The sequence below is a fragment of the Ochrobactrum sp. WV_118_8 genome, from assembly GCF_039631535.1.
GTDB classification, from domain to species: Bacteria; Pseudomonadota; Alphaproteobacteria; order Rhizobiales; family Rhizobiaceae; genus Brucella; species Brucella anthropi.
In genome coordinates, this window is record NZ_JBDIUZ010000002.1 from 762,407 (window position 1) to 877,749 (window position 115,343).

The window sequence follows — 115,343 nt, forward strand, 5'->3', positions numbered from 1 at the left end:
AAAGCCCTGTAGAGGCCGCAACGGCCGGACTGACCGGTGTGGCTTTTCAGGATGCAGCGCTCATGCCATGGCGGAGTGTCGAAGACAATATTGCTCTGCCACTGGATGTGCTTGGCCTGTCTCGTTCAGCGAAGACCGACCGGATTGCCGAATTGATCGCCCTTGTTGGCCTCAAAGGCTTCGAAAAAGCACTTCCGGGTGAGCTTTCCGGCGGCATGCGCCAGCGTGTGGCAATTGCCCGCTCTCTGGTCACCGATCCGCGCGTTCTGTTTCTTGACGAGCCTTTCGGCGCACTCGACCAGATATTGCGCCGCCAGATGAACATTGAGCTTCAACGCATATGGCTTGAAAGCAAGGCCACCACCCTGCTTGTCACCCATGGCATAGACGAAGCGGTTTTCCTCGCCGACCGGATCGTGGTGATGCACAGTCGCCCCGGACGCATCGCGAAGATCATCAATATTCCGCTGGAACGCCCACGCAGCCCCGAAATATTCAGCACATCGCAATTCCATGCGCTGGAGGACGCTGTCGCGGAGGCTTTGCATGGCTGATATGAAGCCATCAACCCATCTCTCCACCTTGCGCAACTGGGTTATTCTTCTTGCAGTCTGGGAGATTTGTGGCCGCTTTTCCCTGATTGCAGGCGGCGCCTTGCCAGCACCTTCGGCGGTCCTGGCCCGTCTGTGGATCGACCGTGCCGATTATCCAGCTCATATACTAGCGACACTTCAGGGCGCTGGTGCTGGCTTTGTCATCGGAAACCTTGTTGCCGTAGCTGCAGGCATTCTGTTCGCCCTCTTTCCAGCTGCCGCGAAACTGGGTCGGGGCGTCAACATCGCGATTTTTGCACTGCCTCCAATTGCCATCTCGCCTATTCTGGTTCTGACTTTTTCAGGAATGACGCCGCGTATCACGCTGGCGGCACTTGGTTGTTATTTCATCACCATGGCCGCCACCGTGACTGGCATCAGCCAGACGGACCGCCGTATGGTGGATATTGTTCGTGCCTATGGTGGCAACCGATGGAAAGTGCTGCGTCTGGCCCAATTGCGATCCGCTCTGCCGTCAATCCTTGCCGGTCTGCGTATTGCCGCTCCCAATGCGGTTCTAGGCTCCATTCTGGCTGAGTTTGGTGGCGGTGGGCGTTTCGGTCTCGGCGCCTATCTGATCGGTTCTCTCGGGCGAGCAGAACCGACCCGGCTCTGGGGTATAGGTCTGTGCGCTACCTTGCTCGCAGGATTGGCCTATGCGCTCTTTTCCATTCTTGCAAAAATGCTGACTGGCAGCACCAAGGCCATCACCGTCCCAGCCAACGCTCCAAACACTGCCCCGCGCGGCTCTCGCGGCCTAAACTTTATTCTCGTCATTTGTTCGATCGCGCTTCCGTTCGTCTTGTGGTGGCTGCTGCTCGTTTTCATGGGAACACCGGCCATGATTGCCAAGACACCAGCCGGACTGTTCGACTATCTTTTCCTCGCTCCGTCCGCAGCTCCCGCACAGGCAAAATTGCTGACAGCGCTTTCGCAAACTTTACCGCTTACCTTTCTTGGCATGGCAGCAGGCATCCTTTTCGCCTTTGCACTCGCCATCGCCTCAGTCGCCAAGCCTGCCATCGTGCGCGGCTTCATGCCTGTCGCCCTTGTCACGCAGACAATGCCACTCGTTGCCCTGACACCCCTACTCGTTTTGTTATTGGGACGCGGCCCGTCCGTCATCCTCTGGATTACGGTCTCAGTCACATTCTTCCCTGCCTTCGTGACTATGGCTCAGGGTATGGCACTGGTTCCGCGTGCCGCACTGGATGTGCCCCGCGCCTATGGCGCCAGCATCTGGACACAAATCCGTCTGGTATCTGTGCCTGCCTCCCTGCCCTATCTCTTCGCTGCCATTCGCCTTGCCGTACCGCGCGCTTTGCTCGGCGTCATGATTGCAGAATGGCTGGCAACGGGTACGGGGCTCGGAAACCTTCTCAACCAGTCACGCGGCTATCTCGACTACGGCATGATCTGGGCCGTTGCCGTGGTGTCCGTGATGCTGTCCGTCATTTTCTATCAAATCGTAGCCCTCTGCGAGCGCCAGGTGCTCGCACGCCGAGGCATGAGCCCGGCAGACTAGAATGCAAGGAGTCCCCATGGAAATCACCGATCACAAAGCTTCCGTTCGCGAACGTGTGTGGAGCGAGTTGCGCAAGGTGGCCGTCCCGGATAGCCGTTTCCATTTCGACTTCGGCGAGTTCATCGCAGATTTTGAAGGTGGAGAGGATGCGGTAGCCCGGCTGACAAGCCATCATTATTATCAGAATGCAGATTTCATCTTCATTACGCCCGATAATTGTCTCGATCGCCTGCGTCTTCAGGCTTTGAAAGACGGCAAGACCGTTCTGATAACCACATATTCCATCAAGCGCGGCTTCTGGGTTCTCGACCCGAAGCTGATTTCGCCGGATTATTATCTTTACGCCTCGACGCTCGACGGCATGGAGCGTGTGGGGCAGCCAGTCACGCTGAAAGATATCTCGGCTATGCCGGTCGTCGATTACATGGTCACCGGCACCGGCGCGATCAATCTCGAGGGCGTACGCTTCGGCAAAGGGCATGGCTTCTTCGATGCCGAATGGGGTATGCTTTACCGTCTGGGCCGTATCACCGCAGCGACGCCTGCTGCCGCTGTCGTACACGACTGTCAGGTTCTGAGCGAAAAGCTCACGCCGGATGTCTATGACACCGTCGCGGACGTGATTTTCACGCCCACCCGTACAATAGAGGTGAAGGATCCGCACAAGCCAACCTGTGGCATCATCTGGGACCGTCTCGATCCTGTTATGTACGAAACGATCCCTCCGCTTCAGGAATTGAAGGCTATGGGCCTCTAGGTGTGTTCTTCCAAAAACTAAAAAGCCGGATGCAGTAAACGCATCCGGCTTTTTAGTTTGGTTAGCCTGAGATCGTTACACGCCGGTCACGAGTTTCAGCGCGATAGACCACATCGTAACGGCAATGACGCCTTCAAGAATGCGCCATGACGACGGGCGGGCAAAGATCGGGCGCAGCCAGCGGGCACCGAAGCCAAGCGAAAAGAAAAACACGAAGGATGCGGTGATAGCCCCCGCCGCGAACGACGTTTCCAAACCGGGAAACTGCGTAGAAATCGTTCCGAGCAGCACGACAGTATCCAGATAGACATGCGGATTGAGCCAAGTCAGTGCCAGACAAGTAGCAAGCGTCTTGGTGAGGCTCACGGACGCCCCGTTCGCAGTGGCCAGAACCGCTGACGAGGTGAAAGCGGAGTAAAGGCTTCGCGCACCATACCAGATCAGAAAAGCTGCACCGCCATATCGCATGATGGGATCGAGCGCAGGCATGATGGCAGCGATCTTCTGGAAGCTTGTCACACCTATCAGGATCAGGATGGCATCCGATACGGCACAAGCGAGGCTGACGGCGAACACATGCTCATCGCGTAAACCCTGCCGCAGAACGAAAGCGTTTTGTGCACCAATCGCGACAATGAGGGTGAGGCCCATGGTAAAGCCGGTTACGTAGATTGAAGGGTTCATAAATGGTCGCCATCTGGGAGTAAGTTGGCACTTGGATACCGGATGTTAGAGGATTAGAATAGTTAAACTTCATAACTTCAGTTTAGGAGTTCTAATGATCGACTATTCCGCCTTGAGAGCAGTGGCGATGGTGGTTCAGACGGGCAGTTTTGAGAAAGCCGCACGAGCGTTGAACGTCACTCCGTCAGCAATCTCGCAACGTGTCAAACATCTCGAAGAGCGGCTTGGCGCAGTACTCATTGAGCGAGGTTCTCCCTGCACGGCGACCGAAAAAGGAGACTGGTTGTGCCGGCATATCGAGCAGGTAGGCATGCTCGAACGTGAACTTCTGGCAGAGTTGCCTGGACTGTCCGGAAGCGAAAATACTGCACAGCGCGTAACGCTTCATATAGCGACCAACGCCGATAGTCTGGGCACATGGTTTCTGAAAGCAATCTCGCATTTCAGCATGACAGCGGAATATCTTTTCAACATTGCGGTCGACGATCAGGATCACACTGCCGAATGGCTGCAGCGCGGGCGTGTCGTAGCCGCCGTGACTTCTTTATCAAAGCCAGTTCAAGGCTGTCGTCTAACCCCGCTTGGTATCCTTCAATATCGCGCCACGGCATCACCGGAATTCATCGCTCGCCACTTTCCAGACGGAATAACCCACGATGCTATTGCCAAAGCTCCGGCACTGACGTTCAACCAAAAGGACAGATTGCAGGATCAGTGGGTGCGCACTGCCCTCCGAACCGACATAGCATGCCCGACACATTGGCTTCCCTCGACACAGGCTTTTGTCGAGGCAAGCCTGTCAGGCATGGGATGGGGGATGAATCCGGTGCAGTTGGTCGGTGACCATTTGCAGTCGGGCAAACTGGTCGAACTCATCCCGGATACGCCGCTGGATATCCCCCTGTTCTGGCAAGTCAACCGCCTTGCGGCCGACAGGCTCGCAAGCCTGACACAGACGGTTTTGACGACGGCACGACAGGAGCTTGCGCCTATCTCAAACACATGAGGAAAGCCGCCAATTCGAAAAACACATGGAAACAATGGGATGAAGCAATATTTTCTGTACCATTGCCGTCAATCACCATCTGTTTTCTTGAACGTGAACAGCGATTGAGCGATGCATGATGCATGAAGCTCCTGTTCCTCATCGTGGCGCTGATCGCCCTTGCCTTTCTCGGCTGCTATTTGCAGATGTTTTTTGCCGTGCCGTAAACGCGCAGCAATCTTGATCTGCCGAGAACACACGCTATGAGTGTTCAGGAAAGCTCAATCCTACAAGGAAAAGGCAGGATCAATGATCCTGCCCCGTTTGTGCAACGCCCGCTGCCTCTTCACAGACTCTGACATGTTCAGCCAGTGCCTCAAGCTGCAGGAAAGCGCTTATGGTACAGATATCCCGCTTCTGAAACTTTGGAAGCTCCTGAAGCTCCTTCAATCTGGTGAGAAGTGCACCGCGGTTCATGGTTTTCCCTCCATCTTTCTGGCTATCCGCAAGACTGGTGTTAGAATGCATTTCGATCCGATTAAATCAGATCGGCGCTCTAACCTTTTCTATTGTAAGCATAATCTTATCGACCTTCGTTTAACTCCGGTCGGATTGTGCTTTAATCAGGCTGCCCGCACCTTCGCTTTTGTTTTCAACGGAAGCTCGATATCGACTTCGAGCGTCGACATCTGGTCACCCCGATCCATTTTCACGCTGACCTTGTCGCGATCAATCTGGATATGCTTGGCGATAACGGCGAGAATTTCCTCCCGCAATACCGCAACAAGATCGGAATGTTCGTGTGACGCCCTTTCATGGGCGAGCAGAACCTGCAACCGTTCGCGCGCTTGCGGCGCGGAAGCAGGCTTGCTGAAGAAACGAAACAGGCTCATGCCGCTCTCCTTCCGAAAAGTTTACCCAGAAGGCCGCGCTTTTCGGATGGAACAGTCATCGGCACTTCTTCGCCGGCGAGGCGGCGGGCTGCGTCGAGATAAGCCAATGCAGGCGCACTGCGCTGATCGGCGAGCGTTACTGGGGAACCAATATTGGATGCCCGCAGAACGTCCTGGCTTTCCGGAATGATACCCAGAAGCGGAATGGACAGAATTTCGAGAACGTCATCAACCTTCAGCATGTCGCCGCGCTCGGCACGTACCGGGTCATAACGGGTCAGCAAGAGATGCTTTTCCACACGTTCGCCACGTTCGGCCTTGAGTGTCTTGGCATCCAGCAGACCGATGATACGGTCGGAATCGCGCACAGATGACACTTCAGGATTCGTGACAACCACAGCCATATCCGCATGACGCATGGCGAGTGTGGCACCGCGTTCGATCCCGGCGGGGCTATCGCAAATGATCCAGTCGAACTCTTTCTTGAGATCTTCCATGACGCGGTCGACGCCATCAGTGGTCAGGTTATCCTTATCGCGCGTCTGGGAGGCAGGCAGCAGATACAGTGTCTCAAGGCGCTTGTCGCGGATCAAAGCCTGCGGAAGCTTTGCGTCACCCTGAATGACATTAACCAGATCGAACACGACGCGACGTTCAGCCCCCATGACGAGGTCAAGGTTACGCAGACCAACATCGAAGTCGATAACGACTGTCTTCTCGCCGCGTTGCGCCAGCGCAGCGCCGATTGCAGCGGTTGATGTCGTTTTGCCAACGCCACCCTTACCGGAAGTTACAACAATCACTTTTGCCATATTTGTCTCCTGTATCTCCCGCGCGCCTCCAGAGCATTCGTTACCCGGGATATGAAATGCTCTGCTTTTCTTTTTCAGCACTCAAAAGTGCCCTGACAATTTGTCTGGACCAGCATTTTTCCAAGGCTGTTCGGCCGTTTGGGAAACATGCTAGTTTAGCGTTTCGGCCATCATGTAATCGCCGTCGAGCCAGAGCTGGACTGCCTGTCCGCGCAATCGGCTCTCCATGTCTTCGGCCGTCTTGTAAAGACCGTCGATGGCAACGAGTTCTGCCTCCATCTTGCGACAGAAAATGCGCGCATCGGCATTTCCGGCTGTTCCAGCCATCGCACGACCGCGCAGCGCGCCATAAACGTGGATCGAGCCACCAGCCACCACTTCCGCACCGGACGCTACAGAACCAACAATCGTTACATCGCCGTCCGGAAAGTAGACCGACTGACCAGACCGTACCGGCTCGGTAACCACCATGGACGGAACGGCCTTGACGAGTTGTACCGATGCGGGTGCCACCGGAGTGCGCTCCTGCGACTTCGGTTCTGTGATCTCCGGGTCGAAATCTGCGGCAGGTTGTCCGCCACGCATCGCTGGCGGCATGCCTGGCCCCAGCAGAGAGGGCCGCGCATTTTCAAAGCCCGTGATCCAGACACCACGTTTAACCAAATCCTCAAGCAATTGAACCAATTGCGGACGCTCGATCGAAACGTTCTCCAGATCGAGAACGATCGGGCGATTCAGAAAGAAACCCACGGAACGGGCTGCAAGATCGTCCAGCTTGTCGAGCCAGCCATCGAGCGGCAGTTCAGGCGAGAGTACCAGCGCAAGAAAGGATCTCCCTTTCAAACGGATTGGACGAGACTGTGTTAGCACTTGATTCATCTTGGTTAAAAAACGGTTTATCCGGTCTATATGCGCAATGGTTAACAGATGGTTAATTTCTGAAGCCAGAACGCCCCCATTGCTGGAGCGGCCGGTCCCTTTTGACGATCAAAGCATAACTATCGACGAGGCATTAGCCTCCAGACACAGAACGCAACATTGTGCCCACCTGAACAGCCGAAAGCGCCTCCAGCCTGGAAACGACTCAGCTTATTCTTGATTGTAAACGGATATCAGGATCGATAATCATCGTTTCTTCACCCATCCACAGAAGACAGCGCAGAAAATATATAATTAATTTCCAATCAAATATGACGCTACGTAATGTATTATAATTTTATAATATATTTTTATTTGGCCAAAAATCAGAATAACTTGTAGCAAGTAGAAATCTTCCGAACCTTATCCGATTCTTTTTAAAGTATATTTCTTCTAATTGTTCCGGAATTGCAGATCAACTAAATCAGTTTCTGGTATTGTCGACACTGCGTCAAGAATTCCATGAACAATCTGCGCCATGAGGAATCTTCACACGCCCTATCAGCCAACCTAGCCGACGCAGCAAATGAGTATAACCCAACGAAGCAACAGCGATCTTTCTGATCGCTTTCATTCCTCTTCGAACGCAGCTTTATTCAGTGGGAAGAATCCCTGACGGAAACACTGAAATATAAATCTTCTGGAAGGTTCCGCTCAAAGGAACCGCCTCGCGTTTGGGCGGGGGGCTTAGGGGCGCGAGGCGGGCGAGCTCTCAGGAGTGCACGCACAGGGAAAATGGAACGTTAGCTCCGATTCTGGAACTAACAATACGTTCCAGCCTGAAAAATTACGTGAGTAGAATATAGAAAAGCCCACAACGCTCGGGAGGAGGAGAACGTTGTGGGCTTAATCTGTAAGCGCGATTGGGAGGAGGAGTATCGCGCTTTGGGTCCGGTTCTTGGGAGGAGGAGTGAACCGGACGTTTTTTTAATAACCCGTTCGGCCGGCCTACTCAATCAACAAGCTTGCATTGCTGATATGCACTTTCAACAGATCCAAATGAAAACCGCCTCGCAGCGAATGAACGCGCTGAGGCGGCATATCTCCCCCGAAAGCCCCCAATCGAAGAAGATAGAAGAACTTACTCACAGCTTTGACGAAAATAAATAGACAATCTGCACGCACACTTGAAAATCTGGTGAACAATATCAGCCAATGGTTGAGAAACCTATCTCAACGAACTTTTCCGCGTCTGCAACCGTTCGACTAAACACTATTAAAGATCGGGTATAGTTCAGTCCTGCAGTGCAATTAAAATGCTCTTGTACCGGATGGAACCTGAATGACTATCACCCAATAACCCTACACAAATTTCAGTATTTTCTGAAAGTTATAGAGTTTTATTAAGGGGTTGCTTTCTCCATGAGCACGGTTATTGTTCCTCTCACTTGGAGGAGGGAGTACCGCCCCAGCGCGCTAGACCGCTGCGGGGCGGTTTCTTTTTTAGCTACCCAAAAATGCATATCTGCATTGCAGCGTTGCCCCTTGTAAGCAGCAGCCCTTATTCCTATCTTGGGCTTGTTCGGTTTTACTCCTCCTCCCAAAAACCGAACCCAAAGCGCGATACTCCTCCTCCCAATCGCGCTTTATAGATCCGCCCACTGCACATTCCTCCTCCCAGTGCAGTGGGCGCTCTCTTTTCTGGAAAACTCTTCACACATATCGGAAATTTGTGCCCAATCAGGTGACCCTGTGGCTATTTCAGTAGTTTTAAGGGTTTGCAGGTAATTTCTGCGCGTGATGCACGAGGGAGCGGGGTTCCATGTTCTTCAGCACGACCTTCAAATCGGCCAGACCGACGCTGCTATGCGCGCCTATGCTCTGGCTAGGTTTTGTTCTCGTTCTGCTGATCGCGCTTCTGTCATTCAGGCTCAATGCCCCCATTGGGCCAATGTACTGGGACAGCTACATCTACTTCGACGCAGCCCAGCGCATAAGAATGGACCAGATTCCCGGTGTAGACTTTTCCACGCCTGTCGGACCGCTTGGCTACTATCTTTTTGCATGGGGACACTCCCTGTTCCCACAGGCACAACCGCTTTTGCTCGTTCAATGGTCAATATTGGTCGTTGCAGCCCCTCTGATGGCATGGGTACTGACAGAGCTTCCCCCCCATAATCGAATAACCGGATTTCTGATCCTTGTTCCATTTCTGGTTTTCGCAATCTTTCCGGCCAATACACAAAGCTTTTATCCCTACCCCGGACTGGATGGGTTTGGCATTTATAACCGCCATACATCGCTTTTGCTCTACGTGCTGATGTGCGGATTGCTGTTTATGCGAAACGGCGCAAAGCTCGCGCTGTTTTGTGCGGCAGTGATGCTCGCCTTGTTTTTGATGAAGGTCACGGGCTTTCTTGCAGGTGGACTGTTCGGGCTTGCGGCACTTCTCGCTGGACGAATCTCTATACGCAACGTTCTGCTGGCCGCCGCCATTACCGTTGCATTTCTGTTCGTCCTTGAATTGTACAATGGGATTATCGGCGGATATATTCGCGATATCGCCTCATTGATCGCCCTGAACGAAGAAGCCCTGCTGCCGCGTTTCCTGACCGTCATATCGTTGAAGCTGGACGTCATTCTGCCAGCGACGATCCTTGTTCTCATTCTTTTCTGGAATGAACAGTTCCATTCCGGCAAACACAATCGCTTTTTCGACCGGAGTTCGGTCTGGCTCGCCGTTGGGCTTCTGGGTGGCATCATCCTTGAGACACAGAACACCGGAAGTCAGGAATTCATATTCCTTTGGCCCATCCTGCTTATGATTTTTCAGCGGATAAAAGCCGGCACCGAGAAGCTCAAAATCGCCTTCGTCGTGCTCGCTGCCTTCTGTGCCCTCCCGACATTCACCAAGGTTGCGCACCGTACCCTGCGCGCCGTTGCCGTAGCCCCGACTTATGTGCAACCGTCCTTCCCGGAACTGAAGAACCTCGGGCAGGTGTTGACCCGGCCCGATTTCCTGCAGCGGGCAGAGCTTTTCGAAACCCACTACCCGGAAAACAATGCAGCCTATGACGCGCTGGCAGCGCAAGGCCAACTACCTAGCTGGCAGCTTTATTCAGAAATCGATTTCCAGGTCTACTGGCTCGTTTCTGCAAACCGGATGGTGAAGGATCTGAAATCCTTCGAGACCCGGAACAACGTTCGCCTGCAAAGCATCATGTCGCTCGACTTCGTCAATCCGTTTGCATGGATATTGGATCGCGATGCGACACGGCATATCCAGATCGGCGCCGACCCCTTCCGCACTGTCCCGGCGTTATCCAAGGAAACGAAGGCTGCCGTAGAAGCAACAGACGGCATATTGCGCCCGAAATGTCCGACGACGACCAATCGTCTTGCCTTGCAGAAAATATATGCCGAAGCACTGCAGGATCGCGCCGTCGTCGCTTTGAACCGCTGTTGGGATTTGCTGCTTCGCCCCAGCTTTATTCCGTAATCAGAAACGGCTCATTTGATCTGAGCCTTGACGAAATCCCGCACAATCCGGACGATGCCGCGTGAAAGGACCTCATCCAGCGCCTTGATGAATGCGTCCACATGCTCCCGCCCGCAGATCAGCGGCGGCTCAAGACGGATGACGTTTCGATTATATTCAGTAAAGGCGACCAGAACCCCATGATCGCGCAGCAGATGGCTGCCGATAAAACCGGGAAGTGAACCTTTCAGTTTTTCATCAAGCATTGCCAGGACTGGTCGCAGCACGACCGGCATCGTCTGAGAAAAGTCATGGAACTCCAGCCCCACCATCATCCCCTTCCCGCGCACATCTTTCAAAAGCGCAGGATAGCGGCTCTGCAGTTCGTGCAGCCGATCCAGAAGATATTCCCCGACATCGGCTGCGTTATCAATCAGATGCTCGTCGTAAAGAACGTTCAGAGCTTCAATCGACGTAACGCAGGCTTCGCCAATCCCGCCAAAAGTCGCCATCGCATGGATCATCGCCGTCTTGGGCGTGCCGTAAGCCTTCATGTAGACGTCGCGCCGCGCGATCATGGCGGCCATTGCGGTCTTTCCACCGCCAAGCGACTTCGCCAGTGCGGTGACATCCGGTATGACGCCATAATGCTCGAAAGCATAGAATTTCCCGGTTCGTCCCAACCCACATTGCACTTCATCGGCAACCCAGATCACACCATACTGGTCGCAAAGGCTTCGCAACTTTTGCCAGAACTGTGCATCAGTTTGAATGATACCGCCACCACCTTGCACCGTTTCAAGCACAATCACCCCGATCTCGGGGTCAGAGCGAAACGCATTTTCAATGGCTGCAATGTCACCGAAGGGAACCCGAACGGTGTTATCGACCAGCTTGAATTCGCCACGATATAGCCCACCATCAGTGATGGACAGAACACCCTTCGTTTTGCCATGGAACGAATTTTCCGCATAGACGATCTTGGGCTTTTTAGGACCTGCGGCGCGCTCTGCGACCTTGATCGCGGCTTCCATCGCCTCAGAACCGGAAGACCCCAGAAACACCATGTCGAGATCTCCCGGCGAGCAAGCCGCAATGTCATAAGCAAGAGCGGCCGCATATTGCGACATGAAGGCGATTGCAATCTCGTGGCGCATTTCTTCCTGAAACTGACGCCGTGCTTCGAGAATACGCGGGTGATTATGGCCAAAAGCCAGCGATCCGAACCCGCCGAAAAAATCGAGAATGGCGCGCCCATTCTGATCATAATAATACATGCCTTCAGCGCGTTCGATCTTCACCTTGTGAAAGCCGAGCAGCTTCATGAAGTGAAGCTGGCCTGGATTGAGGTGAGTGGTAAACAGCTCCGTCATCCGTGGCAGATCGAGCGCTTTCGCCTCGGCAACCGTCAACAGCTTCGGCTTCGGCGTTGTATTGGTCTTGTTCATTTCTGCCTCTATGCCGTTTCGGAAGCCCGCACATCCGATGATGCCGCGCCGATTTTCTTGCGATATTCGCTGTAAGCCGCGATCAGCATATCCTCATCACGATATTGCGGTATCCAGCCAAGCTCGCGCTCGCCCTTCGAGACATCGAGAACACACATTTCGTCGGCAATCAGATATTGCTCCGGGTCCATGATCGGCATGTTCATCCAGTCCAGCAGATCCAGCGTGCGTTTCACCGCCCAGGCGGGTGTTGGCAACAAAATAGATTTCGAACCTGCATGGCTGATCAGATCACCAAGCAGTTTGCGGACTGGAGGCGGATTGAGCGAGCCGAGATTATAGGCCTCGTTTGGAACACCAGCCTTGAAAGCGGCACGTGCCGCCTCCGCACAGTCGAACACCGAAATGAACTGGTAAGGGTTCCTGCCCGAGCCGATCATCGGCACCGGCAAATTGTAATCAATCAGCTTGAACAGCTTTTCCAGAATGCCGAGACGGCCCGGTCCAATGATAAGACGAGGACGAAACAGGGAGATATTCATGCCCCGCACGCGCCATTCAATGGCGAGTTCTTCGGTTTTCAGTTTTGACAGGCCGTACTCACCGAGCGGCTTGCACGGATGGTCTTCTTTCTGCGGCCAGACATAGGTGTGCCCGTACACCATATCGGTGGTGAAATGGACGAGCTTGTTGGCACCAGCCACATCCATCGCCTTGATGATGTTCGCCGTCCCGTAATAATTGACGGGAAAGAAGAAGTCGTGCCGCTCTGCCCGGACCTGAATTGGTGAAAGCATTTTGGCGGACAGGTTATAGACCATGTCGTCTGCGCGGATACCAAGCCTGCGGATTGCTTCCGGATCGGTCACATCAGTCGCGATGAAAGCGGCATCAGTATAGTGTGGCAGATCGCTTTTCACGATATCCGCGACAAGGACCTCGTGACCATCGGCAAGTAGCTTTGGAGCAAGATAGCGCCCGACAAAACCGTCGCCACCGAAGATTACATGTCTCATCGTACTGCCCCCGTTCAACTATGTGTCTGCTGGTTCACATGCGTCTCCGCCTGCGGTTCGGACGGCTTGCCGCTTTGTGCGATCAGCACTGTCCCGATGCAGATGAACGCAATTCCCGCAATCTTGTAGGCGCCAAGTTCCTCCTTGAACAAAAGCCAGGCGAACAGAGCGACCGCGACATAGGCAAGACTGAGGAACGGATAGGCAAACGAAAGATCCACTTTCGACAGCACGTAAAGATGCGACGCCATCGAGATCACGAAGGTGAGCAAACCGGCAAAAATCCAAGGGTTGAAGACAATCTGGAATATGCGCTGGATCAATGTTTCGGCTGAAAAGCTGATCGGCCCGAGCGTCAGCATGCCATATTTCAACATCAACTGCGCGGCAGCATTGGTCATGACTGTGAACAGGATGAAGGGAATATATTTCATCACGTTTCCTAACCTGCAGCACCGAGCATCAATGCGGTCCGGCGCCAGAAATTGGAATTGAAAACCTTGTCGCGAAAGGCCTCGAAATCGCGCCAGCGCGGATAGCTTGCAGCAAAAACCTCTGCGCTCATCCTTTGGTCCTTATATGGATTGACCCGGCCACCGGCCTCAACAGTCATCTGGTCCAGACGGTTCAGCAATTCCAGCGTTGTGTGGCCACGATTGGGGAAATCCATCGTCAGCGTATATCCCGGCATCGGAAATGACATGAGACCGGGAGACTTCATCGAACCGAAACGCTTGAGTACCGTCAGAAAGGAGACCTGTCCTGCATTGCGACTTGCCTCAAGCATCGCTGGAACGATCTTTCGGGCTGCTTCGAACGGAATTACACTTTGATGCTGGTAGAGCCCTGCCGGGCCGTAAAGCCTGTTCCAGTTTCTCACTCCGTCGAGTGGATAAAAGAAGCTTTGATACGGCACTCTACGCGCTGTTTTCAGCCGCCTCTTGCGCTGGAAATAGGCCGCATTGAAAAGCGACAGGCTTGTCTTGTTCAACAGCGAGAATGGCAATTCAACCGGCACGCCAAACCGCCCAGCGATCGAAATAGAGCCATTCGGCGCGGCAACATGATTACCGACCATCAGCAAGCCCCGGCCATCGGAGAGCTGATCGACCCAGGCAACAGCATATTCATTTTCATGATCGGCCACCCCGGCCATATCAAAATAAGCATCAAGGTTGGCGAAGGGCAGAACCTTTTCCTCGACATCGAGACCGCCGACCCGCTTGAGCCGGATCGTTGCGCGAAGAATTAATCCGGTTAGTCCCATTCCACCGATGGTTGCCCGAAACAGATCAATGTGCTTCGTATCGGAACATCTGTAGTAGACGCCGTCCGAGCGAAGCAGTTCCAGCCTTTCAACATGACACCCGAAAGTACCCTGCCGGTGATGGTTTTTACCATGCACGTCATTGGCAATGGCGCCGCCGAGCGTCACAAACTGCGTGCCCGGCGTGACAGGGAGGAAATAGCCATGCGGAGTAACATGGGTGACGATTTCACTCAAAAACACGCCGCTCTCAGCCGTCAGCAATCCCGTATCTGGATCGAAGTGTAGTATCTTTTTCCGCGCCTGCATGGGCACGAGAAAGCCCATATCATTATGGCAGCTATCGCCGTAGGAGCGACCATTTCCGAATGGCAAAAGGCTCGCATCGCCGAGCAAGGCTCGCGTGAAATCAGTCTCCAGTCTCTCCAGTGGAAGGTATTGCCGGCTTCGCCGGTTAATACGTCCGAAACTGTCGAAGGATTGTTCCATCAGCGCATACCAGCCACAAGAAGCAGCACCGCGCCAAGCGCGATGACGACCTGACTGCGCCAATCCCTGGCAATGAAGAGGACCGGGTCGTCATCCATGTCGCCGCGATGCGCCAGTATCCACACACGCACGTTGATATAGAGCACGATCGGACCGAGCGGCCATATCAGCCAGGGATAGGTGTAGAGCGTCTTGACGGCATCGCTATTGATATAGAGTGCCAAAACCAGCGCTGCGGTAAACGCGGCTGCGACCCCACACTGTCCGACAATATCGCGATCTTCCGGACGGTAGCCTCGCCCCAAAATCCGGTCCTTTTCTGTCACGGTAGCGCCCTGCAGTTCGACATAACGCTTCACCAGCGCCAGCGACAGAAAGAAGAACATGGCAAAGGCCATCAGCCAGAACGATGGCGGGATATAGGAAGCCGCCGACCCTCCCAATAGCCGCAGGCTGTAAAGTCCCGCGAGGCAAATCACGTCTCCCAACAACATGCGTTTCAAGGCGAAGGTATAGGCGGTCGTGAAAAACAGATAGGTGACGATTGCAAGCGTAAAGGCGGGCGGAAGGAAAAGGCAGACGAAAGCCGTCAGAAGCAACAACAGGGCCGCAACGCTTAGGCCAAAGGGAATGGATATCTTTCCGTGTGCAAAAGGTCGCTGATTTTTTCGCACATGTCTTCGATCCACCGGAAGATCGACAATATCATTGACGATATAGATCGCAGACGATGCCGCAGAAAAGGCCACGAATGCCAGGCAAGTCGCAATCAACACGTCTGGCTTCATTATGTCATGCGCCAGAATGGCCGGGACAAAGACGAGCAGATTCTTTAGCCACTGATGAACGCGGAGCATACGAGCATAGGTTCGAATAGTTGGTTTTTCGGCACTGAAAAGTTCACAACCAGTTTGCTTCTGGAAATGTGCCGCTGCACGATCAGGTGCGACAACGATCGCCTGTCGGGCTGCATCGAAAACAGGCAGGTCATCACGATCATTACCGGCATAGTCGAATCCCTGTCGTCCATAGTGCTCGACAAGCAGATCAGCCTTGCGCTGTGCCGAAAGATTGGTCGTACCGGATGTTGAATAGACAGCACTGAAAATCCCAAGCTCAGACGCAACAGCCTTGGCCATCGGTTCAGCGGCAGCTGTTGCCAGCACCAAAGTCCGCCCCGACCCATGTTCGCTACGCAGAAATTCCAGAAACTCGGTTCGGTAGGGAAGTCGCGATGCATCGAGCGTTACGCGCTCAGCCACCTGTCGCTTGAGATATGCCTTGCCTGAGAACAGCCACACCGGCAGCATGAAGACGAACAGGATGTTCCTCTTCAAAAGAAGAAAAATACCCTCCCACAGCAGATCGGTCGAAACCAGAGTTCCGTCCAGATCGACTGCCAGCGGCACATTCTCGCTGCTTTGCCCCCGCGTATCCATTTTCAGCCCTTTTCCGCTCAGGCGTGAATGCGGTTCGATCAACCTTTTCCGCCCGAGCCCCCTGTCGTAAAGGGATAGAGGCAGAAACCAAATGAAAAATGAATTTTTCCGTTACAATCGAGAATTGATTTGCTGAGTACAGTTTCTGCTTAAAATTTCCTCAATAGCTAAAATACAGCATATTGTTTGCGGGTTGCATAGTTTCAAGTTCGCCGGAGAGACTTTCCGGCGAACATTCCATAGTTTAGACATCCCTAAACTATCATTATCTTGAGCCTGGAAAAAGCAAATCGACAAACTTGCCTGCAGTCGGTTGCGGTTCGTGGTTGGCAAGGCCGGGACGCTCATTGGCTTCGATGAAAATATAGTCCGGCTTTTCGGGCTGCTTGACCATGAAATCGATCCCGACAACGGGAATGCCGATTGCACGCGCAGCCTTACAGGCAGCATCGACAAGGTTTCTATGAACAGTCGCTGTCACGTCGTGGATCGTACCGCCTGTATGTAGATTGGCCGCCTTGCGCACCGTGATTTCACGATGATCTTCCAGAACGGAATCGAGCGACAGGCCTTGTTCCTCAAGACACCTTTTCGTTTCCGTATCGACCGGTATGCGGCTTTCTCCGCCAGTCGTCGCAGCGCGTCTGCGCGATTGTATCTCGATAAGCTTGCGGATGGTTGCCTTGCCGTCACCGACAACGCGTGGCGGGCGACGAACCGCAGCGGCAACGAGTTGGTAGTCGATAACCACCAGCCGAAGGTCTTCACCTTCAAAACACGCCTCCAGCAGCACGCGGTCGCACACGGTTCGCGCCTGTTTGATCGCCGTTCGCAGGTCTTTCATGATCGATATGCCGACGGAAATTCCTCTTCCCTGTTCGCCCCGGGCTGGTTTCACCACCAGCTTGCTGTGACGTTCTAGAAAAGCTTCCAGCGCATCATCGTCCGCTTCGGCGGCAATCTGCTCCGGCACTATCAGACCAGCCTTCTCGACGACGCGCCGCGTCACAGCCTTGTCGTCGCAGATTGACATTGCGACACCTGATGTCATTTCAGACAAGCTCTCACGGCAATGGACGGAACGCCCGCCATAGGAGAGGCGGAAAAAGCCGCCTTCAGCATCGGTTATTTCAACCTGAATACCACGACGCACCGCTTCATCCACGATTATGCGAGCATAGGGATTGAGCGCATCGAAGGTTTCCAGATGCGAGGCGAAAAATTTCTCGTTGATTGCGTTCTTGCGCTTTATCGCGAAGAGCGGAACGCGACGAAACTTCAGCTTTTCATAGAGCCTTATGGCATTCTCATTATCGTGCAGAACCGAGAGATCGATATGGCTCAAGCCGCGAGCCTGAAAATGCTCGGCAAGTTTTCGCACCAGTTTTTCACCAATACCCGGCTGCCGCGCTTGAGGATGAACTGCAAGACACCAAAGCGAAGCACTGCGATCAGGATCATCGAAAAGGCGCTGATGGTCGATGCCAGTTACAGTGCCAACAATTTCGCCGGTAGCATCGTCCTGAGCCACAAAATAGGTAACAGCACGGTTGTCTCGCTCCGATGAGAAAAAGTCGGGACGCAGTTGAACCATGCCACAGGCCGCATAGACGGCGTTGATGCCTTCCGCGTCCACTTCGGAGACTGCGCGACGTATGGTGATGCCACGTATCCGTCGCCCGCCCGGTCGATAGGTCGCAAGTTCAATCCGGTATGTATGCGACGGATCGAGAAATATCTCATGTGGTGCGAGTGACAGCAGTACATGGGGATCGCTGACGTAAAAGACGATGTCGCGGCTCGCTGGCGCTTCCCCCCGCAATGCTTCCACTATGGCTTCATTGGTCTCGAAGGTCTGCGCGAAGAGTAGTCGGCCCCAGCCGCAATCGACAACCACATCCTGCTTGCGATCTTCGCTTCCCGCCTTGTCATGGCCGTGCGCATGTTCCTGATAAAAGCCTGCGCTTTCAGGTGTACGCAAGCGCGTAAGACGGTGCGAAAAGGCTTTGCGACCTTTCGCTTTCTGCCGGGTCATATCCACCTCACCGGTTTTCCGCATTTCATGCCTCCTGCGTTTGCAGCCACATTTCAAGGAGGCCAGCCTGCCAAAGCTCAGAACCGCGCAACGGCGTTATGTGTTCGGACGGTTTTGCAAACAGGCGTTCAAGATAATCGCGTTGGAAAAGTCCGCGCTCCCTCGCCTTTTGTGAAGAGAGGGCGTCTCGCAACATATCAAGATAAGGGCCATCGATATATTTGAGCTGCGGAACCGGGAAATATCCCTTCTTGCGATCAATCACTTCGCTTGGAACGACCTTCCTCGCCACATCCTTGAGGATACCCTTGCCGCCGTCACGTAGTTTTTCCTCCGGCGGAATGCGGGCGGCAAGCTCGACCAGTTCATGATCCAGAAATGGCACCCGCGCTTCAAGCCCCCAGGCCATCGTCATGTTGTCCACGCGCTTGACCGGATCGTCCACGAGCATCACATTCGTATCGAGCCGCAGCGCACGGTCGACAGGCGTATCCGCTCCATCCTGCAGCAGATTTTCTTCCAGAAGGTCCTGACTGTAATCACGTTCCGGCATCCATTCCGGCGATAACTGCGTGGCGAGAACGTCATGCGAGCGGTCACGGAACCCTTTGGCATAGTCGCTGACGACATCGTTGGAATCGACTAGCGGTGGATACCAGTGATAGCCGCCGAAAACTTCATCTGCCCCCTGTCCCGACTGGACAACCTTGATATGCTTCGAAACCTCCTTGGAAAGGAGGTAGAAGCCGACATTATCATAGGACACCATTGGTTCGGACATTGCCGCGATCGTTCCCGGCAAGGCTTCCATGAGGTCTGCCGAGGGCACAAAGATCTTATGATGTTCGGTGCCAAAATGCTCGGCGATCAGATCGGAATAGACAAATTCGTCGCCTTTCTCCCCGTTGGCTTCTTCAAAGCCGACAGAAAAACTCATCAGGCCCGATTGACCTGCCTCAGCGAGCAGACCGACGATCAGGCTGGAATCCACCCCGCCGGACAAAAGCACGCCGACCGGCACGTCGGAAATCATCCGGCGCTTGACAGCGACACGCAGCATAGCGAGCAATTGCTCCTGCCATTCCTCACGGCTCAACGCGCCGTCGCCGGGCAGACGACGATAAGGCGCCTGCCAATAGATGCGGTCAGCAAAACGTCCATTCGGTTCATACACACGGATTGTCGCCGGGGGGAGCTTTCGAACACCGTTATAGATCGTGCGCGGTGGCGGCACGACGGCATGAAAGCTCATGTAATTGTGCAAGGCTGCGCGGTCTATCGAGGTATCGATGCCGCCTGCCTTAACCAGAGCAGGCAAGGAAGAGGCGAACCGCAAGGCACCCTCCGCCTCGGCAATATAGAGCGGCTTGATGCCGAACCGATCACGCGCGAGGATAACCCTGCCGGTATCACGTTCGTGAATGGCGAAAGCGAACATGCCAAGAAAACGCGTTACACAGCTTTCGCCCCATGCATGCCATGCCTTGAGAATGACTTCTGTGTCACCGTCGGAGAAGAACTTGTAGCCCTTCTGTTCCAGCTCTGTGCGCAATTCGCGGAAATTATAGATGCAGCCATTGAACACAAGCGTCAAACCGAGGTCGGCGTCGATCATCGGTTGCTGCGATTTTTCGGAAAGATCAAGGATTCTCAATCTTCGATGCCCGAAGCCGATATTGCCCCGGATCACAATCCCGGATGCATCGGGCCCGCGAGGACTGAGTACATCCGCCATTTTCGAGACTGCCGAAACTGACGGCGAACCACCGTCAAACCTGACTTCTCCGCAAATACCACACATAAAAAGGGTCGAAACCTCCATTGTCATTCATAAACAAATGAGGCCGTCGCATCTGTTAAGGCGGCGGCCTGCATAATTGCAAATGCGGGAGCGCCGGGATTGTTCCCAACTTTTTCGTTTCCGCTATGTGGCTTTCCCGACTAAATTCGCCTTGGAAAGCATATAGTTTTCAGCGGAAACCATATGCTCAAACGTTATACGGCGCGCATCCTCGCTGCGATTTTCGACAAGCGCTGCAAGCAATCGGTGCTGGAAGATAAGTCCTTCTTCGCGCGAAGCCGGTGTCGGATCAGCATAGATCGCGCGCGCTATTGGCAGGCTTCGCAACAGATTGTGGGTCAATCCGCAGATGAAGCCCAACAGACGGTCCGGACAAAGCTGTGCCAGCAAGGAATGGAAATCCAGTTCCGCAATCCGCTGGCGATATTGATCATCAAGATCGACCGGCGGGCGATCATAGACCCGCATCGCATTTTCCAGCCGAGCAATGTCGTCACCGGTCAATCTGCCGGACAAGAGAGCAGCAACCTCCGGTTCGAGATGCTTACGGATAGCGTAAACTTCGGCAAGACTCGGCTGATCGAAAAAGAAATAGCTTCCGAGCATTTCCATTGCGTGCTGGGCGGAAGGTTCGGCCACAAAAGCCCCGCCGCCGGGACCGCTGCGCGTAAAAATCAGACCCTGCGTCTCCAGCGCCTTCATCGCTTCGCGCACAGTGCCCTTGGCAGCCTTGAACTGGTCAATCAGTTCCTTTTCCTGTGGCAGTCGATCTCCCGGCCTCAATGCATCGGAACGGATAACATCCTTGATACGGTCAGCAATCTCTTCCGGTCGCCGACGGACCTTTGCCGCCCTCGCGCGCGATTGCGGTTCGTGATCGGAATTCCGGCCCATTCTGACCATATCTTGCTACTCTCTCCTGATGCGCGGCGCGCTTTCCACGAGTTGTCGTGTATAGGCATGTTCAGGTCTGGCAAAAAGAGCGCTTGCAGTTGCTTCCTCAACGATTTCCCCGAAATACATAACTGCAACCCTGTCAGAGATGGCTTCCACCACGGCAAGATCATGACTGATGAAGAGATAAGAGAGACCAAACTCTTTCTTCAGTTGATCCAGAAGCAGAAGAACCTGCGCCTGAACAGAGACATCCAGCGCGCTAACCGGTTCGTCGAGTACGACGATTTCCGCTTCAGCGGCCAGCGTGCGCGCAATGGCGATACGTTGCGCCTGCCCGCCGGAGAATTCGTGCGGATATCGTTCCAGCGTATCCTTGGGCATCTGAACGGCATCCAGCAACTGGATCATGCGCTGCTGGCACTGAGCTGAATCCAGCCCGCCCAGAAGCCTGAGTGGTGTTTCCAGTATCTGCCGGATTGTCTTTCTGGGATTGAGCGATGCGACAGGGTCCTGAAATACATATTGTATGACCTTGCCAAATGCCTGTGCACCGGAATTTCGCAGTTCATGCGCGTCGCGTCCAGCAATCGTCATCGTACCGCCCGTCGGCTCTGTCAGCCCGACGAGCATTCTGGCGAGCGTGCTTTTGCCCGATCCGCTTTCACCGACAATCGCCAGTGTCTCACCGCTTCCAAGATCGAACGAAACATTTTTAACCGCCTCGACCTTGTGACGCTCTTTACCCAGAAGTGTTCGTCCGCCACCGAAGGTTTTGGTGAGATCGCGAACGCTGATCGCATTTCCGCTCATCCTGCCACCCTCCCGTTTTCGCGCTTGAAGAGACCAGCCACACGTTCCAGAAAGTCGGCACCCTGCCCAAGTTCGGGAACGCAGGCTATCAAGCGTTTCGTATAGCTGTGCTGCGGATTGGAAAGAACTTCCGATGTCGTGCCCGTCTCGACAATCTCGCCGTCTTTCATCACTGCCACGCGGTCACAAATCTCCGAAACCACTCCAAAGTCATGGGTGATAAACAGCAGAGCCATGCCACGCTCGCGCTGGAGATCGCGCAGCAGTTCGAGAATGCGCGCCTGCACCGTGACATCGAGCGCCGTGGTCGGCTCGTCCGCAATGATGATATCGGGATCATTGGCCAGAGCCATGGCAATGCCGACACGCTGACGCTGGCCACCTGAAAGCTGGTGCGGATAGTGATTGGCCCGTTCCGCTGCATCTGGAATGCCAACCTTGTCAAGAAGCACAATCGCCTGTTCCCGCCGCTCACTGGCTCCGATCCGCCGATGCGCTGCAATTGCTTCCTCGACCTGCCGACCGACCGGATACATAGGATGCAACGTTGTCAGTGGGTCCTGAAACACATAAGCAACTCTTGCGCCCCGTGCCGCCGTCAACTCGGTTTCAGACATTGAAAGAACGTCCCGGTCGCCCAGATAGATCGCGCCGTTGCGGATAAGTCCGGGCGGGGACGCCACGAGGCCCATTACTGACAGGGCGGTCACGCTTTTGCCCGATCCGCTCTCCCCGATCAGGCCGAGACATTCGCCGCGTTCAAGTTCCAGTGAAACGCTGCGGACAGCGGCGGTGAAATGCCCACCATTGACGAAGCCCGTTTCGAGACCGGCAATAGAAAGAGCTTTTTCGCTATCCTTGATCATGGGCGATGACCGGTCCTTGGCAATATCGGTTACAGCACCTGGCCGCCCCAGCGCACCTGACTGCAATCGCGGATCGAGAACATCGCGCACCCCATCTCCCAATACGTTGAGACTGATGACCAGCAGGAAGATCATCAATCCCGGCACGATGGAGACATGCGGGGCATTGAACAGTTGCGCGCGGCCCTCGCCGAGCATGGAGCCGAGATCGGCCTGCGGCGGCTGCGCGCCAAGACCAAGGAAGCTCAGGCCTGCCGTTTCGAGGATCATCCAGCCCGCCGTGGTCGACATGGTAATGACGATAACCGGCAGCACATTGGGCAGCACTTCGCTTAACAGGATCGAAACCGGACTTTTCCCGGAGAGCCGGGCAGCATCAATAAACTCACGATGCGCGAGACCAAGCGTAACCCCGCGAACATTACGCGCGAAGAACGGAATATTGACCACGGCGATCGCGTAAAGCGCATTCATCAGGCCCGGCCCGAGTACCGCCACGATAGCCAGCGCCAGCAGGATATAAGGAAATGCCATCAGCATATCGATGCCGCGCATCATCAAATTGTCGGTTCGTCCGCCCGCATAGCCGGCCACGAGACCGATCGCCGAGCCAACAATCGCTGCGATCAGCGTCGCTGCAAATCCTACCGCGACAGACACCCGCGTGCCCCATATGACACGACTCAATATATCGCGCCCGAGTTGATCCGTTCCAAGAAGATGTCCTTCGCTGAACACGGGTTTCAATCGCATTGCGGGAGAAGTCGCGTCAGGATTGGGAAGCGGGAGAACCGGGGCCAGCAGAATGACGAGGCAGATCAGGACCAGCATAAAAAAACCGAAAGCTGCCAGTCGATTGCTCATCAGGAGCCGCCATGATGACATGCGGACCGCCGTTGGCGCGGCAGAAATTTCTGGAAGCGCGCTCATGAGCGTATCCTTGGATCGAGCATGGTCTGGATGACATCAGCGAGTAGATTGAAGAGGACATAACTCGCGGCAACCACAAGTACGCCACCTTGCACCAGCAAGATATCGCGGGTGGAAATGGCTTTCACCAGCATGGCGCCAATACCGGGCCACTGGAACACGGTTTCAATGTAGACGGCGCCGCCCAGCACAAATCCCGCCTGAATACCGATCACAGGAATGACGCTGACAAGTGCGGCGCGAAACGCATGACCGTATATCACGCGACGTTCGTTGAGACCTTTGGCCCGAGCTGTCCGGATATAGTCCTGACGAAGCACTTCCAGCATCGCGCCGCGGGTCAGACGTGCGATCACGCCTGCCGCTACCACGGCCAGCGTCGTGGCAGGCAGGATCAGATGCCAGAGCAGATCCTTCAGGTCACCGCCGCCATAAACAGCATACATGCCGGACGCTGGCAGAATGCGCCAATGAACCGCGAAGAGATAGATCAGAAGCAACCCCAACCAGAATGAGGGAATGGAAATTCCGGCAAGCACGATGAAAGTGATCGCCCTGTCTGCCCAGCCGAACTGGCGCACTGCCGAAACGATACCCGCGAGCAGGCCGAAGACTGAACACAGTACCAGTGCTACGCCTGCAAGCACGAGTGTCGCCTGAAAGCGCTCCATAACCTCATCCAGCACCGGACGATTGAGCACGAAGGAACGCCCGAAATCCCCATGCAGGAGATTGCCCATCCAGATGAAGTATTGTTGCAGCAACGGCTTGTCGAGACCGAGATCGCGATTGACCCGCTCGACATTTTCCGGTGTTGCGTATGATCCGAGCAACGCAGTCGCCGTATCACCGGGGATCATCGCCATGACGAGAAAAACGATGATCGAGAGCCCGAGCAACACAGGAACAACGGCGACAAGTCGCTTGAGGATATAGGCTGACATGAATGCCCTCCCCGCTTATTGCTTGGTTACGTCTTTCAAATGCAGCAGGAAGGACGGCTGCAACTTGAACCCCTTGACGGCAGCGGTCGTGACTGCATTTTGCTTCCAGTTCGCCACGAACAGCCATGGTGCATCGTCATGGACAATGCTCTGCACTTCGCCATAAAGCTTGCCGCGCTCGGTTTGATCGGTCGATGACCGCGCCTTTTCCAGAAGCTCATCCACTTTGGGGTTGGAATAGTAACCGGAATTGAAACCGCCCTTGTCCGGCAGTGCGTCGCTGCGAAGCGTCAGATAAGGCACCGTGTCCGGATCATTGGTCATCCATGCCATCTCGGCCATATCGGCCTTGCCATCCAGTCCCGGATTTACCCTGCCAAGGAACGTGTTCCACTCATAGGTTTCAATCTTGACCTTGAAGCCCACAGCCTGAAGATCGGCCTGGATTGCGGCACCCATCGTGATTGGATCAAGCATGCCAGAACCGCCTTCGGTCACATAGAACGTGACTTCGGGATTGCTTGCACCAGCTTCGGCAAGGAGCGCCTTGGCCTTTTCAGGATCATAGGGATAGGGTTCGGTTTTGTTCTCGACCCAGTTGAAGGCAGGTGGGATCGGCCCCGCAGCAACAGTTGCGGAACCCTGCAACACATTGTCTACGAGGCCTTGCTTGTTAACCGCATAATTCGCCGCCTGACGCACTTTCTTATCCGCGAATGGACCGCTCTTCGCGTTCAGGATGGTAAACCAGACATGGGGGCCCGCCTGTTCGGCAACCGCGAAATTCGCGTCCTGTTTGAAGGTGGCAAGATTATCCGGCGGCACTTCCACCATGACATCCAGCCCGCCTGCCATCATCTCCGCGACGCGGGTATTGGCATCCGTGATCGGGCGGAACACAACTGCTTCCAATGCTGGCGCTGTGTCCCAATAGTCGGGATTACGCTCCACCACCACACGCTGGCCGGATTGCCATTCCGCGAACTTGAACGGACCGGTTCCGGATGGATGACGGCCAAATTCCTTACCGTATTTCTTGACCGCTTCCGGCGACACGATCAGGCCGGTCGGATAGGCCAGATTGGAAAGAAATGGAGCGAAAGGCTCCTTCAGCTTGAACTCGACAGTGTGTTCATCGAGCACATTGACTGCATCGATGGACGAGAAATTGAACGAAAGCGGAAATGGGCCGGTGTTATAGAAGGGATGGTCTTCCTTTAGCATTCTGTCGAAGTTGAACTTGACCGCTTCGGCATTGAAATCCGAACCGTCATGGAACCTCACGCCTTGACGCAGCTTGAACGTATAGGTCTTGCCGTCGTCCGAAATCGTCCAGCTTTCCGCCAGTGCCGGTTCTACTTCCAGCGTTCCGTCCTTGTAGCGCACAAGGCCGTCATAAATATTGACGAGGATGCGGAAATCATTGGTGGCCGTGACTGTATGCGGATCGAGCGATTGCGGCTCTGCAATCTGCCCGACAATCAGCACATTGGGCGGCGTTTGGGCCAGCGCGACTGTGCCCGCCCCGGCGACCGAAAGCGCCATAGCAGTCAGGACGGCACGGAATAACCTTCTCATGGGGTTCCCCTTCATTTGTCAAATCCGTCAGACTCTAATTTATAGGCATAAATCAACTATCATCAATGAATTATCATAATTAATTTTTGCGAGACAAAAAAAGCGGGCCTGAGCCCGCTCGCGATTTCAGAAAGTTCAGAGCCTATTCCGCAGGCGTATCCTCGGGTCTCAAATCCTGCTCTGCCTTGGTCGATTTCTGATGCGTGAAACCCTTGAGGCCCTTGGCGGTTTCCTCGGCATCGCGTTTGATCTCGACTTCGCTCATTGCATAATGAACTGCAAGTTTTGCAATGGAAGTCAGAGCGCTTAGATGAATGCGCTCATAACCATGCGAGGCATCGACACCGAAGGTCAGCAAAGCCGTACGCACATCATGCCCGGCCTCAACCGCAGACGCGGCATCAGAACGGTAATAACGGAACACATCCTTCTGGACCTGAATGTCATGCTCTCCGCAAAGTTCGTAAAGTTTCTTCGTCAGATGGTAATCGAACGGTCCGGTCTGGTCCGCCATGGCAAGCGTGACGCCGAATTCCGATGAATTCTGGCCCGGCGCAGTCGTGCCATTATCGATGGCGACCAGCGAGGCAATATCCGGCACAACGACCGCAGAGGCACCCACTCCAACTTCCTCGCCGATGGTGAACAGCCAATAGCTATCGACCGGCGTTTCCACATTGGCTCTCTGCATCGCTTCGAGGGCCGCAAGCATGATTGCAACGCCTGCCTTGTCATCAAGGTGACGCGAGACGATAAAGCCATTATCGATGAATTCGGGCGCGGGATCGACAGCAACTATGTCACCGACATCGATACCGAGCTGCAGCAGATCATCACGATTTCGGGCGAGCGCATCGACGCGGAGTTCGACATAAGGCCAGCCGACCGGCTGCGTATCGACTTCGTCATTGAATGTATGGCCGGAAGCTTTCAACGGCAGGATCGAACCGCGATAAATTCCTTTGGACGAAAAGATGGAAACGCGGGCACCTTCAGCGAAACGCGCTGACCAGTTACCGATGGAAACCAGTTCCAGCCGTCCGTTTTCCTTCAGATATTTTACCTGCGCGCCGAGCGTATCGACATGCGATACGATCCCGCGCGCCGGTCTCTCCGTCAGGCCCACCCTGCGCGCGCGAATAGCCCCCCGGCGCGTCAGCATAACCTCAAGTCCCAGATGCTCCAGCTCGCGCGCAACATAACGCACGGCTTCGTCGGTAAACCCGGTCGGACTCGGTATGGCGAGAAGCGCCTTGAGCCGTGTTACGAGATAGTCCTGATCGATTGTGATGGCGGTCTGCATCATTCATGTGTCGCAAAACAAGACCGCAACGTCAACGTCATCTCCAGAACAGAAAACTTCGGCACCGGTGTTACGCGGCGCCGAGATGCCATCAGAAACTCCAGTCTTCATCCTCAGTCGCGACCGCCTTGCCGATGACGTAAGAAGAGCCGGAACCGGAGAAAAAGTCGTGGTTTTCGTCTGCATTCGGCGAAAGAGCGGACAGGATCGCCGGGTTGACCTTGCACGCTTCAGCCGGGAAGAGTGCCTCATAGCCGAGGTTCATGAGAGCCTTGTTGGCGTTGTAATGCAGGAATTTCTTGACGTCTTCAGTTAGGCCAACGCCATCATATAGCGCTTCCGTGTAGCGAACCTCATTGTCGTAAAGTTCCAGAAGAAGTTCGAAGGCAAAATCCTTGATTGCCTGCTTCTGCTCTTCGTTCAAGCGTTCCAGTCCGCGCTGGAATTTGTAACCGATGTAATAGCCATGCACAGCCTCATCACGGATGATGAGCCGGATAAGATCGGCTGTATTGGTCAGCTTTGCCCGGCTCGACCAGTACATGGGCAGATAGAAGCCGGAATAGAACAGAAAGCTCTCCAGGAAAACGCTGGCGATTTTCCTTTTCAGCGGATCATCCGCGCGATACTGGTCCAGGATCAGAACGGACTTGCGCTGCAGGAATTCGTTTTCCTCGGACCAACGATAGGCATCGTCAACATCCGGCGTCAGGCACAAAGTCGAGAATATCGACGAATAGGATCGTGCATGAACCGCTTCCATGAAGGAGATGTTGGACAGCACCGCTTCTTCATGCGGCGTCGCTGCATCATCCATCAGCTTCACGGCACCGACTGCGTTCTGGATCGTATCGAGAAGTGTCAGCCCGGTGAAAACGCGGATCGTCAGTTGCTTTTCCTGCGGTTTCAGCGTTTCCCACGACTGAATATCGTTCGAAAGCGGCACCTTTTCCGGCAGCCAGAAATTGCCGGTCAGACGGTTCCAGACCTCAAGGTCTTTCTCATCTTCGATCCGGTTCCAGTTGATCGCACGCACTGCGGCGGGTTTCGGGTTCTTGGTTTTCACTTGAATATTCATTGGTCATCACCAGTGGTCAGAGGGCGCAGGAAACGCAACCCTGCACTTCCGTGCCGGAGAGCGCCATCTGGCGCAGGCGAATGTAGTAGATGGTCTTGATGCCCTTCTTCCACGCGTAGATCTGTGCGCGGTTGATATCGCGTGTCGTTGCGGTATCGCGGAAGAACAATGTCAGAGACAGGCCCTGATCGACGTGCTGCGTCGCCGCCGCGTAAGTGTCGATGATCTTTTCCGGCCCGATCTCATAGGCGTCCTGATAGTAATCGAGATTGTCATTGGTCATGAACGCTGCCGGATAGTAGACGCGACCGATCTTGCCCTCCTTGCGGATCTCAATCTTCGACACGATCGGATGGATCGATGACGTCGAATGGTTGATGTAGGAGATCGAGCCTGTCGGCGGCACGGCCTGAAGGTTCTGGTTATAAAGCCCGCCCTCCATCACCGCATTTTTCAGATCGCGCCAGTCATCCTGCGTCGGAATCGCAGTGCCAGCCTTTTCGAAAATTTCTCGAACCTTTTCCGTCGCCGGTTCCCAAAGCTGCTCGGTATATTTGTCGAAATATTCACCTGTTGCGTATTTGGATTTCTCGAAACCTTTAAAGGACTTGCCCGTTTCCACTGCAATCAGGTTCGATGCGCGGATCGCGTGATAGGTAACCGTATAGAAATAGATATTCGTGAAATCGACGCCCTCCTCCGAGCCGTAATAAATCCGCTCGCGGGCGAGATAACCATGCAGATTCATCTGACCGAGACCGATGGCATGGCTTTCATCATTACCTCGGGCGACCGACGGCACGGAACCGATTTGGCTCATATCGGAAACTGCTGTCAGAGCGCGGATGGAGGTTTCGATGGTCTTGCCGAAATCGGACGAGTCCATTGCCGATGCAATGTTGAGCGAACCCAGATTGCACGAAATATCCTTGCCGAGATGATCATAGGAAAGGTCTTCGCCGAAGATGCTCGCCTCACTCACCTGGAGGATTTCCGAACAGAGATTGCTCATGGTGATGCGCCCGTCAATCGGATTGGCGCGGTTCACCGTGTCCTCGAACATGATATAGGGATAACCGGACTCGAACTGGATTTCCGCCAGCACCTGAAAGAACTCGCGTGCATTGATCTTCTTCTTGGCAATACGCGCATCGTCGACCATTTCCCGATATTTTTCGGTAACTGAAATCTCGGTCAATGGCACGCCGTAAACCCGCTCCACATCATAGGGCGAGAAGAGGTACATATCCTCGTTATTCTTTGCGAGTTCGAAGGTAATGTCTGGAATGACCACACCAAGCGACAAGGTTTTAATGCGGATTTTCTCGTCGGCGTTTTCGCGCTTCGTATCCAGAAAGCGCATGATATCCGGGTGATGGGCGTGCAAGTAAACAGCACCCGCTCCTTGTCGCGCACCCAGCTGATTGGCGTAGGAAAAGGAATCCTCAAGAAGCTTCATCACCGGAATGATACCGGACGATTGGTTCTGAATCTGCTTGATAGGTGCGCCCGCCTCGCGAATATTGGTAAGACTCAAGGCCACCCCACCGCCCCGCTTCGACAATTGCAACGCCGAATTGATCGAGCGCCCGATGGACTCCATATTGTCTTCGACCCGCAGCAGAAAACAGGAAACGAGCTCGCCGCGCTGCTTCTTGCCTGCATTGAGGAAAGTCGGCGTCGCAGGCTGGTAGCGGCCTGCAATGATCTCCTCCATCAGATTGCGTGCCAGCTGTTCATTGCCGCGCGCCAGCGTCAGCGCTACCATGCAGACACGGTCTTCATAGCGCTCCAGATAGCGCTTTCCATCGAAGGTTTTCAGCGTATAGCTGGTGTAATATTTGAACGCGCCGAGAAAGGTCGGAAACCGGAATTTCTTCGCATAGGCTTCGTCGAAAAGATCGCGCACGAAATTGAAGGAATACTGATCCAGTACCTCTTGCTCGTAATAGCCTTCGGTCACCAGATAATCGATCTTTTCCCGCAAGTTATGGAAAAAGACCGTGTTCTGGTTCACGTGCTGGAGGAAATATTGGCGCGCAGCCTGCCGGTCACGGTCAAGCTGGATTTTTCCCTCGTCATCGTAAAGGTTCAGCATCGCGTTGAGCGCGTGATAATCCAGCCCATCCAAGGATTTTGACGGTTTACTGCTGTTGGAAGTTACAGCTTGAGGCGCATCCTGCGCCACTGGCTGTGCCTTGCGCTCTCGGATCAAGGTCGTGTCTGCCGTGTCCAAAATCGTTCCATCCCGTTTTTGACATTGCCAATGTCCTCATCGGTTCCCAGAAGCTCGAAGCGGTAGAGATAGGGAACCTGACATTTGGCGGAGATAATGTTGCCGGCGATACAGAAAGCCTCGCCGAAATTGCTGTTTCCCGCGGCAATCACGCCGCGGATGAAAGAACGGTTGCTCTCATCGTTGAGAAAGCGGATCACAGGCTTGGGGACAGCGCCCTTGGAGCCGCCGCCACCATATGTGGGCGTCACGATCACGAATGGCTCGCGCACCTGCAATCCGCCTGAACCGTCCATCGGGATACGGTTCGACCGCATTCCAAGCCGTTCGACAAACCGGTGTGTATTTTCCGACCGGCTGGAGAAATAGACGATCAGGCTCATGTGACCATAGCCCTCAGGCGAGAGCGCTGATCATATCGGGCCGGAAGCCCGCCCAATGGGATTCACCTGCCACAACCACCGGCACCTGGCGATAACCCATGTCTTGAACGAGATGGAAAGCATCGGCATCGGCGGAGATATCGATGACTTCATATTCGATACCCTGGCGGTCGAGGGCGCGCGTGGTGGCCGTGCACTGGACGCAGGCGGGTTTGCTGTAAACGGTGACGTTCATTTTTTCCTCACTGGAGCATGTCTCCCAAAAGTGGGAACCGGTTTTGGGGTTAAGACATGCGTAAAAACAAAGAGATAGAGTATTTCCAACGGTCCGGTTTAAACTGGAATACTCTCGACAGGAGACACAAAGAGCCGTTCGCGCATCGCAAAATGCGCGTCGAAAGACATGAGATACGGGATCGGCCAGCCGCACGAACAAGCAGCCTGACCACACAAACTATGCCTCGAAGGGAGGATCGGAACCGAAACTGAATAAACTGGACATGGACTTCACCCCGAAGCTATGAGCGGGAAGTTCGGGGCAGCAACCCGTAAGGCAACGATTTGCCACACAAGATTGCGCGCCAACCGGACACCCCGCCCGTGGACGTACTCGTTCAAGGCAGGTCTCCTGGCTCACGGATCAACATTCTGTCCGCCTTCCCAGCCAAAGCCAGTGACGTGATGGACAGAACTCTCCGCTTACAGTTGCGGGGGCAGCTCCGGCATTGCCGCATCCATCATGGATGAAACGCACCGGATTCCCATCTTAGCTTTCGACCCAACGAATCGAAAGAACCTAGAACACTATATATAGTAGTCTAAGTTAAAAACTCGTCAACAGATAGTTGGCCGTAAAGCTTAGAATGAACGAAGCGTTCTTTACCCAGCTGGCTTAATCGGTTTCGGTCTGAACTCCGGCTTGATGGCCTTGAGGGCCATGCGATCCACCATTGCGGGGGCAATCAGTTTCAACCAGCGCCCAAATCGCATCTGGCGGGTCATCAACACTTCACGCTTGCGAGCCTGCACGCCTTCCAGCATCAGCCGCACAGCTTCCTCGACGGGCATCATGTCATCTTCGCGCACACCACTTGTTCCCAGCGCGCCGCCGCTTGCGCTGTAACCCACCTTGCGAATGTCGGTTTTGACGACGCCCGGATAGACGATGGTAATGGATATGCCGCTTGGTTCCAGTTCCGCGCGAAGTGCCTCGCAGAAACCCGAAAGAGCGAACTTCGTTCCGCTATAGGCAGTGCGCCCCGGCACACCGATCAATCCGGCAACAGAAGACACAGCCACGATCCGTCCCTTGCTGGCGGCAAGATACGGAAGTGCTGCATGAATGGGCCAGACGCTACCCCAGTAATTCAATTCCATCAGATCATGCATCCAGTTGAGGTCATCTGGTTTGATCTCAGCAAAATTGGCGTGGGCCGACATGCCTGCATTCACGATCAAAGTGTCGATACGACCGAAAGCGGAAACGGTTTTACTGATAAGATCGATACAGGCTGTACGATCTTTCACATCGGTTGGCACCACGAGAACCGAACTGCCCAGTTGCCGCAACTCTGTGGCCAGATTTTCCAGCTTTTCAACATTGCGCGCAGCAAGCACCAGAGCAGCATTGGCACGGTCACGCCGGGCAATCTGCCGTGCAGTTTCGGCACCGATCCCATCCGATGCTCCCGTTATGATCGTCACATCCATGCGAGGCCCTCCCTGCCTATCGATCAGACGACAGGCAAAGTACAGGCAGGCCGATCCATGCGTCTAGCACTTTAGACTTTGTGCGATGGAATGGCTGTTATAACGACGATTATGAATTTCGCGGCACCGAGACCGCAGCGAAAAGACCTGATGCAGCACGCCACGTGCTCTATTTGCGGTCAAAGAAGGCTCAATGCAGGCGCTGTGCGATTAGGTGAGGTTGCCGGTCTTGACCATCAACCTTCTGGGACCAGCGCCCTGTTGTCCAAGGACATCATCGGGATTTCGCAACGGGCATTCGGAAAGCGAGAGACAGCCGCAGCCGATGCAGCTCGTTATCTGGTCGCGAAGCTGCATCAGACTGTCGATACGTTCCTGAAGCATATCTTTCCAGGCTTCAGAAAAACGCCGCCAGTCTTCTACCGTTGGCACGTGATCGTGCGGAAGATCCGCCAGGGCCTCACGAATGATCACCAGAGGGATGCCCGCGCGCTGCGCGATCTTGATAATGGCGATGCGGCGCAGCACAGCGCGGTGATAGCGACGCTGATTTCCTTCCGTACGCCAGCCTTCGATCAGGCCCTTGGTTTCATAGAAATGAACCGTGGAGACCGCCACACCAGCGCGCCGGGAAACATCACCAACTGTCAGGCTTTTCTTGAGACCAGACTGTTCCATATCGTCAAACTCAATCATGCAGACTGTGTAGGCTGCGGCCTCATGGCAATGCAAGGTATCTCATAAATCCGTGTCATGTCTCAGTGCGCGATAATTGCGGCGCGCCCATAGCAATGGGCGTGAATGCAACGGCAAATCAGTGTCCGTTACCAGCCCGGCAAAAAGCGTGTGATCCGCCATTGGAACGCTGCCCGCCAATTCGCAATCGATGGCAGCCGAAGCGCCAAAGAGATGCGGCCTGCCAGACGGCCATTCCCCCCATACGCCGATGAGGAAGCGTTGCGCATGCTGTACCTTGCCTGCGAAGGCATCACCGATCATTTCCTGCCCTTCCGCGAGCATGGCAAGCGAGAAACCGCCATCCGCCATGATTGCTGTAGCCAGTGCACTGTCACTTTTCACCGAGACCAGAACCATCGGCGGTTCTGCTGAAAGTGATAAGACTGCGGTTACCGTGCGACCATGGGCTTCTCCCGCATCGCACGCTGTCACCACGGACACGGTGGATGCCATCTGCGACATCGCATCCGCGAACTCTCGTTTCGAAACAGCACCTATTGCGTCGCGATCTAAGTGCAGCACGTTTCCGTTCATCATCTCGCAAACCCTTCGGATTGAATACCTGTGTAGCGCCGGTCGGAAACGCCCCGCAGCGTTTCCGACCGGCTATGGCCTTGCGGCGGGATACCCGCTCGGCCACATCGAACCGAAACGAGCACTACTTGGAATGCTGTTTCAGATAAGCAATCATGTTTTCGAGGTCTTTTTCCTTGGTCAGTCCGGCAAAAACCATCCAGGTGCCTTTGACCCTGGCCTGCGGTTTCCTGAGAAAGCTCTTCAGTTCATCCTCATTCCAGACAAGCCCCTCGGCGGCGGCCTTGCGCATCGCGTCCGAATAGGGATAGCCGGGATAGGATGCGGCTGTTCGGCCCACGACACCGTTCAATGACGGCCCACGCTTGCTCTTGTCAGCCTCGGCTGTGTGGCAGACGGAGCACCGCTTGAAGAGTTTTTCTCCCGCACTAGCGTCATCCTCCGCGCCAAAGGCAGCTGTTGAGACGAAGAGCGCGGCGGGAAATGCCAGGGGAACAAGAAGAAGCGACAAGCGCATGGGCGATACTCCAGATGATCGGCCATGCTTCTCTAGTTCCTCAACCTTGGTTGAGGTCAAGTGTAAATCCTACTTGTTTCGTCACTTTTTAGAAACCTGATTTGAGAAAATGTGCGAGAGTGTTCCGCACGCCCCACCGAAGCGGTTGCGGCATCGTGATGGATCTCCGCACAGGAGGTTCTCCGTCCATCCTGCATCCGGCGGAGACGCGAACGTGCTTTCCCATGGCGCGCTGCAGCCTCAGGCAGTGCCCGGCAAGCTGCATTAAATAAAGCATTCACAAAGTTGTGTGGCTGGCGCCGAAGAACTGGTAAACATTTTCAACCACTTATGTTCGGGCATATTTCGCTTGTCGGCTTTTAGGGCTTAATTTCAGCGTCTTAGCCGAAGGGAGAAATTGACAGTCTGCCTTTCCATCCTGTATCGATCTTTAGGTCTTGAACACCGTTCAATATACTGAACAATCGAAGGTTTCTCCCAAGGCCTTCTTTCAAAGCCACCGGTGCATCGGCTGCATCGGAGAATTACGGATACGCTTCCTTCCCAAGACAGAAGCAGGTCCGGGATAAGCCCAGCGTTGTGTGCCGGTGAGGAAATGAGAGACCTCGGCGCTGGTGAATGTGATAAGGGTGGAATGATGACAACAGAGATCAAGCCATTTTCGTTCGACACCGTCGGTTCGATGCTCGTCGAATGGAGCGCTGCGAAGCGCCTCGGCGAAATCCTCGGCGAACGGTTTTCCGAACGCAATATTCTGATCGTGACGGACAAAGGCCTGCACAAGGCGGGCGTTCTCGACCATGCACTGGCTTCTTTGGAGAAAGCTGGTTTCGGTATCAGCGTTTTCGATGACGTGGTGGCCGATCCGCCGGAATCCGTGCTGTTTGCCTGCGTCGAGCAAGCAAAGACCGCTGGTTGCGACATCGTGCTCGGTTTGGGCGGCGGTTCGTCCATGGATATCGCCAAGCTCGCAGCAGTGCTGCTTGTCTCCGAACAGGAACTTTCCGAACTGTATGGTATCGGCAAGGTGCAGGGCAGCCGTCTTCCGCTGATCCAGATCCCCACCACAGCTGGAACCGGATCTGAAGTCACGAACATCACCATTCTGACGACCGGTGAAACCACGAAGATGGGCGTCGTTGCCCGTCAGCTCTACGCCGATTTCGTTATTCTCGATGCAGAACTGACCTGCGGTCTGCCTGCCCTGCATACAGCCGCAACCGGCATCGACGCCATGGTCCACGCAATCGAGGCCTATACAAGCCGGATCAAGAAGAACCCGCTGTCCGACGCATTTGCACGCGAAGCGCTGAAGCTTCTTTCGGCCAATCTGATCGCCGCTTGCGAAAACGGCAATGATCGTCATGCCCGTGAGGCCATGCTACTCGGCGCGAATTATGCCGGTCAGGCTTTCTCCAACTCGCCCGTCGGCGCTGTTCACGCGTTGGCTTATCCGCTCGGCGGTCACTACCATGTGCCGCATGGCCTTTCCAATGCGCTGATGCTGGGGCCTGTGCTGCGTTACAACATGGCGGGCGCGGCCAAGCTCTATGCAGAGCTTGGCGATCTGCTGCTGGAGAAATCCGAAGGCACGACGGAAGAGCGTTCTGCGGCATTCGTCACCTATATGGAAGAGCTGATGAACAAGTCCGGCGCACCGCGCCGCCTGCGTGATGTCGGCGTGACGGAAGAAAGCCTCGAAATGCTCGCGCGCGACGCGATGCTGCAAACACGGCTTCTGGGTAACAACCCGGTCGATGTGACCGAGGCCGACGCTCTGGCGCTTTATCGCGAAGCTTTCTGATCAAACATAACGACCTGACGGACCGGACACCGGAGAAGTGAGCTGACAGCCGCTTCTCCGCAGTTTGTCTCTGTGTCTTTGGAGAATAAATTGAGCACTGAACGTATCGACGGTCAGGAGCAGCCCTATTGGCCTGCCGGACCATTCAAAATTCGCCTGCCTTTCGTTCACTACAAATTCGAATGGCCCGATTATTTTCAAGGGCTGCTGATGTGCGCAGTGGATCTGTCCGCCATCCCGCTCATGACTGAACTTCTTGGGATGCCTTTCGAGGTCGCCCTTGCTGTGGTCGTGCTGAACGGCTTGTTCTATCTTGCACATCATCTTCTGGGTGACCCCGTTGTTCCGGGCTGGATCACGCCTGCCATCCCGCTTCTGATGGCCTATTGCTCCACATTCCCCGAGGGTCCCGAACGCGTTCACGCTCTTGTCGCATTCCAAATGATGCTCGGCATATTCTCGATCTTTATCGGCGCGACGGGCATGGCGCATCGGGTGGTGCAGCTTATTCCCGCCGCCATCAAGGCAGGTATCATTGTCGGCGCGGGATTTGCCGCCGTGATATCGGTTTTCCAGCTGGGCGGACGTTTCGATACGTTCCCGTTCACGATCACCATTGCTGTTGGTCTCGGCTTCTACGTCATCTTCTCTCGCCATTTTGCGCGTATCAAGAACAGTAATCCGGTGCTTGCCATTGTCGGAAAGCTTGGTGTGTTCCCGATTATTCTGCTCGCTGTCGTTATCGCCCCCCTCTTCGGTGAAGCACAGTGGCCAAAGCTTGAATGGTCGATCACAAGTCCGGATTTCACCACGCTATGGCGCGAATATACGGTTTTCGGCCTCGGCTTGCCGCCGCTTTCGATGTTCCTCAGCGCAATCCCGACAATGCTTGCGGCCTATATCGTCGTGTTCGGCGATGTCCTGCAAAGCCGCGCCATTCTGAAGGAAGCCGATGAAGCGCGTCCTGATGAAAAAGTGGACTACAACCCCGACCGGGCGCATCTCATTTTTGGCGGACGCAATGCTGCAATGAGTGTTCTTGGACCGGATGTATGCATGTGCGGCCCGCTCTGGTCGGCTATGCACGTCGTCATCACCGAGCGTTTTTCGCAAGGAAAGAAGGCCATGCATTCGATCTTTGGTGGCGCAGGCTCATTTCGCTGGGGCACCAATACCGGCTTGTTTCTGATGCCGATCGTCACTCTGGTGCAGCCGATCCTTGGCGTCGCACTCGCCCTCACCTTGCTTATTCAGGGATATGTTTCGGTTCGCGTCGGCATTCTCGAAGCACGTTCCCAACGCGATCTTGGCATTGCCGGCGTGGTCGGTGCGGTTCTTGCCACTCGCGGTGCGGCCTGGGCTTTTGCGACCGGTGTCGTCCTCTGCCTTTTGATATATGGCCGTGACTTTTTCCGTGGTGAAGTAGACAACACTTTTACCAAAGACAACTGACCGATAGCCCTCCCGGTCCTACCGGGAGGGCTTCTGGTTTTTATCCACTCACGACTTCAGGCAACGGTCGATCCACTGTCATCGCATGATCGAGAACCCGTTGCAGATTGGCGGCGTGACGGAAACTCGGTTCCAGTTCCGCACCATCGGCCACAGCACGCGCAAAGCGCTGATAGTTCGTCTCCACCGTTCCCGCATCGATGTCCCGCCAGACTGGCGTTTCAATGTCCTCGCCGATGGAACCGCGCAGGCTTGAGCCTGTAGGTGTGTGGAGAATTTCCAGCGCACCCTTGTCGCCATGGATCCGCAGCCGTAGCTCGTTCAGGTGCCCCGTCGCCCAACGACTGGCGTGAATGACACCCAGCGCGCCATTGGCGTATTCCGCCATCATGACGAAGCTGTCATTCGCATCGAGCACATACTCACCGATATGGTTGTTATCCGCCTTTTCAAATGTCTTGAGACGTGCCGAGGCTCGCTCCACATCGCTGCCGATAGCATAGCTGGCAAAGTCGAGAATATGGATGCCGACATCGCCCAGAACACCGTTCGAACCATGCTTGGTCGAAAGGCGCCAGAGCCATTTGCTTTCGGTTTTCCAGTCGCCCCATGTCTTCGACACCAGCCAGCTTTGCAGATAGGACGCCTCGAAATGGCGCACCTGGCCGATCTCACCCGCCATCACCATTTCGCGCGCCTTTTGCAGGGGCGCGACATTGCGATAGGTCAGGTTGACCATGTTGATGACATTGGCCTGCTCGGCAGCATCCGCCATTTCAGCGGCTTTTTCGTAGCTTTCCGCCAGCGGTTTTTCGCAGAAGACATGCTTTCCCGCGCCCACCAGCGCAAGTGTAGTCGGATGGTGGATGGCATCCGGCGTGACATTGGCAACTGCATCGAAACGGCCCCACTCCAGCGCATCCTCAAGTCGCGTAAAGCGGTTGTGGATGTCGTGATTTTCGGAGAAGCCATCGACACGCTCCGCCGAAACGTCACATGCGGCAACCACCTCAACACCCTCGATGGCCTTGAAGGCTTCGGCATGGTTCTTCGCCATGCCGCCTGTTCCCAGAATAAGAAGACGCATCATGCACCTCAACGATAACCGGCTTCGCCCGGCTTGTGCAGTTTAGGCCCACGCTCGACAATCGGCTCTGGCGCCTTGTCGACGGGAACATTCGGCGCGGTGTGAATGCCCGTCCATGCCGGTTGCGGATTGTAGGCCCATTTGACCGAGTTGCGCAGAACCGTCTGCACATTCGCATCATGATAGGTTGGGTAGGTTTCATGACCGGGGCGGAAGTAGAACACATTGCCCGCACCGCGCCGCCATGTCATGCCCGAGCGGAAGACTTCACCGCCCGCGAACCACGAGATGAAAACGGTTTCGAGCGGTTCCGGCACGGAAAACTGTTCACCGTACATTTCCTCGTTCTCAAGCACAAAGTTCTCGTCCAGCCCCTGTGTGATCGGATGGCCGCGATTGACCACCCAGAGCCGCTCGCGCTCGCCCGCTTCACGCCATTTGAGCGCACAGGGCGTTCCCATCAGACGCTTGAATATTTTGGAGAAATGTCCGGAATGGAGCACGATCAGCCCCATGCCTTCGAAAACGCGCTTCGCGACACGTTCCACAACCTCGTCACTGACGCCACCATGATCCTTGTGGCCCCACCAAACGAGCACGTCGGTCTTGGCGAGACGCTCTTCAGTCAAGCCGTGCTCCGGTTCCTGCAAGGTGGCAGTCGTCGCTTCGATGGCGCTATCCTCGCTCAGCGCCCTGGCGATAGTGTTGTGCATGCCGTCCGGATAAACCGAACGCACTGTTTCATTGATCTGCTCGTGAATGTTTTCACCCCAGACGATGGTACGAATAGGCACGAGTATTCTCCTTGCTGCGGGCATCACAGCCCATTTGTCTCATGTGTCATTATGCTTGGGAGGTCAGCGTCAGACGGCGCGGCCCTTTTCATCGAAACGATGAATGTTTTCACCCATCGGGGAAACCGAAAGCGTCTCACCTGATTTACGCGCTGCCACGCCGCTTTCGCGGACCACCAGCGGTTCCTCCAGGCCGAGATCGATATAGACATAGGTGTCGGACCCGAGAATTTCGGTATGGATTACCTGACCGGTCCAGTGACCATTTTCGTGTACGATAGCGAGATGTTCGGGACGCAAACCCACCGTATGCGCGCCAAAAGGCTCACTATATCTGCCGGTCAGGAAATTCATCTTCGGTGATCCGATGAACCCGGCGACGAAAAGCGAATTTGGCTTTTCGTAAAGCTCGAGCGGCGTTCCGATCTGCTCCACGCGTCCGTCGCGCAGCACACAGATGCGGTCGGCCAGCGTCATCGCCTCCACCTGATCGTGCGTCACATAGATCATGGTGGTGTCTTCCATGCTCTGGTGGAGCCTGGCGATCTCAAGCCTTGTAGCCACACGTAGTGCCGCATCGAGGTTGGACAAGGGTTCATCAAAGAGGAACACTTTCGGATCGCGCACGATGGCACGACCAATCGCGACACGCTGCCGCTGCCCACCGGAAAGCTGGCGTGGCAGGCGCTCGAGATAAGGCGTCAGCTGCAGCATCTCCGCAGCCTTGTGAATGCGGCTCTTGCACTCATCCTTGCTCTTGCCCGCGAGCTGCATGCCGAAGGCCATGTTCTCGTAGACTGTCATATGCGGATAAAGCGCATAGGACTGGAACACCATAGCGATGCCGCGCTTCGAAGGTGCGAAGCTGTTGACCACCGTTCCGTCGATGGACAGATCGCCTGATGAGATTTCCTCCAAGCCTGCAATGAGGCGCAACAGCGTGGACTTTCCGCAACCGGATGGACCGACGAAGACCATGAACTCACCGGGTCGGATATCCATATCCACGCCCTTGATGACCTCGAAGTTACCGAAAGACTTGCGCACATCGCGCAACTGAAGTTCTGCCATGGTTGTACCTAACCCTTTACGCCGCCTGCCGTCAGACCGGACACGATCCGCCGCTGGAAGATGAGCACGAGGATGACGAGGGGAACCGTCACGATGACGGAAGCCGCCATGATGTTGCCCCAGGGGATTTCAAACTGACTGCTGCCGGACAGAAGCGCGATAGCCACAGGCACGGTGCGCTGACTGCCCGAAGAGGTGAAGGTGAGCGCGAACAGGAACTCGTTCCATGCCGAGATGAAAGCGAGCAATCCGGTTGTCACCAGCGCCGGCCACATCAGTGGCATGAAAACACGCGTGATAATCACCCACGGCGATGCGCCATCCACGATGGCCGCTTCCTCAATCTCGATTGGCAGGTCACGCATGAAGGTGGTGAGGACCCAGACCGTAAACGGCAGCGTGAAGATCATATAGGAGAAGATCAGCGCCAGCGGCGTGTTGAAGATACCGAGAAAACGGATCAGCTCGAACAGACCCGCCAGAACGGCGATCTGCGGAAACATGGACACCGAAAGAATGGTGAGAAGCAACAAGCCCCGCCCGCGAAAACTCACACGCGCCAGCGCATAGGCAGCCGTCACCGCCAGCAACAGCGAGATTGCCACTACAACGGTCGCCACCAGCAGTGAATTACCAAGACTGCGCAGGAAGCTGCCCTGCGTGAGAACACCGGCATAATTGTCGAGCGAGAAACTGCTTGGCCAGTAATCGACCTGAAACAGCGCCGTCCCGGATTTGAGACTGGTGATGATCGCATAATAGAACGGGAACACCGCGATCAAAATGATGAGCGCCACCAGCAGATAGAAGCTGAGGGTTTTCACATAGTGCATCATGCTATTCCCCCCTGCTGCCGACATTGACGCGTCCGAAGAACATGTAGAGCACGGTGATCGCCGCAATGATGAGGAACAGCATCGTCGATGCCGCCGCACCATAGGCGAATTTGTCGAAATCGAAGAGATTTTCGCGGGCGAAAACCGACATGGTCTTGGTCTGCGCATTATTCGGCGTCAGCACATAGATCAGGTCGAAGATGCGCAAGGCATCCAGCATACGGAAGATGATCGCCACCATCAGCGCTGGACGGATCAACGGCAGCGTCACACGCCAGAACACCTTGACCGGATGCACGCCATCGATCTTGGCCGCTTCGTAAATGTCGGATGGCACCATTTGCAGACCGGCCAGAATAAGCAGCGCCATGAAGGGCGTCGTCTTCCAGACATCGACAATCAGGATCGCAATCATCGCGGTGTCGGGATTGGCCGTCCAGGCTATCTTCTGGCTGATGAGGCCCAGATTGAGCAGGATATGATTGAGGATGCCGAACTGGTCGTTGAGCATCCAGCCCCACATCTTGGCTGAAACAATTGTCGGGATTGCCCACGGGATCAGGATTGCGGCGCGCACGAGCCCTCGCCCCCGGAAATTCGCGTTCAGCACCAGAGCGACGATCAATCCAAAAATCGTTTCAAGGCTGACCGACAGAATAGTGAACCGGATCGTGTTCCAGACCGCACCCCACCAGGCGGGATCAGCCAGAAGACCGCGATAGACGGTACGCCCGCTCTTGAGCGTCACCCAGGACAGATAATTGTTAAAGCCAACGAATTCCGCCGTACCGAGGCTCGTCAGCGATGCATTGGTGAAACTGAAATAGATGGTCCGCAGCAGCGGCCAGCCCGCCACCAGCGCCAGCACGATCAGTGTTGGTGCGAGAAACACCCATGCCGACCGGATACGCTGCGCGCGCAGATCGGAGTGAACCCGGCTTTTTGTGGCCGAGCTCCCTGACATATCGAGAGAAGTCTCCGTCATGATCCCACTCTTGGTCCTGCTCAGAGAAACTGGAGCGTCCGGGCTGCCCTTTTCGGGGGCTTGGGAGGACAACCCGGACGCGGCTTGATCGGTCCCTACCAGCCGGAGCCTTCCAGCTCAGTCAGCTCGACCTCAAGCATTTCGAGATTCTCCGCAGCCGTACCGTTGCCCGAGAGCGTCTTGTGCACGGCAGTCCAGAATTTCGACGACACTTCGTTGTATTTCACCTTTGTCGCAGCCGACGGGCGCGGCACTGCATTCTGGAAGATCGGCTTCCAGTTGGCCATGAATGGCTGCGCTGCAATGATATCCTTGTCGTCGTAAAGCGCTTCAATGGTTGGCAGGCGCGAAATCTGGACCGCCTGCACCTTCTGCACTTCCGGCGAAGCCAGATATTTCACCAGCGCGATGGCAGCATCCTGTTTGGTGGAATATTTGGAAACGGCAAGATTCCAGCCGCCAAGCGTCGAGGATGGCGCATCACCCTCCGCACCGGCAGGCAATGGCGCAACGTCGAACTTGCCTTTCACGCCGCTATCGGCACTGTTGCCAAGCGCATAGGCATAAGGCCAGTTGCGCATGAAGACGGCATTGCCGGTCTGCCAGACGCCACGCGATTCCTCTTCCTGATAGGCGAGTGCGCCCTGCGGCGATATCGAACCGATCCAGCCCTTGGCGCGATCGATCGCTGCCGCAGCCTTTTCATTGTTGATGGAAATCGTGCCGTCGGCTTCGACGATCTGGCCGCCACCCGACGACTTTACCCATTCGAGCGCATTACAGGTCAGGCCCTCATAGGCATTGCCCTGAAACACGAAGCCCCAGAGATCGGACTTTCCCTCGGCCCGTTCCTTGTCCATGATTTCCTTGGCAGTCGCCGTCATCTCGTCCCAGGTCTTGGGAACCTGCTTGTTGTATTTTTCGAGGAGATCCTTGCGATAGAAAAGTGCCGGAGCGTCAGTATAGAATGGCAACGCAACCAGCTTTCCATTCACGGTCTGCGACGCGATAATGGACGGGAAATGCGCGCCCGTGACATCCTTGGTGGCTTCCGTCAGATCAACAAACTGTTCGGACAGCTGCGGCGCCCAGACTACATCCGTCTGGTAAACGTCGATATCGGCGTTACCGGCTGCAAGCCACAGACGATACTGGCTGAACTGCTCGCTGCTTGACGATGGCATCGAGACGATGTTGACCTTGTTGCCGGTATCCTTCTCGAACTTGACGATCTGCTCCTGCAGAAACTTGATGTTATTGCCCGTTGAATTGGCTGCGATGGAAATCTCCACCGCATGAGCGCTCACCGTCGCCAGACCAAATGCCACGCAGGCCGCGAGCACACCCTGAAAAGCCTTCATTGTTCCCTCCTCCCATCCATTCTGTAAGCGGTTTGATAAAATCGAAAACGGTTTGGATGGCGAAAAGGTTGCAGAGGACCGCATTTCTGTCAAGCCGCAGATTCTGCAGCATGCTTCATTTCATCCAACACCAACCATGAAACAGCGATATTTCAATATGTTACCGTTCCGTTTCATTGTTGATTGTCGGTCTGAAGCCTTAGCTTCCCAAACATCACAAAGCGAAAACCGAAACAAACTTGAAATCGGTTTGGATTTCGTGCACCCTATATGTTGCGGCAGTTCAAAGAACTCAACCGACCAATTGTTAATCGCAAGGAAGCGGCTATAATCCGCTGCCTTGCCTGCCTGAATAATTCGAAAGCCAAATGAAGCTCCGTGAATTCGCCAAACATCTCGGCCTCTCAGCCACGACCGTCAGCCGGGCGTTGAGCGGCTATCCCGAAGTGGCGGAAAGCACGCGCAAGCGGGTCATGGACGAGGCTGTACGTCTCGGTTACCGGCCTAACGTCAACGCGGTCAGACTGGTTACCGGGCGTGCCGGTGCAATCGGCGTCGTGATGGGCCGCAACAGCGAGTTTCACTTCGCCGAGTTCATGCGCGGCATGGCAGAACGGCTCAGTCAGGATGAAGTCGATATTCTCGTCAGCCCGATTGCAAACTACGGCACCGACGACGAAGTGCAGCTTTGCCGACGTCTGGCCACCAGCCATCGCGTCGATGCCATCATCGTGACATCTCCAAAGCCCAATGATGAGCGCATCCGCATGCTGCACGAACTGGGCATGCCATTCCTCGTGCACGGACGGTCTGAAACCGATATTCCGCATGCATGGCTCGACATCGACAATGAAGGCGCGGTTTACCGTTCGACTGCCCATCTGCTCGACCTCGGCCACCGTCGGATTGCAATGATAAACGGTCGCTACGGCTTCACCTTTTCGCTTCATCGCGACGAAGGCTACCGGAAAGCTCTCGAAAGCAGAGGCATCGCCTTCGATCCGGAACTTGTCGAGCACGGCGACTTCACGGACGAGATCGGCTATCGCCTCGCGCGCAAACTTCTGGAACGCGATCCGCGCCCGACCGCGTTTGTTGCCGGCTCTATGATGACTGCGCTTGGCATATACCGGGCCGCGCGCTCTTTCGGCCTGACTATCGGCAAGGATATTTCCGTCATCGCCCATGACGATGTCATCTCGTTCCTGAGCGCCGACAATATGGTGCCGTCCCTGACCGCAACCCGCTCGTCGATGCGCGCTGCGGGAAAACGTTGTGCCGACCTCCTGATGGACATACTCGACGGACGCGCGGCAACTGACATCCATGAATTATGGCCGGTCGAACTGATCCTGCGAGAATCAGCAACTCGCGTGCCGGAATGGGCCTAGTAATATTCAAGATTTGGCGCGATTTGTCAGATTCAGGCCGCTGGTGTAGATTTGTCGTGCAACGCGGAATTGGTTCAGCACGTAGAAATACGCATCCGAAACCAAACCGCGTTGCATGCGGTTTATATCGGAGTAAAAATTGCGTAGTGAACAATCTATTCTTCAAATTTCCATAGCGGTTACTATTCTGGTTGCTGGTTTCGGTGTCGTTTTCGGCCTGTTATCCGGCTCATTTTCTATCGTATTCGATGGTGTTTATATGCTGGCTGATGCTGCGATGAGCGGCTTAGCTCTCCTCGTCTCACGCCTCATCGCCCTTTCTGCCTTACCGGAACAGCCACGCGGAAAATTGCGCGATCGCTTCACAATGGGCTTCTGGCACCTCGAACCGATGGTGCTTGGCCTTAACGGTATGATGCTCACCGGCGTTGCGATCTACGCGCTCATCAACGCAGTCGGCAGCCTGATGGATGGCGGACGCGATCTCGAATTCAGCTACGCGATTTTCTATGCCGTCGTTGCCCTGATTGCCTGCCTCGGTATGGCACTCCTGGAAATGCGTGCAAACCGAACCCTAAAATCAGATTTCGTCGCACTTGATGCCAAAGCCTGGATCATGTCCGGCGGCATAACCGCGGCACTTCTGATCGCTTTTTCGGTCGGCTATGCCATTGAAGGAACAGAACTCGGCTGGCTGACGCCCTATATCGATCCGGCAGTTCTCGCGGTTGTTTGTCTTGTCATCATCCCCATGCCAGTCGGCACGATCAGACAGGCATTGGCTGACATATTTCTTGTTACGCCTGTCGACCTTAAGCAGCATGTCGATGCGGTTGCGGAAGAGTTCGTCAAACGCAACGGCTTTCTGTCATACCGCGCTTATGTCGCCAAGGTCGGTCGCGGCAAGCAGATCGAACTCTATTTCATCGTTCCGCCCGATCTTCCGCCACGAAAGCTCGAGGAGTGGGATGCGTTACGCGACGAAATCGGTGATGCACTCGGCGGTGAGGGACCGGACCGGTGGTTGACCATCGCATTTACGACGGATGTGGAGTGGGCCGTCTGACCTGAATGGTTGTTACTCGTTCGTCAGCGACAACTGTCGGCGCAGCCGCATCGTGCGGCTGTCCCCCGGCTGACGAGGCAGCCGATTGAAAGCATTCAAATAATTGGTCTTGGTGCGCATGATGTGCGCCTCCAGTATTTCCCGCAATTCCTCGGGCTTGTCGGCATCGGCCAGCTCGATGATGGTGGCATGGTCGGCGAAGGATCGCGCAGGCTCGCCTTCGGCACCGATGGCAAGATGTGTCCGCAAGGCTGCGACGCGCCCCAGAATGCTGTCATAGGCACGGGCGAGATAGCGATTACCGCAGACGCGGAAAAAGGCCAGATGGAATTCGGTGTCGCAACGCCCGTAAGCGCGCAGATCGTCCTCATCTATTGCCGCACGCATAAGATCGTACTGCTTTTTCAATTGAGAGACGAGCTTCTTGCGATTGCCGATCAGCGCCAACCGCATGGCCTGATCTTCCAGCCCGACGCGGAAATCGCAAAGCTCGGCTATATCTTCCTGCGTCGGCGTGAAAACATAGGTGCCGGACTTCGGAACGATGTGAACCAGTTCCTGCATCTGCAGAATGTTGAGTGCCTCGCGCACCGGCGTGCGACTGACATCGAAAGCCGCAGCGAGCATGTCTTCGGAGAGGTTCTCTCCGAATTGAAACTCTGCATCGACAATTGCACCGCGAATACGTTCGGCGATGCTGCTTGCCAGCGACTTCTTGCTCTTGCCTCGAATCTCTCTCATGTCCGAATCTTACAGACGCCTTATTGCGACGTATAGAGCGGTTGAAACCGCATTCAAATTACACCCATCAACGATAACGGGCCCGGCCGAAAACCGGACCCGTCAATCTGATTAGTCCCGTTTGGCTTTCAGGCTCATGCAGAGGAAGAAGCCAAGGATCGGAAAGATGGACAAAGCCAGCAGCGACAGCGAGAAGCTGTCAGTCGTGGATTTGACCCAGCCGACCAGATAGGGCCCTGTGAACCCGCCAAGCTGTGCAAAGCCATTGATGGCCGCAAGTCCACCAGCGGCAGCGGCGCCGGACAGGAATTGCGTCGGCAGCGTCCAGAACACGCCGAGATAGGACCACAGGAAGAACGCGCAGACCGACAGGAGCACGAGGCTCAGGATCGGCGACGGAGCCAGCGCGCTGGCGGCAAGAAAGACACCGCCGAACAGGCCGGCAATTGCCGTGTGGATCTTGCGCTCGCCGGTACGATCCGAACTGCGCGAAATCACGACAAGTCCGATCGCGGCAAACACGAACGGAATGGCCGAAATGAGCCCGGTCTGCGCTGCGGTATAATCGCCAAGGCTCTTTACGATCTGCGGCAACCACATGATCACGCCGTAAACAGCGATACCGTTGAACATATAAACCAGCGTCAGAAGCCAGACGCGGTAATCGCTGAACACTTCTTTCAGCGAGTGACGGGTATCGGCCTGCTTGCCTGCATTTTCCTTGGCAAGTTCGGCCATCAGCCATGCGCGTTCGTCGGCGGTCAGCCAACGCTTGTCCTTTTCCGGACTGTCGACCAGATAGAAGAAGGTCACGACACCGAGGATCACGGCGGGAAGCCCTTCAAGAATGAACATCGCCTGCCAGCCATGCAGACCGAAAAGCCCCTCGCCCGCATCCATCAGCCAGCCGGAGAACGGTGCGCCCACGACGATGGAAAGCACGGTTGCAGTCATGAACAGGGCCGTTGCGCGACCACGTTCCTTGGCCGGGAACCAGTAGGTCAGATAAAGCAGAACGCCCGGCGCAAAACCGGCTTCTGCCACACCAAGCAGGAAGCGCAGAACATAGAACGAAACCGGGCCCTGCACGAAAGCCATGGCGCAGGACACGATCCCCCACGTGACCATGATGCGCGCAATCCAGACGCGCGAGCCGAGCTTGTGCAGCATCATGTTGCTCGGCACTTCGAACAGCATATAGCCAATGAAGAAAATACCCGCACCGATGCCGAACATATAGGGTGTCAGGCCGATATCATTGTTCATGTGAAGCGCGGCGTAGCCGATATTCACACGGTCGAGATAGTTGACGATAAAGCAGATAAAGCAGAACAGAACGATCCGCAGATTGAGCTTGCGAATGGTGCTGTCGCGCAGGTCGGGCGTTGCGCCGACCGCACTCAGAGTGGAATTGACCACGATGTCCTCCCAGGTCTCCGCTCACGTTCCAGCATGAGCGGCATGCAATAATCTTTGCGGGAGCTGTCACACGTTAATGCGCGCTCCCGTTCAGAGCTTCATCAGCGGAAATGGAACCGAGGCCAATCCGGCTCACTTCCAACAGATAGGCAATCCCGATCACGGACAGGCCACGAGCACTGATCCGGCCGTTATCGTCTCACTCCCACTGCAATGATTAGCGTGCAAACAACTACTTTACAAGTAGCATACAAAATCTTGTACCTTAGATTGACAGAAGTGTCCGCACATGGCTTTTAAAGCCACTGTCGCCGAATGGTTGAGTCTGCAGATTCTCTTCGGTGACCTATGGGCGCGCAACAGCGTCCATCTTCGAGGAGGAGTATTTCATGACGACAAGTTCAACAGCGTTTCTAGCCGATTTTTTTGCAGACCGGGTGGTGCTTGTCACCGGCGGTGCATCGGGCATTGGCAAGGCCGTTGCTGAAAAGCTCATCGCGCTCAAGGCCAAGGTAGTGCTTTGGGATGTGAACGGCGCGCGCCTGCAGGAAATGGCGGACAAACATGGCGAGCAGGTTCTGACGGCCATTGTGGATGTCTCTGACAAGGCCGCAGTTGATCGCGCAGCGCATGATATCGCCGCCAAATGGGGTGGCATCGATCATCTCGTCAACAATGCAGGCATCATCGGTCAGCGCATGACCGTGAAGGAATTCGATGCGGACGAACTGGATCGGGTGCTGGCCGTCAATCTGAAAAGTGTATTCTACGTTTCCAGTGCTTTCCTCAACAATCCGGGCATCAAGCCGAGTAAATCGATTGTCGGCCTGTCTTCCATCGCCGGCCGTACCGGCGGCATGGTCGGCAATATCGCCTATGCGACGACCAAGGGAGCAATCGCTTCCTACACCTACGCACTCGCCAAGGAGCTTGCGCCGGAAATCCGCGTCAATGCACTGGCGCCCGGCGTGATCGACACGGAAATCCAGAAGGACGTCTTTGCCGATCCCGCCAGTATCGCGAAAATGGCCGACCTCATTCCGTTGAAGCGGCTTGGAACTGCCGACGAAGTTGCAGACGCAGCCATCTGGCTGCTGTCGCCGGGAGCGGCCTATATTACCGGTGTTGTGCTTGACGTTTCGGGCGGGCGATAAGGAGACAATGATGACGCAGGCAAAGACCCTGAAAAGCCTCATCGAAACCGGTCGCATCATTCAGGCGCCGGGCGCACCCGATCCGCTGACCGCTCGTCTCGTGCAGCAGGCAGGGTTTCCGGCCATTTACATGACCGGGTTCGGCGCGACGGCAAGCCGCCTCGGCACGCCCGATCTGGGTCTTCTCACACAAACCGAAATGACAACCCATGCGCGGGATATGACCCGCGTGGTGGATATTCCGGTCATCGCTGATGCCGATACTGGTTACGGCGGCCCGGCCAATATCGTTCGTACGGTGGAGGAATATATCCAGTCCGGTGTTGCCGCCATTCATCTGGAAGACCAGATGGCGCCGAAACGCTGTGGCCAGCTTTCCGGTATCCGGCTGATCCCTGCAGAAGAAAATGTGCGCCGCCTCAAATGCGCGATTGCGGCGCGCGCCGACAAGGACCTGCTCCTGATCGCCCGCACCGATGCCATGCCCGCAGCCGGAGCGGAAGAAGCCATCCGTCGCGCGAAAATGTATCAGGATACGGGTGTCGATCTTGTTTTCGTCGACGGCATCAAGACCATCGCGGAAGTCGAAGCTGTCGCCCGCCACGTCGACGGGCCGAAGGTCGTCAGCATTGTCGACGGCAACGAAACCGTGGCTCTGACGGCCGCCGACCTCGAACAGATGGGCTTCAACATCGTATTCTATGCACTTTCAACGCTTTTCTCGGCTGTGAAGGCAATGAGCGACACGCTGTCAGCCCTCAAGCGCGACGGTACGCCGAAGGCCCGCTCCGGCGATATGATCACCTATCAGCAATATTGCGACATCGTTGACCTGAAGAAATTTCAGGATCTCGATGAGGAATATGGGTGGTCATAATCGGGTCAGCTGAGGCAGGCGGCAACGCCTGCCTTTTCAGGCACTAAGCTTCTTCGCCTGAATGCGCGGCGATGCTCTTTCGACCGTGATTTCATAATGGTCGCCCTGCGTTACCTCAGCGATCCGGCTCGGACGAAATGCTACGGCATTGATACCGCCATCGTGGCGCAAACTGTCGAACAGAATTCCGATCTCGCCACTCTCGCGCATCTCCTCGCCGAACTTCTGTGACGCAGCGTAATCTGCCGGATCATAAACAGCAGGTAGTGTCGCCTGTTCGCCGCATATATCGATGAAATCCTCTTCCAGCTTCGCCGTATAGACCCGAAAGGTGCGAGCCAGACTGTCCTGCTGTATCGCAACGGTTTCGCGACGCATGTGGTGCGCAACCTCGACGACGGACGTGGTCAGCCGCGCCGCCGCATACCAGGCGCCAAGCTCAGGACCATTGAAGCGCATGCCGCCCGGCGCGACATGCAGAAACGTCGCCATGACGATGCTGGAATTGGGCCTGCCGAACACCCACTCCTCATGGGGAAGGCGCTGCAATCGTTCACTGAGAAGACGGTCATTCGTCCAGCCAGCCAGTTCCATCACCGCTTCCAGATCGGCAGCAGTGGCAACCGTGTCAAAAAGACCAATCGGCGGGAAACGCGACGGGATCAGGCGATAGCTTGGCTGTGGCGCGGGATTGCGCTTCACGAGAACACCACGTCTTCATCGCGATAAGGTCGGAACTCGCGATCCAGTTCGTTCGGTTCCATATAAAGGCCGCCGCGCGCCGCATCCAGAAACCGGCGAGCTGTCAGCAAGCCATCCTGCAGACCGCTTGTTATCAGGCTCAACGGCGGATGACCGCCGAAGACACCGGACTGATTGGGCGTGTGCAGCCAGCGGATACCAGCTTTCCCATCTGGATAAAGTACGCCCAGCGCCTGATGAATGCCAAGCACGGCGGACAAGCGCATCAGCACATCCACATCCAGCGTGATATCGCGATGCTCGCGCACCGCCTTCACCCAGTTGTAATAGGTTGATCTGGAAGGCAGACCCAGCACCATCAGCCGTTGCTGCTCGTCCAGCCCCCACAGATCGGCAATGGTCAGAAATGTACGCAGGCCCGGCCCGCTCAATCGCTTGCGCGAATGAGGAGCAAAACGAGCCGCGTCGAGAACATCAGGCCCCTTGCCTATCATTGTCTTCAACACCGTATTGCTTCTGGCCATAATTGCCTCCGATCGTCCAGATCAGAATATAGTCCAAATTTGGACTTTTGCAACTCTACGGTGTTTCAAACGATGAGACAGGCTTTATTCGGCGGCGATAAGGGGCGTTTCGGCAGCCACATCCGGCATTGTATCGAAATGGACCGGACGCAGCGAGACATAGCCGTTGCGGATGTCCAGCACATGCGAATAGACGTTCTGGCCGTTTTCGAGCTGCGGCAGCTTGTCCTCATGCATGATGCTGATGACGATGGCTTGCGGGCAGCGCGTCTTCAGCGCCTCATGGAACCGCATCTTGGAAGCCGGATCGAGGGCACCGGTTGCCTCGTCGAGGAAGATAATCGACGGCTTGTGCAGGAGAATGCGCGCCAGCACGATCTTCTGCTTCTGGCCGCCGGAAAGAACCATATCCCAAGGCGTGCCATCGGCATCGGCGTCATTCATACGCTCGATGAATTCACCCAGCCCCGCCTCATGCAGGACGGCAGCAACAGCGAGATCGCTGAACAGGCTCTCATCGGCGGGCAGGCTGACAAGCTGCTTCAAGGAGACGGAGGGGAACTTGGCCTCCTGGGTCGCATAAAACGAGGTGGCATTCTGCGGATAAATGATATCGCCGGTACCATATGGCCACAGGCCGTTCAGCGCCTTTACGAAGGAAGTTTTGCCCGAACCGGATTCACCGCGCATATAGACCCAGTCGCCTGAACGAATATTGATCACGCCAGAGCGCAGGAACGGTGCTTCGCTATCCGGTCCCTGCATGAGGGTGAGATTGCGTACCGACAGGCCGAAACGCGGATGCTGTTCAGCAAAAGCGAAGCGATTGATACCGGAGCGGCTGTAGAAATCGGTCGGGTCCTGAACATTCTCGATAGCCTGCGCGAGGCCGATCACGCGGCCCGCATTGGCGCGCAGATTGGCAATCGCCGGCATCACCTGAATGAACCACGAGCAATCGTTGATCATTGCTGCGACGAGTTCCGCGCCCGTTACATAGTTCCGGAAACTGACGGAACCGCTCATATAGGGCAGAAGGCCCGGAATATAGGCAACGATACGGTTCGACAGAAAGCCATAGGCTTGCGAGAAGGCGAGATAGGCAGCATCGAAACGATTGAGCCGGTTCCAGGTGCCATCGACATCCTTGTAGAGACGGTCATTGACCGACCGTTGGACGGCCTCGCCGCCGGATGCCGAAATCTGGAAACTGCGACGCAGCAGCGTCGTCCACTCACCACGATAGGAACCTTCGGCCTTCTGGATGCCGAGATTGAGGCGCTCCAGACGCTTACCGATCTTGATCGCGACCAGCGTTCCGAGCGGGACGTAGATCACGATCGCAGCAAAGGCCAGAACGGCGCTGCCATAACTGCCGAGGAAATCCAGCCCCTCCACGTGGGTGGACATTTCGATCAGCTTCTGGCCGATGAAGAAAGCAGACAGGAACACACCGACAATGCCCATGACGAGGCCGATGGCCCCGCCGGTCATGCCCTTGATCGATTCCTGCAGACGCTGATCGATATTGTCGGGCTGATCCTTGCCCCTGCCCTGTTGCAGATGGAAATGTGTATGCTTGCCGTTCAAAAGCGCAGTGGAGAACTGGTCGTTCAGCCATTTGCGCCATTTACGGTGCAGCGTCGTGGACAGGAAATGGCGGGAACCGACCAGCATCACATCCTTTGCCAGCATCAGCAGAACAAGAATGCCCGCATTGGCGGCAATGGTCATGAGAGGATGCTGAACAGGCGCAGTGTTGACGTTAACAATGGAATTCATGAGCAGGCCCGAGGCCTCGGCCACCCATACGGTGGTCTTGCTCACAAAGGCCGTCATCAGGAAGATTGCGATGGTGAGAACCCAGGCTTCCTTCCAGCGGTCGGAAACCCAATAGGCCCGCATCAGCCCCCAGAACGACGTCATGTCAGCCACGGCAGACCTCTCCCTTGCCTGCAAGGATTGCTGTCTGGTCTGCCGGTTTTTGCTCAATCCACACCTCGTTTTGACAACTGAGTGATAACGCTTTGTAACATATTGCAACAAACTGTGGTTAACGGAGTGTTAATAGTCAACACAAAAGCGGAGCACTAACCCGTGATCATAGGGGTTCGCATCAGCAACAAGCTGAAATCGTTGGGCTATCGGAAAGCTAATTATTTTGGATGAAGCGCACGTTTTACACCGGAAATTCGACGTTTCCGGGGATCATTGCCAATGATTCGAGCAAAAAGACTCTACTGAGCCGCGAGATAAGCCTGCAGACGCGGCACTACAAAATCGAGGAAGACACGGACCCGTTGCGGCAGTCGCGCGCCGCCAAGAAATACGGCGTGTACTTCCTCTATGTCATTCTCCACCGCCTCGGCCAGAACCTCCACCAATGCGCCAGACGCGAGGTCGTTCCGCGCGTGATAATCGCCGATACGAGCGAGCCCCAGCCCCGCGACCGCCATGCGCCGGACCGTCTCCCCATTATTGGCCAGCAGCGAACCGTAGACCGCGCGATCCACGATGCGACCGCTTTCCTTCAGCGGCCATACAGGTGCTGCACGGCGGAAATTGAAACCGATGCAATTGTGATCAATGAGATCATCTATGGTCAACGGCATCCCGCAGCGTTCCAGATAGGCGGGAGCCGCCACGATCTTGCGCCGAGCCGTGCCAAGCTTGCGCGCCATCATGCTGGAATTGGGCAAGGTGCCGATACGGAAAGCCACATCGGTGCGATCAAGATAAAGATCAACCAGCTCGTCCGACAGGGACAGGTCGATCACGATATTCGGATAGGCTGACAGAAATTCTGGCAACAAAGGCTCCAGCGCCAGCGTGCCCAATGCAACCGATGCATTGACGCGGACCGTACCGCCCGTGCTTGCAGAACCTTGCGAAAGCTCGCGTTCGACTTCTTCGAAATCACGCAGCAGCCCCTGACTACGCTCATAATAAATTTGCCCCTCTGTCGTCAGCGACAGACGGCGGGACGAGCGTTCCAAAAGCCGCACGCCGAGCCTTGCTTCGATACGGGATATGAGCTTGCTGATGGTCGAAGGGTTCATGCGCAGAAGACGGGCCGCTTCGGAGAAACTGCCTGTTTCCACCACCCGCAGAAAGACCTGCATTTCGCCAACGCGATTATCCATCGCCTGCTCCATCTATGAAACTGTTTCACAGATAATGTGGATTCCGAGCGGATTTTCAAGCCCGCGCGATTATCCTATTTCTGCATCACGAGATCAAACCTGACCGAAAGCTGCTTGGTACAGGATCAACAAAATGACGGCCCGAAGCATGAGCCTCCCAAGCTCGCGCTCCTCACGCGAAACGCCGAAGGCCAGTCAACAGGAGATAATATGAAAATCGTGAACGCACACGGCGCGGCCATACCCGCGCTCGGCTTCGGTGTTTTCCGCATGACGGATGCGGAAGTGGAAAACGTTGTTCCAGCAGCGCTGGAAGCTGGTTTCCGCCATTTCGACACGGCGCAGATCTACCAGAACGAGGCTGCTCTCGGGCGCGCACTGGAAAAGGCCGGCGCACGACGCGAGGACCTGTTCCTCACCACGAAAGTCTGGGTCGATAATTACAGTCCTGACAAATTCAGTACATCCGTCGACGAAAGCCTCGACAAGCTGAAAGTGGATCAGGTCGACCTTCTGCTTCTGCACTGGCCTGCCGACAAGGTGGCTATTGCCGACCAGATTGACATGCTGAACACAGTGCAAACGGCAGGCAAGACGCGCTTCATTGGCGTGAGCAATCAGAATGTCGCGCAAATGAAAGAGTCTATCCTTCGCAGTGCCGCGCCCATCGTCACCAACCAGATCGAGGTCCATCCCTATCTCGACCAGAATGCCGTAGCCGAGGCCGCAAAGGCAGCAGGCGTCGCTATCACCGCCTATTACGGTATGGCTGATGGCGCAGTGCCGCGCGACCCCATCTTGCAGGCCATTGGCGCCCGATACGGCAAGACTGCCGCTCAGGTCGGTCTGCGCTGGCTGATTGAACGCGGCTTCATCGCCCTTTCCAAGACGGCCAAGCCCGAGCGTGTCGCTGAAAATTTCGACATATTCGACTTTGAGCTCAGTGCTGAAGACATGACGGCGATTTCCAAACTCGCCCGCACCGATGGACGACTGGTCAACCCCGACGGTCTGGCTCCAGTCTGGGACAAATAACGGAGACTATGATGAGCACGATGACGTCTCACGACAGCGCGACGAAGACGGCCGGTTTCAACTGGCCGCTTCTGGCGCTTGCAATCGGTGCCTTCGGTATTGGCACCACTGAATTTGCACCTATGGGTCTGCTGCCGGTCATTGCCGACGGCGTTGACGTTTCCATCCCGACAGCCGGTCTTCTGGTCAGCGCCTATGCCATCGGCGTTATGGTCGGCGCACCGATCATGACGCTTGCCTTCGGGCGGTTCGGCAAACGCACGGCCCTGATGCTGCTGATGGGTATTTTCACGCTTGGCAACATCCTGTCGGCTCTCGCACCGGATTACTGGACGCTGCTTGCAGCGCGCTTGGTAACGAGCCTCAATCACGGTGCATTTTTCGGCCTCGGTTCCATTGTTGCAGCCAGCGTCGTGCCTCCTGAAAAGCGGGCAAGCGCCGTTGCCACCATGTTCATGGGTCTGACAATTGCCAATATCGGCGGCGTCCCGGCTGCGACCTGGATCGGTCAGCAGATCGGCTGGCGCATGTCATTTGCCGGTACTGCTGTTCTGGGTCTGCTCGCCATCACCGCGCTCTGGCTTTCACTGCCGCGCGGCGAGGCAGGCAAAATGCCCGACATCCGTCGTGAGCTTGGCGTCCTGATGCGCCCGACCGTGCTGATGTCGCTCGCAACAACCGTCATGGGCGCTGGCGCCATGTTCACGCTCTACACCTATGTAGCGCCTGTACTGACCGACCTTACCGGCGCTTCGGAAGGCTTCGTGACGCTGGCGCTCATTCTTATCGGCGTGGGCTTCACTATCGGCAACGCACTCGGCGGACGCCTCGCCGACTGGTCGCTCAATGGCGCGACACGGATGTTTCTCGCAGCGCTTGCAATCATCAGTCTGGTACTGCCGTTCCTGCTGGGAAGCCATATCGGTGCGGCAATCGGCCTGCTCGCCTGGGGTGCGGCGGCTTTCGCCATCGTTCCTCCGGTTCAGACCCGCGTGATGCAGGCTGCATCGGAAGCACCGGGGCTGGCATCGTCGATCAATATCGGTGCGTTCAACCTCGGCAATGCGGTGGGCGCGGCCCTTGGCGGCGGCGTCATCAGCGCAGGCTATGGCTATGCAGCCATTCCCGTCGCAGGCGGCCTTCTGGCAGCGGCAGGACTGTTGTTCACACTGTCCCGCCGCCCGAAAACAGCACTGGCGCCATCGGCCTGCTAATCCAACGTTCTCCTGAAGCGCAAAAGCGCCAGCGACGCAAACAGGAACACGAAAAATATGAGGGCGTTCACCTCTCCGGCGATGTCGGAAAGGTGGGCGCCCTTAAGCATGACTGCGCGGACGATCCGCAGAAAATGCGTCAGCGGAAAAATTTCGCCCAACGCCTGCGCCCAATCGGGCATACCCCGAAACGGGAACATGAAGCCAGACAGCATCAGCGATGGCAGAAAGAAAAAGAAGGTAAGCTGCATGGCCTGCATCTGTGTGCGCGATGCCGTCGAGATCGTGTAGCCGAGCAGGACCAGCGACAGGACGAAGATCAGCACGCAGGTCAGGAGAAGTGCCAGCGATCCCACAAAGGGCACGCCGAACAGAAGCTTTGCCGCGACCAGCACGACCACAACCTGCACGCCGCCGACGACCAGAAATGGCAGAACCTTGCCCAGCATGATTTCAGCAGGTGTGGCGGGCATAGCAAGCAGGTTTTCCATCGTGCCGCGTTCGGTCTCACGGGTCAGTGCCATGGCCGTCATCATCACCATCGTCATTTGCAGGATGACGCCCAGCAGGCCGGGAACGATATTGTATTGCGACACGCCTTCCGGGTTGTAACGCCGATGCACGACGACCTGTAGCTGGCTTCGCGCGGCATCTGCGGCTTCGGCCTGCTTGCCCTGTTCACGCAGGAGCGCCTGACTTGCGACGGTTCCAAGCGTGGAAATGGCACCGCTTGCCACCGACGGGTCGGTCGCGTCGGCCTCGATCAGAATTTGCGGCTGTTCGCCGGCATCGACACGCCTTGCGAAATCCGACGGGATTGTCACCACGAAGGAAACCGTGCCATCGGCAATCAACGCCTCGGCTTCCGCCGCACTTTGCACGACATGGTCGAAACGGTAATAGCCCGTGGTTTCCAGCGCAGAAATCATGGCGCGCGTATAGTGATCCTGGCTGGTCACGACCAGTGCGCTCGGCAGGCTCTTCGGATCATTGTTGATGGCAAAGCCGAAGAGCAGCAGCTGCATCAACGGCACGACCAGCATCATGGCAAAGGTGATGCGGTCACGCCGCATCTGGATGAATTCCTTCACCAGCATCGCGCCAAGACGCTCAAACGAGAACCAGCCGCTCATTGCTTATCGCTCCCGGAATTTCTGCCCTTCGACATATTGTCCTGCGCATTGGCCATGAACTGGATGAACACATCTTCAAGGCTGGTTTCACCCGCCTCGACGGTAATTCCTTCACGATGCCTGATCTTTTCCAGAGCCGCCTCAAGCTTCACCCTGTCGGACCCCACGACATGGAGCGTCGCACCAAAAGGTGCAACCTGCTCGACACCCGGTTCGCCCTCCAGTTCGCGCGCCACTTCGCCGAGCCTCGGACCGTTGACGATGAAGGTTGTCAGCCCTGCCTTATCGATAACGTCCCGGACGGTTCCCGTCGCCAATAGCTTGCCGTAGGAAATATAGCTGATGCGGTGGCAGCGTTCGGCTTCATCCATGTAATGGGTCGAAACGAGCACAGTCAGCCCGCCATCGGCGAGGCGATGTATCTCGTCCCAGAAGTCGCGCCGCGCCTTCGGATCAACCCCGGCAGTTGGTTCATCCAGCAGCAGAAGCTTTGGCTTGTGCATGATACAGGCTGCCAGTGCCAGCCGCTGTTTCCAGCCGCCGGAAAGCGTGCCCGCCAGCTGGTCTCCACGTGATGTCAGGCCCAGTTCCTCAAGTGTCCGTGCCACATGCTCCTTCACTGGCTTCAACCGGTAGAGACGCGCAACGAATTCAAGGTTCTCGGCAATTGTCAGGTCTTCATAGAATGAAAAGCGCTGCGTCATGTAGCCGACTTCACGCTTGATCTTCAGCCCTTCGGTACGAAGATCGAAACCAAGCACCTTGCCTTCACCCTCGTCGGGCGTCAGCAGCCCGCACATTATGCGGATAGTGGTCGTCTTGCCCGAACCGTTCGGCCCCAGAAAGCCGACAATCTCACCTTCGGCCACCGACATGCTCACATGATCAACGACCGTAGCGTCACCGAACCGCTTGACGAGACCTTTGACATCGATAGCGTTCGCCATTGCCGCCTCCGCCTATCGGGCAGCCAGATCGACATCCACGATCTGGCCGGGCTGCAAAGGCGATGCGGGATCGACAGGATGCGCCTCGACAAGATAGACAAGCTTCTGGCGCGTTTCGAGCGAGTAGATGACGGGCGGCGTGAATTCCGGATCGGGCGAAACATAGCTCACACGGGCTTGCAGGCCGGGCGCGCAACCATCGCAGCGCACAGACAACGTATCGCCCACCCGCACGGCCGAGAACTTGTCTTCCGGTATGTAGACCTTCAGCTTGACCGCACCATCGGGCAGCATGGTCAGCACCGGCGCAGACGGACCGGCAATATCACCTGGATTGCGGATGACATCGGTGATCCGGCCCGGCGCAGGTGCTTCAATCGTTCGCTTGGTCAGATGCCAGCGTGCGGAATCAAGCTGCGCTTCGGCACTTTTGACGGCATTCTCTGCCGCCTTGATTTCTTCGGGGCGCGCGGGCAATCGACCAACCGCCAGATTGGCTGTGGCCTGATTGATCGAGGCCTCAGCCACTTCAACCTTGGTGGCCGCATCGTCAAGCTGCGCCTGTGTCATCACTCCGCGTTTCGTCAGGTCTTGCGTGCGCAAAAGGGTTCGCTGGGCATCGTCTGCCTGTGCTTTGGCCGTCCTGACCGCCGCTTCCAGAACTGCAATTTCATCGGGGCGCTTGCCAACCTGCAAATCCGCCAGTTGCGCGCGTGCCTGCGCCAATGCTGCCTCGGCCTGCGCGACGGCGATCTTTGCGTCCGCATCCTCCGTCATTGCTATGGGCTTGCCCGGCTCGACACGATCCCCACGCCTGACGGCAACGGACTGAACCTGCGCCACTTCCAGCGGCGCAAGCTGCACGAATTCCCCCTCAACGTAACCAACAGCAAGGGGCTGCGCGCTGCATGCGGCGAAAAGATAAGAGGCGAAAGGAACAATACAGAGAATACTCATGCTTTCACCTCGCCGTCTTTGATGGCATCCTTCGCTGCGAGAATGGCCATCAAATTCTGGCGTGCGATTGCCGCGACAGCCGCCGCCTCTTCCGCGCCCATCGTGGACCAGCCCATGCGCCGTTTCACAGCTTCCCGGCCAATGCGGAAATAAACGATCTGCCCAAGCAGGGTGAAGATGAGAAGCCGTGTGGCCTCGCTCTCGGCAGGTTCGCCCGTCGCGACTTCCCAGATGGCGCAAAGCCTTTTATGCGTCGGCTCGAAAACACCTGAATAGATGCGATCGAGCGCTGCGGTCGGATGCGCCAGTTCGCGCAAGAGAAACTGAACGATCTCGCCGGACTGTGGTTGCGCGACGATGAAATGCGTCATCCGCTCCAGCGCCAGACCGAGCTGCTGGCGGGCCGTTTCCTTCGTTTCGGCAGGTGCACTGATCACACCGTGATGTCCAAGCGCCTGCCCGGCTATGCCTTGTATCGTTTCGACAATATAGTCTGCCGCCGCCAGTCGCAGCCCTTCCTTGCCGCCGAAATGATACGCGATGGAACCGATATTCGCCTTGGCCAGACCGGCGATCTCACGCGTCGATGTGGCATCGAAACCCTTCGAGCCAAATAGTTGCAAGGCCGCGTGGATCAGCGCCGCTCGCGTCTGATCGACCGAAGGTGACGGAGGCTCTTGCCTTGTATGTTTCGCTTTGCTCATATCATGATTTAATCAATCGATTGATTAAATGTCAAGCACGACAAAAACCAAAGCGCCGATCTTGGATCAGCACCTTGATTTCACTGAAAATTATAGACGTCGTTCACCCCCGTCTTCCAACATGCCGCCCGACGGCGATCGGTGTCGGCATCTCACGGTGTGCATGAGAAAGCCCCTCCAATGCGGCCAGAATTCCGGCCTTCGCAGCGACCGCCTTGCCCACTGTGCTATCGACATGCAGCAGCATCTGCTCGGCGCTGGCGATTTCCGTATCGCCCCGCCTCAGACTGTGAAAGACATGCGCGCGTTTCTCGTCAAAGGAGAGCAACTGCGTTTCCACATGTAGCGCATCGCCTACCTTGGCCTCGCCGCGATGCATGATATGGGTTTCGACCGTGTAGTAGCTGTGACCGGATTTCAGATAGGCTTCGTCCACACCGATATGTGCCAGAAACCTGTCGGTCGTCTGGCCGAATACATCGAGATAACGATGCTCGGTCATATGCCCGTTATAGTCGATCCACTCCGGGATCACGCGCGCATCCAGAAGACGCAACGGGCCGGAACCTGCCTTGGAAGAGCCCGCCGCATCGAGCCGTGCGGTATAGGCATTGAGAAGCGCGCCTGCGCCCCAACCCTTGCCGTTTTGCTGGTGCGCAAGAACGCGGATGATTGCGACCAGATTTTCGTCGCGAATCCGCTCCAGATCGTGGATTGAAAGCCCTTCATTCTGCTCGTCCGACTGATCCGCGATGCGGCTGATCAGGCTGCCATCGAGATCGGGCACATCTGTCAGCTTCGTCCATGGCCATTGTAGCGCAGGCCCGAACTGGGCGAGGAAGTGTCGCATACCTGCCGGACCGCCGGCAATGCGATAGGTCTGGAACAGCCCCATCTGTGCCCAGCGAAGCCCGAACGAATAGCGGATGATGTCGTCAATCTGCTCGACCGTGGCGATGCCGTCGCGCACGAGCCACAAGGCCTCTCGCCACAGCGCTTCCAGAAGCCTGTCGCCAACAAAAGCGTCGATTTCCTTTTCAAGAACGACCGGCTCCATTCCGGTCAGACGGTAGAGCGCGGACGCTCTTTCAATTGTCGATCCGCTGGTCTTTTCACCCGGCACGAGTTCCACCAGTGGCAACAGGTAAACCGGGTTGTAGGGATGCGCGATCAAGAGTCGCTCCGGATGCCGCAACCCAGCCTGCAACTTGCTTGGAAGAAAGCCGGAGGTGGACGACGCGATCAGCGCATCGTCTGCGCAAGCGGCTTCAATCTCCGCCAGCACGGCAAGTTTCAGGTCAAGGCGTTCGGGAACGCTTTCCTGTATAAGCGCCGCGCCTGCCACCGCCTCTGCCAGCGAAGCGGAAAAGGACAGTTGCCCCTCCTGCGGAAGGCGCGCGGTGGTCAGCGCCGCCAGCGCTTTGCGTGCATTATCGAGAATGTGTTCGGTCGTCGCCTTTGCATCGGGCGACGGATCGTAAACGGCAACGTCGAAACCGTTCAGCAGAAAGCGTGCGGTCCAGCCGCTGCCGATGACACCGCTGCCGATGCAGGCAATCTTGGGAGGATGGCTGTTCATGGATATCACCAGCGCTTTGTAAGCTTGAGTTTTTCGCGGACTTCAGCAGGCGTCAGAACTTTCGTTCCCATATTAACGGCGATGGCTTTGGCCCGTTCGACCAGATCGCCATTCGACGCCAGAACGCCCTTGTCGAGCCAGATATTGTCTTCGAGACCCACACGGATATTGCCACCCGCCAGCACGGCAAGGGCCGCATAAGGCAACTGATTGCGGCCAATGGAAAACGCCGAGAAAATCCAGTTGTCCGGCAGGTTGTGGACGATGGAAACCAACGTCGCCAGATCGTCCGGCGCGCCCCACGGAATACCCATGCACAGCTGCACCAGAACCGGGTCATCAAGCAGGCCCTGCTGTTGCAGCCATTGGGCGAGCGGCAGATGGCCGGTGTCGAAAATCTCGATCTCCGGACGCACGCCAAGCCGTTGTATCTGTCCGGCCATTTCCCTGAGCATGGCAGGCGTGTTGGTCATCACGTAATCGCCCTCGCCGAAATTCATCGTACCGCAATCCAGCGTGCAGATTTCCGGCAAGAGTTCAGCGACATGAGCAAGCCGTTCCGTCGCGCCCGCCATATCGGTCTTGGCGGCATCGGGTGGCAGTGGAGCTTCTGGCGACCCAAAGACCAGATCACCGCCAACGCCTGCAGTCAGGTTCAGCACGATATCGACACCGGACGCCCGGATGTGGTCCACAACCTCGCGGAAAAGCTCCAGCTTGCGCGATGGTTCACCCGTTTCCGGATCGCGCACATGAATATGCGCAACGGCGGCACCTGCTTCCGCACTTTCAATGGCCGCATCCGCAATCTGGCGCGGCGTGATCGGCACCTTGTTTGAGCGGTGCGTGGTGGCTCCGGCCCCGGTGACGGCTGCGGTGATGAATATTTCGCGGGCAGGCTTTAAAGGCATGATCGTTTCCCTCAATTTTCGTCGAGCTTGACAGGTCGCGAAATGCCGGGATTATCATTTTACGAAATCTATTTGGCGAAGAGCGAAGTGCATGATCTTTGAACCCTCCGACGAAGAACTAAGCGTTACCCTGCTGGTCCTGCCGGATTGTTCGCTCATGTCGCTGGCTGCAACGCTGGACCCGATGCGCGGCGCCAACCGCGTGACGGGCCGCTCGCTTTATCGCTGGCGGGTGGTGTCGCCGGACGGCAGCGACCCCGTCACATCCAGCGGTCTGAAGGTTGGGGCAAATGGCCGTTTCGAGGCTGGCGCGCAGGACATCCTCATTATCGTCAGCGCTTTTCATGCGCTGGAGCATGCGACGCCAAAGCTTCTCGCGATGCTGCGCCAAGCGGCCAAGCAATCGAAACTCGTCGTGGGTGTGGAAGCCGGATCATGGGTGCTGGCAAAGGCGGGATTGCTGAACGGGCGCAAGGCAACGACGCACTGGGAGGACATGGAAGCATTTTCGCAGCGCTTCCCGGAAGTCGAAATGCAATCGGATCGCTGGGTGCGGGATGGAGCTTTTCTGACAACCGGAGGCGCTGCCCCGGCGCTCGACATGATGCTGGCACTCATTCGCGCCCGCCACGGCTATTCCATCGCGCTGGATGTGGCGAGCCTCTACATCTACGATGAGGTGAAACAGGCTTCCGACGCACAGCCGCTGGTATCCCTTGGCCGTTTGCTTAACCGCGAACCGCGACTGGCAGATGCCATAAAAATCATGGAAACCCATATCGACCGCCCGATCCCGGTGTCGAGCATCGCCCGAAGACTTGGCCTTTCCACACGAAGCCTTGAATTGCTGTTCGCCAATGTGATCGGGCAGTCACCGGGCAATTACTACCTGTCGCTCCGGCTGAAAGCAGCCCGGCGCCTGATCATCGATACGCATCTTTCCATGGCGGACACAGCGGAACAGACTGGCTTTTCGTCGATCAGTTCACTGTCACGCGCCTTCAAGCGGCATTTCGGTCAGTCGCCGAGCAAGCTGCGGCAGTAAAGGCACCCTTACTTAAAGGCCCAGCCCCGACTTCACCTCAGCAAGTGCTGGTTTGCCGTCGAAAGTGGTCACGCCGTCAAGCCACGCATCAAGCTGCGCCGGGTTCTCCTTGATCCATTTCGTGACGGCATCCTTGGCTTCCATGCCATCGTTCAGGATCATGTTCATCATCGTGCTTTCCATATCCGTGTTGAACTTCAGGTTCGACACAAAGCGCGAGACGTTGGGACAGTCGGTTGCATAACCTTTGCGGGTCAGTGTTTCGACGGTTGCCGCACCATCATCCGGTCCGAACAGGTTTTCACCATTTTCCAGATAGGTGAGCTTATAGCGAATGTTCATCGGATGCGGCGTCCAGGCAAAGAACACAACGGGCTCATCCTTGCGCACCGCATTTTGAACCTGCGAGAGCATGGCCTGCTCGCTCGATTCCGCGAGCTGGAAATCCTTCAGGCCGAACTTGCCCTGCTCGACCATCGACTGAATCGTGGCGTTGGCGCTGCTGCCAGCCTCAATGCCGTAAATCTTGCCGCCAAGCTGGTCCTTGAATTTTGCGATATCGGCATAATTCTTAATGCCAAGATCCTTGCCCGTCGCAGCAAGACCGATCTTTGCGCCTTCGAGATTGACGCCAGCCTGCTCGATCTTCTTGCCTTCAAGATAGGGTTTGCGCGCTTCTTCCTGAAGTGGCATCCAGTTGCCGAGGAAAATATCGATCTGTCCATTTTCCAGCGACTGGAAGGTGACCGGCACGGAAAGGATGGTTGTCTGCGGCTCGTATCCGGCTTTTTCAAGCAGCAGAGAAGCGAGCGCCGTCGTTGCAGTAATGTCGGTCCAGCCGACATCGGAGAATTTGGGTGCCTTGCAGTTTGCGCCTTCAGCGGCATGCGCCTGCACGCTGGCAAGGCTGGCGACGCTTGCTGCAAGCAAAAGAAATAGGCGTTTCATTATCTTCTCCCCTTTGTTTTTATTGAGAACAACATGATAGGGGAAACAGGAAACGCCTGTTCGCAATATGCGCAATCATCTTTGCGTTTTGCGCAACCTTTGACCATTGATCGGTCGGGCCGATTTCTGAAAGCTGCGCAAAACCGGGGCGAAATTTATTTCCCACCGCCATATTGCACGTCGCTGACATGCTCCATCCAGTCAACGACTTTGCCGTCGAGCTGTTCCTGAATGGCTATATGAGTCATGGCATTGCTCGCGGATGCGCCGTGCCAGTGTTTCTCGCCCGGCTCAAACCAGACCACATCGCCGGGCCGGATTTCTTCAATCGGTCCGCCTTCGCGTTGCACGAGGCCAAGCCCCGTAGTCACGATCAGGGTCTGGCCAAGCGGATGCGTGTGCCAGGCAGTGCGTGCGCCAGGCTCAAACGTCACGGCCGCAGCCGCAGCGCGCCGGGTATTATTGGGAGAAAACAGCGGATCGATACGGACATTGCCCGTAAACCAGTCGGCTGGGCCTTTTCCCGAAGGATCGGTTCCGTTTCGCTTGATATCCATGAGGCGTTTCCTTTCCTGTTCACAACGCAACATAGATCAACTTCACGGACTGTTCAGCGCCTTTTGGCCGGGTTCCGCTGCAAAATCACGTTATGCCGTTTCGCAAGTTCTGTGTTGACCGCTTCGATTTCCTGCGCCTTGCGCGCATCGTCCCAGCCAAGCTCCCGCGCCAGAATATCGGCGATTGCAGCAAGATTGCCGGTCGTCAGCGCCCCGTCGATTGCAAGTGTGGTGCGTCGCAAAACGACATCCGCCAGATGCACGACAAGCTCGTTGCGTGCGATCCATGCGATTTCCGTCGCGCTGACCGTGTCGGTTTCAGGCAGCATCGCAACCGTTACCCCGGCTTCCTCGCGGAGGATCGGCAAGGCCGTGCTGCCATAGCGCTTCAACAGGGTCTCAACCCGTGCGGCGGGCAACCTTGTTTCGGTGGCGTATTTCGTCACCCAAGCCTTGCGGGCACGATCGTCGGACGGATAGTCCCTGCCGCCCCCTATGGGGAGGTTGCGCGTTGACACTTGCCGCGTCTTGTCGAACCGGCCCAGAACCTTGTCGGCCACTTCCTCTGCAAAGCCGCGGAATGTGGTCCACTTACCGCCGACCAGCGAAATGACCGCGAATGGCCGTTGGTTATCCGGCTCGATGACAGGCGCGGAATGATCGCGACTGATCAAACCCGGTTCGGAAGCATTGGAAGCGGGAAGCGGGCGGATGCCGCTATAAGTGTAGACGATCTGGCTGCGGTCGAATTTGAGCTTCGGCAGCAGCGAACGCAAGCTGTCGATGAAATAGTCGGTTTCATGATCGTCGCAACGCACATTGTCCGGATCGTCCGATGGAATATCGGTGGAACCCACCAGCGCCAGACCGTGATAGTCGTAGACGAGACAGATGCGCCCGTCATCCGCCTCGAAATAGATCATTCGTCCGTTGAGGCTCTTCACCAGTTCGGGGTGATCGACAAGAATATGCGAACCCTTGGTGCCACCGATCATCTTGGTCGGCTTGCCGAGTGCAGCATTGACCCGGTCGATCCACGGGCCAGCCGCGTTGATGACCAGCTTCGGCCTCACCGCGAATTTCACACCATCCGGCCCTTCAAAGCCGATAAGGCCGTTCTCGGCGGAAACCAGTGTCGTGAAATTGGCGGCAGCGCTTTTCGGATTGGCGCGCAGCCCGTCGCTGACGAGTTCATAGACCAGACGTTCCGGCTGGCTGACCTTCGCATCGTGATAGATGCCGCCCGCCACGATTGCGGGCGTGATATAGGGCATTTCCTTCGTCGCCGTCTCCTTCAACAGAAAACGGTGACGTGGCATGACGCGCTCGCGCGCACCAAAATAATCGTAAAGTGCCAGACCGATCTTGATCAGCACGGCGCCACGGCTGCGCGGCGCGGTCGTCGAGCCGAACAGAGTGCGCAGCGCCGCCGTAATACCCTTTGTCCATGAGAAGACAGGAATGAAAGTCGGCAGCGGCTCGACATTGTGCGGCGCATTCTTCAGAAGCAGGTTGCGCTCGAGGGTGGACTGGGCCACAAGCCCGAACTCGCCGGTTTCCAGATATTTGAGGCCGCCATGGATAAGCCGCGACGGCGCAGCACTTGTCCCTGAACCAAAATCCGCCTTGTCGACAATGAGACAGCTAACGCCTTGCTCGCAAAGATCGCGATAAAGGCCTGCTCCGTTAACCCCCGCGCCAAGGATGAGCACATCCACGCCCTCGGTTTCCAGTTGTCCGATGCGGCTTTTCATTCCGGCATTGCCTGCGAAGTCATTCATCTTACTGTCTCTCTAGAGCATTCCCTGCTTTTCTCATATCATCGGAAATGCTCTATCTCTTTGTTTTTACGCATGTCTTTATCCCGAAACCGGTTCCCACTTTCGGGAGACATGCTCTGAGGCGCGGGACACGCCGTTTATTTCAATCCGTGAGCGCTTCGATCTTCGGCCAGATCGGTCCAAGCGCCGATGCGATTTCCCTGAAAAGCTGATAGCGCTTTTCATAAAGCGCGCTTCGCGCCGCATCCGGCTCATAGGTGCGGCCTATGGCATCGAGATCGCGCGGATCGCTGTAAACATCGGCAAAGACACCAGCGCCCTTGCCAGCGCAAAGGGCAGCACCCCAGGCAGCGGCCTCGTCCGTATCCGTGACGGTAACGGGCATGCCGAGAACATTGGCGAACATCTGCGCGAAAGCCGGACTGCGCGACACGCCACCAGTGAGGCGCGCGACGGAGATTGCAAACCCGTCTTTCAGGTGATCGACATGGATACGATGATTGAAGGCAATGCCTTCCCATATCGCGCGCAGCATGTCGCCCCGATCCTGCCAGCCACGCAGACCGAAAAACGCACCGCTCGCCATCGCTCCATAGGGCGAACCGAAGAGGTAGGGATGGAACATTGCCGTCGAAGGCTTTGCCAGTGCCGCATCGATTTCCGGGCGCAGCATGTCGTGGATGGAACGCCCTGTTTCCTCTGCCTCGCGCCGTTCTGCCGGGCAGAGCTTGTCGAGAAACCAGTCATAATTGGCCGTCGATGCGGGCGAGATCGACATATTGTTCCATTCGCCCGGCGCAATGCCATTGCGGCAGAACCAGCTTTTGTCGACACGCGGTTCGGAAGACAGCGTTTCGTTGATGGAATAGGTCCCGGCAACCACGGCAACGGTCCCGATGCCAAGCCCGCCGACGCCAAGTGCTGAAGCGGTGACATCGTGCAAGCCACCGGCAACCGGTGTTCCGGCAACGAGGCCGGTGCGTTCCGCGCATTCGCCCGAGACGCTACCCACAATTTCATCGGAACGCGACATGGGTGGCAACGCATCCCAAAGTGCGTCCAGCCCGAAAAGGGCGAGCGCTTCTTTCGAATATTCCTGCGTGTTGACATCGGTGAAGGAGGTCGAGGCTTCAGTGCGATCCGTGCCCACATCGCCGGTCAGGCAAAAGCGCAGCCAGTCCTTGCAGGCGATCACATGCGCGATGCGGCCAAAGCGTTCCGGTTCGTTTTCCTTCACCCATGCCAGAATGGCGGATGGAGCCGATGCATGGGGAAGCTGGCCCGTGTTATTGATGGCCTGCTCTGCAACGGGACTATTGCCCCAACGCTCCGCAACATCGACAGCGCGGCTGTCGAGCGACAATATCCCTGCGCCAAGCGGACGGCGGTCCTTGTCGAGCATGTAGATGCCATCACCATGCGCTGTGGTGGCGATGGCCAGAATGTCCGAAGCAGGCCGCCCGCTTTTGGCTATAGCTTCGGCAATCGCATCCGCTGTTGCATTCCAGAATTCATCCATGTCGCGTTCGACATGACGGGCGCGCGGAAAGGATTGCGCCACGCGACGGCGCGCAACGGCAAGGGTGGTTCCGTCAATATCGAACAATACGGCTTTGGTGACGGTCAGTCCGCTGTCGATTCCGAGCAGAGAGGGCATGTATCGTATTCCTGATAAATATGCGCGGGCTATTCTTGCTTGCCGCCTGTCCGGGCATTGGCGCGGGCAACCACCACGTTGATGCCTTGCGCCTCCATGCGCTCGATATGCGCGAAAGGCGTATCTTCATCCACGATGACGACATCGAAGTCGCTGAGTGCCCCGAAATTGTGCAAAGCGCGGCGCTCAAACTTTGTGTGATCGGCAAGAAGAATACGCTTGGCGGCGCAGTCCAGCATGGCACGCTTGGTTTCCACCATTTCCGGCGACTGATGGAACAGAAGGTCGTCGGTGATCGCTGCAATCGAAATGAAAGCTACATCGGCGCGAAGACGACGAATTTCGTGGATCGTCATGCCGCCGACGAATGCGTTGCACCAGTTATAGAGCTGACCGCCAAGGCCAAGCAGCGTCACATCCTTGATGTCACGCACCTCGTTCATCAGGATCAGCGAATTGGTGATGACGGTGAGCGGTCCCTTGCCCGGAAGATGCGGCACCATTTGCAGAACAGTGGTGGAATCGTCGAAGAAAATTGCCTGACCGGGTTCGACAAACTGCATAGCAGCTTCGGCGATCAGTTTCTTTTCTTCCGACTGGCGGGTAACGCGATAAAGATCACTTGCCTCGATCAGGCTTGTGGGCGCAGCCGACACGATGCCGCGCGACTTGCGAAACAGGCCACGGCTTACCAGTTCATCGACGTCGCGATGCGCTGTCATCAGGCTGATGCCGAACCGTTCGGTGAGGTCCTCGATACGCATCGAGCCTTCAGCCATTACAGTTTCCGCAATCTGCTGGCGCCGGACGAGCTGACGCGCATGCCGGCTGTCGTTCGGCACTTGCTCCGCCATCAGCTTGTCAATGCTTGCTTTGTTGCTCACTGCCATGCCTGTCACTTGTCCCCTTGCTTGCGCGTTCCGAAAGCTTCGGAATCGCCTGATAGGCTTTATATTGCGCGGTCTTCAGCCCCAAAATCCAGCGAGTGATTGCATGGGACTTTCTTGAGGAGAGGGACTTCTGGAAATGCGCATCCCGAAAGCTTTCTGCTGCCGGGATGCGCCTTTTCAAACCTTACTGTTCGAGAACGAACGGCGAGGTGTACTTGTCGACATTGTCCTTGGTGATCAGGATGCAGTCGAAGAGCTGCTTTTCATGATCCACACCAGTCTTGCCGGTCTTGATGAAGTTGTCGGCCTGCTTGACGGCAGCTTCCGAGAACACGGCAACCGGCTGCAGAACGGTGTACTGCAGTTCACCCGCCTTGATGGCTGCAACCGCATCCGGCGAACCGTCGAAACCACCGACCTTCACCTGATCCAGCTTGCCAGCCTTCTTCAGAGCAGCAATTGCGCCCAGAGCCATTTCGTCATTACCGGAGATAACGCCGATGATGTCCGGATTGGCCTGAAGCAGAGCCTGCATCTTGTCGTGACCCTGGGTACGGTCCCAGTTGGCGACGTCCTGACCGGCCTTCACCAGATCCGGATACTGCGACAGAACGGTTTCATAGCCGTTCGAGCGCGTTGCGGCGTTGTTGTCCGATGGCGAACCGAACAGCTCGACATACTTGCCCTTGTCGCCAACGCTTTCGACCCACTGCGTCGCACCGAGAGCGGCACCCTGTGCGTTGTTGGAAACGAGCTGTGCCTTGGCCAGACCTTCCTGGTTGATTTCCGCATTGACAAGGAAAACCGGGATGTTGGCGGCGATTGCACGCTTGACCGCACCGACCGAACCGTCCGCATTGGCCGGATCGAGAATGATGGCAACCGACTTGTTGGTGATAGCCGTGTCGATCAGGTTGCTTTCGGTGTTGGTGTCGCCCTTGTGGCCACCGACAACAGCCTTGTAGCCGAGACCTTCAGCGGTCTTCTTGGCGATTTCACCTTCGGTGTACCAGTACGGGTTGGATGGATCGTTGACGATGATCGTCATCAGTCCTTCGGCCCAGGCCGTGCTGGCGATGAGAGGCAACGCTGCCGCAGCGGCGAACAGAACGCGCATTCCCTTCTTGAACATGGTCTCACTCCCTTAACATTTTTCGTTTGTGTTATGCCGGTTCCCCGGCGGTACTCATTTCCATCAGGCCGTTTTCGAGATCTTGTGCCTTTTTGGAAGTCTTTCGATACGCCCGGTTATTTTCGCGGCTCCGTCCGGAACGGTGGACAGAGCCGCTATCGATCATCGCCGGGAGTATTGAATGCTGTTGAGCAGAACCGCGAGCACGATTACCGCGCCGGTAAAGACGGTCTGCCAGTAGGAGGACACGCCGATAATCACGAGGCCGTCGGAAAGGAAACCGATCACGAAAGCGCCGAGAAGTGTGCCCTGGATAGTACCGCGCCCCCCAGTGAGCGCAGCGCCACCGATAACCACGGCAGCGATTGCCGTCAGTTCGTAGGTGGTGCCTGCCGTCGGACCGGCCGACGTCAGCTGCGAAGAAAGAACCAGACCTGCAATGGCAGCGCAGATGCCGGAAATGACATAGACCGACACCTTGACGCGCTTGACCGGAACGCCGGACAGTTCAGCCGCACGTTCGTTGCCACCCGACGCATAGAGCCAGCGACCAAATGCGGTGCGGTTGAGAACGATGGCGCAGATGATGGCGAGAACCGCCAGAACCAGAACGCCGATCGGCACGCCGAACAGCTTGTTGAAACCGAGCCAGTCAAAGCCTGTATTGCCAAGCTCCGGACGTCCGCCGAGATTGTTGTAGGTCAGGCCATTGGTCATCAGAAGCGCCACGCCGCGCGCGCAATAAAGAACGCCGAGCGTCGCAACGAACGCCGGAACGCGCAGATACGCGATGAGCACGCCATTGACCGCACCGACGAACGCACCGAGCGCACAGGTGATGAGAACCACGGCCCAAACCGGGAAATAGAGAATGATGCCGAATTCCTGCAGCGTCACGCCCTGCATCAGGAACCCGGCGACCACACCAGCCAGCCCCAATGTGGAACCGACGGAAAGATCGATACCGCCATTGAGGATGACGAGTAGCATGCCGATGGCAAGCAGGCCGAAAATGGCCACATGCGACGACATGATGAGGAAGTTATCGACCGAGAAATAATAAGGCGAAAGGAACGAGAATACTGCGATGATCGCGATCAGTGCAAAAAATGCACGACCTTCGAGCAGCAGATGCACGATGCCGGGTTTCCGCTTCGCGCCGTTCGGAGCCGCTGTTTCTTTGTTGGTGCTCGTGACTGACATTCTATCAGTGCTCCATAACCAGAGCATTTAACAACCCGACTTTGTCGGGTCTTATGCTCTATCCTTTTGTTTTAACGCATAATCTTGTCCGAAAAGTCTGCAACTTTTCGGGATTATGCTTTAGTGACCGACCATGGCTTCGCCCGAGGCGGCCATGATCTTCTCCTTGGACACGTCCGATCCGAATTCGGCGGAGATGCGTCCACGGTGCATGACGATGATACGATGAGCGATGCTGAGGCATTCGCCGACTTCCGAAGTCGTGTAGACAACGGCCAGACCCTGCTTCGCCTTTTCAGCCAGAAGCTTGAACACTTCCGCCTTCGCCCCGATGTCGATGCCGCGGCTCGGCTCATCAAGCAGGATGACTTCCGGCTCGGTCGCCAGCATCTTGCCGATCACGACCTTCTGCTGGTTGCCACCGGAAAGCGAACCGATTGCCGCTTCGCCGCCATCCGTCTTGATGTGCACATTCTTGATCGACTGATCGACAATCTGCTTTTCGCGCTTGCGCGATGTGAACAGACCCTTGGTCATTTCGGTGATGCTGGCGAGCGACAGATTCTTGCCGACCGTCATCGTCTGGACGAGACCGTCGCGCTGGCGATCTTCCGGCACCAGCACAAGGCCCTTCTCGATACGTTGTGCGATGGTGAGGCCGGAAACGTCCTGCCCTTTGAGGAGAACGCGTCCGCCGCTTGCCTTGAGACGACCGGCAACGGTTTCCAGAAGCTCCGTGCGACCGGCGCCCATAAGACCATAAATGCAGACGATTTCACCTGCGCGCACATTGAGCGACATGCGGTCGACCAGCGAGAAGCCCGCGCCACCCGGGTCGGGAACGGTCAGGTTCTCAACGGAGAGCGCCACATCGCCCCAGTCATATCCGGTTGGAGGCGAGCCGAGATCGAAGTTCTCGCCGACCATGTTGCGCACGATCCATTCCAGATCGATTTCCTCACGCGGCGCATAGGCCGTCATGGTTCCGTCGCGCAGCACCACCGCATGATTGGTGATCTGCAACGCTTCTTCCAGATGATGCGAAATATAGACGATGGCGACACCGCGCGCCGTCAGGTCGCGAATGACCTTGAACAGGACTTCCACTTCCGAGGCGCTGAGCGCCGAAGTCGGCTCATCCATGATGAGAATGCGCGAATTGACCGAAAGAGCGCGGGCGATTTCAACGACCTGCTGCTGGCCGAGACGAAGTTCCTCGACCGGCGTCAGCGGGTCGATGTCTTCTTCCAGTTCCTTCAGAAGCTCGCGCGTCAGGCGTTCTTCCTCGGCAAAATCAACGCCGGTGGCGGTGCGGATTTCGCGCCCCATGAAGATGTTGTCGCGCACGTTCATGTTGGGCGCGAGGCTCAATTCCTGATGGATGATCGAGATGCCGAGGTCGCGCGCTTCGGTGGACGAATTGAACGTCACGGGTTCGCCATCGAGAATGATCGTGCCCGAAGTCGGCTGGATGACGCCCGAAAGCACTTTCATCAACGTCGATTTGCCAGCGCCGTTTTCGCCGAAAAGCGTCGTGACCTGACCACGGCGAATCTCGAAATTCACGCCCTTCAGGGCATGAATGCGACCATAGGATTTGGCAACGTTGTTTGCGGCAAGAACGACATCACCGTTTTTGCCTTCGATTTTCGAAGCGGTGCTCATTTCACTTCGAGCCCCACGGGCGTGACGAGCCAGTTCTTCGGATTGACGACCTTGAACACACCAACCACCGTCACGGTCTTGCCGACGAGATTCTCGACATCGACGCCGGAAAGCACCTGCTTCTTCATCTCGTTGTTCAGGGCAGAACCGGCATTTTGATATTCGATCTGGTTCTTGAACTGGCCGAACTGGATTTCACCGGTCGCATCGCGCAGATCGGTGCCGTTGACGGCAGGGCCGGTCTGAACGCGGATGGCAACGCCTTCCGGCAGGCCGTCGACCTTCACGACATTGTAGTTGGATTTGCGCTCCTCAACGGTGCCTGTAAACTTGACCGGGACAACCGGATTGACGTCGCCGACGCCATACTTCTTTCCGGCTGCGGCCTTGTCGGCGGCGAGAGCCGTTCCAACTTCCACTGCATCCACGGCGCGCTGCTCAACGCTCGCCTTCACCTTGGGGAATTCGGAAGCACCGTAGGCATCGGGGGAGAAAGCCTGCTGGCGCACATCGGAATCAGACCCGATCTTCACGACCTTCGTGTCGAAGGCAATCGCACCGACAACCACGATCGCAGCGATCACGCTCCAGACGACGGCGCGGCTCAGCTTGGCGGGTTTTTGTGAAACTTGACTGGTTTGTGCACTCATTATCAAACGCCTTCAGCAATTCTGCCGTATTGTCGTTATGGAAACGGATGATGCGGCTGAATTAGACCGCCCGGAGATTACCCTCGACCATTGTCATCACGCTTGCCGGATAGGCAAAAGCCTCCGCCAAAGCGGTGCAGGACGCGACAGACGAGATCATGATAGCCTCCACATGAATTCCAGGGCCCCGCTCCTCCGTGCATCCTGGAAACAGATGCGCCGCAATCAAAGCCTATGATAGCGGCGTGTTATTAACTCCAATAATGATGTTATAAAGCTCGAAAGCTGTCAATCGGATGTTTTCGAAACACCGGTGAAATAGCACAATTTCGCGCCGAATCTCGATCACGATCTAGAGAAATCCACTACATAATTCGTTATCAATCGCACTATTCACAGCACCGTCTTTTCTCGCAAAGCCAGCCACAAAGATACTCACAAATTTCTATATTTTCTTTTATTTTCAATGAATTAAACATATTCAAAACCGAAGAAACATTAAGCTATTGATGGAAAACAGTGGGAAAACCGCACTCGAAGGCGCGGAGATTTCCCCTGCATTCACTCTTTGGTGAAAAAAAATGCGCCATCTAGAAAATTTTACAGACAACGTGATAGCGTTATGTTATCTCCAGCATACGCCATCGCCCGATTTCATTATAAACAGGGCTGCGAGCGACGTATTTTCAGTCGCGGGAGGAATCCAAATGTCAATGAAAGCACATAGCCGCCATGCGTGAGAAAGGTGACATCATCATCGGGATCGACGCAGGCACGTCTGTGCTCAAGGCAGTCGCTTTCGACCTTAGCGGACGCCAGATCGAATCTGCTGCCGTTCGCAACAAATACGATACCGGCGAACATGGCGCTGTCACACAATCGCTTTCCCAGACGTGGCAGGACTGCGCGCGAGCATTGCGCGACCTCGGCGCGAAGATGCCCGACCTTGCCGAACGCACTGCGGCAATCGCCGTTACCGGTCAGGGTGACGGAACCTGGCTTGTCGGCCGCGACAACCAGCCGGTCGGCGATGCCTGGCTGTGGCTCGATGCCCGCGCGGCAACGACGGTGACGCGCCTCGCCGCTGGCCCCATGAACCGTGCGCGCTTTGAAGCGACCGGCACCGGGCTGAACACCTGCCAGCAAGGCTCGCAGATGGCGCATATGGACAGCATCGCGCCCGAGCTGCTGGACAATGCCGAAGTCGCGCTCCACTGCAAGGACTGGCTCTATCTCAATCTCACCGGCGTTCGCGCCACCGACCCTTCGGAAGCAAGCTTCACCTTCGGCAATTTCCGCAATCGCCAGTATGACGATGTCGTCATCGACGCACTCGGACTGACGAAACGGCGTGGATTGCTGCCGGAAATCATCGACGGCACCGAAGTGCAGCATCCGCTATCCCCCGAAGCGGCAGCTGCAACGGGTTTGCGGGCAGGGACGCCGGTGAGTCTCGCCTATGTCGATATGGCCATGACAGCACTTGGTGCGGGCGTGCGCGGCGGTACTGCAGGCGCCGGATGCTCGACCATTGGTTCGACAGGCGTCCATATGCGCGCCAAGCCGGTTGCCGATATCCACCTGAACAAGGAAGGCACCGGTTACGTCATCGCGCTGCCCATTCCCGGCATCGTCACCCAGGTGCAGACCAATATGGGGGCGACGATCAACATCGACTGGATATTGCAGGTTGCTGCCGACCTCATGTCGACGCCAGACAAGCCTGTTTCGCTCAGTGACCTCATTCCCCGCCTTGATGACTGGTTTAATGCCAGCCGTCCGGGTGTAATCCTCTATCATCCGTATATTTCGGAAGCGGGCGAACGCGGTCCCTTCGTCAATGCCTATGCCCGGGCCGGGTTCGTAGGCCTTTCCAGTCGCGACCGTTTCCCGGAAATGGTGCGCTCGGTCGTCGAGGGCCTCGGAATGGCAACGCGCGATTGCTACACGGCCATGGGTGAAATGCCCGCAGAATTGCGCATCACCGGCGGTGCAGCGCGTTCAAAAGCATTGCGCAGCACCCTTGCCGCAGCGGTGAATGCGCCCGTGCGCGTTTCCTCGCGTGAAGAGGCGGGAGCCGCAGGTGCTGCCATGATGGCTGCGGTAGCCATCGGCGCTTATCCGAGCATGGATGCATGTATTGCGGAATGGGTCGAGCCGCTGCTTGGCCCTTGCGAAGCCCCGGATGGTCCGCGCGCAAAGCACTATGAAGAACTCTTCGTTGCCTATCAGGAAGCCCGGCTGGCACTGACGCCCGTCTGGGACAAGTTGGCTTCCGATAGAGCATTTCCAGCAAAAGCGTGAAGCGGTTTTGCGTTCGGAAATGCGGTGAACAAAACGAATAAGGCCGGACCTCCCTTCCGGCACATATAGACTAAGGGATGCAATTGCATCCGAAGGAGCATGAAATGGCTGAACCGGAAACCTGCGATCTCTTTGTAATCGGTGGTGGCATTAACGGCGCGGGCGTGGCCCGTGACGCCGCCGGGCGCGGCCTCAAGGTGGTGCTGGCGGAAAAAGACGATCTGGCGCAGGGAACTTCGTCACGCTCCGGCAAGCTGGTACATGGTGGTCTGCGTTATCTCGAATATTATGAGTTCCGCCTTGTGCGCGAAGCGCTGATCGAGCGCGAAGTGCTGTTGAACGCCGCTCCCCATATCATCTGGCCAATGCGTTTCGTTCTGCCGCACAGCCCGCAGGACCGTCCCGCCTGGCTGGTGCGGCTTGGCCTGTTTCTCTATGACCACCTCGGCGGCCGCAAGAAGCTTCCCGGCACACGCACGCTCGACCTGCGGCGCGATCCGGAAGGCACGCCGATCCTCGACCAATATACCAAGGGCTTCGAATATTCCGACTGTTGGGTCGATGATGCCCGTCTCGTTGCATTGAATGCGGTTGGCGCTGCTGAAAAAGGCGCGACCATTCTGACCCGCACGCCTGTCGTCTCCGCTCGTCGCGAAAAAGGCGGCTGGATCGTAGAAACGAAAAACCGCGACACGGGCGAAACCCGCACATTCCGCGCGCGCTGCATCGTCAATTGCGCCGGACCATGGGTCACGGATGTCATCCACAATGTCGCCGGCTCCAACTCGTCGCGCAATGTGCGTCTCGTCAAGGGCAGCCACATCATCGTTCCGAAATTCTGGTCGGGCGCAAATGCCTATCTCGTCCAGAACCACGACAAGCGCGTTATCTTTATCAATCCCTACGAGGGCGACAAGGCGCTGATCGGCACCACCGACATCGCCTATGAAGGCCGTGCGGAAGATGTTGCAGCAGATGAGAAGGAAATCGAATATCTGCTGACTGCAGTGAACCGCTATTTCAAGGAAAAGCTCAGGCGTGAAGACGTGCTGCATTCCTTCTCCGGTGTGCGTCCGCTGTTCGACGACGGCAAGGGCAACCCTTCCGCCGTCACCCGCGACTATGTCTTCGACCTCGATGAAACCAACGACGCGCCGCTGCTCAACGTCTTTGGCGGCAAGATCACCACGTTCCGCGAGCTGGCCGAGCGCGGCATGCATCGCCTCAAGCACATTTTCCCGAAGATGGGCGGCGACTGGACTCATGGCGCACCGCTTCCGGGCGGCGAAATCGCCAATGCCGATTATGAAACCTTCGCCAATAGCTTGCGCGACACCTATCCGTGGATGCCGCGCGCGCTCGTCCAGCACTACGGTCGTCTCTACGGCGCGCGCACGAAAGACCTTGTTGCAGGCGCACAGAATCTCGAGGGGCTCGGCCGTCATTTCGGCGGCAATTTCCATGAGGCGGAAGTGCGCTATTTGGTGGCCAGGGAATGGGCGAAGACGGCGGAAGACATTCTCTATCGCCGCACCAAGCACTATCTGCACCTGACCGAAGCCGAACGCGCCGCTTTCGTGGAATGGTTCGACAACGCTAAAATGGTCTCTTGAGGACACTATGGCCCTTACGCTTTCGCTGAACACCAATCCACTTGTGAACCGCTTTGCTGAGCCGGATGATCTGATCGAAACAGTTGCACGCGATCTGCGCCTGCGTGACCTCCAGCTCACCCACGAGTTCATCAATCCAAGCTGGCAGGCTTCAACCATTCGCCGCCTGACGCGCGATATGGACAAGGCCTTGCAGCGCACCGGTGTTCGCGTCACTTCGGGCATGACCGGCCCCTATGGCCGCCTCAACCATTTCGGCCATCCGGACGCAGAAGTGCGCCGTTACTATGTCGACTGGTTCAAGACCTTCGCCGACATTATCGGCGATCTTGGCGGCAAGTCGGTCGGCACGCAGTTTGCGATCTTCACCTATAAGGATTTCGATGACGCTGCGCGCCGCGAAGATCTGATCAAGATCGCCATCGATTGCTGGGCGGAAGTCGCCGAACATGCAAACCGTGCCGGTCTCGACTATGTGTTCTGGGAACCGATGAGCATCGGGCGTGAATTTGGCGAGACGATTGCCGAAAGCATGAAGCTTCAGGACCGCCTGACCGCCGCCGACATGGCTATTCCAATGTGGATGATGGCCGATATCGACCATGGCGATGTGACTTCCGCCAATCCGGACGATTTCGATCCCTACGCCTGGGCGCGCGCCGTGCCGAAAGTCTCGCCGATCATTCATATCAAGCAGAGCCTGATGGACAAGGGCGGACATCGTCCTTTCACAGCCGCGTTCAATGCCAAAGGACGCATCCAGCCGGAACCGCTTCTGAAAGCCTTTGCCGAAGGCGGCGCTGTGGACAATGAAATCTGCCTCGAACTGTCGTTCAAGGAACGCGAGCCGAACGACCGTGAAGTCATTCCGCAGATTGCGGAAAGTGTGGCTTTTTGGGCTCCGCACATTGACACCGGCGCTAAGGACTTGAAGATATAGACAATTTAAGGAACCGGACCGCTTTCAATGGCAGATGCTGACGATTCACTGGCGCTGCGCGCCGCATGGCTTCACTTCGTGGCGGGCATGACCCAGTCAGCCGTTGCGAAGCGCCTTGGTCTGCCCTCCGTGAAAGCGCATCGCCTTATTGCCAAAGCTGTCGCCGACGGTGCGGTGAAAGTCAGTATCGACGGCGACATTACCGAATGTATCGACCTCGAAAATCGTCTCGCCGATATGTACGGCCTCGACTATTGCGAAGTCGTGCCCGACATCGGCGAGGAAGGCCTGCCGCTCATGGCGCTTGGCCATGCGGGTGCGGATTTTCTGCGCCGCGAGATCGAGCATGGCGACCATGAAGTCATCGGCATCGGCCATGGCCGCACGCTTTCGGCTGCAGTCAACTATATGCCGCGCGTCGTCACCAATGACCTGCGCTTCGTGTCGCTGCTCGGCGGCCTGACGCGCAATTTCGCCGCCAACCCGCATGATGTGATGCACCGCATCGCCGAAAAGACCGGCATGCCCGCTTATGTGATGCCGGTGCCCTTCTTCGCCAACACAGCAGAAGACCGCGAAGTGCTGCTCGCGCAGCGCGGCGTCACCACCGTTTTCGACATGGGTTGTCAGGCTGAACTGAAGATCGTCGGCATCGGCACGGTCGATGCACAGGCGCAGCTTGTCACATCCGGCATGATAGAACTGGCCGAGGTCGAAGAGATCGCCAACCTCGGCGGCGTTGGCGAAATGCTCGGCCATTTCTTTGACGCCAATGGCCAGCGCCTTGAAACCGCGCTGACGGCCCGCACCATCGCAGCATCGGTGGAAAACGCGGATATGAGCCGAATCGTGGGCCTTGCCGGTGGAATTTCCAAGGCGGAAGCCATCCGCGCCGTGCTGAAAAGCGGTCGTCTTTACGGTCTCATCACCGATGAACGCACGGCAAAGACGCTCGTTGAGCAGCCGAACGGAAAATAACATAATAACATTTTTGCAATGGATTATTTTGTGATTTTGTGATCTAACTTCGCGCAGAAAATGTTCCGCCAATAAGATCGGACGAGAGCGTGAAGCGCGACGACAGAAGACAGGCGATTATAAACCTTCTGATCGAAAATCAGGCCGTCGATCTCGACGATCTGGCGGATCGGTTTGCCGTATCAAAAATGACGATCCATCGCGATCTGGATTCGCTGGAACATACCGGCGTGCTGCGCAAGGTACGCGGCGGCGCGACGATCGATACCGGCACACAATTTGAAAGCGATTTCCGCTTCCGCGAACGGCAGGACGGCGAAGCGAAGCAGAAAATGGCCCGCGCCGCGCTTGAGCTTGTTGAACCAGGCATGACGGTGATGATTAATGACGGCTCCATGGCGGCTGTCCTTGGCGGCATGCTTCTGGAAAAGCGCCCGCTGACAGTCATCACCAACAATGCGGTCATCATCGATGAACTGAAGGGCGAGAACGGGATCAATCTGATTACGCTCGGCGGAACCTATTCAGCCAAGTTCAATGCGTTTTTCGGCATCCTGACGGAAGGGGCCCTGTCGCATCTGAGCGCCGACATCGCCTTCATTTCCTCGCCTGCAGTCAATGGCAAGCTCGTCTATCACATGGATGAGAATGTTGTTCGCACCAAGCGCGCGATGACGGCATCCGCCGCCCGCACCTGCCTTCTGGTCAATCACCAGCGGTTCGGACGCCCTGCCCTGCATGTCATGGCTGATCTTTCCGATTTCGACGCGATCATAACCGATGCCTCCCCCGACGCGACCGTACTGGCCGATCTTGAACAGGCGGGCATTGCACTGACCATCGCTGACGACTGCGCATAAACCTAGAGGACGAAAATCGAGCATGACAAAATTCTGGATTGGCACCAGCTGGAAGATGAACAAGACGCTGGCCGAGGCCCGCATTTTCGCCGAAGCCTTGAAAGCTGCCGATGCAAGCCGCTCGACCGACATTCAGCGTTTCGTCATCCCGCCCTTTACCGCCGTGCGCGAAGTGAAGGAAATCCTGTCCGGCACCTCCGTCAAGGTCGGCGCGCAGAACATGCATTGGGCCGATCAGGGAGCATGGACCGGCGAGATTTCGCCGCTGATGCTCAAGGACTGCAATCTCGATATCGTCGAACTCGGTCATTCCGAGCGCCGTGAACATTTCGGTGAAACCAACGAAACGGTCGGCCTCAAGGTCGAAGCTGCGGTGCGCCACGGCCTGATCCCACTCATCTGCATCGGTGAGACGCTGGAAGACCGCGAAAGCGGACGCGCGGCGGAAGTGCTTGAGGAAGAAGTGCGCGGAGCACTTTCCAAGCTTTCCGACGATCAGAAGCAGGCGGAAATCCTGTTTGCCTATGAGCCGGTCTGGGCCATCGGCGAAAATGGTATCCCGGCATCAGCGGGTTATGCCGATGCGCGCCAGGCGGAAATCATTGCGGTTGCAGAAAGCGTGCTCGGTCGTCGCGTGCCTTGCCTCTATGGCGGCTCGGTCAATCCGGGCAATTGCGAAGAGCTGATTGCCTGCCCGCACATTGACGGGCTTTTCATCGGTCGCTCGGCATGGAACGTCGAAGGTTATCTCGACATTCTGGCCAAGTGCGCCGCCAAGATTCGAGCTAATTAAGGAGCAATATGATGAAAGTAGCAGTAGCAGGCGACAGCGCCGGCGAAGGTCTGGCCAAGGTTCTCGCCGATCACCTCAAGGATCGCTTCGAGGTTTCGGAAATCTCGCGCACAGACGCTGGCGCAGAAGCATTCTATGCCAACCTTTCCGACCGCGTGGCTTCCGCCGTCCTCGATGGCACCTATGACCGCGCCATCCTCGTTTGCGGCACCGGCATCGGCGTATGCATTGCAGCCAATAAGGTTCCGGGCATCCGCGCCGCGCTGACGCATGACACCTATTCGGCAGAGCGCGCAGCGCTTTCCAACAATGCCCAGATCATCACCATGGGCGCCCGCGTCATCGGCTCGGAAGTGGCCAAGACCATTGCCGACGCCTTCCTCGCTGAGACCTTTGACGAAAAGGGCCGTTCGGCTGGCAATGTCAACGCGATCAACGAAGTTGACGCGAAGTACAACAAGGGCTGATTATTCAGTTTCTTGAAAACAAAAAAAGCGGCCATCAGGCCGCTTTTCTTTTGGCTTATAGCAGGGCGCTAAGATGCTAACGCATCACGCCCTGAAGATGCTCAATCGCCGCACGGGCTTAACCAAGTCTCAGCGAGACTTGGTTTAACAGCAGAATTTAGCTGAACTTCGGGTCCAGAGAACCATCGCGATAGCGCTTTGCCATTTCGGAAAGCGGGATCGGACGGATCGAGGCAGCATGACCGGCAGTGCCGAACTGCTCGAAGCGCTCCTTGCAGAGCTTGGTCATGGCAGCCATTGCAGGCTTCAGGTATTTGCGCGGATCGAATTCGCTCGGATCTTCCTGCAGGACGCGGCGGATCTGGCCGGTCAGGGCCATGCGGTTGTCCGTGTCGATGTTGATCTTGCGCACGCCATGCTTGATGCCGCGCTGGATTTCCTCAACCGGAACGCCCCAGGTCGGCTTCATCTTGCCGCCGTACTTGTTGATGATTTCCTGCAGCTCTTCCGGCACAGAAGACGAACCATGCATGACCAGATGCGTGTTCGGCAGCTTGCGATGGATTTCCTCGATCACATTCATGGCCAGCACAGAACCGTCCGGCTTGCGGCTGAACTTGTAAGCGCCATGCGACGTGCCCATGGCGATTGCCAGTGCATCGACCTTGGTTTCGCGCACGAATTTCACGGCTTCGTCCGGATCGGTCAGAAGCTGGTCGTGCGACAGCACGCCTTCTGCGCCGTGGCCGTCTTCTGCATCGCCCATGCCGGTTTCGAGCGAACCCAGAACACCGAGTTCCCCTTCCACCGAGATGCCGCCGAGATGCGACATCTCGCTGACCTGACGCGTGACTGAAACATTGTAGTCCCAGTCGGCAGGCGTCTTGCCGTCAGCTTTGAGCGAACCGTCCATCATGACGGAGGTAAAGCCTGCCTGGATGGCGGTCATGCAGGTGGCGGCTTCGTTGCCGTGGTCCAGATGCACGCAAACCGGGATATGCGGATAGATTTCCGTCACCGCATCCATCATATGACGGAGCATGATGTCGTTTGCATAGGAACGCGCGCCGCGCGAAGCCTGCAGGATCACCGGCGCATCGGCGGCATCCGCCGCTTCCATGATGGCAAGCGCCTGTTCCATGTTGTTGATGTTGAATGCCGGGACGCCGTAACCCTTTTCAGCGGCGTGATCGAGCAATTGCCGCAGCGTAATGCGCGCCATTTCTAGCCTCCTAGAGCGCATCCCGAAAAGTGTGAAACGGTTTTCGGAACAAGATGCGCGTAAAAACAAATGGATGGAGCATTTCCAATGCTCCAGACGATGTCAGATCAGGTTATTTCGCGAAATATTCGCCGAGGATATCCACCTCTTCGGCCACGCCGAACACCAGCGCACTGCGCTCGTGATAGGTTTGCGGGACGATATCGAGAATGGATCTCGAACCGTCGGTCGCCTTGCCACCCGCCTCACGGGCGAGGAAAGCAATTGGATTGGCTTCGTAGACGAGCCGCAAGCGGCCCTTTTCGTAGCCGGGGCGGCTGTCATTCACGTAAAAGAACAAACCGCCACGCTGCATGATGCGGTGCATGTCGCCCACCGCAGCACCGAGCCAGCGCATGTTGAAGTTACGCCCGCGCGGACCATCCTTTCCAAGGAATGCGTCGTTGACATAGGCCTGCATACCAGCGGACAAATGCCGCTGGACGGATGCGTTGAACGCCAGATCGGACGTGCGTTCCGGCAGCGTCACATTGTGGCGCGTGATATGGAAAATCCCGCTTGCCGGATCGAAGGTCGCGAAGATCACGCCCTCGCCGACCGAAAAGCCGAGATCGACCGAATTGCCGTAGGAAACATAACCGGCTGCAATCTGGCGGTTGCCGGGCTGCAAAAACGGCTCAGCCGTATCTGCCGGGAAAACCGAGAAAATCGTGCCAAGCGGTGCGCCGAGACCCACATTGCCCGAGCCGTCAAGCGGATCGATGGCAACGGCAATCAGCCCATCGGCCTTGCCTGAAACGGGGAGGTCCGCTTCTTCCGAAAGAATGGAGGCTGCACCCGCCGCAATCAGCAGCTCGACGAACAGATTGTGCGAACCGACATCAATGCACTTCTGCTGGTCCTGATCGCTGTTGACGCCGACAAGCTTGCCCGGATCGCCGGGAAGCGAACCGCGTGCAATGCGACCAGCGAGCCGCGTTGCGCCAGCAAGAATAGCCTTGATGGCGTCGGCGGTCGCAAGACGCAAGCCGTCCTTGCCAGCCCAGTTGTCGAGATAGGCGCCGACCGCTTCTGCTTCCACGCGATCGCTATCGCCCACCAGAACCAGTGGAGAAAAATTGCCAGCCATCGTCATTTGCCCTGCTCCAGCAAGAATTTGGCGCGGGCGATAATCGCCTCGGCCGTGATGCCGAATTTTTCATAGAGCACTTCAGCAGGTGCCGAAGCGCCGAAGCCATCCATACCGATCACGTCGTCTTCGCTGTCGACATAACGTGTCCAGCCGAACTTGCCTGCGGCCTCGACGGCGATGCGCGGCGCATCGCCCAGAACACCCTTGCGGTAATCGTTGCCCTGCTTTTCAAACAGATCCCAGCTCGGCATGGAGACAACCGCCGTTGCGATGCCTTCTTCTGCGAGCTTTTCGGCGGCCTTCACTGCGAGCGAGACTTCCGTGCCCGTGGCAAGCAGCGTGATCTGGCGTTCGCCCTTCGCCTCACGCAGCACATAAGCGCCGCGTGCGGAAAGGTTCTCGCCATTATCGGTGCGCAGCTGCGGCACGTTCTGGCGCGACAGGGCCAGAACCGAAGGCGTATGCGGATCAGAAACCGCCACAGCCCAGCATTCCAGCGTTTCAATCGTGTCTGCCGGACGGAAGACATGAAGGTTCGGCATGGCGCGCAGGCTGGCCAGATGTTCGACCGGCTGGTGGGTCGGGCCGTCTTCGCCGAGGCCGATAGAGTCGTGTGTCAGCACATGAATGACACGCACGCCCATCAGCGCCGAAAGGCGGATGGCATTACGGGCGTAATCGGAGAACACCATGAAGGTGCCGCCGTAAGGGATGAAACCGCCATGGACCGCTATACCGTTCATAGCCGCGCCCATTGCAAATTCACGCACACCGTAGCTGACATAGCGACCGCTCTTTTCCGGCGTGAAATCGCTGTCGACGGCAGGAACGCGGGTGAGGTTCGAATGGGTAAGGTCAGCCGAACCGCCGATCATTTCCGGCAGAGCTGCCGTCAGGCTTTCAAGCGCGATCTGGCTTGCCTTGCGGGTCGCAACATTCAGCGGCTTGTCGAGGAGGCGCTGCTTGGCGTCGTGGACAACTGCCGCAAAGCCTTCCGGCAGAACGCCGGCAATACGACGGTCGAATTCGGCGCGTTCGGTTGCAGGCAGCGTATCAACGCGCTTCTGCCATGCTTCACGTTCCGAAACGCCACGCGCACCGGCTTCACGCCAGGCATTGAGCAACGGTGCAGGGATTTCAAAAGCTTCCGCCGTCCAGCCGAGCGCTGCCTTGGTGGCGGCGTTTTCAGCGGCACCCAGCGGCGCGCCATGCACGCCACTCGTACCGGCGCGATTTGGCGAACCATAGCCGATGACAGTCTTGAGCGCGATCAGCGTCGGGCGGTCGGCTTGAGCCTTGGCGCGCGTCAGCGCCGCATCGATGGCGTCGTGATCGTGACCGTCGACCTTTTCGACATTCCAGCCGCAAGCCTTGAACTTGGCGGGAATATCGTCGGTGAAGGCGATTTCCGTGCTGCCGTCGATGGTGATGCCGTTATCATCATAAAGCAGGATCAGCTTGCCGAGGCGAAGGTGACCGGCAAGCGAGATCGCTTCCTGTCCCACGCCTTCCATGAGGCAGCCGTCGCCGCAGAACACATAAGTGCGGTGATCGACAATATCCTTGCCGAACTGGTCGGCGAGCGCGCGTTCGGCGATTGCCATGCCGACAGAGCTGGCGAGACCCTGACCGAGCGGGCCGGTGGTCAGCTCAACGCCTTCTGTATGACCATATTCCGGATGACCGGCGGTCTTCGAACCCCACTGGCGGAAGTTCTTCAGCTCATCGATGGACACATCCTTGTAGCCCGCCAGATAGAGCGCGCTGTAAAGCAGCATCGAGCCGTGACCGTTGGAGAGCACGAAACGGTCGCGGTCCGCCCAGTTGGGAGCCGATGCGTCGAATTTCAGATGCTTCGAGAACAGAACGGCTGCGGCGTCAGCCATGCCGAGCGGCATTCCCGGATGGCCGGAATTGGCGGCATCGACGGCATCGATCGAGAGAGCGCGAATGCAGTTGGCGAGTTGCAGCATATCTGATACGGGCGGGGCGAAATTCATCGGCGGCAACCTCCTTGCCAAAAGCAAAGCCTTGAGCATGTCCGGCAGACGAAACCCGGTTCGGTGCCGATATGCGTAAAACAACTAAGCCAGAGCGCATCGCGCTCGTGCTGCCTGAGATTTCGCAGTCCTTTTAAGGCCAGCCTCTCAGGCACCAATTCCGGTAACACCGTTTCAAAAGCATAACAATACGGCCATAACATTATAACGATTTAAATGTGATCTTGAGTGTGATTTTTCTTTCCACACCCCTGTTTCAGGCCCTTCGGACGGGCCGAATCGCAGCTCTGGCGTCGCGACTCACCTCTCGAAACACAAAAAAGCAGCCCGTAGATCCCACGGACTGCGCTTTATAATGGTATCGAAATGAGGCGGATTACGCCCCGGCCATGCGCTGGCGTCTCTCACGCAACAGCATCGGACCGTATTCCAGGACATAAAGCCCGAAAGCACCCATCCAGAGCAAAGCCGATGCTGCGAGGATGGTATGGAAGAAATTCGGCATGACTTCCGCCAGCGGACGGATCAGCGCTGCCGCGACAAGGCAAAGATAAGCGACCTGTGTGACGGGCGAGGCAGTCAGTTCGCGCCCGGTATGGCCGCGGGTGGCCCGCGTCATGACCGCCAGCATCATGCAGCCGATTGCGCCGACAGTCACGACATGCAAGGCGGAATAGGGGTTGAGGCGATCAATGGCGGAAAGACCGATGGCGATGAACCCGAGCGGGATGAACGCATAGGCGACATGAAGAACCAGCAGCAGCTTTTCCCGCGCTACAGACCATCCCCGCCAGCGGTAAAGCCGCACGATGTGAAACAGGGCTGCGATCCACGCCAGCACCGCCGTTATCGTCTGATCAGGAGCGGCGATCCAGCCGATGCAGGCAGCCACCCCGACAAGAATGCTGAAACCGTCATAGCGGTTGAAAGACACCGGAAAGCGTGTCCGCCCCATCTTGTTGAGCCAGTTGCGGGTGAAGCTTGGCACAATGCGCCCGCCGATCACCATGACCAGCAGGACATAGGCGCTGACCCCGATGCGGTTGGCCAATGCCACGTCGCCATCGGTCAGGATCAGATAATGGAAGACAAGATTGGCAACCATCACCGTCGTCACGCCAACCAGTACCTTCAGGTTTTTCCATTGGCGCCCGGCAATGATTTCCCGCGCACAGATGAAAAGCAGCAAGGGTAGAAACAGGCTTTCGACAACGACTGCAAAGCGCACATCGATCAGGTCAGGTTCCAGAAAGACCAGCCGTCCGGCAAGCCATACCCCGCAGAGAATGGCGAGCGGTGTGCCTGATACCGGCAAGCCTCCCGTCCAGTTCGGAATGGCAGTCAGCAGAAAGCCTGCCAGAACGGCAGAGGAGAAACCGAACACCATTTCATGGGCGTGCCAGTTCAACCCGCCATAGGAGCCGCCGAGCGGCATTCCGAGTGTCAGTGACAATATCCAGAAGAGCATGGCCAGAACGGCCCATATGGCTCCGCCCAGAAAGAATGGGCGGAAGCCATAGCTGAGGAGGACGGGACCGGTCATTTTCAGTCCGCGCGGCATACCTTTTTGATCGGATGGCATCGCAGCAGGTACTGCCTGCAGGCCTGGCTGTCTGGTCATGATGTCCTCGTCATGAAGCCGGTTCAAGTTCGGCTCATCGAGAGTTTTCGGTCAATCTTATTTGGCGCTCTTATTTGGCGCTGGCGATGACCTTTTCCAGCCGCTCCTGAACGATCTTCGGCTTCTTGGCCGAAACGATCTGGTCGAGATTGGCCGGGCTGTCACCGACAGCGATGAGCGCGATCATACCCATGGCATAATGCGGTGTGCACTTTACCAGATATGCGCCGGGCTGGGTAACCGTCAGCACATAGTTCTCGTTGATCTTGCTTTTGAACTTTTCGGCGCCTTCAGGGATCATATCCTTGATGGATTCGACATTATGTCCTTTGTCCACCGGAATAAAGGTGACCGTGTCGCCGGGATTGGCCTTGATATAGGCAGGCTCGAAAACCATGGCGCCCTCGGCGCCCTTGTTGAGCATATGAACTTCGATATTTTCGGCAAGAGCGGGGGCAGCCAGCATGGCGAGGATGCCTGCGGCAGCAAATTTGATCGCGATGTTACGCATTTTGTCCTGATCTCCAACGATTGGCGCACCTGCCGTCTCGGCCTCAACACGCCACGTAACGGGGTTTAGACCTGTCGCCTGCCAACCTCTTTGATCTGGATCAAACAGGTGAAGTTATTCATGATAATGACGCTCAGAATAAAACTGTTTGATTTTCTGCATTCCACCATCGCACCATTTGATGTGCCCGCCAGCCCTTTTGCCGCAGCCTCCGGCCGACCTGTGCGACATGACAAGCCTGCATGCATCTTGTATGCATTCAACGAGCGATACTCGCCTTCACGCCTATTACAGCCCAGCACTGCCCCCTTAAGAACGGCCCCCGAGAATTGGCAAGGAATGACAGAATGAGCGACACTATTTCGATTTCGACAGAAGAACTCGCCAGGCTTGTGCGAGAAATCCTGCACAAGGCAGGTTTCAGCGCCGATCATGCCACAGCCATTGCCAAGACGATTGTGGCGGGTGAGCGCGACGGCTGCAAATCGCATGGTGTCTACCGTATCGAAGGCTGCCTGCGCACGCTGAAGAGCGGCAAGGTCGTCGCCGATGCCGATCCGGTCGTCACGACCGATGACAGCGCCGTCGTTCGCGTCGATGCCAAGGGCGGCTTTGCCAATCTGGCGTTCGAGCGCGGTACGCCTGCCCTCGTCGAGAAGGCGCGCAAGCTCGGCGTCGCGGCGCTGGCGATCAACGACTGCACCCATTTCGCGGCCTTGTGGCCGGAAGTCGAAGCACTTGCCGAACAGGGGCTTGCGGCAATGGCCATGTGCCCGAGCTATGCCACCGTTGCGCCCGCTGGCGGAACGAAGCCGCTTCTCGGCACCAACCCCTTCGCCTTCGGCTGGCCTCGCTCCGGCGATTATCCTTATGTGTTCGACTTTGCGACCAGCGTTGCCGCGCGTGGCGAGCTGGAACTCTACCGTCGCGCCGGAAAGCAGCTGCCAGAAGGCTGGGCCGTCGATGCAGACGGCAATCCGACGACCGATCCGGAAGCCGCCCTTGCAGGCGCGATGCTGCCATTTGGCGAGCACAAGGGATCGGCCATCTCCACGATGATCGAACTTTTGGCCGGTGTGATGATCGGTGATTTCACCAGCCCCGAAGCGCTCGATTTCCTTGGCACGACGACGCTGGCGCCGCGCCATGGCGAACTCATCATTGCCTTCGACCCTGCCCGCATGGCAGGTGGTCGCGGCAATCCGCAGGAGCGCGGCGAAATCCTGATCGAAGCGATAGCCGGACAGGGCGCGCGCCTGCCGTCGCAGCGCCGCTTTGCCGCCCGCCGCGATTCATTGGCCAAAGGCATCACGCTTACGGCTGCCGAAATGGCGCTTCTGGGAAAATTGAAGGATAAGGGTCTGGACGCCATATCCTGACCAGACACAAAAAAGGCGCCGGAATTCGGCGCCTTTTTCTTTTATCTGTATGCGTTTCAGGCAGCGTATTTCGCCGCCGCACTGCCCTGCTTGAGCCAGTCGGCATACCAGGTCTGGAACAGCTTAAGCTGGGTTTCGCAATAGCCGCGCTGGCTATCGGACAGCTTGTCCGTCTCATTGAAATGCAGCTCATATTCCGGATTGCCGGTCAGAACCATCATGTGCTTGTAGAAGAGAACGAGGTCAGGGCCTTCATCGAAGGATGACAGCACGTCCAGTGCGGCTTCCAGTTCCAGCGCCAGCTTGCGTGCCTCGACATCGCCTTTGGCGGCGGCCTTCGACAGTGCCACCAGATGCTGGACTTCCTTCGGCAGCACATTGCCGATGCCGGTGATCGCACCGGTTGCACCGCAATTGACGAAGCCGTGGAAAACGCCGGTATCGACGCCGACCATCAGGGTTACATTGTCATCGGCGCTCGTGATGTTTTCGGCTGCATAACGCATGGCTTCCGCACCGCCGAACTCCTTGAAGCCGATGAGGTTCGGATGTTCCGCACGCAGTGCGAAGAACAGGTCGGCGCGGGTCGCAAAGCCGTAATACGGGCTGTTGTAGATAACGGCTGGCAGATCGGGAGCTGCCGCAAGGATCGCCTTGAAATGGGCCTTCTGCGCCGAGATCGACGAACCACGCGAGAGAACGCGCGGAATGACCATCAGGCCCTTCGCACCAACTTTCTGTGCATGGGCTGCGTGGGCGGCAGCGATCTTCGTGTTGACAGCGCCGGTGCCGACGACGACGGGCACGCCTGCCTTGGCAAGCGCTTCAACGCCAGCCATGCGTTCCTCATCCGAGAGAAGCGGCCAGTCGCCCATGGAACCGCAATAGACAACCGCAGACATGCCCTTCGCGATCAGTTCCTTGCCTTTGCGGACCAGCGCATCGAAATCCGGCGTGCGGTCGGGCTTGCAGGGGGTCATGAGGGCCGGAATGCAACCGGAGAAAATATTAGAGGTCATAGCGTCGTTCCTTGGACGTTTTTCCTTGAGCGTTCTTCACGCGGGCTGGATCTACAATCGGTCTGCCGAACCTTGTATTGAAGTCAAATATACACTTTGTATTTTTCTTGTCGACCAAAATTTTATTTCGGGATAGGATTGCTTGACCGATGAGATTTAAACTGGTGTTAGAATGCAGTTGTGCTGCGGCAAATACACCGACAGAGGACAGACAAGATCATGGACAAAGACGACGCAAACCAGACAGCCGACCGGAAAAAGGGTTCAGGTGTCAAGCTGGTTTACGACGTGCTGCGCGACGAGATCATCGATCTTTCGCTCGCGCCGGGTAGCCCCATTGATGAAAACCAGCTGGCCGAACGCTTTTCCATGTCACGCACGCCTATACGCGAAGCATTGGTGCGGCTGGCAAGCGACGGTTTCGTAACCACGCTTCCCAATCGCTCGACCGTTGTGTCCAATATCGACTTTTTGAGCCTGCCCGCATTTTTCGACGCAGTAACGCTGATGTACCGCGTGACCACGCGGCTTGCCGCCCGCAACCGGACCGACAAGGATCTTGAGAACATCCGTGCGCATCAGGAAGCTTTTGCCCGCGCAGTCCGTTCACAAAATGCGCTGGAAATGATCGCGACCAACCGCGATTTTCACGCCGCTATTGCTGAAGCGGGTCGCAATCCCTTCTACACCACCTTCTTTTCGAGGCTTCTCGATGAAGGGCGCAGGCTGTTGCGTCTCTATTACCAGTCTTTCGCCGACCGCCTTCCCGAGCGCTACGTCACCGAGCATGAAGACATGATCCGCGCCATCGAAGAACGGGACGTGGATACAGCCGATCTGCTTGGCAAGGCCCATGGAGACCAGATCGTCTATCAGATCCGCAAGCTGATTGCGGAAGACCGTCGCGACCAGCTCGATTTATAGAGCAGCAATTCCGGCAGAAAGACCGCCGTCAAACGGCTTCCGACAGCTGTCGGGGCTCCGTCACCCGGTCGAACCATCCAAGCGTTGCCTGGCTATCAGGAGCCAGAAGAACGCCGCAATCACCGGCGAAGTCGTTCCAGCCTTCGACATAGGTTTCCCGCACCACAGTCAGCACCGGAATCTGGCGCGCATAGGCGATTTCGATGATGGAGCGGAAACCATGCCCTTCCGTCTCGCCCTTGCCGAAACGGTTGAGGATCAGCATATCGGCGCCGCTATCGAGTTCCGCCAGAAGCGAACCTGCCACATCGGCAAGCGCCGCTGGATCGAGACGACACCCCTTCGACCCTGAACCGAGCGACTGCGAGATAATCTGCGTCACGCCGGTGCCAATATGCTCGATCTCGATATCACGGCAGCATTCATCCGTATTGCTCTCGCGGTGCTGGAGAAAGCCCGCCACGCGCAACCCTGCCTGCCTCGCCCGATGCGCTACACCAGCCAGAAGCTGGTCCACCGGCACATCCTTTGCGGCCAGGATGGCTGCAAGTGTCGGTTCATGGCTCATGCCTCGGCTCCCTCGTTCGACAGCAGATCGATGCCGGTAATGTCGGCATCGGCTGCGAGGATCGCGATATATTGCGACACGGCCTTCGACCAGGTGGAGGCTTCAAGCCAGCCGGCAATCCTGTCGGCAACATAGTCGAAGGGCAATTCTTCGCCCTCGATACGGCGGTCAAGCCGTACGATATGAAAGCCGAAACGGCTTTCAATCGGGGCTGGCGTTATTTCACCAGGTGTCAGGCGTTCCAGCGCCCGCTCGAATTCAGGCACCGTGCTGCCACGTGTGAGCTGCCCCAGATTGCCGCCTTGCGCGCCCGAAGGGCAGGACGAATATTCATGCGCAACCGAGGCGAATGTGGCAGGCGCGGCAATCACCGAGGATGCCAGATGGGATGCGGTCGTGCGGGCCTTCTCACGGGCTTGGCTGTCAGCAGGATCGGCAGCGATCAAGATATGGCTCGCCTCCAGAATAGGCGCACTGGTGAAGCGGTGGCGGTTGTTTTCGTAAAAGCGCAAGGCTTCCTCGCGTGTGGCGGAAGGCACTTCCACCTCCCGTTCGATCACCATGCGCACCAGCGCATCCTCGTCGGTCTCGCTGCGCCCTTCTGCATCCTTCTCGTGCTCGGGCACGATGCCGGTTTCCCTCGCACGCTGCAGAAGAAGCTCACGGATCGCCAGCGCCCGCGCGGCGGCAAGCAGTGCCGCGCCGGGATTTTCCGACGGATGGTTTTGAGCCTCCGTCAGAATGTCGGTTTCGTTGATCGCCACACCATTGACGGACACCGCATCGAAGACCGGGCGCGGCTTCGGCGGCACGCGCGTATCCGGCTCCTGATAGGTCGTGTAGCCCGTATTATGAGCATGCGCTCCGTGCGAATGTTCAGCTGGCTGTTCAGTTGGCTGCTTCCGGTCAAAAAGTGTCACCATGAGCCTTACTCCGCAGGAATACGCATATGCGAGGGCTGAGCCGTATGGTTGCGCTCACGCACGACCTGATAGCCCGGACGCCAGATGTAGCGCACCGGCACGCTCAGCATATGCACAAGACGCGTGAACGGGAACAGCAGGAATATAGTCAAGCCTAAGAAGATATGCATCTTGAAGATGATCGACGCATTGGTGATGTAGCTTGATGCAGCCGGATTGAAGGTGAAGATGCCTTGCGCCCAGTTCATGAATGTCACCATTTCGCCGCCGTCCAGATGCTGCAGCGAGATCGGAATGGTGCTGAGACCGAGCAGAAGCTGCAACCACAACAGAATGATGATCAGCGTGTCGGATGGCCGCGAGGACGCACGAACACGCGGATCGAACACACGGCGATGCACAAGCATGCTGGCGCCGACGATTGCCATCACACCGGCGATACCACCTGCCACGACAGCGAGAATCTGCTTTGCCTCATGGCTGACGCCGAGCATGTCGAAGACCCAGGTCGGCGTCAGCAGGCCGACGAAATGACCGGCGAAGATGAACAACACGCCAAGGTGGAACAGAACCGAGCCCCACATGAGCTGCTTGCGCCGCAAAAGCTGGCTTGAGCCCGAACGCCACGTATAGGGCTCGCGGTCGTAACGGAAGATCGAACCGAGCACGAGCACGCTCAGTGCGATGTAGGGATAGATGCCGAAAAGAAACGTATGGAGATAAGCCATTTTCCGTCTCCTATATATGTGAAGGGTTGGACGGGTTGCCGGGCTTGCGCTGTGCTGCACGCATCTGCGTCCGCAACCGGTCCGGGCCGCAGGAATTGTCGCCCGCATTGCCGCCAAACGTTACCGCTTCTTCTTCCCAGATGCGGTCGAGTGCGGCGAGATCGTTCGGGTCGTCTTCCTCTTGCCGAAGCAATTCTCCGACGAGGTTCTTGTCCGGCTTGGCATTGGCGACATGCAGCAGCGCCGCAAAGGCGTTGGCATAAGGCGACTGGCGCTTGCGCAGACGCTCGCCGATGGCCGCCGTGATATGGCCTGTCTGGGTGAGGAGATCGTGGATTTCCTCTGGCGAGCGTGTCGACAGGAATTCGAGGAACAGCGGCAGATAGTCCGGCAGTTCCTTGGCATCTACGACAAAGCCGTTGTCGTCATACATCTTCATGAGATCGACCATGGCCTGGCCGCGGTCGCGGCTTTCACCATGCACATGCTCGAAAAGATGCAGCGACAGCGAGCGCGTGCGGTCAAAAAGATGCACGTAACGTTCCTGCGCCTCGTAGAGGTCGCAGTCGCAGACATAATCGACAAGGCTGTCGAGCAGCCTGCGGATGCCGGGGGAAAGCTTTTCCCCGGCCAGTGCTTTTTTCAGTTCCTCGCCGCCGAGTTGCAGCTCTGCGGTCGGATAGGAAAGCAGCAGCGAAATGATTTTCAGGGTCTTGTTCATTACACCTGCTCCCGGAAAATATCCGTTGGTGTCTGGACGACTTTCTGGCGCTTGGAGCCGAACAGGTCTTCGGTCGACGTTCCACCCGAACAGCCATTGCCGAAAGTGAAGCCGCAGGAGCCGCGCACGTCATAGGCATCCTCGGTAATTTCACGATGCGTGGTCGGGATGACGAAGCGGTCTTCGTAATTGGCAATCGCCATGATGTGGTACATTTCCTCGATCATCGCGCTGCTCATGCCGACGCGGTCGGCAATCGCCTCATCGATAACACCATCGACGGTCTTGGCGCGCATATAGGCACGCATGGCGAGCATACGTTCCAGCGCCGAGATGACCGGCTCTTCCTTGCCTGCCGTCAGAAGATTGGCAAGGTAGCGGACCGGGATACGCATGGAACGGACATCCGGCAGCGGACCATCCATGCCAAGCTTGCCCGCAGCGGCAGCCGACTGGAGCGGCGAGAGCGGCGGTACGTACCAGACCATAGGCAGGGTGCGGTATTCAGGATGGAGCGGGAAGGCAATCTTCCAGTCCATCGCCATCTTGTAGACCGGCGAATGCTTGGCGGATTCCAGCCAGGCTTCCGGCACACCATCCTTGCGCGCCTGTTCGATCACAGCTGGATCGTTCGGATCGAGGAAGATATTGAGCTGTTCCTCATAGAGATCCTGTTCGTTGGCCGTGGAAGCGGCCTCCGAAATACGGTCGGCATCATAGAGCATCACACCCAGATAGCGGATGCGACCGACGCAGGTTTCCGAACATACGGTCGGCTGGCCAGCTTCGATGCGCGGATAGCAGAAGATACACTTTTCGGATTTGCCGGAGCTCCAGTTGTAGTAAATTTTCTTGTAGGGGCAGCCGGAGACGCACATGCGCCAGCCGCGGCACTTTTCCTGATCGATCAGGACAATGCCGTCATCCTCGCGCTTGTAGATCGCCCCTGACGGGCAGGCCGCAACGCAGGTAGGATTGAGGCAGTGCTCGCACAGGCGCGGCAGATACATCATGAAGGTGTTTTCGAACTGGCCGTAGATTTCCTTTTCCACGCCTTCGAAATTGTAATCCTTCGAACGCTTGGCAAATTCACCACCGAGGATTTCTTCCCAGTTCGGACCCCATTCGATCTTTTCCATTCGCTCGCCGGAAATCAGCGAGCGCGGACGGGCGGTCGGCATGGTCTTGCTTTCGCCTGCCGTCTGGAGATGGCCATAATCGAAGTCGAACGGCTCATAATAGTCGTCGATTTCCGGCAGGTCCGGATTGGCAAAAATCTTGGCGAGGATGCGCCACTTGGAGCCCATCTTCGGCTCGATCTTGCCGTTCTTCTTGCGAACCCAGCCACCGTTCCACTTTTTCTGGTTTTCCCATTCCTTCGGAAAACCGATGCCAGGCTTGGTCTCGACATTGTTGAACCAGGCATATTCCACACCTTCACGGTTGGTCCAGACGTTCTTGCACGTCACGGAGCAGGTGTGGCAGCCGATGCACTTGTCGAGATTGAGCACCATTCCAATTTGCGCACGGATTTTCATTCTGCTGCCTCCTTCGCTGCGGAGCTCTGGTTGCCTTCTTCAAGCGGACCTTCCATCCAGTCCACTTTCTCAAGCTTGCGCACGACCACGAACTCGTCGCGGTTTGAGCCGACTGTTCCGTAATAGTTGAAACCATAGGACTGGTGGGCGTAGCCGCCGATCATATGCGTCGGCTTGGTGATGATGCGGGTGACGGAGTTGTGAATGCCGCCGCGCTGGCCGGTGAGCGGCGAGCCGGGCGTATTCACGATCTTCTCCTGTGCGTGATACATGAAGACGGTTCCGTCCTTCATGCGCTGGGAGACGACCGCACGGGCCACAATGGCGCCGTTGGCGTTGTAGACTTCCACCCAGTCATTATCGACGATGCCAGCCTTTGCGGCATCCGGCTCCGAAATCCAGACAACCGGTCCGCCGCGATTGAGCGTCAGCATCAGGAGATTGTCCGTATAGGTGGAGTGGATGCCCCATTTCTGGTGCGGCGTGATGAAGTTCAGCACCAGATGCGGCTGGCCGTCCGCCTTTTCACGGATTGCCGGATTGACCGTCTTGGTATCGATCGGCGGGCGATAGACGCAGAAGCCTTCGCCGAAAGCGCGCATCCACAGGTGATCCTGATAGAGCTGCTGACGACCGGTCAGCGTGCGCCACGGGATCAGCTCGTGCACGTTGGTATAGCCTGCATTGTAGCAGACGGTTTCGGATTCAATGCCCGACCAGGTTGGCGAAGAGATGATCTTGCGCGGCTGCGCAACAATATCGCGATAGCGGATCTTCTCGTCTTCCTTGGGAATGGCCAGATGCGAATGGTTGCGACCTGTGAACTTCGACAGCGCTTCCCATGCCTTGACCGCCACCTCACCGTTGGTTTCCGGCGCGAGCGACAGAATGACCTCGGTTGCGTCGACGTCGGTATAGATGCGCGGACGTCCTTCGCTTGCCCCTGGTTCCTGAACCTTGCCGTTCAGATTGCCGAGAAGTTCGACCTCGTGTTCGGTATTCCACGAAATGCCCTTGCCGCCATTGCCCAGCTTGTCGAGAAGCGGTCCAACGGAGGTATAGCGCTTGTAGAGGTTCGGATAATCGCGCTCCACAACCACAACCGATGGCATGGTCTTGCCGGGGATCGGCTCGACTTCGCCCTTCTTCCAGTCGAGAACATCTTTCGGCTGCGCCAGTTCGCCCGCCGTGTCATGCAGGGTCGGCACAAGAACGATGTCCTTCTCGACACCCAGCACTTCCGGCGCCACTTCCGAGAACTTCTTCGCGATACCCTTGAAGATGTCCCAGTCGCTGCGTGCTTCCCATGCCGGATCGGCTGCGCTCGACAGCGGATGGATGAAGGGGTGCATGTCGGAAGTATTGAGGTCGTTCTTCTCGTACCAGGTGGCAGTCGGCAGAACGATATCGGAATAGACGCAAGTTGTGGACATGCGGAAATCGAGCGTGACCAGCAGGTCGAGCTTTCCTTCCGGAGCATTCTCATGCCACACCGCCTCGCGGCTTTCCTGTGCGCCTTCCTGACCCAGATCCTTGCCAAGCAGGCCGTTCGACGTGCCGAGCAGGTGCTTCAGGAAATACTCATGCCCCTTGCCCGACGAACCGAGCAGGTTCGAACGCCAGACGAACATGTTGCGCGGCCAGTTGGCCTCGTGGTCGGGGTCCTCGCAGGACATGGTGACGGTGCCGTTCTTCAAAGCATTCGCGATGAAGTCTTTCGGCTCCTTGCCCGATGCGGCTGCCTCCTTGGCAAGCTCCAGCGGGTTGGTCTGGAGTTGCGGCGCGGAAGGCAGCCAGCCCATGCGTTCGGCGCGGATGTTATAGTCGATCATCGTGCCGTCCCACGCACCATCGGGTGCGGTGGGCGAAAGGATGTCCTGCACCTTCACGGTCTCGTAGCGCCACTGGTCGGTATGCGCATAGAAGAACGAGGTGGAGTTCATGTGACGCGGCGGACGGTTCCAGTCGAGCGCGAAGGCAAGCGCTGTCCAGCCGGTCTGCGGGCGCAGCTTTTCCTGCCCCACATAGTGGCTCCAGCCGCCGCCGGACTGGCCGATACAGCCACACATCACCAGCATGTTGATGATGCCGCGATAGTTCATGTCCATGTGGTACCAGTGGTTGAGACCGGCACCGAGGATGACCATGGAACGACCATTGGTCTTTTCGGCATTGGTTGCAAATTCGCGGGCGACAGCAATGATCTGGTCGCGCGGGACACCCGTAATCTTCTCTGCCCAGGCCGGGGTATATGGCAGGCCCTCGTCATAGGACTTGGCGGAATTCTCGTCGCCAAGCCCGCGATCAAGACCGTAATTGGCGGCAAACAGGTCGAACACCGTCGCGACCATGACGTCGCCACCCTTGATCTTCAGCTTGCGGGCCGGAACCTTGCGCACCAGCACGCTGTCATGGTCCGTGCCTTCAAAATAATCGTGCTCGCGGTTGCCGAAATATGGGAAAGCCACATCGGCGACGGCATCATGGCTGTCCTTGTCGATGAAGCTCTTGGCAAGTTCCACATCCTTGCCCTTGCCGTCCTTTTCTTCGAGGTTCCACTGGCCATCGTCACCCCAGCGGAAGCCGATGGAGCCCTGCGGCGCAACATAGGCGCCCGACTTCGTGTCGAAGGCGACCGTTTTCCAGTCTGGATTATTGCCTTCGCCGAGATCGCCCTTGAAGTCGGAAGCGCGCAGGAAGCGGTCCGGCACATAACGTCCGTCCTTCTTCGAGAGCATGACCAGCATCGGGAAGTCGGAATATTTACGGCAGTAATTCTCGAAATAGGGGACCTGCCGGTCAAGGTGATATTCGCGCAGGATCACATGGCCAAGCGCCATGGCAAGTGCGGCATCGGTGCCCTGCTTGGGATGCAGCCACAGATCGGAAAACTTCGCTGCTTCCGAATAGTCGGGCGAGACCACGACCGACTAGGTGCCCTTGTAACGCACTTCCGTATAGAAATGCGCATCCGGCGTGCGGGTCTGCGGTACGTTGGAACCCCAGAGCATCAGGAAACCGGCATTGTACCAGTCTGCCGATTCCGGCACGTCGGTCTGTTCGCCCCATGTCATGGGCGAAGCGGGCGGCAGATCGCAATACCAGTCATAGAACGACATGCAGACGCCGCCGAGCAGCGACAGGTAACGCGAGCCCGCCGCATAGGACACCATCGACATGGCCGGGATCGGCGAGAAGCCGATCACGCGGTCCGGTCCATAGGTCTTGGCCGTATAGGCATTGGCGGCGGCGATGATCTCGTTGACTTCTTCCCACGTTGCGCGAACGAAGCCGCCGAGACCGCGCACCTTCATATAGTCGGCACGCTTGGCGGGGTCCTGCTGGATCGCGGCCCAGGCCGCGACAGGCGTTTTCAGCGTGCGTTCCTTGCGCCACAGCTTCAGGAGACGGGAGCGGATCAGCGGATATTTCACCCGGTTGGCAGAATAGACATACCAGCTATAGCTTGCCCCGCGCGAACAGCCGCGCGGCTCATGGTTCGGCAGGTCGGCCCGGGTGCGCGGATAATCCGTCTGCTGGGTTTCCCAGGTGATGATGCCGCCCTTGACGTAGACTTTCCACGAGCAGGAGCCGGTGCAGTTCACGCCGTGGGTGGAGCGGACAATCTTGTCGTGCTGCCAGCGCTTGCGATAGGCGTCTTCCCAGTCACGGTTCTCATTGGTCGTGACGCCATGGCCTTCCGAGAAGGTGCCGACATTCTTGCGCGCAAGAAAGTTCAGGCGATCGAGGAGTAGACTCATGATTATATCCTCACTTTATTTCTTCAGGCAGCAGCAGCGGCTGGTTTGCTGCGGTGCTCCACGTCGTAGAGCAGACCGCCTTTTCGGGTGTAGACGCCCCAGGTGATGACGAGGCAGGTCACGTAGAAGATCAGGAAGGCCCAGAGCGCGGCTTCCGGTCCGCCGGTCATGCTGATCGAGGTGCCGTAACCCTTCGGGATGAAGAAGGCGCCGAAGGCAGCAATGGCCGAGGTGAAGCCGGTGATGGCCGCAGATTCCTTGTCTGCTTCGTGACGGCGTTCTTCCGGGGTGGCATTGGGCATAAGCCTGTCCATCTCTTTCGACATGATCGCCGGGATCATTTGGAAGGTGGAGGCATTGCCGATGCCCGTTGCGAAGAACAGCAGGATGAAGGAAGCAAAGAAGCCCCAGAACGCATTCGGCTGATCCTTGATGCCGACGAAGTACAGCACGCCCGCCACGCCGATCATCATCAGGACGAATGCCCAGATGGTGACGCGTCCGCCGCCATATTTATCGGCAAGCCAGCCCGAACCCGACCGCGACAGCGCGCCGACAAGAGGTCCGAGGAAGGCGAACTGAAGTGCATTAACCTCAGGGAACAGGATATTGGTCAGAAGCGGGAAGCCAGCCGAATAACCGATGAACGAGCCGAACGTGCCGGTATAAAGCCAGCACATGATCCAGTTGTGCTTGCGGCGGAAAATGACGGCCTGATCGGCAAACGAAGCCTTGGCCGACGCGATATCGTTCATGCCGAACCAGTTGGCGAAAGCCGTGATGATGATGAACGGCACGAAGAAGAAGCCGGCATTCTGCAGCCAGAGCGGCGTGCTGCCCGCTTCGGTCGCAACCATTGACGGATCGCCGCCAAGCTTGCCGAAGATACCGGCGGTGATGACCAGCGGAACCACGAACTGCACGACGCTGACGCCGAGATTGCCGAGTCCTGCATTGAGCGCTGCCGCATTGCCCTTCTCTTTCTTCGGGAAGAAGAAGGAGATGTTGGACATGGAGGAGGCGAAGTTACCGCCGCCGAAGCCGCAGCAGAGCGCCAGCAGCAGGAAGATGAAGTAAGGCGTATTCGGGTTCTGCACGGCATAGCCGATACCGATGGCCGGAATGACCAGCGACCAGGTGGTCAGTGTGGTCCACAGGCGGCCGCCGAAGATCGGCACCATGAAGGAATAGAAGATGCGGAAGGTCGCGCCCGAAATGCCGGGTAGCGCTGCCAGCCAGAACAGCTGGTCGGTCGTGAACTGGTAGCCCACCAGTGGCAGCTTTGCCACCACCACGGACCAGACCTGCCAGATGGCGAAGGACAGAAGCAGTGCCGGGATCGAAAGCCACAGGTTGCGCTTGGCGATCCTTCTTCCCTTCTCTTCCCAGAAGGTCGGATCGTCCGGACGCCAGTCGGTCAGGACGGAATCGCCCTTTGCCGGCTTGACGTCGGCTTTCTTCAAGCCCTGCAATTCAGCAAAGGCCGGAAGCTCTTCCGTCGTCTTGCCTTCGGCTGCGCGCTCCATCTGGCGGATCGAGACATGCATCCACGCAAAGGAAACCGCGACGATGACAAAGAGCAGCATGAAGCAGCTCGTCCAGAGGCCGGTCTGGTCCAGAAGTACACCGAACAGGATCGGCAGGATGAAGCCGCCGAGACCGCCGATCATGCCCACCAGACCGCCGACGGAGCCGACATTGCCCGGATAATAGACCGGAATGTGCTTGAAGACGGCCGCCTTGCCCAAGGCCATGAAGAAGCCGAGGATGAAGACGGTGATGGTGAAGCCGATCACGCCCATTTCCGCGTGGAAGGCCAGTGGGCCATTATCGCTCTGGATGACATAATCCGTCGGCGGATAGGACAGTATGAATGTCGCGACCAGCGAGACGGCGAAGGTCCAGTACATGACCCGGCGCGCGCCATAGACATCCGAAAGATGTCCGCCATAGGCGCGGAAAAGACTTGCCGGGACGGAGAAGAATGCCGCGATGATGCCTGCGAGACGAATATCGACGCCATAGACATGGATCAGATATTGCGGCAGCCACAGCGCGAGAGCCACGAAGGCGCCGAAGACGAAGAAATAGTAAAGCGAGAAACGCCAGACCTGAATATTCTTCAGCGGCTCCAGCTCCATCAGGGTGCTGGCGGGTTTTTCGCCCTTGCGCCGACGCTCGACCAGGACCGGATCGTCACTCGTGGTGAAATAGAAAATCAGCGCCATAACGACCATCGCGGCCGCCCAGACTTCGGCGACCGTATGCCAGCCGAATGCAACCATGACCATCGGTGCGAAGAACTTCGTCACCGCCGCTCCAACATTGCCCGCGCCGAAAATGCCAAGCGCAACGCCCTGCTTTTCCGGCGGATACCAGCGCGAGACATAGGCAACGCCAACCGAGAACGACCCGCCCGCCACGCCAACGCCAAGCGCTGCAATCAGCATTTGCGGATAGGTGGTGGCGTAGGTCAGAAGATAGGTGGCAACCGCCGAGACCAGCATTGTGAGCGTGAAGATGGCCCGACCGCCATAGCGATCAGCCCAGATGCCCAGAATGACGCGGATCAGCGATCCCGTAAGGATCGGCGTACCGACGAGCAAGCCGAACTGGGTTTCGCTTAAGCCCAGCTCGGATCGAATTTCAATGCCGATGATTGCAAAGATGGTCCAGACCGCAAAACACACTGTGAAAGCGGTCGTACTCATCGCTAGCGCCGTGGTCTGCGCCCTGGGATTTTCCCCTGCGACATGTTGCATAGGCGTACTCCGAATTGAATACCATTGGAGGTTTCGTATGCACTTATGCGTCGACTTTCAGATGAATACATTGATTAAGATCAATATCTTTAGACTATTCAAGTTGAATTTTAGATATTCGTGGCTTAACGACCAAAATAGACCTAGTTAGTTCAAAGTATTGATTTATGCGTATTGCGCAATTGATATTTATCAAGCATAATAGACTGATGAAAACTTGACCCCAAAAGTGAGGTTTAATGCGGAAAGAAGACATCGACGCGCTGAAGAATTTGCCGCTCTTCATGGATATGGCAGATGCCACTTTCGAGCGGATCATGCGCCCGAGCTTCGTGCAGTCGTTTCCGCCACGCACGACCCTTATCAAGGAAGACGAGCCTGCGGACTTCCTGTTCGCAATCCTGGACGGCCTCGTGTTGATGTCCGCGAAATCGGACGACGGCGAAACCGCGCTGGAAATATTGCGCGCCGCCGATATTTTCATTCTCGCAGCCGTGCTCAATGACGATGTGTGCCTGCAAACTGCACAGACCCTCACGCCAACCCGTGTGCTGATGGTGCCTTCAAGTCTGGTTCGGGACTTGATGAGCGAGGACGTCGGTTTCATGCGCGCCGTCGTCTTTGAAACGGCACGCGCCTATCGTCGTCTGGTCAAAGAGCTGAAGGCGCAGAAGCTTAGAAGCAGTGTGCAGCGCCTCGCCAACTGGATCGTCAAGGAATCGCTCTTTAACAACGGCGCAGATGTCGTAATGATCCCTTATGAAAAACGGACACTTGCCGCCTATCTCGGCATGACACCGGAAAACCTGTCGCGCAGTTTTGCAACGCTCGGGTCCCACGGTGTCAGTGTGCAGGCCTCTGCAATCAAGATCACGAACAAGAACAAGCTGCTGCAGTTTGCGGCACCTTCCCATCTGATCGACAGGGAAGAACCGGCGCGCACGGCCGACAGGGTTTGAGACCGGCTTTCATCTTCCTGTCAAACAGAACGACTATCCGGTGACTTTCCTGATCGAACGGATATCCGCCATGAAAGCACCTTTTGTTGCACTGTTTCTTGCCCTTGCCACCAGCGCTGCGGCACAGGAAATGCAGAAGCCGGAACTCATCGGCGCTATCATGCTACCGACCGGCCTGAAAATCGGCGGCATTGAATTCGGCGGAATTTCCGGCCTCGACTACGACCCACGTGAAAATATCTATTACGCCATATCCGACGATCGTTCGGAAAACGCACCTGCGCGCTTTTACAAGCTCAAGCTCGCCATCGACGGTTCCGGCGTGCAAAGCTTTGATGTTCTGGAAACAGTCAAGCTTCTGGATAAGGCCGGCAAATCATTTGCGCTGAAGGATGTGGACCCTGAAAGCATCCGTTTCAACGTGGCGACCGGCACGATCTACTGGTCAAGCGAAGGCGATAAGAACGGCAGGCCTTTTATCGGCGAAGCAAAGACCGATGGCAGTTTCATTCGCGAATTTGCTTTGCCGGAAGCCTACATTCCCGACGAAGGCAAGACACGCGGCGTCCGCAACAATCTGTCTTTTGAAAGCCTGACCATCACACCGGACGGCAAGACGCTTCTGGCGGGAACGGAAAACGCCCTGACACAGGATGGAGACAAGGCGACACTCGACCATGGCAGCCGTTCACGCATCATCGCCTTTGACCTCGCCTCAGGCAATGTGACGGCAGAATATGCCTATGACACCGACCCGATCTTCACCAAGGCGACGTTGCCGCCCTTCTGGAACGATAACGGTCTGTCGGAATTCGTTTCCGATGGAAACGATCTCCTCACCGTCGAGCGCTCCTTCGCCATGGGTGTGGGCAATCGTATTACGCTCTACCGCGCATCTTTCGACGGTGCCAGCAATGTAAAGGATGTGCCCTCACTGGCCAATCAGTCTGTGACATCGCTCAGCAAGAAACTTTTCCTCCAGCTGAACGAAGGTGATTTCGGCCTCGACATCGACAATATAGAGGCCATCACCTTCGGGCCGATGATTGACGGCAAGAGAACGCTGATCCTTGCCTCGGATAACAATTTCAACCACGGTCAGGTTTCACAGTTCATTGCTTTGAAGCTGCCCTGACCGACCCGAGAATTTCCAGCAAAAGTGCGAAGCGGTTTTGCGTAGCATAATGCGACGAAACAAATATTCAGAGCTCAGGTCCAGAAATAGCGCACGATATGGAAGAAGACCGGAGCCGAAAAGACGAGACTGTCGGCCCGGTCGAGCATCCCGCCATGTCCTTCGATCATGTGGCCCCAGTCCTTCACGCCGCGATCGCGCTTGATAGCGGAAGCAACAAGCCCGCCGAAGAAACCCATGATGCATGATGTGGCCGCAAGGGCACCCGCCTGCACAGGCGAAAACGGTGTGAGCCATGCAAGACCGGCCCCCAGAAGAGAGGCGCTCGCGACACCGCCCACAAAACCTTCCCAGGTTTTGGACGGCGATATGCTGGGCGCGATGCGATGTTTTCCAAACAGCTTTCCGAAAATATACTGCAGCACATCGCTGCCCTGCACGGTGGCCACCAGAAACGCGATCAGAAGCAGTTTCTTGCCGTCAAAACCGGGAATATCCAGTGTCATCAGCGCGGGCACATGGCTTATGCAATAGACCGACAGCATGATGCCCCATTGCTGCTCGCTGATACGCTCCAGAAAGCGCGACGTGTCCCCGGAAAGTGCAGTCAGAACCGGCATGGCGAGGAAGCAATAGACCGGGATGAAGATGGAATAGAGCCCGTACCAGTCGATCCAGATCAGATAATATTGCACCGGAATGACCAGCAGGAACATGCCGAGCAGCACGCGATGGTCGGCGCGTCGTGTCTGCGTCAGCGTCGCATATTCGCGCAAGGCGGCAAACGAGATCAGCGCGAACAGCACGATCACGCCGCCCTTGCCGAACAGGAAGGCGATGCACATGGCCCCGACCATGATCCACCACGCCTTGATGCGGGCATTGAGATTGACCAGCGTGGATGAAAGCGGCTTCGGCGCGCGCCATGAAAGAACACCGGCAACGGCGCTTGCCGTTATCAGAACGCCCATGAGGCCAAGGAATAATCGGGTCGTTTCACTCATGAGTGATTACCATTCTGAGGCTGAATATCGAGAAGGCTCTGACGGGCGCGGGCGAGAAATTCCTTGCGGTCCTCACCCTCGCCAAGCTGCACCGGCGCACCGAAAATGACACGGCAAAGAAGCGGCACCGGCAGCATGGCGCCCTTGGGCAGCACGCGCGACATGTTTTCGATCCAGCATGGCACCAGCTCGACATCGGGGCGTGCCAGCGCCAGATTATAGATGCCGGAACGAAAGCGCAGCAGCGCCTCGTCGGTCATGTTGCGTGTGCCTTCGGGGAAGATGATGAGCGAATGACCATCGGCCAGCGCTTTCAGCATCACTTCCATCGGGTCTTGCGTGCGTTCCACCCAGTTGCGCTCGACAAGCACGGTGCGCAACAGAACTTCTGCCATGAACTGGCGCACGCGGTTGCCCCGCCAGTAATCAGCACCGGCGACAGCACGGGTGCGTGCGCGCTCTTCCTGATCGAGACAGGAGGAAAGCAGGATGAAATCGCCGTGGCTTGTATGGTTGGCAAAATAGATGCGCTGATTGCGCGACGGACCGGTGCCGCTCCAGATTGGCCGCACGCCGGTAATCCCGCGCGACAGGATTGCCAGAAATGAACCGAACGTCGATTGCACCTGATGGCGGATCAGTTCCCGCATGTTACAGCCCCTGACCCAATGGCACCGTGGCCAGCAGAATGAAAAGTACGATACCCAGCCCCATGAAGAACCGCAGACGCCCCATGATGCGTCGCGAGCCTTCCATCCTTTTCGCAAGTGGACGGACCGTGCCGTCATTGGAGCGCAAACCCATGCGCTCAAGAATGCTGTCTACCTCACCCAAGCCCGTTTCACCGGAACCGGCGATCAGCTTGAAAAGCGCGGCATCGAACAGGAGATGCGCAGCGATACCCAGCACGATCAACGCGCTTACCAACAAAAGCGGCCAGATCAGCCAGAAGGCCAGATCATGCACCGGGCGCATGAAGGGCGCGACCGCAAGCAAAGCCACGGCGACAACGATGCCGAGAAAGGCATTGCGGCGCAGAACAATTGCTATGGACGCTGCCGGAGAATTCATGTCAGCTCCTCCGCCAAATGCAGATGCACCGGCCAGCCCCTGGCACGGATCAGCGCTTCGGCTTCTCGCGCATTGGCGACACGCCCGGTAGAGACGAGCCATGCGACCGCAACTGTTGCGCTGCGCTGAAAACCAAGCGCGCAACAGACAAGAACCGGGCCGTGATGGCGTGCGGCTTCAACGGCATCGGCGGCCAGTTGCACCTTTTCCGATGACGGCGCGACCAGATCGAGCGTGCCAAAGTTTTTCCATTCCGTGGCATGCAGCGGTGGCACCATTTCAGCGGCAAGATCAATGACGGCAGCAAAGGATGAGGGTTCTGCGGCTCTTGGAAAATGCCCGAGAAACACTCCGTCGGCCAACTCGACATGCGGCGGCAGCTTGCGTGTCCAGAACCGTACATTCAGCCGGGCAAAAAACCGGTAAGGCCAAAGCAGCCAACGGCTTGCGAGACTGACCGAACCATCTGTCTGCTTCTGGAAAATGCCAGCACCTGCACCGAAATAGCCAAGCGCTACAATGGTCAGTGCCGTTGCTGGCCAGAGCCAGAAAATCGCATAACCGGTGACGGTCAGGCCATGGATGGCGAGCACCAGAAACAGGATTGCGCCTGCCAGATAGTAAAACCCGATCCTTCTGGCTTTGGGGTCTGATGTGAACCGAAACTCTGCCAGCGGCGAAGGACCGCTGCGCGGAAAAAGCCACAAGGCAAACAGGCCAAGCAAAGCACCTGCCGGAATATCGACCGCGTGATGCTGATAGGTGGTCAGCACCGACAGGCCGATCAGCAGACACCAGACATGCCAGACCATGCGTATGGTATCGCCCATCACGCGGCGCATCTGATCCCAGATGATGATCAAGAGCGCGATATGCAGCGAGGGCGCCTGATTAAAGGGTTTGTCGAAGCCGCCAAGCACATCGAACATAAAACCCGGAAGACCTGCCGTTGCCGGTTTTACAAAAGTTGCGGTCAACGGAAAAGCGACGAAGCAGAGAACAGCGATGATCTGTGCCGTCAGATAGCGTTTTGCCAGCCGGTCGACCTGTTCGGGGCTGTCATTGACGAACAGCGCAATCGCATAAAACAGATTGACCGACCAATAGGGAACGATGCTCCACGCGATAAACGGAACTTGGCTTTCCCATCCGAAAGCAAGGTTAGGCACATGACCTTGCTGCGATGCGAGCCAGTTGGCCGTACCGTAGGTCAGGTAGAAAAAGGGCGCTAGAAACAGAAGCCAAAGGATCGCGCGACGGATCACAGGCCGCCGCGAAGATCCGTCAAGTTGCGTCAAATGCACTGTCACGCTTGGCCGTCTCCCACGCGCTCCGCAATCGAGACGGTGAAAATGCCCCACTGATCGACGCGCTGTTCGATCTTGCGATAACCGGCCTTCTCGACAAGCTGATCCATTTCGCCCTGCGTGCGACGGCGCATCACCCATGCCTCGCCGCCGCGATGTGACGTGAGCGCACGCGCGATCATTTCAAGCTGCGGATGCCATGGCTGGTTGGTGTAGATCAGCAATGAGCCGGGTTTCTGCACGCGGGCAAGGCCCGAAAGTGACCGGTTGATCAGAGCATTATCGGGGAAAAGTTCGTAAAGACCGGACACGATGGCGAGGTCCGGCTGCGGCGTGACCGCTGCGAGGCTTTCCTCGTTGAATGCGTCACCCTCTTCCATATGGGCAATCGCCTCCAGCCCGCGATCCCGGATAAGCTTGTTACCCGCCAGCACATTGATCGGCGAATAATCGCGCAGGTGAATGCTGTCCGGCATGGCGTCCGCACGCACCACCGCATCAATGACATAGCGGCCATGGCCGCAGGCAATGTCGAGAATATTAGTCGAGCGGCCCTCGCTTTTGAGCCGTTTGATCGCCGCACCGATCAGTTCTTCCAGATGCACCTTGCGCTGGCGGATACCCCGCCAGCCGATCGCTTCCAGAAACTGCTTGTCGATGAGCTTGCCACCTGGCCCGAGGCCCCGTGCTTCATTCTCATAGACATAATCGAGCGTGGAACCGGAATCGAACCCCGTGCGCTTGCCGACTTTCAACCCTTCCGAAAACAACGCACCGAAGGCTATCGAAGCGCGTGTCGACGCCCAGTAAAGCCCCTGCGCGGTCAGAAGCGGCAGCGGGCTGGACAACCGGTCGGCCTCGTCGCGCGTGTGGCCGGCAATATGCGCATCCGTCAGATCGGCGCGCTGCGGCTTTTCGGCAAAACGGACCTCGATGAAATCGTGGATGAGTTCGATTGCCGGTTTGCGATCCCGTTCGCCGAGCGTGTCGTGGTAGAACCCTTTCAGAACATGCCGCTCCTTGATGCGACTGCCGAGATTTTCAAAGAAGCGATGTTGCGGCGCAGGACGCACGACAAAATCGCTGCCGGAAATGAGCAGTTGCGTCGGAACGGTGATCGCCCGCGCATCGTCCACCACGCGCTTCGCCGTCTCATAGAGTTGCAGCAGGATGTGCGAGGCGATGGGGCGCGTGATCAGCGGATCGGTACGATAGGATTCGATGCGTTCCGGATCATGGGTCAGGAATTGCGGCTTGACGTATGAATTGACGTAGAAGGTGCCTTTCAGCTTCTGCCACAGGCCGATGCCTTCCTTGGCGAATGGCACATAGAGCTTGATGTCGAAAGCGGGCGAAGCCAGCACCAGCGCCCGAATATTCGGCGCATAGTCATGCACCCAGGCCGCAGCCAGAACCGCGCCGACACTCTGCGCGATAATTGCCACATCCTCGATGGCGGTGCCAGTTTCCTGACGGATATGGGCGACAAAACTGTCGAGGTCACGGATCGACGCGCCGAAGGACGGCGAGAAGCCGCGCACGCCCGGCGACTGGCCGTGGCCGCGTGCATCCCAGGCGTAGAGGGCGTAGTCATCCAGCCCCAGCTCATCAACGAGGTGTGCGACGCGTCCGCTGTGCTCATGGCCACGATGCAGGAGGACAATCACGCCTTTCGGCCTGCCGGAAATTGCCGGCCAGAAACGGTAGAACAGCGACGTGCCGTCATGGGTGACGAACTGGCTTTCCTGCGCCGCGCGATGCCGATTTGTAGCGTGCTCGTTCATGCCATCCCCTCTCCACCTGTTTCCTCATGGGACAATTGCCCGCAATTTCTATTGAGTGAAACAAAATGTTTGAATAAACGAGCTGGAGCGAACCGCAAATAGCTGTTCAATACTTATTCTTCGTTTCCCAAGAGATTCTTGATGTCGGTTTATCAACTCAAGTCGCGTTTCCAGAATTTACTGAGACCTCTTGTCGTGCGACTTGCTGCAGGCGGTGTAACGGCCAATCAGGTTACAGTCGCTGCCGCGCTCGTCTCGATCATACTTGGCGCTTTTCTGGCGTTGAGCGGTAACGCGGCATGGTTTGCACTCGTCCCGATCTGGCTTTTCCTGCGGATGGCGCTGAACGCCGTCGACGGAATGCTGGCGCGCGAACACGGACAGAAATCGACACTGGGTGCCTATCTCAACGAGATTGGAGACGTTGTTTCCGATGCTGCCCTTTATTCGCCCTTCGCGATCATCGCGCCGTTCACCGGCCCATGGCTATTCGCGATTATCTTTCTGGCCACCCTTACGGAATTTGCAGGCGTTGCCGGTGCGTCCGTGGGTGCGAGCCGCCGCTATGACGGCCCGATGGGCAAAAGTGACCGCGCTGTGGTCTTTGGCGTGCTCGGCGCGTGGATTTCCATTGATGGCATTCTGCCACAATGGATTTTCTGGCTGCAGCCGCTCCTATGCCTGCTTCTGGTCGCGACCACGGTCAAGCGCATCACAAACGGCATAAACGAAGCAAACAGCGGGTAAAACGGCTTTCCGGTACTGGTATTGACGCAATTGGGGCCTATGTTGGTCCAATCAATTCCAGCTCAATCGGAGGCCATGCCAATGAAGAAAGCTAAAACTGCTTTTCTGTTTGCGGGCATATTCGCATTTTCATCCGCGCTCAGCCCGGCGCTGGCTGCCAGCAATGGCAGTTCGAAACAAAGGGCGAAGGAAGTCACCGCTGTCGTCAACGCCGTCGCGCAGAAAATGCCCGACCAGCCGATCAATACGGTGATGTATATCCGCTCCAATAATTTCGAGGTTCTCGCAGGCGACTGCACCGTGCGAGCACATATCGTCTCGTCGGGTCACAAGGCGAAAAGCACTTCTCCAGACAAGATCAAGGTCCGGCTCAACAAGCGGCGGTGCGCGCGCTAATTCCCGTTGAGCTGTGACTTTGCAACGGTCTTGACGACCCAGTCGGCAAAGACACGAAGGCGGTTGCTGAGGTGGCGGTTGGGTGGATAGACCAGATAGATCGGCATCGGCTCGATTTCCCACTCCTGCAGGACGGGGCGCAACGTGCCGTTTTCTATGTCATCCTTCACCATGAACAAGGGTGCCTGCACCACACCGAGCCCTGCGCGCGCGGCTGCGAGATAGGTGGTCGATTCGTTCGCTGCCACCACATAGCGTCCGTTGACCTCGATTTCCTCCGTCCCTTTTTTGAAACGGAACGGCATCTGCTGGCCGGTCGATGGCCGGAAATAACCGACCACCGTGCAGTTCCTGCCGAGATCGGACGGGTGCAGTGGCGTGGAACAACGGTCGAGATATTCGGCGGAAGCGCAGGCGATGAAATGCATGTCGCCGATGCGCCGCGCAATCAGCGACTGGTCGGCCAGCTCGCCAATGCGGATGGCGCAATCGACGTTCTCCGCCACATAATCGACAGGCCGGTCCGATACGCCAAGATCGATCTGGATATCGGGATAACGCTGATGAAACTCGATCAGCGCCGGAATAATGATGAGATTGGCGACCGCGCTCGCCATTTCCACACGCAGGCGACCTTTGGGCAAGGTCTGGGCGCTCGACAGGCTGCCGTCAAGTTCCGCAAGATCGGCCAGCAATCGTGCAGCGCGCTCATAGTAAAGTGCGCCATCCGGTGTTACGAGAACACGGCGGGTCGTACGATTGAGGAGTTTGGTACGAAGATGGGCTTCCAATCCCTGGATAAGATTGCTGATCGTTGCCTTGGGCATATTGAGCGAGGCGGAGGCGCGCGTGAAGTTCCCGGTTTCAACAACCCGGAGAAAAGCGCGCATGGCCGAGAGCTGGTCCATTATCAAAAAGCCGTCATTGTTCGAGATTCTGGACAGTGTAACCAATTATAGGGGACTATTCCAGCCTATAGACAATGCTAATATCTAACCATGGCGGTTTGCCGCTATACATGAAGGCCAAGAAAGATGTGCGAGAAGTTTACGGTTGAGACATTGCAGGTTCATGGGCAGCTTCACGGGCAAGCCCATGGGCAGGCGGGTAACACCAACTGCACGGCGCGCATTTATAAGGGCGCCAAGTTGCTCTCTCCGCCGCCGGTGGTGTTGCACCTTCACGGTGGTGCTTTCTCGGTCAACTGCCTTGGTGACTGCGAGCGCGTTGCCGAAACACTTGCCGAGGCAGGTGCGGTGGTCGTGTCGCCAGAATATTCGTCGGCCTGTCTCAACCCGTTCCCGGCGGCGCTTGAGATAGCCTACTCCATTTTGTCTTCGATGCGCGCGCGTTGCCCTGAATTAGCGCACAAGAAGTCGATGCTGTTCGTCGCCGGTGAAGAGGCGGGCGGTAATATTGCTGCCGGCGTGGCTCTTATGGCGCGCGATCAATATCTGACCGAGCTCAAGGGTCAGATACTGCTTTCGCCCATGCTCGACCCCTGCCTCGCCACGGCGTCTTTCCGCAAGTATTGCCCGGAAAGCGCCGTCCAGACGATGTCGGATGGCTGGCAGCATTATCTGGGCGAGTGTGCGGGTTTCACCCACCCCTACGCCGCGCCTGCCCTGTGTACGCGTCTTGCTGGTCTGGCACCCACCTTGCTTGTAACCAGCGCCCAGTGCCCGATGCGCGATGAAACGCAGGCCTATGCCGAGCGTCTCCGTCAGGCGGGCGTGAAGGTACAATCACATGTCCTGCCCGGAAAAGCCGGCTGGATAGCCGAAAACAAGGTGGCGAGCACCGACTGGTCGCCACAGGAACATAAACTTATCGACCTGTTTTCCGATTTCTTCCGGCAGGCAGGAGCAAAGCCAATCGCAGCATAACATCAGTTTTAAAGTCCTCCCAAGCTTTGATCTGGTGCTCACATTGAAGCCGGCCCCCACCGGTTAGAGCGAAGCTCTAACCTCCTTTATTGAAAGCATAATCTGACCGATCCTCGTTCCACTCCGGTCGGATTATGCTCCAGGAGATACAACAATGACATCGATCACAGCCCGCCGGGCCCTATGGGGCGCCGGCCTGAGTATCCTATTGTCTGCAGCCGGCGGCGGCGCCATTCTCTTTGGCGCGCCTCACCTCAAGGCCGATGCTGCAACCGATATTTCCGCTCCACCGCCTGCCGTGCCGGTTTCGGTCGCCAAGGCAGAATCGCGACGCATCGTAAGCTGGGAAGAGTTTTCCGGCCGTCTGGAAGCGATTGACCGGGTAGAAATTCGGCCGCGTGTCGGCGGCGCCATCCTGAAAGCCCATTTCCGCGAAGGCGCTCTGGTGAAACAGGGTGACCTGCTCGTCACCATCGATCCCGAGCCCTATGCGGCAGCCGTCGAAAAGGCAAAAGCGCAGGTTTCCGCTGAAGAAGCCCGCGTCGCACTGGCCAAGACCGAACTGGAACGCGGGCGCCAGCTCGTGACCACCCGTACGATCGCCCAAAGCGGCCTCGACCAGCGCTCCAGCGCCTATGACGAGACGCAGGCAACCTTACGTTCCGCCAAGGCTGCCCTGCGTTCAGCCGAGCTCGATCTTCAATATACCGAAGTGCGCGCACCGATTTCCGGTCGCGTCGGGCGGCTGGAAGTCACGGCAGGCAATCTCGTTGCGGCAAGTTCCGCCTCGCCGGTCCTGACCACGCTTGTTTCGGTCGATCCGATCTATGCAAGCTTCAGCGCCAATGAGGAAGTCGTCACCAAGGCGCTTGCCAAGCTTGCAGCCTCGCCTGGCGGAAACGCCATCGAGCGCATTCCTGTCCAGATCGGCACCGCTTCCGATGAAGGCACCCCGATTTCCGGCCATATCCAGCTCATCAACAATGAAGTCGATGCCACAACCGGCACAATTCGGGTTCGTGCGGCAATCGACAATCCGGACGGTAGGCTCATTCCGGGCCAGTTTGTCCGCATTCGTTTCGGTGAGCCGGAACCGGATGAAAAACTGGTGGTGAGCGACCGGGCGATTTCTTCCGATCAGGACAAGAAGTTCGTTTTCGTGGTCGGCGCGGATAACAAGGTTGAATACCGGCAGGTGGTTCTCGGTCGCAATTATGACGGCTTGCGTATTGTCGAAAGCGGGCTGAAGCCCGGCGAGAATATCGTCGTGA

At 56.8% G+C, this 115,343-nt stretch carries 100 protein-coding genes, 2 pseudogenes and 1 riboswitch (2 of these 103 running past the window's edge); of the genes and pseudogenes, 30 read left to right on the forward strand and 72 right to left on the reverse strand.

The genetic code is table 11. The annotated features are described in order from the left end of the window. The 3 genes in view from ABDF71_RS17630 to ABDF71_RS17640 are tightly spaced (at most 16 nt apart) and all read left to right on the forward strand, a layout consistent with a single transcriptional unit that may run on beyond the window. A protein-coding gene (locus ABDF71_RS17630; RefSeq protein ID WP_010660942.1) for an ABC transporter ATP-binding protein crosses the window boundary here: on the forward strand, positions 1 to 554 show its 3' portion. The gene continues 214 nt to the left of window position 1, outside the view; only the last 554 of its 768 coding nucleotides appear in the window; its start codon lies off the left edge, out of view; the stop codon is at positions 552 to 554. Further along, positions 547 to 2,118: an ABC transporter permease gene (locus tag ABDF71_RS17635; protein WP_258124471.1), complete on the forward strand. Its 1,572-nt coding sequence runs from the start codon at positions 547 to 549 to the stop codon at positions 2,116 to 2,118. The genes ABDF71_RS17630 and ABDF71_RS17635 overlap by 8 nt, the downstream gene beginning before the upstream one ends. A 16-nt stretch (positions 2,119 to 2,134) precedes the next feature. Continuing rightward, a complete protein-coding gene (locus ABDF71_RS17640; protein ID WP_010660940.1) occupies positions 2,135 to 2,875 on the forward strand; it encodes a 5-formyltetrahydrofolate cyclo-ligase in 741 nt (246 codons plus the stop codon). A 75-nt stretch (positions 2,876 to 2,950) separates the two neighbouring features. Here the strand turns inward: ABDF71_RS17640 and ABDF71_RS17645 are convergent, their stop codons facing one another. Continuing rightward, a complete protein-coding gene (locus ABDF71_RS17645; protein ID WP_258124472.1) occupies positions 2,951 to 3,559 on the reverse strand; it encodes a LysE/ArgO family amino acid transporter in 609 nt (202 codons plus the stop codon). A 94-nt stretch (positions 3,560 to 3,653) separates the two neighbouring features. On the opposite strand from ABDF71_RS17645, the gene ABDF71_RS17650 reads away from it, so the two are divergent. After that, entirely contained in the window at positions 3,654 to 4,565 is a 912-nt protein-coding gene (locus ABDF71_RS17650) for a LysR family transcriptional regulator ArgP (RefSeq protein WP_258124473.1), read from the forward strand. Between the two features lie 285 nt (positions 4,566 to 4,850). Here ABDF71_RS17650 and ABDF71_RS17655 read toward each other — a convergent pair whose 3' ends face one another. From ABDF71_RS17655 to minC, 4 genes are all read right to left on the reverse strand, one after another. After that, a complete protein-coding gene (locus tag ABDF71_RS17655; protein ID WP_010660937.1) occupies positions 4,851 to 5,021 on the reverse strand; it encodes a hypothetical protein in 171 nt (56 codons plus the stop codon). Between the two features lie 146 nt (positions 5,022 to 5,167). Then, positions 5,168 to 5,437, reverse strand: a complete 270-nt coding sequence (gene minE / locus ABDF71_RS17660) for a cell division topological specificity factor MinE (RefSeq protein WP_006468449.1) — start codon at positions 5,435 to 5,437, stop codon at positions 5,168 to 5,170. Beyond that, on the reverse strand, positions 5,434 to 6,249 hold the full coding sequence (minD, locus tag ABDF71_RS17665) for a septum site-determining protein MinD (RefSeq protein ID WP_010660936.1): 816 nt from the start codon (positions 6,247 to 6,249) through the stop codon (positions 5,434 to 5,436). Before minD ends, minE begins: the two co-directional genes overlap by 4 nt. Positions 6,250 to 6,399: 150 nt before the next feature. Then, positions 6,400 to 7,128: a septum site-determining protein MinC gene (gene minC / locus ABDF71_RS17670; RefSeq protein ID WP_010660935.1), complete on the reverse strand. Its 729-nt coding sequence runs from the start codon at positions 7,126 to 7,128 to the stop codon at positions 6,400 to 6,402. Between the two features lie 1,801 nt (positions 7,129 to 8,929). Between minC and ABDF71_RS17675 the strand changes: the two genes are divergently transcribed. After that, positions 8,930 to 10,606, forward strand: coding sequence for a hypothetical protein (locus ABDF71_RS17675; RefSeq protein ID WP_500061696.1), 1,677 nt, complete (start codon positions 8,930 to 8,932; stop codon positions 10,604 to 10,606). Positions 10,607 to 10,617: 11 nt separating this feature from the next. Here the strand turns inward: ABDF71_RS17675 and ABDF71_RS17680 are convergent, their stop codons facing one another. The 21 genes from ABDF71_RS17680 to ABDF71_RS17780 form a co-directional block, all read right to left on the reverse strand. Further along, on the reverse strand, positions 10,618 to 12,033 hold the full coding sequence (locus ABDF71_RS17680; RefSeq protein ID WP_043061615.1) for an aspartate aminotransferase family protein: 1,416 nt from the start codon (positions 12,031 to 12,033) through the stop codon (positions 10,618 to 10,620). A gap of 8 nt (positions 12,034 to 12,041) precedes the next feature. Beyond that, positions 12,042 to 13,049 (reverse strand): NAD-dependent epimerase/dehydratase family protein, encoded by a 1,008-nt coding sequence (locus tag ABDF71_RS17685; RefSeq protein ID WP_258124475.1) that lies wholly within the window; start codon positions 13,047 to 13,049, stop codon positions 12,042 to 12,044. A gap of 14 nt (positions 13,050 to 13,063) precedes the next feature. Continuing rightward, the gene (locus tag ABDF71_RS17690) at positions 13,064 to 13,483 is read right to left on the reverse strand and encodes an EamA family transporter (RefSeq protein WP_010660930.1); all 420 of its coding nucleotides are present in this window, start codon (positions 13,481 to 13,483) and stop codon (positions 13,064 to 13,066) included. Between the two features lie 8 nt (positions 13,484 to 13,491). Next, the gene (locus tag ABDF71_RS17695; RefSeq protein ID WP_258124476.1) at positions 13,492 to 14,805 is read right to left on the reverse strand and encodes an FAD-binding oxidoreductase; all 1,314 of its coding nucleotides are present in this window, start codon (positions 14,803 to 14,805) and stop codon (positions 13,492 to 13,494) included. Next, positions 14,805 to 16,244: a UbiA family prenyltransferase gene (locus ABDF71_RS17700; RefSeq protein ID WP_258124477.1), complete on the reverse strand. Its 1,440-nt coding sequence runs from the start codon at positions 16,242 to 16,244 to the stop codon at positions 14,805 to 14,807. The genes ABDF71_RS17695 and ABDF71_RS17700 overlap by 1 nt, the downstream gene beginning before the upstream one ends. Positions 16,245 to 16,509: 265 nt before the next feature. Next, positions 16,510 to 18,303, reverse strand: a complete 1,794-nt coding sequence (gene ngg, locus ABDF71_RS17705; protein ID WP_258124478.1) for an N-acetylglutaminylglutamine synthetase — start codon at positions 18,301 to 18,303, stop codon at positions 16,510 to 16,512. A gap of 1 nt (position 18,304) precedes the next feature. Continuing rightward, a complete protein-coding gene (locus ABDF71_RS17710; protein ID WP_258124479.1) occupies positions 18,305 to 20,080 on the reverse strand; it encodes an N-acetylglutaminylglutamine amidotransferase in 1,776 nt (591 codons plus the stop codon). A 123-nt stretch (positions 20,081 to 20,203) separates the two neighbouring features. Next, on the reverse strand, positions 20,204 to 20,983 hold the full coding sequence (locus ABDF71_RS17715; protein WP_029376210.1) for a FadR/GntR family transcriptional regulator: 780 nt from the start codon (positions 20,981 to 20,983) through the stop codon (positions 20,204 to 20,206). Between the two features lie 6 nt (positions 20,984 to 20,989). Continuing rightward, positions 20,990 to 21,787 carry an ATP-binding cassette domain-containing protein gene (locus tag ABDF71_RS17720; RefSeq protein ID WP_010660924.1) on the reverse strand — a complete coding sequence of 266 codons (798 nt, stop codon included), beginning with the start codon at positions 21,785 to 21,787 and terminating at the stop codon, positions 20,990 to 20,992. Then, positions 21,784 to 23,583 carry a dipeptide/oligopeptide/nickel ABC transporter permease/ATP-binding protein gene (locus ABDF71_RS17725; protein WP_258124480.1) on the reverse strand — a complete coding sequence of 600 codons (1,800 nt, stop codon included), beginning with the start codon at positions 23,581 to 23,583 and terminating at the stop codon, positions 21,784 to 21,786. Before ABDF71_RS17725 ends, ABDF71_RS17720 begins: the two co-directional genes overlap by 4 nt. Beyond that, positions 23,580 to 24,527: an ABC transporter permease gene (locus ABDF71_RS17730; protein WP_036577895.1), complete on the reverse strand. Its 948-nt coding sequence runs from the start codon at positions 24,525 to 24,527 to the stop codon at positions 23,580 to 23,582. Before ABDF71_RS17730 ends, ABDF71_RS17725 begins: the two co-directional genes overlap by 4 nt. A 15-nt stretch (positions 24,528 to 24,542) precedes the next feature. Then, positions 24,543 to 26,105, reverse strand: coding sequence for an ABC transporter substrate-binding protein (locus tag ABDF71_RS17735; protein WP_036577892.1), 1,563 nt, complete (start codon positions 26,103 to 26,105; stop codon positions 24,543 to 24,545). A 142-nt stretch (positions 26,106 to 26,247) separates the two neighbouring features. Next, the gene (locus ABDF71_RS17740; protein ID WP_029928050.1) at positions 26,248 to 27,408 is read right to left on the reverse strand and encodes an osmoprotectant NAGGN system M42 family peptidase; all 1,161 of its coding nucleotides are present in this window, start codon (positions 27,406 to 27,408) and stop codon (positions 26,248 to 26,250) included. A 91-nt stretch (positions 27,409 to 27,499) separates the two neighbouring features. Next, a complete protein-coding gene (gene nrdF, locus ABDF71_RS17745; RefSeq protein ID WP_011982691.1) occupies positions 27,500 to 28,486 on the reverse strand; it encodes a class 1b ribonucleoside-diphosphate reductase subunit beta in 987 nt (328 codons plus the stop codon). A gap of 16 nt (positions 28,487 to 28,502) precedes the next feature. After that, on the reverse strand, positions 28,503 to 30,722 hold the full coding sequence (gene nrdE, locus ABDF71_RS17750; RefSeq protein WP_258124481.1) for a class 1b ribonucleoside-diphosphate reductase subunit alpha: 2,220 nt from the start codon (positions 30,720 to 30,722) through the stop codon (positions 28,503 to 28,505). Then, complete coding sequence (gene nrdI / locus ABDF71_RS17755; protein ID WP_011982689.1) at positions 30,698 to 31,105, reverse strand: class Ib ribonucleoside-diphosphate reductase assembly flavoprotein NrdI; 408 nt, start codon at positions 31,103 to 31,105, stop codon at positions 30,698 to 30,700. The genes nrdE and nrdI overlap by 25 nt, the downstream gene beginning before the upstream one ends. A 13-nt stretch (positions 31,106 to 31,118) precedes the next feature. Beyond that, positions 31,119 to 31,340, reverse strand: a complete 222-nt coding sequence (gene nrdH / locus ABDF71_RS17760) for a glutaredoxin-like protein NrdH (RefSeq protein ID WP_010660916.1) — start codon at positions 31,338 to 31,340, stop codon at positions 31,119 to 31,121. 366 nt (positions 31,341 to 31,706) lie between these two features. Beyond that, positions 31,707 to 31,920, reverse strand: a riboswitch (cobalamin riboswitch). Between the two features lie 64 nt (positions 31,921 to 31,984). Further along, the gene (locus ABDF71_RS17765) at positions 31,985 to 32,815 is read right to left on the reverse strand and encodes an SDR family oxidoreductase (protein ID WP_258124482.1); all 831 of its coding nucleotides are present in this window, start codon (positions 32,813 to 32,815) and stop codon (positions 31,985 to 31,987) included. 210 nt (positions 32,816 to 33,025) lie between these two features. Beyond that, positions 33,026 to 33,493, reverse strand: a complete 468-nt coding sequence (gene soxR, locus ABDF71_RS17770; RefSeq protein ID WP_125334913.1) for a redox-sensitive transcriptional activator SoxR — start codon at positions 33,491 to 33,493, stop codon at positions 33,026 to 33,028. Between the two features lie 60 nt (positions 33,494 to 33,553). Next, positions 33,554 to 34,090 (reverse strand): flavin reductase family protein, encoded by a 537-nt coding sequence (locus ABDF71_RS17775; protein WP_258124484.1) that lies wholly within the window; start codon positions 34,088 to 34,090, stop codon positions 33,554 to 33,556. Positions 34,091 to 34,211: 121 nt separating this feature from the next. Further along, positions 34,212 to 34,604 (reverse strand): c-type cytochrome, encoded by a 393-nt coding sequence (locus ABDF71_RS17780; RefSeq protein WP_258124485.1) that lies wholly within the window; start codon positions 34,602 to 34,604, stop codon positions 34,212 to 34,214. Between the two features lie 634 nt (positions 34,605 to 35,238). Here ABDF71_RS17780 and ABDF71_RS17785 point away from each other — a divergent pair. Further along, positions 35,239 to 36,408, forward strand: coding sequence for an iron-containing alcohol dehydrogenase (locus ABDF71_RS17785; protein ID WP_036579386.1), 1,170 nt, complete (start codon positions 35,239 to 35,241; stop codon positions 36,406 to 36,408). Between the two features lie 90 nt (positions 36,409 to 36,498). Then, positions 36,499 to 37,860, forward strand: a complete 1,362-nt coding sequence (locus ABDF71_RS17790; protein ID WP_010660906.1) for a hypothetical protein — start codon at positions 36,499 to 36,501, stop codon at positions 37,858 to 37,860. Positions 37,861 to 37,900: 40 nt separating this feature from the next. Here ABDF71_RS17790 and ABDF71_RS17795 read toward each other — a convergent pair whose 3' ends face one another. The 6 genes from ABDF71_RS17795 to ABDF71_RS17820 all read right to left on the reverse strand — a co-directional run bounded on the left by ABDF71_RS17795 (position 37,901) and on the right by ABDF71_RS17820 (position 43,994). Then, positions 37,901 to 38,947: a Gfo/Idh/MocA family protein gene (locus ABDF71_RS17795; protein WP_151663538.1), complete on the reverse strand. Its 1,047-nt coding sequence runs from the start codon at positions 38,945 to 38,947 to the stop codon at positions 37,901 to 37,903. A gap of 8 nt (positions 38,948 to 38,955) precedes the next feature. Beyond that, the gene (locus ABDF71_RS17800) at positions 38,956 to 39,741 is read right to left on the reverse strand and encodes a ThuA domain-containing protein (protein WP_036579398.1); all 786 of its coding nucleotides are present in this window, start codon (positions 39,739 to 39,741) and stop codon (positions 38,956 to 38,958) included. Positions 39,742 to 39,810: 69 nt separating this feature from the next. Continuing rightward, positions 39,811 to 40,812 (reverse strand): ABC transporter ATP-binding protein, encoded by a 1,002-nt coding sequence (locus tag ABDF71_RS17805; RefSeq protein ID WP_011982681.1) that lies wholly within the window; start codon positions 40,810 to 40,812, stop codon positions 39,811 to 39,813. Between the two features lie 8 nt (positions 40,813 to 40,820). After that, positions 40,821 to 41,648, reverse strand: coding sequence for a carbohydrate ABC transporter permease (locus ABDF71_RS17810; RefSeq protein ID WP_011982680.1), 828 nt, complete (start codon positions 41,646 to 41,648; stop codon positions 40,821 to 40,823). Between the two features lies 1 nt (position 41,649). Next, positions 41,650 to 42,633 carry a carbohydrate ABC transporter permease gene (locus tag ABDF71_RS17815; protein WP_040128466.1) on the reverse strand — a complete coding sequence of 328 codons (984 nt, stop codon included), beginning with the start codon at positions 42,631 to 42,633 and terminating at the stop codon, positions 41,650 to 41,652. Positions 42,634 to 42,728: 95 nt separating this feature from the next. Next, positions 42,729 to 43,994, reverse strand: coding sequence for an ABC transporter substrate-binding protein (locus tag ABDF71_RS17820; protein WP_010660900.1), 1,266 nt, complete (start codon positions 43,992 to 43,994; stop codon positions 42,729 to 42,731). A gap of 368 nt (positions 43,995 to 44,362) precedes the next feature. Here ABDF71_RS17820 and ABDF71_RS17825 point away from each other — a divergent pair, with 368 nt between their 5' ends. Beyond that, positions 44,363 to 45,385 carry a substrate-binding domain-containing protein gene (locus tag ABDF71_RS17825; protein WP_258124486.1) on the forward strand — a complete coding sequence of 341 codons (1,023 nt, stop codon included), beginning with the start codon at positions 44,363 to 44,365 and terminating at the stop codon, positions 45,383 to 45,385. Between the two features lie 139 nt (positions 45,386 to 45,524). Beyond that, positions 45,525 to 46,451 carry a cation diffusion facilitator family transporter gene (locus tag ABDF71_RS17830; protein ID WP_011982677.1) on the forward strand — a complete coding sequence of 309 codons (927 nt, stop codon included), beginning with the start codon at positions 45,525 to 45,527 and terminating at the stop codon, positions 46,449 to 46,451. A 12-nt stretch (positions 46,452 to 46,463) separates the two neighbouring features. Here ABDF71_RS17830 and ABDF71_RS17835 read toward each other — a convergent pair whose 3' ends face one another. Both ABDF71_RS17835 and ABDF71_RS17840 read right to left on the reverse strand, forming a co-directional pair. Continuing rightward, the gene (locus tag ABDF71_RS17835; RefSeq protein ID WP_011982676.1) at positions 46,464 to 47,192 is read right to left on the reverse strand and encodes a GntR family transcriptional regulator; all 729 of its coding nucleotides are present in this window, start codon (positions 47,190 to 47,192) and stop codon (positions 46,464 to 46,466) included. Between the two features lie 111 nt (positions 47,193 to 47,303). Beyond that, the gene (locus tag ABDF71_RS17840) at positions 47,304 to 48,611 is read right to left on the reverse strand and encodes an MFS transporter (protein ID WP_010660896.1); all 1,308 of its coding nucleotides are present in this window, start codon (positions 48,609 to 48,611) and stop codon (positions 47,304 to 47,306) included. Between the two features lie 389 nt (positions 48,612 to 49,000). On the opposite strand from ABDF71_RS17840, the gene ABDF71_RS17845 reads away from it, so the two are divergent. Beyond that, positions 49,001 to 49,765 carry an SDR family NAD(P)-dependent oxidoreductase gene (locus tag ABDF71_RS17845; RefSeq protein WP_125300772.1) on the forward strand — a complete coding sequence of 255 codons (765 nt, stop codon included), beginning with the start codon at positions 49,001 to 49,003 and terminating at the stop codon, positions 49,763 to 49,765. A 7-nt stretch (positions 49,766 to 49,772) separates the two neighbouring features. Continuing rightward, positions 49,773 to 50,642, forward strand: coding sequence for an isocitrate lyase/PEP mutase family protein (locus ABDF71_RS17850; RefSeq protein WP_258124487.1), 870 nt, complete (start codon positions 49,773 to 49,775; stop codon positions 50,640 to 50,642). A 36-nt stretch (positions 50,643 to 50,678) separates the two neighbouring features. Here the strand turns inward: ABDF71_RS17850 and ABDF71_RS17855 are convergent, their stop codons facing one another. From ABDF71_RS17855 to ABDF71_RS17870, 4 genes are all read right to left on the reverse strand, one after another. Next, positions 50,679 to 51,344 (reverse strand): RES family NAD+ phosphorylase, encoded by a 666-nt coding sequence (locus tag ABDF71_RS17855; protein WP_258124488.1) that lies wholly within the window; start codon positions 51,342 to 51,344, stop codon positions 50,679 to 50,681. After that, positions 51,341 to 51,868, reverse strand: coding sequence for an MbcA/ParS/Xre antitoxin family protein (locus ABDF71_RS17860; RefSeq protein ID WP_125300775.1), 528 nt, complete (start codon positions 51,866 to 51,868; stop codon positions 51,341 to 51,343). The genes ABDF71_RS17855 and ABDF71_RS17860 overlap by 4 nt, the downstream gene beginning before the upstream one ends. 84 nt (positions 51,869 to 51,952) lie before the next feature. Continuing rightward, positions 51,953 to 53,803 carry an ABC transporter ATP-binding protein/permease gene (locus ABDF71_RS17865; RefSeq protein WP_258124489.1) on the reverse strand — a complete coding sequence of 617 codons (1,851 nt, stop codon included), beginning with the start codon at positions 53,801 to 53,803 and terminating at the stop codon, positions 51,953 to 51,955. Positions 53,804 to 54,105: 302 nt separating this feature from the next. Continuing rightward, positions 54,106 to 55,011 (reverse strand): LysR family transcriptional regulator, encoded by a 906-nt coding sequence (locus tag ABDF71_RS17870; protein ID WP_010660890.1) that lies wholly within the window; start codon positions 55,009 to 55,011, stop codon positions 54,106 to 54,108. A 210-nt stretch (positions 55,012 to 55,221) separates the two neighbouring features. Here ABDF71_RS17870 and ABDF71_RS17875 point away from each other — a divergent pair, with 210 nt between their 5' ends. Both ABDF71_RS17875 and ABDF71_RS17880 read left to right on the forward strand, forming a co-directional pair. Further along, complete coding sequence (locus ABDF71_RS17875) at positions 55,222 to 56,046, forward strand: aldo/keto reductase (protein ID WP_258124490.1); 825 nt, start codon at positions 55,222 to 55,224, stop codon at positions 56,044 to 56,046. An 11-nt stretch (positions 56,047 to 56,057) separates the two neighbouring features. Further along, entirely contained in the window at positions 56,058 to 57,260 is a 1,203-nt protein-coding gene (locus tag ABDF71_RS17880) for an MFS transporter (RefSeq protein WP_151614597.1), read from the forward strand. Here ABDF71_RS17880 and ABDF71_RS17885 read toward each other — a convergent pair. From ABDF71_RS17885 to ABDF71_RS17910, 6 genes are all read right to left on the reverse strand, one after another. Further along, positions 57,257 to 58,393 (reverse strand): ABC transporter permease, encoded by a 1,137-nt coding sequence (locus ABDF71_RS17885; RefSeq protein ID WP_258124491.1) that lies wholly within the window; start codon positions 58,391 to 58,393, stop codon positions 57,257 to 57,259. The two genes, ABDF71_RS17880 and ABDF71_RS17885, sit on opposite strands and share 4 nt — an antisense overlap. Next, positions 58,390 to 59,340, reverse strand: coding sequence for an ABC transporter ATP-binding protein (locus ABDF71_RS17890; protein WP_151576709.1), 951 nt, complete (start codon positions 59,338 to 59,340; stop codon positions 58,390 to 58,392). The genes ABDF71_RS17885 and ABDF71_RS17890 overlap by 4 nt, the downstream gene beginning before the upstream one ends. Before the next feature lie 12 nt (positions 59,341 to 59,352). Then, a complete protein-coding gene (locus tag ABDF71_RS17895) occupies positions 59,353 to 60,297 on the reverse strand; it encodes an HlyD family secretion protein (RefSeq protein ID WP_011982666.1) in 945 nt (314 codons plus the stop codon). Beyond that, complete coding sequence (locus ABDF71_RS17900; protein ID WP_011982665.1) at positions 60,294 to 61,001, reverse strand: DUF1956 domain-containing protein; 708 nt, start codon at positions 60,999 to 61,001, stop codon at positions 60,294 to 60,296. Before ABDF71_RS17900 ends, ABDF71_RS17895 begins: the two co-directional genes overlap by 4 nt. A gap of 103 nt (positions 61,002 to 61,104) precedes the next feature. Then, a complete protein-coding gene (locus ABDF71_RS17905; RefSeq protein WP_258124493.1) occupies positions 61,105 to 62,580 on the reverse strand; it encodes a carnitine 3-dehydrogenase in 1,476 nt (491 codons plus the stop codon). A gap of 5 nt (positions 62,581 to 62,585) precedes the next feature. Further along, entirely contained in the window at positions 62,586 to 63,491 is a 906-nt protein-coding gene (locus ABDF71_RS17910) for a beta-keto acid cleavage family enzyme (protein WP_010660882.1), read from the reverse strand. 91 nt (positions 63,492 to 63,582) lie between these two features. Between ABDF71_RS17910 and ABDF71_RS17915 the strand changes: the two genes are divergently transcribed. Next, positions 63,583 to 64,536, forward strand: a complete 954-nt coding sequence (locus ABDF71_RS17915) for a GlxA family transcriptional regulator (protein ID WP_258124494.1) — start codon at positions 63,583 to 63,585, stop codon at positions 64,534 to 64,536. 12 nt (positions 64,537 to 64,548) lie between these two features. Here the strand turns inward: ABDF71_RS17915 and choX are convergent, their stop codons facing one another. The 9 genes from choX to ABDF71_RS17960 form a co-directional block, all read right to left on the reverse strand. Next, the gene (choX, locus tag ABDF71_RS17920; protein ID WP_258124495.1) at positions 64,549 to 65,484 is read right to left on the reverse strand and encodes a choline ABC transporter substrate-binding protein; all 936 of its coding nucleotides are present in this window, start codon (positions 65,482 to 65,484) and stop codon (positions 64,549 to 64,551) included. A 155-nt stretch (positions 65,485 to 65,639) separates the two neighbouring features. Then, a complete protein-coding gene (locus ABDF71_RS17925) occupies positions 65,640 to 66,041 on the reverse strand; it encodes a (R)-mandelonitrile lyase (RefSeq protein WP_258124496.1) in 402 nt (133 codons plus the stop codon). 53 nt (positions 66,042 to 66,094) lie between these two features. Next, the gene (locus tag ABDF71_RS17930; protein WP_209418658.1) at positions 66,095 to 67,822 is read right to left on the reverse strand and encodes a glycerol-3-phosphate dehydrogenase/oxidase; all 1,728 of its coding nucleotides are present in this window, start codon (positions 67,820 to 67,822) and stop codon (positions 66,095 to 66,097) included. Between the two features lie 142 nt (positions 67,823 to 67,964). Continuing rightward, positions 67,965 to 69,479: an FGGY-family carbohydrate kinase gene (locus ABDF71_RS17935; protein WP_258124497.1), complete on the reverse strand. Its 1,515-nt coding sequence runs from the start codon at positions 69,477 to 69,479 to the stop codon at positions 67,965 to 67,967. A 29-nt stretch (positions 69,480 to 69,508) separates the two neighbouring features. Continuing rightward, the gene (locus ABDF71_RS17940; protein ID WP_010660876.1) at positions 69,509 to 70,369 is read right to left on the reverse strand and encodes a DeoR/GlpR family DNA-binding transcription regulator; all 861 of its coding nucleotides are present in this window, start codon (positions 70,367 to 70,369) and stop codon (positions 69,509 to 69,511) included. Positions 70,370 to 70,553: 184 nt separating this feature from the next. Next, entirely contained in the window at positions 70,554 to 71,501 is a 948-nt protein-coding gene (locus ABDF71_RS17945; protein ID WP_010660875.1) for a D-ribose ABC transporter substrate-binding protein, read from the reverse strand. Between the two features lie 162 nt (positions 71,502 to 71,663). Next, positions 71,664 to 72,704, reverse strand: coding sequence for an ABC transporter permease (locus tag ABDF71_RS17950; protein ID WP_010660874.1), 1,041 nt, complete (start codon positions 72,702 to 72,704; stop codon positions 71,664 to 71,666). 120 nt (positions 72,705 to 72,824) lie between these two features. Then, positions 72,825 to 74,369, reverse strand: a complete 1,545-nt coding sequence (locus ABDF71_RS17955; protein ID WP_151607001.1) for a sugar ABC transporter ATP-binding protein — start codon at positions 74,367 to 74,369, stop codon at positions 72,825 to 72,827. Continuing rightward, positions 74,366 to 75,019, reverse strand: coding sequence for a DUF2291 domain-containing protein (locus ABDF71_RS17960; protein ID WP_011982655.1), 654 nt, complete (start codon positions 75,017 to 75,019; stop codon positions 74,366 to 74,368). The genes ABDF71_RS17955 and ABDF71_RS17960 overlap by 4 nt, the downstream gene beginning before the upstream one ends. Between ABDF71_RS17960 and ABDF71_RS17965 the strand changes: the two are divergent. The 8 genes and pseudogenes from ABDF71_RS17965 to derI all read left to right on the forward strand — a co-directional run. Then, positions 74,999 to 75,095 (forward strand): annotated as a pseudogene (locus tag ABDF71_RS17965) (ATP-binding protein); the annotation flags it as partial. The gene ABDF71_RS17960 and the pseudogene ABDF71_RS17965 overlap by 21 nt on opposite strands. A gap of 656 nt (positions 75,096 to 75,751) precedes the next feature. Next, positions 75,752 to 77,323 (forward strand): FGGY-family carbohydrate kinase, encoded by a 1,572-nt coding sequence (locus tag ABDF71_RS17970; protein WP_258124498.1) that lies wholly within the window; start codon positions 75,752 to 75,754, stop codon positions 77,321 to 77,323. A gap of 104 nt (positions 77,324 to 77,427) precedes the next feature. Next, on the forward strand, positions 77,428 to 78,936 hold the full coding sequence (locus ABDF71_RS17975) for a glycerol-3-phosphate dehydrogenase (RefSeq protein WP_151663531.1): 1,509 nt from the start codon (positions 77,428 to 77,430) through the stop codon (positions 78,934 to 78,936). A gap of 7 nt (positions 78,937 to 78,943) precedes the next feature. Beyond that, the gene (locus ABDF71_RS17980; protein WP_258124499.1) at positions 78,944 to 79,876 is read left to right on the forward strand and encodes a TIM barrel protein; all 933 of its coding nucleotides are present in this window, start codon (positions 78,944 to 78,946) and stop codon (positions 79,874 to 79,876) included. Positions 79,877 to 79,903: 27 nt separating this feature from the next. Next, on the forward strand, positions 79,904 to 80,854 hold the full coding sequence (locus ABDF71_RS17985; RefSeq protein ID WP_151607008.1) for a sugar-binding transcriptional regulator: 951 nt from the start codon (positions 79,904 to 79,906) through the stop codon (positions 80,852 to 80,854). Between the two features lie 89 nt (positions 80,855 to 80,943). Beyond that, on the forward strand, positions 80,944 to 81,714 hold the full coding sequence (locus tag ABDF71_RS17990) for a DeoR/GlpR family DNA-binding transcription regulator (protein ID WP_258124501.1): 771 nt from the start codon (positions 80,944 to 80,946) through the stop codon (positions 81,712 to 81,714). Between the two features lie 22 nt (positions 81,715 to 81,736). Then, positions 81,737 to 82,507, forward strand: a complete 771-nt coding sequence (locus ABDF71_RS17995) for a triose-phosphate isomerase (RefSeq protein ID WP_258124502.1) — start codon at positions 81,737 to 81,739, stop codon at positions 82,505 to 82,507. Between the two features lie 11 nt (positions 82,508 to 82,518). Further along, entirely contained in the window at positions 82,519 to 82,974 is a 456-nt protein-coding gene (derI, locus tag ABDF71_RS18000; RefSeq protein ID WP_258124565.1) for a D-erythrulose-4-phosphate isomerase, read from the forward strand. 157 nt (positions 82,975 to 83,131) lie between these two features. Here the strand turns inward: derI and fba are convergent, their stop codons facing one another. From fba to ABDF71_RS18025, 5 genes are all read right to left on the reverse strand, one after another. Then, the gene (gene fba, locus ABDF71_RS18005; RefSeq protein ID WP_010660864.1) at positions 83,132 to 84,196 is read right to left on the reverse strand and encodes a class II fructose-bisphosphate aldolase; all 1,065 of its coding nucleotides are present in this window, start codon (positions 84,194 to 84,196) and stop codon (positions 83,132 to 83,134) included. Positions 84,197 to 84,308: 112 nt separating this feature from the next. After that, positions 84,309 to 85,331, reverse strand: coding sequence for a class 1 fructose-bisphosphatase (locus ABDF71_RS18010; RefSeq protein ID WP_258124503.1), 1,023 nt, complete (start codon positions 85,329 to 85,331; stop codon positions 84,309 to 84,311). Further along, entirely contained in the window at positions 85,328 to 87,328 is a 2,001-nt protein-coding gene (tkt, locus tag ABDF71_RS18015; RefSeq protein ID WP_258124504.1) for a transketolase, read from the reverse strand. The genes ABDF71_RS18010 and tkt overlap by 4 nt, the downstream gene beginning before the upstream one ends. Positions 87,329 to 87,704: 376 nt before the next feature. After that, positions 87,705 to 88,949: an NnrS family protein gene (locus ABDF71_RS18020; RefSeq protein ID WP_258124505.1), complete on the reverse strand. Its 1,245-nt coding sequence runs from the start codon at positions 88,947 to 88,949 to the stop codon at positions 87,705 to 87,707. Between the two features lie 70 nt (positions 88,950 to 89,019). Beyond that, positions 89,020 to 89,460 carry a pseudoazurin gene (locus ABDF71_RS18025; protein ID WP_010660860.1) on the reverse strand — a complete coding sequence of 147 codons (441 nt, stop codon included), beginning with the start codon at positions 89,458 to 89,460 and terminating at the stop codon, positions 89,020 to 89,022. Between the two features lie 347 nt (positions 89,461 to 89,807). Here ABDF71_RS18025 and ABDF71_RS18030 point away from each other — a divergent pair, with 347 nt between their 5' ends. Then, positions 89,808 to 90,839 carry an Ldh family oxidoreductase gene (locus tag ABDF71_RS18030; RefSeq protein WP_258124506.1) on the forward strand — a complete coding sequence of 344 codons (1,032 nt, stop codon included), beginning with the start codon at positions 89,808 to 89,810 and terminating at the stop codon, positions 90,837 to 90,839. 56 nt (positions 90,840 to 90,895) lie between these two features. Here the strand turns inward: ABDF71_RS18030 and ABDF71_RS18035 are convergent, their stop codons facing one another. After that, complete coding sequence (locus tag ABDF71_RS18035) at positions 90,896 to 91,858, reverse strand: dihydrodipicolinate synthase family protein (protein ID WP_011982643.1); 963 nt, start codon at positions 91,856 to 91,858, stop codon at positions 90,896 to 90,898. 219 nt (positions 91,859 to 92,077) lie between these two features. On the opposite strand from ABDF71_RS18035, the gene ABDF71_RS18040 reads away from it, so the two are divergent. Then, complete coding sequence (locus ABDF71_RS18040; protein ID WP_006468363.1) at positions 92,078 to 92,782, forward strand: GntR family transcriptional regulator; 705 nt, start codon at positions 92,078 to 92,080, stop codon at positions 92,780 to 92,782. Positions 92,783 to 92,810: 28 nt separating this feature from the next. On the opposite strand, the gene ABDF71_RS18045 is transcribed toward ABDF71_RS18040, so the two are convergent. The 7 genes and pseudogenes from ABDF71_RS18045 to ABDF71_RS18075 all read right to left on the reverse strand — a co-directional run bounded on the left by ABDF71_RS18045 (position 92,811) and on the right by ABDF71_RS18075 (position 103,783). Next, complete coding sequence (locus ABDF71_RS18045; protein WP_029928129.1) at positions 92,811 to 93,350, reverse strand: DUF2478 domain-containing protein; 540 nt, start codon at positions 93,348 to 93,350, stop codon at positions 92,811 to 92,813. Further along, positions 93,347 to 94,273 carry a peptidylprolyl isomerase gene (locus ABDF71_RS18050; protein WP_010660856.1) on the reverse strand — a complete coding sequence of 309 codons (927 nt, stop codon included), beginning with the start codon at positions 94,271 to 94,273 and terminating at the stop codon, positions 93,347 to 93,349. Before ABDF71_RS18050 ends, ABDF71_RS18045 begins: the two co-directional genes overlap by 4 nt. A gap of 5 nt (positions 94,274 to 94,278) precedes the next feature. Beyond that, on the reverse strand, positions 94,279 to 95,001 hold the full coding sequence (narI, locus tag ABDF71_RS18055; protein WP_500061697.1) for a respiratory nitrate reductase subunit gamma: 723 nt from the start codon (positions 94,999 to 95,001) through the stop codon (positions 94,279 to 94,281). A gap of 10 nt (positions 95,002 to 95,011) precedes the next feature. Continuing rightward, positions 95,012 to 95,722, reverse strand: a complete 711-nt coding sequence (narJ, locus tag ABDF71_RS18060; protein WP_029928134.1) for a nitrate reductase molybdenum cofactor assembly chaperone — start codon at positions 95,720 to 95,722, stop codon at positions 95,012 to 95,014. Beyond that, a complete protein-coding gene (gene narH / locus ABDF71_RS18065) occupies positions 95,722 to 97,260 on the reverse strand; it encodes a nitrate reductase subunit beta (RefSeq protein ID WP_010660853.1) in 1,539 nt (512 codons plus the stop codon). The genes narJ and narH overlap by 1 nt, the downstream gene beginning before the upstream one ends. Next, positions 97,257 to 101,021: pseudogene (locus tag ABDF71_RS18070) on the reverse strand (nitrate reductase subunit alpha). Before ABDF71_RS18070 ends, narH begins: the two are co-directional and overlap by 4 nt. A 23-nt stretch (positions 101,022 to 101,044) precedes the next feature. Beyond that, positions 101,045 to 103,783: a nitrate/nitrite transporter gene (locus ABDF71_RS18075; protein WP_036587126.1), complete on the reverse strand. Its 2,739-nt coding sequence runs from the start codon at positions 103,781 to 103,783 to the stop codon at positions 101,045 to 101,047. Positions 103,784 to 104,022: 239 nt separating this feature from the next. Here ABDF71_RS18075 and ABDF71_RS18080 point away from each other — a divergent pair, with 239 nt between their 5' ends. Beyond that, a complete protein-coding gene (locus tag ABDF71_RS18080; RefSeq protein WP_010660850.1) occupies positions 104,023 to 104,742 on the forward strand; it encodes a cyclic nucleotide-binding domain-containing protein in 720 nt (239 codons plus the stop codon). A gap of 70 nt (positions 104,743 to 104,812) precedes the next feature. Then, the gene (locus ABDF71_RS18085) at positions 104,813 to 105,877 is read left to right on the forward strand and encodes an esterase-like activity of phytase family protein (RefSeq protein ID WP_258124508.1); all 1,065 of its coding nucleotides are present in this window, start codon (positions 104,813 to 104,815) and stop codon (positions 105,875 to 105,877) included. 74 nt (positions 105,878 to 105,951) lie between these two features. On the opposite strand, the gene ABDF71_RS18090 is transcribed toward ABDF71_RS18085, so the two are convergent. Genes ABDF71_RS18090 through ABDF71_RS18110 form a run of 5 tightly spaced genes read right to left on the reverse strand, consistent with a single transcriptional unit; the run spans position 105,952 to position 111,043 of the window. Continuing rightward, positions 105,952 to 106,881, reverse strand: coding sequence for a phosphatidate cytidylyltransferase (locus ABDF71_RS18090; protein ID WP_094541089.1), 930 nt, complete (start codon positions 106,879 to 106,881; stop codon positions 105,952 to 105,954). After that, on the reverse strand, positions 106,878 to 107,531 hold the full coding sequence (locus ABDF71_RS18095; RefSeq protein ID WP_011982634.1) for a lysophospholipid acyltransferase family protein: 654 nt from the start codon (positions 107,529 to 107,531) through the stop codon (positions 106,878 to 106,880). The genes ABDF71_RS18090 and ABDF71_RS18095 overlap by 4 nt, the downstream gene beginning before the upstream one ends. 1 nt (position 107,532) lies before the next feature. Further along, positions 107,533 to 107,952, reverse strand: coding sequence for a hypothetical protein (locus tag ABDF71_RS18100; protein WP_258124509.1), 420 nt, complete (start codon positions 107,950 to 107,952; stop codon positions 107,533 to 107,535). Then, positions 107,949 to 109,262: a phosphatase PAP2/dual specificity phosphatase family protein gene (locus tag ABDF71_RS18105; RefSeq protein WP_258124510.1), complete on the reverse strand. Its 1,314-nt coding sequence runs from the start codon at positions 109,260 to 109,262 to the stop codon at positions 107,949 to 107,951. Before ABDF71_RS18105 ends, ABDF71_RS18100 begins: the two co-directional genes overlap by 4 nt. Continuing rightward, positions 109,259 to 111,043, reverse strand: a complete 1,785-nt coding sequence (locus ABDF71_RS18110) for a bifunctional alpha/beta hydrolase/class I SAM-dependent methyltransferase (RefSeq protein WP_258124512.1) — start codon at positions 111,041 to 111,043, stop codon at positions 109,259 to 109,261. Before ABDF71_RS18110 ends, ABDF71_RS18105 begins: the two co-directional genes overlap by 4 nt. Positions 111,044 to 111,184: 141 nt before the next feature. Here ABDF71_RS18110 and ABDF71_RS18115 point away from each other — a divergent pair, with 141 nt between their 5' ends. Further along, positions 111,185 to 111,790 carry a CDP-alcohol phosphatidyltransferase family protein gene (locus ABDF71_RS18115; RefSeq protein ID WP_258124513.1) on the forward strand — a complete coding sequence of 202 codons (606 nt, stop codon included), beginning with the start codon at positions 111,185 to 111,187 and terminating at the stop codon, positions 111,788 to 111,790. An 81-nt stretch (positions 111,791 to 111,871) separates the two neighbouring features. Next, complete coding sequence (locus ABDF71_RS18120) at positions 111,872 to 112,186, forward strand: hypothetical protein (protein ID WP_040128478.1); 315 nt, start codon at positions 111,872 to 111,874, stop codon at positions 112,184 to 112,186. On the opposite strand, the gene ABDF71_RS18125 is transcribed toward ABDF71_RS18120, so the two are convergent. Further along, a complete protein-coding gene (locus ABDF71_RS18125) occupies positions 112,183 to 113,094 on the reverse strand; it encodes a LysR family transcriptional regulator (protein WP_125300803.1) in 912 nt (303 codons plus the stop codon). The two genes, ABDF71_RS18120 and ABDF71_RS18125, sit on opposite strands and share 4 nt — an antisense overlap. A gap of 126 nt (positions 113,095 to 113,220) precedes the next feature. On the opposite strand from ABDF71_RS18125, the gene ABDF71_RS18130 reads away from it, so the two are divergent. Beyond that, a complete protein-coding gene (locus tag ABDF71_RS18130; protein ID WP_258124514.1) occupies positions 113,221 to 114,072 on the forward strand; it encodes an alpha/beta hydrolase in 852 nt (283 codons plus the stop codon). A gap of 154 nt (positions 114,073 to 114,226) precedes the next feature. After that, on the forward strand, positions 114,227 to 115,343 hold the 5' portion of the coding sequence (locus ABDF71_RS18135) for an efflux RND transporter periplasmic adaptor subunit (RefSeq protein ID WP_258124515.1). It continues 74 nt past the right edge of the window; only the first 1,117 of its 1,191 coding nucleotides appear in the window; the start codon lies at positions 114,227 to 114,229; the stop codon falls past the right edge of the window.

Bases quoted from the DNA above. Each gene is read 5' to 3' on its own strand.
- ABDF71_RS17720 (WP_010660924.1), bottom strand. From the start codon at position 21,787: ATGAGCGGAAATGCGATCAGCGTTCGCGATCTCACCAAAACCTTCGGT.
- ABDF71_RS18040 (WP_006468363.1), top strand. From the start codon at position 92,078: ATGGACAAAGACGACGCAAACCAGACAGCCGACCGGAAAAAGGGTTCA.
- narH (WP_010660853.1), bottom strand. From the start codon at position 97,260: ATGAAAATCCGTGCGCAAATTGGAATGGTGCTCAATCTCGACAAGTGC.
- ABDF71_RS18020 (WP_258124505.1), bottom strand. From the start codon at position 88,949: ATGACCAGACAGCCAGGCCTGCAGGCAGTACCTGCTGCGATGCCATCC.
- ABDF71_RS17825 (WP_258124486.1), top strand. From the start codon at position 44,363: ATGAAGCTCCGTGAATTCGCCAAACATCTCGGCCTCTCAGCCACGACC.
- ABDF71_RS18050 (WP_010660856.1), bottom strand. From the start codon at position 94,273: ATGGTGACACTTTTTGACCGGAAGCAGCCAACTGAACAGCCAGCTGAA.
- minC (WP_010660935.1), bottom strand. From the start codon at position 7,128: ATGAATCAAGTGCTAACACAGTCTCGTCCAATCCGTTTGAAAGGGAGA.
- ABDF71_RS17765 (WP_258124482.1), bottom strand. From the start codon at position 32,815: ATGGATGTGACGATCATAACGGGAGCATCGGATGGGATCGGTGCCGAA.
- narI (WP_500061697.1), bottom strand. From the start codon at position 95,001: ATGGCTTATCTCCATACGTTTCTTTTCGGCATCTATCCCTACATCGCA.
- ABDF71_RS18030 (WP_258124506.1), top strand. From the start codon at position 89,808: ATGAGCGACACTATTTCGATTTCGACAGAAGAACTCGCCAGGCTTGTG.
- ABDF71_RS18130 (WP_258124514.1), top strand. From the start codon at position 113,221: ATGTGCGAGAAGTTTACGGTTGAGACATTGCAGGTTCATGGGCAGCTT.
- ABDF71_RS17680 (WP_043061615.1), bottom strand. From the start codon at position 12,033: ATGAACAAGACCAATACAACGCCGAAGCCGAAGCTGTTGACGGTTGCC.
- ABDF71_RS17730 (WP_036577895.1), bottom strand. From the start codon at position 24,527: ATGTCAGCCTATATCCTCAAGCGACTTGTCGCCGTTGTTCCTGTGTTG.
- ABDF71_RS17845 (WP_125300772.1), top strand. From the start codon at position 49,001: ATGACGACAAGTTCAACAGCGTTTCTAGCCGATTTTTTTGCAGACCGG.
- narJ (WP_029928134.1), bottom strand. From the start codon at position 95,722: ATGAACAAGACCCTGAAAATCATTTCGCTGCTGCTTTCCTATCCGACC.
- ABDF71_RS17775 (WP_258124484.1), bottom strand. From the start codon at position 34,090: ATGATGAACGGAAACGTGCTGCACTTAGATCGCGACGCAATAGGTGCT.
- ABDF71_RS17910 (WP_010660882.1), bottom strand. From the start codon at position 63,491: ATGCCTTTAAAGCCTGCCCGCGAAATATTCATCACCGCAGCCGTCACC.
- fba (WP_010660864.1), bottom strand. From the start codon at position 84,196: ATGGCGCGCATTACGCTGCGGCAATTGCTCGATCACGCCGCTGAAAAG.
- ABDF71_RS17850 (WP_258124487.1), top strand. From the start codon at position 49,773: ATGATGACGCAGGCAAAGACCCTGAAAAGCCTCATCGAAACCGGTCGC.
- ABDF71_RS17930 (WP_209418658.1), bottom strand. From the start codon at position 67,822: ATGAATGACTTCGCAGGCAATGCCGGAATGAAAAGCCGCATCGGACAA.
- minE (WP_006468449.1), bottom strand. From the start codon at position 5,437: ATGAGCCTGTTTCGTTTCTTCAGCAAGCCTGCTTCCGCGCCGCAAGCG.
- ABDF71_RS17995 (WP_258124502.1), top strand. From the start codon at position 81,737: ATGACAAAATTCTGGATTGGCACCAGCTGGAAGATGAACAAGACGCTG.
- ABDF71_RS18010 (WP_258124503.1), bottom strand. From the start codon at position 85,331: ATGACGATGGCTGGCAATTTTTCTCCACTGGTTCTGGTGGGCGATAGC.
- ABDF71_RS17690 (WP_010660930.1), bottom strand. From the start codon at position 13,483: ATGAAATATATTCCCTTCATCCTGTTCACAGTCATGACCAATGCTGCC.
- tkt (WP_258124504.1), bottom strand. From the start codon at position 87,328: ATGAATTTCGCCCCGCCCGTATCAGATATGCTGCAACTCGCCAACTGC.
- ABDF71_RS17650 (WP_258124473.1), top strand. From the start codon at position 3,654: ATGATCGACTATTCCGCCTTGAGAGCAGTGGCGATGGTGGTTCAGACG.
- ABDF71_RS17710 (WP_258124479.1), bottom strand. From the start codon at position 20,080: ATGTGTGGTATTTGCGGAGAAGTCAGGTTTGACGGTGGTTCGCCGTCA.
- ABDF71_RS17780 (WP_258124485.1), bottom strand. From the start codon at position 34,604: ATGCGCTTGTCGCTTCTTCTTGTTCCCCTGGCATTTCCCGCCGCGCTC.
- ABDF71_RS17685 (WP_258124475.1), bottom strand. From the start codon at position 13,049: ATGAGACATGTAATCTTCGGTGGCGACGGTTTTGTCGGGCGCTATCTT.
- ABDF71_RS17940 (WP_010660876.1), bottom strand. From the start codon at position 70,369: ATGGCAGTGAGCAACAAAGCAAGCATTGACAAGCTGATGGCGGAGCAA.
- ABDF71_RS17700 (WP_258124477.1), bottom strand. From the start codon at position 16,244: ATGGATACGCGGGGGCAAAGCAGCGAGAATGTGCCGCTGGCAGTCGAT.
- derI (WP_258124565.1), top strand. From the start codon at position 82,519: ATGAAAGTAGCAGTAGCAGGCGACAGCGCCGGCGAAGGTCTGGCCAAG.
- minD (WP_010660936.1), bottom strand. From the start codon at position 6,249: ATGGCAAAAGTGATTGTTGTAACTTCCGGTAAGGGTGGCGTTGGCAAA.
- ABDF71_RS18035 (WP_011982643.1), bottom strand. From the start codon at position 91,858: ATGACCTCTAATATTTTCTCCGGTTGCATTCCGGCCCTCATGACCCCC.
- ABDF71_RS17785 (WP_036579386.1), top strand. From the start codon at position 35,239: ATGATGACAACAGAGATCAAGCCATTTTCGTTCGACACCGTCGGTTCG.
- ABDF71_RS17635 (WP_258124471.1), top strand. From the start codon at position 547: ATGGCTGATATGAAGCCATCAACCCATCTCTCCACCTTGCGCAACTGG.
- ABDF71_RS17810 (WP_011982680.1), bottom strand. From the start codon at position 41,648: ATGATGCACTATGTGAAAACCCTCAGCTTCTATCTGCTGGTGGCGCTC.
- choX (WP_258124495.1), bottom strand. From the start codon at position 65,484: ATGAAACGCCTATTTCTTTTGCTTGCAGCAAGCGTCGCCAGCCTTGCC.
- ABDF71_RS17880 (WP_151614597.1), top strand. From the start codon at position 56,058: ATGAGCACGATGACGTCTCACGACAGCGCGACGAAGACGGCCGGTTTC.
- ABDF71_RS17950 (WP_010660874.1), bottom strand. From the start codon at position 72,704: ATGTCAGTCACGAGCACCAACAAAGAAACAGCGGCTCCGAACGGCGCG.
- ABDF71_RS17725 (WP_258124480.1), bottom strand. From the start codon at position 23,583: ATGAGCGCGCTTCCAGAAATTTCTGCCGCGCCAACGGCGGTCCGCATG.
- ABDF71_RS17805 (WP_011982681.1), bottom strand. From the start codon at position 40,812: ATGGCAGAACTTCAGTTGCGCGATGTGCGCAAGTCTTTCGGTAACTTC.
- ABDF71_RS18095 (WP_011982634.1), bottom strand. From the start codon at position 107,531: ATGCGGGAACTGATCCGCCATCAGGTGCAATCGACGTTCGGTTCATTT.
- ABDF71_RS17640 (WP_010660940.1), top strand. From the start codon at position 2,135: ATGGAAATCACCGATCACAAAGCTTCCGTTCGCGAACGTGTGTGGAGC.
- ABDF71_RS17655 (WP_010660937.1), bottom strand. From the start codon at position 5,021: ATGAACCGCGGTGCACTTCTCACCAGATTGAAGGAGCTTCAGGAGCTT.
- ABDF71_RS17980 (WP_258124499.1), top strand. From the start codon at position 78,944: ATGGCCCTTACGCTTTCGCTGAACACCAATCCACTTGTGAACCGCTTT.
- ABDF71_RS18085 (WP_258124508.1), top strand. From the start codon at position 104,813: ATGAAAGCACCTTTTGTTGCACTGTTTCTTGCCCTTGCCACCAGCGCT.
- ABDF71_RS18080 (WP_010660850.1), top strand. From the start codon at position 104,023: ATGCGGAAAGAAGACATCGACGCGCTGAAGAATTTGCCGCTCTTCATG.
- ABDF71_RS17985 (WP_151607008.1), top strand. From the start codon at position 79,904: ATGGCAGATGCTGACGATTCACTGGCGCTGCGCGCCGCATGGCTTCAC.
- ABDF71_RS18125 (WP_125300803.1), bottom strand. From the start codon at position 113,094: ATGGACCAGCTCTCGGCCATGCGCGCTTTTCTCCGGGTTGTTGAAACC.
- ABDF71_RS17715 (WP_029376210.1), bottom strand. From the start codon at position 20,983: ATGGTCAGAATGGGCCGGAATTCCGATCACGAACCGCAATCGCGCGCG.
- ABDF71_RS17735 (WP_036577892.1), bottom strand. From the start codon at position 26,105: ATGAGAAGGTTATTCCGTGCCGTCCTGACTGCTATGGCGCTTTCGGTC.
- ABDF71_RS18025 (WP_010660860.1), bottom strand. From the start codon at position 89,460: ATGCGTAACATCGCGATCAAATTTGCTGCCGCAGGCATCCTCGCCATG.
- ABDF71_RS17815 (WP_040128466.1), bottom strand. From the start codon at position 42,633: ATGACGGAGACTTCTCTCGATATGTCAGGGAGCTCGGCCACAAAAAGC.
- soxR (WP_125334913.1), bottom strand. From the start codon at position 33,493: ATGGAACAGTCTGGTCTCAAGAAAAGCCTGACAGTTGGTGATGTTTCC.
- ABDF71_RS17945 (WP_010660875.1), bottom strand. From the start codon at position 71,501: ATGTTCAAGAAGGGAATGCGCGTTCTGTTCGCCGCTGCGGCAGCGTTG.
- ngg (WP_258124478.1), bottom strand. From the start codon at position 18,303: ATGCGGAAAACCGGTGAGGTGGATATGACCCGGCAGAAAGCGAAAGGT.
- ABDF71_RS17820 (WP_010660900.1), bottom strand. From the start codon at position 43,994: ATGAAGGCTTTTCAGGGTGTGCTCGCGGCCTGCGTGGCATTTGGTCTG.
- ABDF71_RS17925 (WP_258124496.1), bottom strand. From the start codon at position 66,041: ATGGATATCAAGCGAAACGGAACCGATCCTTCGGGAAAAGGCCCAGCC.
- ABDF71_RS17875 (WP_258124490.1), top strand. From the start codon at position 55,222: ATGAAAATCGTGAACGCACACGGCGCGGCCATACCCGCGCTCGGCTTC.
- nrdH (WP_010660916.1), bottom strand. From the start codon at position 31,340: ATGAACGTCACCGTTTACAGCAAACCCGCCTGCGTCCAGTGCACGGCC.
- ABDF71_RS17890 (WP_151576709.1), bottom strand. From the start codon at position 59,340: ATGGCGAACGCTATCGATGTCAAAGGTCTCGTCAAGCGGTTCGGTGAC.
- ABDF71_RS17795 (WP_151663538.1), bottom strand. From the start codon at position 38,947: ATGCGTCTTCTTATTCTGGGAACAGGCGGCATGGCGAAGAACCATGCC.
- ABDF71_RS17970 (WP_258124498.1), top strand. From the start codon at position 75,752: ATGCGTGAGAAAGGTGACATCATCATCGGGATCGACGCAGGCACGTCT.
- ABDF71_RS17870 (WP_010660890.1), bottom strand. From the start codon at position 55,011: ATGGATAATCGCGTTGGCGAAATGCAGGTCTTTCTGCGGGTGGTGGAA.
- ABDF71_RS18110 (WP_258124512.1), bottom strand. From the start codon at position 111,043: ATGAACGAGCACGCTACAAATCGGCATCGCGCGGCGCAGGAAAGCCAG.
- ABDF71_RS18075 (WP_036587126.1), bottom strand. From the start codon at position 103,783: ATGCAACATGTCGCAGGGGAAAATCCCAGGGCGCAGACCACGGCGCTA.
- ABDF71_RS17900 (WP_011982665.1), bottom strand. From the start codon at position 61,001: ATGAGCAAAGCGAAACATACAAGGCAAGAGCCTCCGTCACCTTCGGTC.
- ABDF71_RS17835 (WP_011982676.1), bottom strand. From the start codon at position 47,192: ATGAGAGAGATTCGAGGCAAGAGCAAGAAGTCGCTGGCAAGCAGCATC.
- ABDF71_RS17740 (WP_029928050.1), bottom strand. From the start codon at position 27,408: ATGCAGACCGCCATCACAATCGATCAGGACTATCTCGTAACACGGCTC.
- ABDF71_RS17645 (WP_258124472.1), bottom strand. From the start codon at position 3,559: ATGAACCCTTCAATCTACGTAACCGGCTTTACCATGGGCCTCACCCTC.
- ABDF71_RS18045 (WP_029928129.1), bottom strand. From the start codon at position 93,350: ATGAGCCATGAACCGACACTTGCAGCCATCCTGGCCGCAAAGGATGTG.
- ABDF71_RS18115 (WP_258124513.1), top strand. From the start codon at position 111,185: ATGTCGGTTTATCAACTCAAGTCGCGTTTCCAGAATTTACTGAGACCT.
- nrdI (WP_011982689.1), bottom strand. From the start codon at position 31,105: ATGAGCCTGATCGTCTATTTCTCCAGCCGGTCGGAAAATACACACCGG.
- nrdF (WP_011982691.1), bottom strand. From the start codon at position 28,486: ATGAATATTCAAGTGAAAACCAAGAACCCGAAACCCGCCGCAGTGCGT.
- ABDF71_RS17675 (WP_500061696.1), top strand. From the start codon at position 8,930: ATGTTCTTCAGCACGACCTTCAAATCGGCCAGACCGACGCTGCTATGC.
- ABDF71_RS17905 (WP_258124493.1), bottom strand. From the start codon at position 62,580: ATGAACAGCCATCCTCCCAAGATTGCCTGCATCGGCAGCGGTGTCATC.
- ABDF71_RS17960 (WP_011982655.1), bottom strand. From the start codon at position 75,019: ATGAGTGCACAAACCAGTCAAGTTTCACAAAAACCCGCCAAGCTGAGC.
- ABDF71_RS17860 (WP_125300775.1), bottom strand. From the start codon at position 51,868: ATGGCCAGAAGCAATACGGTGTTGAAGACAATGATAGGCAAGGGGCCT.
- ABDF71_RS17695 (WP_258124476.1), bottom strand. From the start codon at position 14,805: ATGGAACAATCCTTCGACAGTTTCGGACGTATTAACCGGCGAAGCCGG.
- ABDF71_RS18100 (WP_258124509.1), bottom strand. From the start codon at position 107,952: ATGAATTCTCCGGCAGCGTCCATAGCAATTGTTCTGCGCCGCAATGCC.
- ABDF71_RS17895 (WP_011982666.1), bottom strand. From the start codon at position 60,297: ATGAGTATTCTCTGTATTGTTCCTTTCGCCTCTTATCTTTTCGCCGCA.
- ABDF71_RS17915 (WP_258124494.1), top strand. From the start codon at position 63,583: ATGATCTTTGAACCCTCCGACGAAGAACTAAGCGTTACCCTGCTGGTC.
- ABDF71_RS17975 (WP_151663531.1), top strand. From the start codon at position 77,428: ATGGCTGAACCGGAAACCTGCGATCTCTTTGTAATCGGTGGTGGCATT.
- ABDF71_RS17955 (WP_151607001.1), bottom strand. From the start codon at position 74,369: ATGAGCACCGCTTCGAAAATCGAAGGCAAAAACGGTGATGTCGTTCTT.
- ABDF71_RS18090 (WP_094541089.1), bottom strand. From the start codon at position 106,881: ATGAGTGAAACGACCCGATTATTCCTTGGCCTCATGGGCGTTCTGATA.
- ABDF71_RS17885 (WP_258124491.1), bottom strand. From the start codon at position 58,393: ATGAGCGGCTGGTTCTCGTTTGAGCGTCTTGGCGCGATGCTGGTGAAG.
- ABDF71_RS17935 (WP_258124497.1), bottom strand. From the start codon at position 69,479: ATGCCCTCTCTGCTCGGAATCGACAGCGGACTGACCGTCACCAAAGCC.
- ABDF71_RS18120 (WP_040128478.1), top strand. From the start codon at position 111,872: ATGAAGAAAGCTAAAACTGCTTTTCTGTTTGCGGGCATATTCGCATTT.